This window comes from Streptosporangium vulgare (assembly GCF_042428775.1).
GTDB classification, from domain to species: Bacteria; Actinomycetota; Actinomycetes; order Streptosporangiales; family Streptosporangiaceae; genus Streptosporangium; species Streptosporangium vulgare.
Window position 1 is genome coordinate 111,358 of the sequence record NZ_JBHMBS010000011.1, and the last position, 113,124, is coordinate 224,481.

Genomic DNA, 113,124 nt, shown 5'->3' on the forward strand with positions numbered 1-113,124 from the left:
CCGACCCGCCGGACCCGGGCCGCGCCGCCACCCGGAGGCCGCTTCGCCGTTCGGGCCTGTCAACGGAGGGGGAGCCGGGGTCGGCCATCGGTTCAGGGGGGACTCGGCCACTGGGCGACGTCCGGCGGTCACTCGTGCCGCGTGGGTGTCTCGGCCGGTGAGGCCGAGGTCTCCTCCTGGTCGAAGGTGATCACGATGTATCTGCCGTTGGCGTAGCTGACCACGGGCCGCTGGAGCATGTCACCCACGTTGCGGGCGACCCTCTGCCACAACTCCACCATCTCCGGGGTGTCGGCGGTCACCCTGAAACGCCCACCGGCGACGAGGTTCTGGGCGACGAGGGAGGTGAAGTTCGCCTCGCCCCGCGCCTTCTCCTCCGCGTCGAGAGGGGTGCGCCGGGGCGCGAGCCGCGCGCCGAGAGGGTGGGTCATCGCTGGTCTCCTTGTGATCGCCGGCTTCCCAGCATGCCATCCGTGCCCGCCCCCCTGAAGCCGGTCACGAACGGTGGCCACGCGGGGCGTCGCCGTACGCCCACCGCGCCGCGGAACCCGAAGGTCGGGGTGAACGGCCACGATGTGCCGTTCCCCGGCTTCACCGTGCCTCGCGGGGCCGACGGGAGCGTCACCGCCAGGTGGACGAACCCGCCGTTCATGTGCGTCCGCCGCGCGACGCTGCCGGTCTCCGGCAGCGGCGGGACCTCCCGGCGGAGCGTCACGCCGGTCATCTTCCCGCTCCATTTCCTCGGGGCGCTGGTCGCGGTCGCGGCGGCCCTGTACGTCCTCGCCGGGCTGTCGCGCCGCCGACCGCGGACGCGCGGGCTTGGGGCGGCCCGGGTCCCGAGCGGCCGTGACGACTTCGCCCGGAGCTTCCGTGACGACTTCGTCCGGAGCGGGAGGGACGGCCGTGACGACGCCGGCCAGGGGGACGACGGCCGGCGCGACACCGGCAGGGACGACCCCGCAGGGTCGGTGACGAGGTCTGGCGAGGTCCGCAGTATGCCGCAAGGTGTACGAAACGGTTACTTCACTCCCCGCACGGTCTCTCACGCAGGCAGATCGGTGAGGGCAACCCTGTGGATTCGCCTCGTACGAACGGCTCTTCGTCACATACTGAGACGCGAAGTAAGCGGAAAGTGACCGACGAGGGGCGCGGCGGTGACAGTAACGATCCTCCAGCGGGTCCGCACGGAGCGGGGCGGCTGCGACATCACGAGCGCGGGGCGGGGCGGCCGTGACATCACGAGCGAGGAGGCGATCCGGTCCGACGTCGACGTCACCGTGATCGTCCCCCTCCACAACTGCGGGCCCTATCTCGACAGGTGCCTGACCTCGCTGCTGATCCAGCGCGTCGCCCTGGAGGTGGTGGTCGTCGACGACGGTTCCACCGACGGCGGTGCCGCGCTGCTCGACCTGTACGCCTCCTGCCATCGCGGGGTGATCCGCGTCGTCAGGCAGGAGGCGTCCGGCGGCGCGGGGCGCCCGCGCAACGTCGGGCTCTCCCACGCGCGCGGCAGATACGTCTTCTTCTGCGACGCGGACGACTACCTCGGTCCCCAGGCGCTGGAGCGGATGCTCGCGATGGCCGACCGCAACGGCTCGGACATCGTGCTCGGGAAGATCGTCGGGCATGACCGCAAGGTGCCGATCTCGATGTTCAAGGAGAACGCCGAGCGGGTGCCGCTCGGCGACAGCGCGGTCTACAACAGCCTGAGCTGCTTCAAGCTGTTCCGCAGGGAGATGCTGGAGCGGCACGCCATCCGTTTCGACGAGACGCTCCTGGTGGGGGAGGACGTCGTCTTCACCACCCACGCCTACTGTCACGCGGAAGTGATCTCGGTGGTCGCCGACTACGACTGCTACCACCTGGTCGCCCGGCCCGACGGCACCAGCATCATGCAGCGGCAGGGGAGCCGCGACCCGGTCTCCTGGCTGCGGATGATCAGGCGGCCGATCGAGCTGATGCTCGCCCACGTACGCCCCGGCGAGCTCCGCGACCACCTCCTGCGGCGCCACTTCCGGATGGACGCCTTCGGCAACCTCGGCAGGCCCTTCCTGGAGGCGGGGGAGGTCGAGCGCAAGGAGATCGCCGCCGAGGTGGCCGACATGTGCGAGCGGTGGCTGACCGACGGGGTCCGCGAGCGGCTCCCCGCGATCGACCGGAGCCGGATCGCGGCGCTGCAGGACATCGACCGCCTGGTCCGGCTCGCGCACATCGAGTCGGCCTCGGTCCGCAGGGAGCTCACCGCGCTTCGCTGGGAGCGCGAGCGGGAGGGGCGGCTGGCGATCTCGGGCAAGGTGGCGCTGAGCACGCTGGAGCGCTACGACCGCCCGGAGATCACCGGCGGGGGCCTCGCCCTGGTGCTGCGGCGCCGGCACGTGGACCCCGGCCCGTCCGACGAGGTCGTGGTCCCGGTGACCGGCGACTGCGCGGGGTTCACCGGGATCGTCGACGTCACCACCCTGTCCTCCGGCATCTGGGACGTCCACGTGAGCGTCGCCTTCGAGGGCGTCCCCCGGCTCGCGCGCCTGGGCGCCGACGGGGAGGGGCTGGTCGCACCGCCCATGCCGCGCGTGGTCGGCGACGTCGTCGCCCTCCCGTACTTCACCCACCCGTACGGCAACCTCAGCCTCGACATCGGCGGGCACGTGGTCGCGGTGCCGGGCAGCGCCAGGCTGGTGCGCGCCCGCTGGGCGGCCGGGCACCGGCTGGTGCTCGACGGCGAGGTGAGCGTGGGCGCGGCGGCCCCGGCGGCCGACGCGGTGCGCTACCTGGTCTGGCGGGAGCGCGAGTCGAGCCGGGAGCGGCGCGAGCCGGTCGCGGTCGGCGAGGGCGGCAGGTTCACGGCCTCCGGGGCGATGGGGCGGCTGGGGCCCGGCACCTGGGACGCCTACCTGGAGCTCGACCTGGGCGGGCCGCCCGCGCGCTTCAGGATCGAGGCGGTCCCGGAGGTGATCGAGCAGCCGCGCACGTGGTGGCGCGGCGCGATCCGCTGGAGTGTCAGGCCCTACGCCACGGCGGGGAAGGGCCGGCTCAGCGCGGTGGTCCGCACCCTCGGCCCCAGAACTTTCATCAAACGTATCGTTCGTTAATGCCACATTCTTGCAACTACAAGCCGATGGCCTAAAGTTGAGGGCAAATCCGCACCTCGGAGGCTTGTTGTGCACGTACCCGATGGCTTTTTCAACGCCGCCGTCTCGGTGTCGGCGGGAGTGGTCGCCGCCGCCGGCGTCGCGGTCTGCCTGCGCGGCGCCCGCCGCGAGCTCGACGACCGCACCGCTCCGATGGCCGGACTGGTCGCCGCCTTCGTCTTCGCGGTCCAGATGCTCAACTTCCCGGTCGCCGCGGGTACCAGCGGTCACCTTCTCGGCGGCGCGCTCGCCGCGATACTCGTCGGCCCGTACACGGCGGTGTTATGCGTGGCCGTGGTCCTCCTGGTGCAGGCGTTCTTCTTCGCCGACGGCGGGCTGACCGCGCTGGGCGTCAACGTCACGCTGATGGGCCTCGTCGCCGTGCTGGTCGGGTGGGGGGTGTTCCGCCTGATCACCCGTAGCGTGCGGAACAGGGGGGCCGTGGTGGCGGCCGCGTTCGTCGCGGCGCTGGTCTCGGTCCCCGCCTCGGCGCTGGCGTTCACCGTGCTGTTCTGGATCGGCGGCACCGCGCCCATCGAGATCGGCACGGTCGCCGCGGCCATGGGGGGCGTGCACCTGCTCATCGGCGTGGGCGAGGGCCTGATCACCGCGGTCACCGTCAGCACCGTGCTGGCGATCCGGCCCGACCTGGTCTACGGCGCCCGCGAGCTCGTCGCGCCGCTGGTCCTGCGTGGCGCGGACGGCGACGTGACCGTCACTCCCGGGACCCCGGGCTCCGCCGCGCCTTCGGCGCCGGTCGCCGCCCGCCGTCCCGGCTGGTTCCTGCCCGCCGGGGTCGCGGTGGCGGCGCTGCTCGCGGGCGTGGTGAGCTTCTACGCCTCCTCCTCGCCCGACGGCCTGGAGTGGGTCGCCGAGGACAAGGGCTTCAGCGACCAGGCGACCGACCACTCGCTGGGCGAGCAGCCGCTCGCCGACTACGGGGACGTGGGCGGCATCCCGGTGGGCGTGGCCGGGCTGATCGGCGTCGGGGTGACCCTCGCCGTCGGCGGCGGGGTGTTCTACGCCGTGCGCCGCCGCGAGGACGGCGGTACCGGCGGGCACGACAGCGACGAGAAGGTCTCCGTCTAGTGGGATCGGGCCATCACCACCAGCTGCACCGGCCGGGCGACACGCTCGTGCACCGGCTGCCGCCCCAGTGCAAGCTGGTGGCGGTGGCCGGGTTCGCCCTGGTGGTGGTCGCCACCCCGCGCGAGTGGTTCTGGGCCTTCGGGCTGTACGCCGTCCTCCTGGCCGCGGTGGCGGCCCTCGCGCGCGTCCCGGCGGGGTTCGTGCTGCGGCGGATGGTGGTCGAGGTCCCGTTCGTGGTGTTCGCGCTGGCCATCCCGTTCATCGGGTTCGGCGAGAGGGTGACCTTCATGGGCCTCTCGCTCAGCGTGGCGGGCCTGTGGGCCGCCTGGAACATCCTGGCCAAGGCGACCCTGGGCGTGGTCGCGAGCGTGCTGCTCGCCGCCACCACCGAGCCGCGGCTGATCCTGCTGGGCGCCCAGCGGCTGAGACTGCCGCCGCTGCTGGTGCAGATCGCCATGTTCATGCTCCGCTACATGGACGTGATCCTGGACGAGATGCGCCGGATGCGGGTGGCGAGGGAGTCTCGCGGGTTCGTGGCGAGGGACGTGCGGCACATCCCGGTGATCGCCAGGTCGGCGGGGGCGCTGTTCATCCGCTCGTACGAGCGGGGCGAACGGGTGCACCTGGCGATGCTCAGCCGGGGCTACACCGGGTCGATGCCGGTCATCCAGGATCTCTCCGCCGCTTCGCGGCAGTGGCTCGCCGCCGGTATGTTGCCGGGTGCGGCACTCGCCGTGTTACTCGGGAGCTGGGGGTTCGCGTGACCGTGCCGTCCTCGCCGTCCTCGCCGACCCCGGCCGCGTCTCCGCCGCCTCCGCCCTCGCTGGAGGTGAGTCGTCTGGCGTACGCCTACCCCGACGGCACGCAGGCGCTGTTCGGCGTGGACCTCCGGGTGGAGCGCGGTGAGCGGGTCGCGCTGCTCGGGCCGAACGGCGCGGGCAAGACCACGCTGGTGATGCACCTCAACGGCATCCTGACCGCCGGGCACGGCACGGTGGCCGTGGCGGGGCTGCCGGTCGGCAAGGGGTCGCTCATGGAGATCCGCAGGCGGGTCGGGCTCGTCTTCCAGGACCCCGACGACCAGCTCTTCATGCCGACCGTCCGCGAGGACGTGGCCTTCGGCCCGGCCAACATGGGGGTCGCGGGCGAGGAGCTGCGGCGCCGGGTCGAGGACGCGCTGGAGCGCGTGGGCATGCTGGAGACGATCGACCGGCCGCCGCACCACCTGTCCTTCGGCCAGCGCCGCCGGGTCGCGGTGGCGACCGTGCTGGCCATGGAGCCGGAGATCCTCGTCCTCGACGAGCCGTCGTCCAACCTGGACCCGGCCTCCCGGCGCGAGCTCGCCGAGATCCTCAGGGGGCTCGACGTGACCGTCCTGATGGTCACCCACGACCTGCCGTACGCGCTGGAGCTGTGCGAACGCTCGCTCATCCTCTCCGGAGGCGTCATCGCCGCCGACGGGCCGACCCGCGAGATCCTCGCCGACGCGAGCCTCCTCGCCGCCCATCGGCTCGAACTGCCGTACGGTTTCGCCGCGCCCTGACTCCGGAATCTCCCGATCTGGGATTCCGTGCACCGAAGCACGGTCGGCGCGAACTTGCTGTGAACAATCGCGCATGACCTCGCGTGGAGTGACGGCGAAGTAAAGTAGGTCTGCCCTTCGGGCGCGAGGAGGACTGATGAAGCTACGGCTGGCTCGCCGCGCCGTCGGGGACGCCGTGGTGGTGGCTGTCGAGGGCGAGCTCGACCTGTTCACCGCTCCCTTCCTGCGAGACGAGGTCCGTGACGCGATCAAGCTGGACGGCGCGCGACTGGTCCTCGACCTCACCGCCCTGTCCTTCATGGACTCCAGCGGCCTCTCCGTGCTGATCGAGGCGTGGCGGCTCGCCACGAGCGAGGGGGGCGGGGTCTCGCTGGCGGCACCTCAGGCGCCGGTGGCCCGGATCCTCCGCACGACGGGGCTCGACCGGCGGATCAAGGTCTACCCCGACGTGAGCAGCGCCGTCGGGGAGATCTAGCAGTACCGGACATGGGCATTGGTGACGGAGAGTTTTAGGCACCCCCAGTAGAACTTCATTCGGTCCGCGCGTTAAAGTCCGCACATGGACCTGAACGGAGCAGCAGCAATCATCTCGGGCGGTGCCAGCGGCCTCGGCGAGGCCACGGCCCGCGACCTCGCCGCGCACGGTGCCACCGTCGTCGTCGCCGACCTCAACGAGGAGCGCGGCAAGTCACTCGCCGACGAGCTCGGCGGCGTCTTCGTCAAGGCCGACGTGTCGGACGAGGAGCAGGTGCAGGCGGCCGTGGACGCGGCCGTGGCGACCGGCAGGCCGCTGCGCGTCGTGGTGAACAGCGCGGGCATCGGCTGGGCCAGCCGGACCGTCGGCCGTGACGGCTCGCCGCACGACCTGGCCTCGTACCGCAAGGTCATCGAGATCAACCTGATCGGCACCTTCAACCTCATGCGCATCGGCGCCGCCGCGATCGCGAAGACGGAGCCGGTGGACGAGGACGGCCAGCGCGGCGTGGTGATCAACACCGCCTCGGTGGCGGCGCTGGAGGGGCAGACCGGTCAGGTCGCCTACTCGGCCTCCAAGGGCGGCATCGTCGGCATGACCGTTCCGGCCGCGCGCGATCTCGCCGCCATCGGTGTGCGTGTCAACACCATCTGCCCCGGCATCATCGACACCCCGATCTACGGTTTCTCGGCCAACTCCGAGGAGTTCAAGGCCAAGCTCGTGGCCCCGGTGGTCTTCCCCAAGCGCATGGGACGGGCCGCCGAGTTCGCCCACCTGGTCCGCTCACTGATCGAGAACGACTACGTCAACGCCGAGACCATCCGTTTCGACGGCGGCATCCGCTTCCAGCCCAAGTAGGAGTCACCCGGTGTCTGACGAGGTTCTGGTCGAAGTCGACGGCGGCGTGGCCGTCATCACGATCAACCGCCCCAAGGCCAGGAACGCCGTCAACGGCGCGGTCGCCCGGGGCGTCGCCGGTGCGCTGGACGAGCTGGAGGAGCGCAAGGACGTGGCCGCCTACGTCCTCACCGGCGCCGGCGGCACGTTCTGCTCGGGCATGGACCTGAAGGGGTTCCTGACCGGGGACTTCCCGGTCGTGGAGGGCAGGGGGTTCGGCGGCATCGCCGAGGCGCCGCCGAAGAAGCCGCTCATCGCCGCCGTCGAGGGCTACGCCCTGGCCGGAGGCTGCGAGCTGGCGCTGGCCTGCGACATCATCATCGCCTCCGAGGACGCCAAGTTCGGGCTTCCCGAGCCCAAGCGGGGGCTGGTCGCGGGGGCGGGCGGCGTGATGCGGCTGCCGCGGCGCATCCCGTACCACATCGCCATGGAGATCGCCCTGACCGGCGACCACTTCCCCGCCTCCCGGCTTTACGAGCTCGGCCTGGTCAACCACGTCACGCCCGCGGGCGAGGCGCTGGCCACGGCCGTCGAGCTCGCGAAGAGGATCGCGGCCAACGCCCCGCTGGCGCTCGCCGCGACCAAGCGCGTGATCGTCGAGTCGGCGGACTGGAGCCGCGACGAGATGTTCACGAAGCAGGGGGAGATCATCAGCCCGGTGTTCGGCTCCAAGGACGCCATGGAGGGGGCGGCGGCCTTCGCCGAGAAGCGCGCCCCGCAGTGGAAGGGCGAGTAGTCCCTCCGGTTGGGCCGGAGAGAGTTCGAGCGATGAGCCGTCCTCCGGAGGACGGGAGGAAGTTCGAGCGGTGAACGTCCTTCCGGCGGGCCGAAGGAGGTTCGAGCGGTGAGCCGTCCTTTGGAGGGCCGGAGGAGGTTCGGGGAGTGAGCGGTCCCTCGGAGGGACCGGAGGAAAATCGGCGGGCCGGGCGCGATCCAGGGGGTCGCGCCCGGCGCGTTCGCGGCCAGGAGTGCGTACGGTAAAGGTGTGGACAGGTGCGGCGGGGGCACTTGACGTCCACGCCACCGCTCCAAGGCCAGGAGAGTGCATGAACGACCACCCGACCGGTATGTCCCCCACCGGCCGTTCCTCCGGTGATCTCCTGAAGCGCAGGGCGGGAAATCTGGCCGCGGGCGCGCTGGGTGCCGCGATCATCAACGTTCTCGTGGTCGGTGCCATGTGGGTGATCGAGGTCGCCGACTACGTCCTGCCCGGGGAGTTCGACGTCTACGGCATCCGGGCCTGGGATCCCGAGGGCCTGGGCGGCATCTTCCTCGCGCCCTTCCTGCACGCCGGATTCGGCCACCTGATGGCCAACTCGCTGCCCCTGCTCATCCTCGGCTTCCTCGCCGCGCTGCGCGGGATCGGCCGCTTCCTGGCCGCGAGCCTGATCATCATCCTGGTGAGCGGTCTGGGCGTCTGGTTCACCAGCTCGCCGCTGGCCGTCACGGTCGGCGCCAGCGGCCTGGTCTTCGGCTACTTCGGGTTCGTCGTCGCCCGGGGCCTGTTCGACCGTCGCGCCCTCGACATCGTGATCGGTGTCGGCGTGGCGATCGCCTATTACTCGATCATCTGGGGCGTGCTCCCCGGCGAGGCGGGCATCTCCTGGCAGGGGCACCTGTTCGGGCTGGTCGGTGGTGTCATCGCGGCCTGGGTGGTGCGCCGCAGGCGCCGGGCCGTCGCCCCCGCCTACTGAGCGCCCTCCTTCACCGAGGCCGGTGAGGTTCACCGGGGCGTTCTCCTGCCAGGCCCTTTCCGGCCGAGGGTTCTCCCGGCGGGTCTTTCCCGGTCGCCCGATTTCGCTTACCGGGTCTCTGCCCGGCGGGCTTTTCGGGTTGCCCGGTTCTGCGTACCGAATCCCTTCCGCCGGGCTTTTCCCGGTCGCCGGGCTTCGCGGAGTTCCGTCCGCCGACTTCCCGCCCGTCGAGGCTTCGCCGTTCGCCCGGCATGACGCCTATCCAGCCCCTGAGGCTCGTCGCCGCCCGAACCCGGAGGGCTTCACCCGGAGATGGGCGCTGTATGGAGCTGTGGGTGCTATGTAGCGCTTCGTAGCGTCGCTGGAATCCCGGGGGGTCGGTCGGCCGGATGCGGTCTCCAGGGGCGAATGAGGTCGATCTGGGGGCCTGTCCAGCGGCGGAGCCGGAAAGGGCGCGAGTGGAGATCCCGTGTTCCGTCGGTCAAGTCCGATGTCGGCGCGTTTCGGCGGGCGCTTTTTCCTGTGGTTTCTTCCACGGCCACGCGGCAGAAGATTCTCCTGTAATTCACCAGCTATGGCCGCATCGGTTGATTTAAGTGACAATGTGACAAAATTTCATGTGTGAACCTGCCTGGCCGCGTGCCCGTACATGTTCCAGGGCCATCAGCCGGGCGCGACCCTCGAAAGGTGGCCGCGGGTGAACCTGGGATCCCTGGAAAGCGCGATCATGGACGTGCTGTGGGGCTGTAAGCAGCCACTGCTGGTTCGCCAAGTGCAGGACATGCTGAACCAGGACGCGGAACGAAGCCTGGCCTACACCACCGTGCAGACCGTCGCCGAGCGCCTCGTCAGGAAGGGCCTGCTGGAGAGGGCACCCGTGCGCAACGCCTTCCGCTACACCGCCAGCCGCTCACGGGACGAACACGTGGCCGGGCTGATGCTCGCGGCTCTGGCCGGAAGTCCCGACCGGGCCCCGGTGCTCTCGCGGTTCGCGGAGGGAGTGGATCCGGACGACGCCCTGCGCCTGCTGCACGAGCTGGCGCGGCGCGCGGGGGAGCGGGCGCAGACCCCGGGGACGGGCGGGACCCCGAGCACGCTGCCCTAGGTTCCCCGCCCGAGGACTTCGAGCACGTCGCGCCGGGTTTCCCTTCGGGGGACTTCGGGCGCACCGCCCCGGGTTCCCGCCCGGGAGCCGGGGATCCGGCTTCCGGGACGGGAACGGAGGTCGCGGTCGTCCCGCCGGCCCTACGAGGACGGCGGGGACGGTGGGGACGGAGCCCGGCTCCCCGGCGGGAGCCGGTGACTACAGGCGCTCGACGACGTAGTCGACGCAGGTGGTCAGGGCCTCGACGTCGTCGGGGTCGATGGAGGGGAACATCGCGACGCGCAGCTGGTTGCGGCCGAGCTTGCGGTAGGGCTCGGTGTCGACGATGCCGTTGGCCCGCAGGACCTTGGCGATCGCGGAGGCGTCGACGTCGTCGGAGAAGTCGATCGTGCCGACCACGTTGGAGCGGAACTCCGGACCCGCGAACGGGCTGGTGTAGGAGGTCTTCTCCGCCCAGGTGTAGAGACGCTGGGCCGAGTCGGCCGTGCGGGCGGTCGTCCAGGCCAGGCCGCCGTTGCCGTTCATCCACTCGATCTGCTCGGCGAGCAGGAAGAGCGTGGCGACCGACGGGGTGTTGTACGTCTGGTCCTTGGAGGAGTTGTCGATCGCCACCGGGAGGCTGAAGAACTCGGGGACGTAGCGCCCGCTGGAGGCGATCTCGTCGACCCTGGCCAGCGCGGCCGGGGACATCAGGGCGATCCAGAGGCCGCCGTCGGAGGCGAAGCTCTTCTGCGGCGCGAAGTAGTAGACGTCGAACTCGCTCGCCTCGACGGCCAGGCCGCCCGCGCCCGAGGTGGCGTCGACCAGCACGAGCGAGCCCTCCTCGCCCACGCGCCTGATCGGCATCGCGACGCCGGTCGAGGTCTCGTTGTGGGTGAGCGCGTAGACGTCGACGCCCTCCTCCAGCCGGGCCTCGGGGTGGCTGCCGACCTCCGACTTGATCACGGTCGGGTCGCCCAGCCACGGGGCCTTGGCCGCCACGGAGGCGAACTTGGAGGAGAACTCGCCGAAGTGCAGGTGCTGGGACCTGTCGCGGATCAGCCCGAAGGCGGCGATGTCCCAGAACGCGGTGGTGCCGCCGTTGCCGAGGACGACCTCGTACCCCTCCGGGAGGGAGAACAGCTCGGAGAGCCCCGCGCGAACGCGCCCGACCAGCGACTTGACCGGCTTCTGGCGGTGAGAGGTGCCCAGGACGCTGGATCCGGAGGCCGCGAGAGCCGAGAGCTGCTCGGGGCGCACCTTCGAGGGCCCGCAGCCGAAACGGCCGTCGGCGGGCTTGATGTCAGAGGGAATCACGATGTCAGCCACCTGACCAGCCTACTGAGCCCGGGGGTCGGACCAGGACGGGGTCCGGATTTTGAGACGAGCCGTGGAAGGCTTTTGGACGGGGCTGGGGGATCGCGGGGCCGGGCGGGACGATCCGGGGCCGGTGGGACGGGCCGAGCAGGCCGGGACGATCCGGGCCGGTCGGGCGGTCCCGGGAGGGGCGGGGCGGCCGATGGGTGAGGCGGTCCGGGGCCGGGTGGGAGGGCCGGGCGGGAAGGGCCGGGCACGTGGGCGTGGCGGTCCGGGACCGGGCGGGTGATCCGGGGACGTGAAAAGTGATCCGGGGGGTGTGAAGATCCGGGGGTGTGAAAAGGGGGCCGGGGGCGTGAGAGGGCCGCCACCGGCAACGGCTGCCGCGCGAGACGCCGCGCGACAGCCGTACGGGAGGGGGATCTCAGAAGGAGTGGACGACCTCGTCGGCTCCGGGGACGTCCTGGACCGAACGCTGGGACGGACCCACGTAGTCGGCGCTGGGGCGGACGAGCCTGCCCGTGCGCTTCTGCTCCAGGATGTGGGCGGCCCAGCCCGCGGTGCGGGCGCAGGTGAACATCGAGGTGAACATGGACGACGGAACCTGGGCGAAGTCCAGGATGACCGCGGCCCAGTACTCGACGTTGGTGGCGAGCACCCGGTCGGGCTTGCGGGCGTGCAGCTCCTCCAGCGCGGCCTTCTCCAGCGCCGCGGCGACCTCGTAACGCGGTGCGTCGAGCTCCTTGGCGGTGCGGCGGAGCACGCGTGCCCGGGGGTCCTCGGCACGGTAGACGCGGTGACCGAAGCCCATCAGGCGCTGGCCCTTGTCGAGCTCCGACTGGACGTACTTCTTGGCGTCGCCGACCTGCTCGACGCCCTCGATCATGTGCAGCACGCGCGCGGGCGCACCGCCGTGGAGCGGCCCGGACATGGCGCCGACCGCACCGCTCAGCGCCGCGGCGACGTCGGCTCCGGTGGAGGCGATGACCCTGGCGGTGAAGGTGGAGGCGTTCATGCCGTGCTCGGCGGCGGACGTCCAGTAGGCGTCGATGGCCTTGACGTGCTTGGGGTCGGGATCGCCCTGCCAGCGGATCATGAACCGCTCGACGATGCTCTCACCCTTGTCGACCTCGCTCTGGGGGACCATCGGCTTCCCCAGGCCACGCGAGGACTGCGCGACGAAACTCAGGGCGTTCACACTGGCCTGGGCCAGGTCGGCGCGGGCCTGCTCGTCGTCGATGTCGAGCAGCGGCCTGAAGCCGTACGCGGGGGCCAGCATGGCCAGCGCGCTCTGCACGTCGACGCGGATGTCACCGGAGTGGACAGGAATGGGGAAGGGCTCTGCCGGGGCCAGGCCCGGCTGGAACTTGTTGTCGACAAGCAGGCCCCACACGTGTCCGAAAGAGACGCGGCCGACCAGCTCTTCAATGTCGACGCCCCGGTAACGAAGGGCGCCCCCTTCTTTGTCCGGTTCCGCGATCTCCGTCTCGAAAGCTACAACGCCTTCGAGCCCGGGTTTGAAGTCGGACATTCTCGGCTGCCTCCCTTTCTTGAAGTCAAAGCCTTGATGTCGAGATACCGGCGGGTCATATTCAACCCCCTGGGCCGAGGCGGTGTGCCGCCGGACCCGCCGGAACGCGATCGCCCCAGGTGGGGGGCGCCGCGCGGGCTTCCTGCTCGGCACGCGAGAATACCTTCCCGTGGATGCCACATCGCGACCGCCTTCGATGGCGGGCCTCCGACGCACGTACCAGGGGCTGCCCCTGGTCGAGGCCGACCTCGCCCCCGACCCCTTCTCGCAGTTCGCCCTCTGGTTCGGCGAGGCCGTGGACGCCGGGCTTCCCGAGCCGAACGCGACCGTGCTGGCGACCGCCTCGGCGGGCGGGCGGCCGACGGCCAGGACCGTGCTGCTCAAGGGCTACGACGAGAACGGGTTCGTCTTCTACACCAACTACGAGTCGCGCAAGGGCCGGGACCTGGCGGAGAACCCGCGTGCCGCCCTGCTGTTCCCCTGGCACTCCATCCGCCGCCAGGTGCGGGTGGAGGGCGCGGTGGTGCGGGTGTCGCGCGAGGAGTCGGCCGCCTACTTCAGGTCCCGGCCCTACGGGTCGCGGATCGGCGCGTGGGCGTCGCGGCAGTCGGCGGTCGTGCACTCCAGGGACGAGCTGGACGCCCGGTACGAGGAGCTGGCGGAGCGCTGGCCCGAGGATCCGCCGATCCCCGATTTCTGGGGCGGGCTGCGCGTGGTGCCGTCCGAGGTGGAGTTCTGGCAGGGCCGCACCGACCGCATGCATGACCGCCTCCGTTACCGGCGCTCCGGCGTTACCTGGATCGTCGAACGCCTGGCCCCCTGACACCTTGCCCTCCCTTTACTGATATATCCATTTATGTCAGGTAGAGAGGTAACGGGGTGGGTTTCGGGGACTTCGTCCGTAGGCATGTGGCTGATACGCGCCCTCTCGCCATCCCCGCCTACCGGCGGCTCTGGGCCGGTCAGGGCGTGTCGTTCATCGGATTCCAGCTCACCTCCGTGGCCGTCAGCGCCCAGATCTACGACATCACGGAGTCGTCCTTCTGGGTCGGCATGCTCGGCCCCGCCAACCTGATCCCCCTGGTCGTCTTCGGGCTGTGGGGCGGCGCGATCGCCGACGCGGTCGACCGGCGCAGGCTCCTCATCATCGGCGCGCTGATCGCCTGGTCGGGGACGCTCGCGCTCCTGGTCCAGTCCGCCCTGGGCTCGACGAGCGTCGGCCTGCTGCTGGCCACCGTGGCCGTGCACGCCACCGGGTTCGCCATCACCGGGCCGACCAGGGGCGCGATCATGCCCAGGCTGGTCCCCGCCGACCTGATCCCCGCGGCCAACACCCTCAACTACCTGGTGGGCGGCCTCGGCACCGTCATCGGGCCCCTGGTCGGCGGGATCGTGCTCGCCCAGAGCGGCTTCGCCACCGCCTACCTGATCGACGCGGTGCTGTTCGGCGCCGGTTTCCACGCCGCGGTGCGGCTGCCGAGGCTCGAACCGATCGGCGAGGTGACCCGCCCGGGGCTGCGATCGGTCGTGGACGGCCTGCGCTACGTCTCCGGGCACCCGGTCGTGCTGATGTCGTTCGCCGTCGATCTCATCGCCATGGCGTTCGCGCTGCCCAGGGCGCTGTTCCCGGAGATCGTGGCCGAACGGTTCGGCGGCTCCCCGATCGCGTTCGGCTGGCTGTCGGCGAGCATCGCCATCGGCTCGGTGCTCGGCGGCCTGCTCTCGGGCTGGGTGGGACGGGTCCGGCGCCAGGGACTGGCGATCACGTACGTGATCGCCGCCTGGGGGCTCACCGTCGCCGCGGCCGGGCTCGCCGGCCAGCTGTGGCTGATGGTCGTCCTGCTGGCGTTCGGCGGGGCCGCCGACCTGATCTCCGCGGTGTGGCGGCAGACGATCCTGCAGACCCACGCGCCCGACGACATGCGGGGGAGGATGCAGGGGGTCTTCCTGGTGGTCGTCGCGGGAGGACCGAGGCTGGGGGATCTGCGGGCGGGGGCCACCGCCTCGTGGTTCGGCGCCACCGGCGCCTGGGTGGGCGGCGGGATCGCCTGCGCGGTGGCCGTGCTCGCGGTGGGGCTGGCCGTCCCGGCCTTCAGAAAATATCGCCCGCTCACGCGTAGCGTTTGAGCAGCTAGGGAAGGATTTGGCGTCCTCGGGCGTTGCCGTCCTTTGTCATCGTGGGCTGTTCTCCCAATAGGGTCGTCTTCTCAAACTTCCGAGGTCCCGCGCCGCCCTCCCGGGAACACCGCGCGATGGACGTAGCATCGAGAGAGGACGGGAGGAACCTTGACCGCACACGGCCTGATCGACACGACGGAGATGTACCTTCGTACGATCTTCGAGCTGGAGGAGGAGGGCATCGTCCCTCTGCGCGCGCGCATCGCCGAGCGCCTCCAGCAGAGCGGCCCGACCGTCAGCCAGACGGTCGCCAGGATGGAGCGCGACGGCCTGGTCCGCGTCGAGGGCGACCGCCACCTGACCATGACCGACCTGGGGCGCACGCTCGCGACCCGGGTCATGCGCAAGCACCGCCTCGCCGAGTGCCTGCTCACCCAGGTCATCGGGCTGCCCTGGGAAGAGGTGCACGTCGAGGCGTGCCGCTGGGAGCACGTCATGTCCGAGTCCGTGGAGTCCAGGCTCGTCAGCCTGCTCAACAATCCCACCGAGGATCCGCACGGCAATCCGATACCCGGCCTCGAGGAACTCGGCGTCGTCGGCGCTCCCGGCGGAAGGCCGGAGTCGCTGCCGTCGATGGCGGCGATGGCCGGACCCAGAGATATACCCGTTGTCGTGCGGCGAATTAGCGAACAAGTGCAAAGCGATCCGGCTGTGATGCTTAAACTCAAGCAAGTTGGGATACAACCCGGACGCGAGGTGACGCTCGCGGCGAGCGACGACGGTGTGCGGGTGACAGGTGACGACGAGGCGGACAATTTTCTTGCGGATCTCCCGCGAGAGATTGCCGCGCACGTTTTCGTCTCCACTCGCTGACCGAGGCCCCTTAGCTCGGTTGGATCCCGTTCGGGAGTCCCTCCGCTCCCAGGCCGAGACTGCAGGAGCAACCGTGGTTCGCTTTGCACACACCCGCCCACGACGGGCGGTCACCGGATGAAGCGGTGGGGGGATGTTTCCCAGGACGCCGCCGACCACCTTACGGCTGGTTCCGTCCTGGATCACGCTGAGATGGCGGTGGTCGTCACCGACAGGTTCAGCAATCTTCTCTACTGGAACCCGTTCGCGGAAAGGCTGTTCGGGCGCCCCGGCACATCGGGGCCCCGTGACCAGTCCCTCTCCCTGGGCATCATGGAGAAGGATCACCCGCTCGCTGTCGAGCTCTCCAAGCACGTCCTCAAGGGCGGCGTCTGGGAGGGCACGTTCGACGTCAGGCGCGGGGACGGGACGATCATCTACGTACGGGCACAGGCCGTGCCGCTGCGGCATCCCTCGGGAGCGGTGACGGGCATCGTCATCACCGCCCGCGAGGCGATGCGCAGCAACGAGCGGGAGAAGGACCGCTTCGGCCTGCTGGAGCGGATCGGCGAGCGCCTCGCCGGATCGCTCTACGTCGAGGAGACGCTCAAGCGCGTCGCCGAGATGCTCGTCCCGCAGTTCGCCGACCACTGCTTCATCGAGCTGATGGAGGAGGGGCGGCTGACCCGCAGGGTCTCCACCCACGTCCAGGGCTGGAGCCCGCCGCCCAACACCTGGGCACCGCTCGGGGCGGAGATCCGCTACCCCGTGGGTCACTACGCCGAGATCGCGCTGCGCCGCCAGGAGACGATCCTCGTCGAGGACTTCTCCCAGACCAGCTATCCCAGCCCGGGCGAGGCCAACACCCGCCTCGCCGCGGAGATCGGCATGACCTCGGCGATCGTCGCGCCGCTGTGCGTGCGCGGCGAGACCCTCGGGCTGATGTACCTGGGGCTGTCCAACCTGACCGACCGGCGCAGCCCGCACTACGACGCCTTCGACCGCGACTTCGTGGGGGCCATCGCCACCCGGGTCGCGCTCGCCGTCGACAACGCCCTGCTGTTCGAGGAGGAGCGGCACACCGCGGAGTCCTTCCAGAAGCACCTGCTGCCCCGCGAGCTGCCCCAGCTCGACGGGCTGGACATCGCGGTCCGCTACTACCCGGCGGCACCCCTGGCCAGCCACGGGCAGGGCATCCAGACCCAGGTCGGCGGTGACTGGTACGACGTCATCCCGCTGTCGGCGGGCCGGGTCGGCATCGTCATCGGCGACGTCGAGGGCAGGGGCGCGAAGGCCGCGGCGGTGATGGGGCAGCTGCGGGCGGCCCTGCGGGCCTTCGCCCAGGACGACAAGCCGCCCGCGGAGATCCTCGCCAGGCTCGACGAGTGGACCCGCATCATCGCCACCCCCGAGCAGGACGAGAGCGGCACCGACATCAGCGTCCCGCCCATCGTCACCTGCCAGTACCTGGTCTACGACGCCTGGTCACGGCAGCTGTCGTTCGCCAACGCCGGTCACGCCCCTCCGTTGCTGCTCATCGGCGACACCTGTACCGAGCTCGACATCCACGAGGTCGGCCAGCCGCTGGGGGTGCGGGCCAAGGGCATGCACGCCGACCTGGTCTACAAGGAGGAGACGCGGACGCTGCCCCCCGGGGCCGCGCTGCTCCTCTACACCGACGGGCTCGTCGATCGTCGCCCCATCCGCGACGCCGACGGCAGGCCGCCCAACGTCGAGGAGACGCTGGCGCAGCTCTGCGGCAAGCTCATCGAGATCAGTGACGCCTCCGTCGAGCGCATCGCCGACGCCGCCACCGTCGCGGTGCCCGGCGAGATCGACGACGACATGGCCATCCTCGTGCTCAGGTCCGCCTCCGAGGACCTCGCCGTCGAGGAGCGCACCTTCCCCGCCCAGCCGATCATGGTCGGGGAGGCGCGCCGGATGGCCTCCGAGGCGTTCGTCGGCTGGAACGTCCCCGAGGAGCGGGCCGAGCTCGCCTGCCTGCTGGTCTCCGAGGTCGTCACCAACGTCGTGCTGCACGCCGCCAGCGCCAGCATCCCGCGCAGGGAGCTGACGATGGACGGCCCTCCGCTGCCGTTCGACGAGTCCTGGGACGTCCCCGGCTTCGAAGACGAGATCGTCAACGAGAAGGAGTTCACGCTCAGGCTCCGCCGGGGCGGGGAGTCCGTCTGGGTCGAGGTCTTCGACCAGGATCTCCGGCTGCCGCGCATCCGCAGCGCGGGGGAGAACGACGAGGGCGGGCGGGGTCTCTACCTCGTCGACCAGCTCGCCAAGCGCTGGGGTTCCCGCCCCACCAAGGAGGGCAAGGCCGTCTGGTTCGAGATCCCCACCAGGTCGCGCTGAGCCACCCGCGGCAGAGCTGGAACACGTCCCCGATCGGTGGTTGACTCGGAGGCATGGAGCTGGCGTTCGAACGGCGCGGGACGGGTTCCCCGCTGGTCCTGTTGCACGGCATCGGGCATCACTGGCAGGCATGGCTGCCAGTGCTTGACAGGCTCGCCGCCGAGCGGGACGTGATCGCCGTAGACTTCCCCGGTTTCGGCGTCTCGCCGCCGCTGCCGCCCGGCACGCCGTACACGGCGGAAAGCCTGGCGGACGCGATCGAGTCCTTCTTCACGGTGCTCGGCCTGCGCGACCCTCACGTGGCGGGCAGCTCCCTGGGGGGTTACGTCGCCCTCGAACTCGCCTCGCGCGGGGTGGTCCGCTCGGCCACCGCGTTCTCTCCCGCCGGGTTCTGGAACCGCAGCGAGCTCGCGTACACGCGAGCCGTCCTCCGCGCCCTCAGGATCTTCGCCCACCGCCTTCCCCCGGGACGGGCCGCCGCCCTCGCCGAGGATCCGCTGGGCCGCATCCTCTGCGCCGGAGTCATGGTCGCCCATCCGGTGCGGTTCACGCCCGAGGCGCTGCTCGCCGCCCTCCAGTCGCTGGGGGACTCCTCCGGTTTCGACGAGACCCTCGCCTCGTTCGCGGGGCTGATGCCTCCCGCGCCGCCGAAGGCGCCGGTCACGATCGCCTGGGGTGAGCACGACCGGCTGCTCCCGCGCCGGCAGGCCATCCGGGCGGCCAGGTGGTCGGGGCAGCGGGTGAAGCTGCTCAAGGGCTGCGGGCACCTGCCGATGACCGACGACCCGGAGCTGGTCGCGAGCGTGCTGCTGGAGGCTTCCCGGTAGGGGCCGCCGGTACGGTCCCGGGACGGCCCGCCCGGCTTCGGGACGTCCCCGGCGAAGAGGGTCAGCGGATGGTCTGTCCCCAGACGGCGAGCATCGCGATGACGAACGCGACCATGACGCCCAGATAGGCGACCGGGCCGAACCGGAGGGCGCGGCGCACCCGGTTCAGGCCCCAGGCGAACAGGAACGCCAGGAAGATCAGCAGAATCAGCCCGCTGTCCATCGTCACCACCTCGGGGGAGTCTCCGCTGACCAGTATGCGTCGGCGGGGCCGCCCGTGCGGCCGGTGAAGGCAATCCCCAACCCATGGGATCGTTACCTCTCGTGAACAGAACATCGAAGACAACGCGTGCCCTGCTGGTGGCAGCTCTGGGCGCAGGCCTCTCCGCATGTTCGGGCGGGGGCGGCGCACCCGGGCCGTCCGGCACGTCGGCGATCGCCACCGTTACGGTGACCGCCACCCCGTCCGCCGCGGCCTCCGCCAGCCTCTCCCCGTCTCCTTCCGGGTCCCCCTCGCCCTCTCCGTCCGTTTCCGCCTCCGCGAGCGTCACGGCGTCGCCGTCCATAAGCGTTCCCGGGGGCCGGGGCGTCGACGCCACGGTGAACGGGAAGATCGCCCTGCGCGGGGCCGACGGGATCACCGTGACCTCCGAGAGCGACCAGGAGGTGAAGGCCCTCCTGCTGCCGTTCACGGTCGTGCGTGACGCGCGGGGGCTGGTCTGCAAGGAGGGGAGCGCCCCTTACAGCTGCTCGGTGGAGCAGCTGCAGGCGGCGATCAAGAAGGGGGGCGCCTTCTTCGCCACGGTGACGATCAAGGACGGGGTGGCCGTCCAGATCGAGGACATCAGCGAGAAGTGACGGCCCCGGCCGATCACCGGGAACCGCTGTCCCGCGGGTGCGCGGGCGGCGGTTTCCCGTAGGGCGTCCCGAAGCCGGTGCGCGTCTCCTCGCTGGGGGAGTCTCCTCGGGCGGCGCGCGTGTTCTCCGGAGGCCGGTGTGTCCCGTGTTCTCCGGAAGTCAGCGTGTCCCAGGGGGGCGTGTCTCTCGGGAGCCGGTGCGTGTCTCGGAAGCCGACGCGCTTCTCAGAAGCCGAAGGAGCGGCCGATGATCTCCTTCATGATCTCGGTGGTGCCGCCGTAGATGGTCTGGACGCGGCTGTCGACCCAGGCCTTGGCCACGGGGTACTCCATCATGTAGCCGTAGCCGCCGTGCAGCTGGAGACAGCGGTCGATGACCTTGGTCTGCAGCTCCGTGGTCCACCACTTCGCCTTGGCGGCGTCCACGGCGGTGAGTTCCCCGGCGTTGAGGGCCAGGATGCACCTGTCCACGTAGAGGCGGGCGATGTCCACCTCGGTGTCCAGCTCGGCCAGCACGAACCGGGTGTTCTGGAAGCTGCCGATGTTCCGGCCGAAGGCGGTGCGGCTCTTGCAGTACTCGATGGTCGTCCGCAGGACCGTCTCCGCCGCCGCGACGGCCATCACCGCGATCGACAGGCGCTCCTGCGGCAGGTTGGCCATGAGCTGGAAGAAGCCCTGCCCCTCCTCGGGGCCCAGCAGGTTGGCCGCGGGGACCCTGACGTTGTCGAAGAACAGCTCCGCCGTGTCCTGGGCGTGCATGCCGATCTTCTCCAGGTTGCGACCCCGGCTGAAGCCCTCCATGCCCCGCTCGACGACGAGCAGCGAGATCCCCCGGGCACCCGCCGCCGGGTCGGTCTTCGCGACCGTGACGACCAGGTCGGAGTTGATGCCGTTGGTGATGAAGGTCTTCTGGCCGTTGAGCACGTAGTGGTCGCCCTCGCGTACGGCGGTCGTCCTGATGCCCTGCAGGTCGCTGCCCGCGCCCGGCTCGCTCATCGCGACGGCCGTGATCAGCTCACCGGAGGTGAACCCGGGCAGCCAGCGGGCCTTCTGCTCGTCGTTGGTGAGGTCCACGAAGTACGGCGCCATCACGTCGTTGTGCAGCGAGTAGCCCAGGCCGGACGCGCCGATCGCGATGACCTCCTCGACGATCACCGCGTTGTAGCGGAAGTCCGTGATCCCGGCTCCGCCGAACTCCTCGGGGACCCCGAAGCCGAACATCCCGATCTCTCCGGCCTTCTTCCACACCTCGCGGGGGACGATGCCGTCCTTCTCCCACTGGTCGTGGTGGGGCGCCACCTCGCGGGCCAGGAACTCGCGCACGGTCTCTCGGAAGAGCTGGTGCTCCTCCTCGAAGAGGTCTCGCTGCATGGTGTGCCTCCTGGGGACTCGTGGCGACTCGTGACGGCTCGTGACACAGAATACGATTCTGTTACCAGCAGGTACAGCCGGACCCCGGGTGCGTCCGTCGACTTGCGAAGGTATGTAGAGGTACATCCAGATCACAAGTGCGCCACGGTCTTCGGATCCACCCGCGATCTCGCTGCGGCGAAGACGGTAGAAACCGTACGATCTACCCTCGGTGTGCTATGGGTATGCCCGTTGACGGCAGCCTTCGTGATCGGAGTGTGTGGTGGTTCGGTGGCGATCTGGGCTCCGTAGGTCTCTCGCGGTTTCAGCCCTGTGCCTTTTCGGCGGTGCGCTGGTCGCGCTGCCCACCGGTGCGTCCGGTGCCAGCAATGCCGAACTCGTGGTCGACTACAGCTGTACGGGGGGGATCGCCCTCGGCAGCAGCGTGGTCAACCTCCGGACCAAGGTGTCGATTCCGACCACGCTCACGGTCGGGCAGCCGCTCAACATCGGCTGGGACCTCAACTACAAGAACGGCGACCCGGCCAGGTTCGGCTCGCCGGGTTACTTCGGCCCGGGGGGCAAGGTCCTGGTCACCGGGAACGTGCAGCTCTCCGGGAGCTGGGTCGGCGTCCTCCAGCCGAAGGGCTCCGTCGACCAGCCGGGCAAGCTGCAGCCGGGGAAGATCCTGAAGCTCCCCGAGGGGATCTCCGACTTCGCCCACACCGACAGGGCGGGCACGGTCAACGTCAGTCCCCGGAAGCTGTTCGTGGACTTCATGCCTCCGGCCGGCGAGGTCGTGGTCAACAACGACGAGAAGGACGACAACGGCAATCCCCGCGTGGGGTACCACGGGGCGGGCGACTGGTACGAGCTGAACGACGAGCCGCTGAGCATCGGCGACCACGGCCGTGACCTGCACCGCACGGACAAGGTCAACTCCTTCGCCACCTTCACGTTCACCGGCACCGGGATCGAGTACATCGCCCGGCGCAGCACGGAGGCGGGGCAGGTCGGGTTCAAGATCGACGGCTTTGACGCCACCCCGTCCTCCGTCGACGCCTCGAAGAACCCCGACGGCACGCCGACGAACGCCGCACACCAGGGCGGGCTCACGCTGTGGAGGTTCAACGGCCTCAAGTACGGCGAGCACACCCTCCAGGTCACGAACCTGCAGGCCGGAAAGTTCGCGCAGGTCGACGCCTTCCGGGTGATCACCAGGGAGCTGGCGAACCCGCCGGCCGACTACAGGGCCACCTGCACGCTCGTCAGCGCGCCGGTCTCGGTGAACGTCACCATCTCCGAGCCGGGCGGATCCGGCTCGCCCAGTCCGACGATCACCGGCTCCCCGGACCCCTCTCCCACTGTCACCCCCACCGTCACTCCCACGATCACCCCCACGCCTACGATCACCCCGACCCCGACCGGTAGCCAGAACAACCACCAGTCGGACGGGACGAACAGCACCACCAGGAGCACGACCACCTCGACGCCCAAGCCGACCCTGACCGTGACCGCCACCGTCACCCCCACCAGGCCCACCCCCACCGCGCCGCAGGTGATCATCACGCCCAGCGGCGGGGCGCAGACCGGTGAGGCTCCGGAGGGAGGCTCCGGGCTGGGACTTCTCGGCGCGGGCACGGCGATGGTGACGGGAAGCGCGCTGGGCGGTGTGGTCTTGATGAGGCGGCGGGCGGCACACGCGCGTGGCCAGCGGGACAGCTGAAGGAGGCGCCGGATGTACCAAGGACCCGTGCAGGGCGGTCCCGACCCCTACCAGGGGCGGGGCCCGGCTCCCAAGCCCAAGGGGAGCATGCTGATGGCCGGGCTCCTCGTGGCCGGGTCGCTCGGTGGGGTGGCCGTGATCATGGCGGGTCTGCTCGCGTACCTGTCCCCGGCGATGGAGGACGACGCGCCGTACGGCCCGCCCGTGCCGCAGGCGGCGGACGGCAACGTCCAGATCCAGGAGGTCCCGGCCGCCGGTCAGCAGCCCCTGGGAGTGACGCCGTCCTCGGTGGGGCCGGGTGGCCTGGACGCTCCTCTGACGGCCGCCGCGCCCACGGCGGCACCGCCGCTGCCGGTGGTCATGCCTCCGGAGCCGTTGAAGAGCGACGGTGTGAAGCCGCGGCGGCTGGCCATCCCGAAGATCGGCGTGCTGGCCCCGCTGATGGCGCTCAGCGTCGACTCCAAGCGGGAGATCCAGACACCTCCGCTGAGCAGGCCCAACCAGGCGGGCTGGTACAAGCACGGCCCGATCCCCGGGCAGCAGGGTCCCTCGGTGGTTCTCGGACACGTGAACACCAAGAAGGGCGCCGCCGTCTTCAGCAGGCTGAAGGAGATCAAGCGCGGGGACAAGATCAAGGTCTCCCGGTCGGACGGGACCATCGCGGAGTTCACGGTCGACGGGGTGGAGCAGGTCAGCAAGGCGGCCTTCCCGTCGAAGCGGGTCTACGGCAACACGGGTGAGGCGACCCTGCGGCTGATCACCTGCGGTGGTGTCTACAACGGCAAGACCGGTCACTACACCGACAACATCATCGTCTACGCGACCCTGTCGAAGACCCGTCGCGTCTGACCGCACCGCACCGCACCGCACCGCGCCGCCCGACCGCGCCGCACCACCCGACCGCGCCGCGCGGCGACCGCACCGCGCCGCGCGGCGACCGCACCGCGCCGCGCGGCCCGACCGCACTGCCTCCGACCGCACCGCACTGACCGCATCGGCTTGACCGCATCGCGCCGACCTGGCCGCATCGCCTGACCGCACCGCGCGGCCTGGTCCGCGAGCCGGTGCGGTGCTCGCGGAATCCGCAGGTCACGGCCCCTTCGCCGCACTCCTCCGATCGTTAGCCTCCCCGGTAATCCGGGTAGGGAGTTGTTCAACAGGAAAGAACCCCCCGAACGATCAGAAGGCGGGGGTGTGCCCAGGTGAGCATCGTGCGGGCCGGGGTCGTAGCCGTACTCATAGGGGTGGCCGCTCTCGGCGCGGTCCAGCACCCGAAGTCGGGGCACGATCGATCAACGGGCTGGGGTGCCAAGCGTCCCGCGCACTCGACGCAGAAGCACGCCGGGGGCTGGACGACCAAGAACTGGGGCAACGGGGGACGGACGGCCCAGCGCTCGGAGACGAGGATCGAGCGCAGGGGAAACTGGGGACTCGGGCGTCCGAGGCATTCGGACCGCGGGCGGCACCGGGCCAGGGAGGCCCGGCGCTATCCGGGGTGGGGACGACACGGGAACCGCGGGTTCTGGCGGCGGGATCCGGGTGGCGAGCGCGGCGAGAGATGGAGGTTCGGGCGCCCCAGGGGCCGGGACTCCGAGCGGCGAGGTTCGGACACCGGGAGCGATGACCACTGGGACCGCGAGCGGCCGGGAGATCCGGCGTTCGAACGGTACGGGGGAGACGGGCCGGAAGAGCGCGGCGGGTGGGAGCCCGGGCGTCCGGGGGACCGGGAGTTCGGACGGCCGGAGGGTTCGAGGTTCGGGCACTACGAGGAGGAGTACGGGTTCAGGCGGGGTGCTCCGGGTGGCGAGCGCGCCGAGGGGCGGGGGTTCGGGCGGAGAGGCCCGGAGACCGGATGGTACGGGGGCCACGGGTTCGGACGGCACGGGTCCGACGCCTGACGCCACCGGAATCGGGAGTCCGCGCGGCCGGCATGGGCCAGGAACGGCGTGCGACACCATCGTCACCGGCACGGAAACCGGTAACGGACACCAGTAACGGACACCGACAACGGACACCGACAACGGACACCGACAACGGGCACAGGCGCGGGCAGAGCCGGTCGGGCGAGGGGCGGGGCGGGCGCGGACGGTGATCCGAGGTCCCCTGCCGTCGCCGGGAGCCGGTTGCGGTGCCCGTCAGGCGGGCTGGGACCTGTCGAGTGCTGGTATGCCGCCGAGGCCCTTATGTGCAGGTGAGCCGTCTGATGCCGGTGCGGGGGATGCGGGGCCGGGGCCGGAAACAGGGGGTGTGTGACCGCCCGTTGATTCGGTTTCCCTTCTCCGCACGCAAGAGTGAGCGACTGGTCGCTCACTCTTTTTTGTGATCGGTGACGCTAGGCCGTCTCCAGGGAAATGTCCCAGGAGACGGTCATGTGGTGTTATCTCAGTCAGAATCGCTTCTGATCGTTAATCGCATGTCCGGTCCGGGTATAGCCGTTTATGCGAATGTGTCTCCCCCGCTGAACCAGAGCGAGGGGTGTACACAGGTGAGCAGGGTGCGGGCCGGTGTGCTGGCCGTATTCATAGGGATCGCCGCGATCGGCGCCCTTCACCACGCCGATTCGACGGGCACGCGATCCGTGAGCCCCGCGGACGGACGATCCGGTGATTCGACGGCCAAGCGGCACGCGGCCTCCACGGACGGACGGTCCGCGACCTCCACGGACGGGCGCTCCGTGAGTTCCACGTCCCGGCACTCCGTGAACCCCGAGGCCCGGCATTTCGGCCGCCACGAGGTCGCGCCGATCGTCATCGCGCACCGTGGGGCCAGCGCGTTCCGGCCCGAGCACACGCTTCTCGCCTACACGGTCGCCATCTCGATGGGCGCCGACTACATCGAGCCCGATCTCGTCTCGACCAAGGATCACGTGCTGGTCGCCCGGCACGAGAACGAGCTCTCGGCGACCACCGACGTCGCCAGGCATCCCGAGTTCGCCGACCGCAGGACGTCCAAAATCATCAACGGCATCCGGCACACCGGCTGGTTCACCGAGGACTTCACCCTGGAGGAACTGCGCACCCTGCGCGCCAGGGAGCGTTTCCCCAAGGAACGGCGGGAGAACACCGCGTACGACGGGACAGAGCGTATCCCGACGCTCGACGAGGTGGTCCAGCTCGCGCAGGAGCACGGGGTGGGCGTCTACGCAGAGACCAAGTTCCCCACCTACTTCGCCTCGATCGGGCTGCCGCTGGAGGAGCCGCTGCTGGAGACCTTCGCGCGGTACGGCTGGGACGACGAGCGGGACCCGGCCTTCATCCAGTCCTTCGAGACCGGGAACCTCAAACGGCTGCGTCCCCTCACGCGGCTGCGGCTCATCCAGTTCGTCGGCGCGACCGGCGCCCCGTACGACCTCGCGAGCGCCGGTGACCCCCTCACCTACGACGACATGGTCACCCCGGAGGGGCTGCGGGAGATCGCCAAGTACGCCGACGGCATCGGGCTGGTCACCAAGCGGATCGGTCCCGGCGATCCCGGAGGGCTCGACGGGAGACCGGTGTCGCCGGTCGAGCTTGTCAGGAACGCCCAGCGGGAAGGGCTCCTGGTCCACGCCACGACGGTTCGCAAGCTCGCCGCGCGGCTCCGGGCGGAACTCAGGGGCGACACCTCCGGCGGGCGCGCCACCGAACAGGTGAAGAGGTGGCTGAAGCGCCTGTGCAGGCTCAACGTGGACGGAGTGATCGCCGACGACCCCGGCCTGGCACGCACCGTACGGGATCAGCTCCGCGCCGGAGGCTGACGGTACGGGATCGGCTCCGGGCCCGAGGTGACGGTACGGGATCGGCTCCGTGACGGGTACGGGATCGGCTCCGGACGCGCGCCGGTCGAATCTCGCGCGGCCCCGCCAGGCGCCGACGAGGGCCGACGCGCGCGGGTCGGGTCTCGCGGGGCTCCGGCCGCTACCGGAGAGGGCGACGCCCAGCGGAGAGGGTGACTCGCGCGGCACCGTCGAGTACCGGAGCCGTCGAGTACCGGCGAAACCGACGCGCGCCGGTCGGCGCGACCTTCGTCATCCGGGTCATCCGCGTCATCCGGCGCGCGTGGCCGCCCGTACCCGTTCAAGGGTGATCGGCAGGTCGCGCTGCCGGAAGCCGGTCGCGTGGAAGACGGCGTTGGCGATCGCCGCGGCGGTGCCGACGATCCCCACCTCGCCGATGCCCTTGGCGCCGACCGGGTTGAGCTCGTCGTCCTGCTCGTCGATCCAGTCGGCCTCGATCCCGCGGACGTCGGCGTTCGCCGCGATGTGGTACCCGGCCAGGTCGTGGTTGACGAAGTCGCCGAACCTGGGGTCCAGCTCCAGGGCCTCGTGCAGGGCCATGGAGATCCCCATCGTCATGCCGCCGAGGAACTGCGAGCGAGCCGTCCTGGAGTTGATGATCCGGCCGGCCGCGAAGATCCCCAGCAGCCGCTCGACACGGACCTGCCCGCTGTCGCGGTCCACCCGGACCTCGGCGAACTGCGCCCCGAACGAGTGGCGTGAGAACCGCTTCCACTCGGCGAGGTCCTCGGCGGTGTCCGCCCATGCCCCCAGGCCCTCCGGGGGGACCAGGCCGGACCGCTCGTCGAGGTCCTTGACCAGCGCCCGGCAGGCCTTGCTCACCGCCCAGCTCCAGGAGGCGGTGCCCATGGACCCTCCGGCGAGCGCCGCGGGACCGAAGGCGCTGCGGCCCACCCTGACCGTGACCCGGTCCATCGGCACGCCGAGCTCGTCGGCGGCCACCTGGGTGAGCGCGGTGCGGGCGCCGGTGCCGATGTCGACCGCGGCGATCTCGACCACGAACCTGCCCGTGGGCTCGGCGTAGGCGGCCGCGGTGGACGCCCTGGTGTAGACGGGGTAGGTCGACGACGCGACGCCGGTCCCGACGAGCCACCGGCCGTCCTCGCGGACGCCCGGCGTGGGGTCGCGCCCGGCCCAGCCGAAGCGCGCCGCCCCCTCGCGCAGGCAGGCGACCAGGTTGCGGCTGCTGAACGGGAGCCCGGACTCGGGGTCGGCCGAAGGCTCGTTGGCGATCCGCAGCTGGACGGGGTCCATCCCGAGGGCGTACGCCAGCTCGTCCATCGCCGACTCCAGGGCGAACATCCCAGGAGCCTCGCCGGGAGCGCGCATCCACGAGGGGCTCGGCACGTCCAGCCGCAGGAGCCGGTGGGCGGTGTGGCTGTTGGGCGTCGCGTACATCATGCGGCTGGGCGAGACCGTCTGCTCGGTGTACTCGACGAGCTTCGAGCTCTGCTGGAGCGCGTCGTGCCACACCGCGGTCAGCCTGCCGTCGCGCTCGGCTCCCAGGCGTACGCGCTGCACGGTGGGCGTCCGGTAGCTGACGAGCGCGAACATCTGCTGCCGGGTCAGCGCCACCTTGACCGGCCGTCTGACGGCGCGGGCGGCCAGCGCCGCCAGCACGGTCGGCGGGCGGGTCGCCGCCTTCGACCCGAAACCGCCGCCGACGTGGTCCGCGACGACGCTCACCGCGCTCTCGGGAAGGCCGAACAGCTGGGCGATCGCGGTCGCCGACATCCACGGGGCCTGGTCGGCGTTGTAGATCGTCAGGGTCTCGCCCTCCCAGAACGCGACCGTGGCGTGCGGTTCCATCGGGCTGGCGTGCTCGGTCGGGGTCGTGTAGGCGGCGTCCACGACGACCGGCGCCGCCGCCAGGGCGCCCTCGGCGTCACCCCAGTCGACCGTTCCCGTGAAGCCCGCGTTGACCTTCTCCGGCGAGGTGATCCGCGGGCTGCCGGGATCCAGTACGACGTCGTACTCCTCCTCCTCGTAGTCCACGCGCACCGCCGACGCCGCCTCGCAGGCCCCCTCCAGGGTGTTCGCGACCACGGCCGCGACGATCTGCCCCCGGTAGGCGACGTTGGCCGACTGCAGGACGGCCAGCTCGGCGTCCTGTACGGGACGCAGCCGGGGGACGTTCCCGCTGTCCAGCACGGCGATCACCCCCGGCAGGGCCAGCGCGGCGGCGCCGTCGACGGAGCGCACCCGCCCCCGGACGATCGTGGACTGCACCGGCCAGACGTAGACGGCGTCCGGTACGGGGTACTCGTACGCGTAGCGGGCCGTGCCGGTGACCTTGTCGCGTCCCTCGATCCTGACCGGTGCCCCGCCCACCACCTTGTCGAGTGTGGTCATCCCCGCTCCTCCCACGTGAAGTCGTTCCCCGTGAATCCGTCGGCTTCCCCGGACCCGGCGGACCCCGTCTGCTTCGTGAGGTCGCGGACGCTCGCCGCGATCAGGTCTCCGGCCAGCCCGATCTTGAACTCGTTCCGGGGGAGGGGACGCGCCGCCGCGAACTCCGCCTCCGCGGCCGCCAGCAGCAGCGTCCTGGTCGGACTGTGGCCGGTCAGCATCCCCTCGGCCTCCCGGGCCCGCCACGGCACGGGGGCCACCGCGCCCAGCGCCAGCCTGACCTCCCGCAGCGAACCGTCGGCCTCCGTCGCGACCACCGCCGCGACCGAGACCACCGCGAACGCGTAGGACCAGCGGTCGCGGACCTTGCGGTACAGCATCGCCGCGCCGTCCGGGGGCGGGGGCAGCTCGATCCCGGTGATCAGGTCGCCGGGCTCCAGCACCGTCTCCCGGTCGGGGGTGTCGCCGGGCAGCAGGTAGAAGCGGGAGAGCGGCACCGCCCGCTCGTCGCCCCCCGCGAGCCTGATGTGCACCACGGCGTCGAGGGCGGCCATCGCCACCGCCATGTCGGAGGGGTTGGTGGCCACGCAGGAGTCCGAGGTGCCGATCACCCCCAGGTCGCGGTGGTCGCCGCCGATCGCCGAGCAGCCGGTATCCGGCTCGCGCTTGTTGCACGGCTTGGTGACGTCCTGGAAGTACGGGCAGCGCGTGCGCTGCAGCAGGTTTCCGCCGGTGGTGGCCATCGACCGCAGCTGCCCGGAGGCCCCGGCCAGCACCGCCTGGGAGAGCGCGGGAAAACGTTCCCTGATGCCCCGGTCACCGGACAGGTCGCTGTTGCGGACCATCGAGCCGATGAGCACGCTCCCGTCGGCCCGGTGCTCGATCCGGTCGTACGGCAGCCGGGTGACGTCCACCAGCGTCGCCGGCCTGGCCACGCCGAGCTTCATCAGGTCCACGAGGTTGGTGCCGCCGGCCAGGAACATCGCGTCGGTGCCGTCGAGGACGGCGGTGGCGGCGGCGCCGGGGTCGGTGGCGCGCTCGTAGGTGAAGGGCCTCATCGGGTGCCCCTGGGGTTCCGCCCGGCGAGGACGCCCCCGCCGGCCGCGTCGAGGACGGCCTCGACGATCCCGGCGTACGCCCCGCAGCGGCAGAGGTTGCCGCTCATCCGCTCGCGGACCTCCTCGGCGTCCAGGGCGCCGCTGGAGGCGACGCCCGCGGCGACGTCCTCGGTGACATGGCTCGGCCAGCCCCGTTCCGCCTCGTCGAGCGCGCCGATGGCCGAGCAGATCTGGCCAGGTGTGCAGTAGCCGCACTGGAAGCCGTCGTGATCGAGGAACGCCTGCTGGAGGGGGTGCAGGTCGTTCGCGCCGGCCAGGCCGGCCACCCCCTCGATGGTGACGATCTCCTGCCCGGTGGTCGTGACCGCGAGTGTCAGGCAACTGTTCACCCGGCGGCCGTCCAGCAGGACCGTGCACGCCCCGCACTGCCCGTGGTCGCATCCCTTCTTCGTCCCGGTCAGTCCGAGATGCTCCCGTAGCGCGTCCAGGAGGGTCACCCGGTTGTCCAGGGACACGGAGTGGTCGGCACCGTTGATGCGCAGCGTGATATCGCTGCTGAACGCTTCGACTGCCATGCGTTTATCCTGTCAATTCCCCGACGATGGGGGGATTTCTGATTAATCTGAAAATTTAAAAGAAGCGGCAATCGTGGCGCTTCGAAAATCAGCGAGGCGCCAAGAAGCCGCCAAGACCGGCGACGCCCCGGCCGGACGGCCCGGCGTCGGCGGGCCCCGTTGAGCGGGTGCCGCGCACCCTCCCGGCCGATGATCGGCACGTCGGCCCACCCGGCCCGGAGACCCGGAGACCCGGAGAGCGGCCCTGATCATGCGTGTTTCCGAGCGGAGGTGAGGACGGCTCCGGGCTTCCGGTGCCGTACGGCGCGATGGTCAGCTCGGTCTCCGTACGGCGCGACGGTCAGCCCGGTCTCCGTACGGCGCGACGGTCAGCCCGGTCGCCTGCCGGCGGCCATCGCCGACACGGTGGCCCCGCGCCGCTGGAACCGTTGCCGGCCCCGATCCAGCATCACGACGAGAACGAGCACGGTTCCCTTGATGACGATCTGCCAGAACGCCGACAGGCCCGTGATCACCAGGCCCTCGGAGAGAAGGCCGATGACGCAGGCCCCGATGAGGGTGCCTCGCACCGTGCCGAGCCCCCCGCCCAGCGCGGCGCCGCCGAGGATCACCGCGCTGATCGCGTTGAGCTCGTACGTCTCACCGGCCAGCGGTGTCGCCGAGGTGAGCTCGGAGGCGATGACGAGACCCGCGAGCGCGGCGCAGGCACCGGAGATCACGTACACGGCCGTCTTGACGCGGTCGATCGGGACCCCGGAGAGCTCGGCGGCCCGCTCGTTGCCGCCCGCGGCGTACAGCCAGCGTCCGAACGGCGTCCTGGTGAGCACGAGCATGACGGTGACGGCGAGGAGGACCGCGATCCAGATCGGCATCGGGAGGCCGAGCGGGCTCCCGATGCCGAGGACCTCGAAGCCGGTGTTGCCCAGTTCGGGGTTGCCGTCCAGATTGGGATAGGTCGAGCCGCCGGAGATCAGCAGCGCGATTCCCCGCGCCACGTACAGCATGCCGAACGTCGCGATGAACGGCGGCACCTTGAACCGGGTGATGACGACGCCGTTCACCAGGCCGACGAGCATGCCGACCGCGACGCAGAGCACGATCACGCCCCACACGGGCGGGTAGGCGACGACGTCGGCGAACCCGAGGCGGAGTCCTTCGAGCAGCTCGCCGGCGACGACCCCGGAGAGCCCGGCGATCGAGCCCACCGACAGGTCGATGCCGCCCCTGACGACGACCAGCAGCATGCCGAGGGCGATCACCGCGTTGATCGCGATGTGCTTCGCCATCATGACGAGGTTCGGCATGGAGAGGAACGCGTCCGACAGCAGGCGGAAGACCACGATCATGGCCACGAGCGCGATGAGCGCCCGCAGCTCGAACAGGCCGTTCACCACGGAGAGGCGGCGGGCCTCGGTCGCGGTTTTCCCCGGCGACGCCGGTTCGGGGGGCGTTTCCCGAGGTGTCACCCCTCACCGTCCCTGCCGGTGCGCCTGCCGATCTCGATGCCGAGGTCGACGTCCAGGTCGATGTCCAGGTCGGTGGAGGTGCCGTCCGAGACCTTCAGCAGCTCCTCCCGGGTTATCGTGCCGCGCCGGAACTCGCCGACGAGGACCCCGCGGGCGAGCACCAGCAGGCGGTCGGGGACGCGCAGGGCCTCCTCGGGGTCCGAGGTGGTGAAGAGGACGGCCAGGCCGCGTTCCGCGTGTGCCGCGATGAGCTTGAAGATGTCCGCCCTGGCGCCGACGTCGACACCGCACGACGGCTCGTCCAGCAGGAGCACCCGGGGGGCGGTCAGCAGCGCCCTGCCGATGACCACCTTCTGCTGGTCGCCGCTGCTCAGCGACACGACGGGCGCCTCCGTGTCGCTCGTCCCGCCCGTCCCGACGGTGATGTCGGCGATCATCCGGCAGACGGCGTTCCGCTCGCGGTCACGGCAGACGAGCAGCCGCCGGACGAACGCGCCCAGCCCGGCCAGGGAGAGGTTCTCCCCGACCGACATCGTCTGGACGAGCCCGTCGCGCCGCCGGTTCCCCGGGACCAGGACCATGCCCAGGCCGACGCGGCTGCGGACCCCCACGCCCTCCAGCGGGACGCCGGAGAGCAGGATCCGGCCCGACTGCGAGGGGATCCGGCCGGCGAGCGCCTCCAGCAACTCGGTGCGGCCCGAACCCGTCAGCCCGTAGATCCCCACGATCTCGCCCTCCCGCACGGTCAGGGAGAGATCGTCGACGGCGAGGCGGCCGGGGTTGGCCGGGGCGGCCACCACGAGGCCGCGCAGGGCCAGCAGTTCCTCCCCCGTGCCCCGGGCACGGGACGGGAACGGGTCGTCCTGGTCGCGGTCGGTCATCCGTTCCGCGATCCACCGGACGCCGACGTTCCCGGCGTCCTCCGTGGCGACCAGCCGCCCGTCACGCATCACGACGACGTCGTCGGCGATCTCCAGTGCCTCCTCCAGGTGCGAGGAGACGTAGACGATCGCCACGCCGCTCGAGGCCAGCTCCTTGATGACCCGGAACAGGACCTTGACCTCCGGGGCGGTGAGTGCCGAGGTGGGCTCGTCCATGATCATCACCTGGGCCTCCTGGAGGAGCGCCCGCGCGATCTCGACGATCTGCTGCTCACCCGGCGTCAGGTCACCGACGAGCAGGTCGGGATCCAGATACTCCTCCAGGCTGTGGAGGACCGCGGCGGTGGTGGCCCGCTGGGACGAGCGGTCGATCACCCAGGGGCCGCCGCGGATCTCCCTGGCCAGGAACAGGTTGTCCTGGATACTCAGGTTGGGGCAGAGGCTGAGTCCCTGGTGGACGATCGCGACGCCCTGGTCGGCGGCGTCGCGGGGCGACGCGAACCTGACGGGCTCCCCGTCGAGCTCGACCTGGCCGGTGGTGGGGTGCTCGATCCCGGAGAGGATCCTCATCAGGGTCGACTTGCCGGCCCCGTTCTTGCCGAACAGCGCGGTCACCCGGCCGGCGGCGACGTCGAAGTCGACCTCCCTGAGCACGTGCGTGCTCCCGTACACCTTGGTGACGCCGCGGGCGCTCAGGACGGCGGTGGTCGGTGTCCTCACGGAATCTCCTTGATCGAGACCGGGGTGATGGTCACGACGGAGGGGGTGAGGAAGCTGAAGGCCCCGACGAAGGAGATCTTCTTGTCCTGCAGCCGTGACACGTCCAGGTTCTTGAGCAGCTTCTCCCGCATCTGGTCGTTCAGGGCGGTGGCGGCGTCGGCGTACTCCACCTGGTCGAAGAACTGCCCGAAGCCGATGAACCCCACCGCGTCCCGCAGTGCCGTGCCGTTGATGACCGGGCCGACCTGCAGCGACACCCGGGTGTCGGGAGGAAGGCCGGGCACGGTCACGTGCATCAGCCCCGACCTCACCGTCCCGGCCGTGCCGGTGCCCTTGACGGCGAAGGTGTAGGGGCCGTTGCCCTGCCGGACGCCGTACCGCTTGCCTGCCTCCTCCATGTCGGTGTGCATGGCCCTCACCAGTACGGGCAGGTCGACGGCCTTCCTCACGATCGTGGGCACGACCTTGTTCTCGTACGTCCGCTCTCCGTAGGCGGCCGGGTCGAAACGCCGGGGGCCCGACGCCGCGACGGACTCCGTCGAGCGGTACCGGGTGCTGAACCCGATGGCCGCCAGAAGGGCCACCGCCAGGGCGACGGCGATCCATCGCGCCGGGATCCGCCGCCGGGGCGTCTTCCCGCCGCGCGCCCGTGATACGGCCGGCGTGCTCATCTCAGTCCTTCCAACGGGGAAACCTCACAGGTGATCGCTGATCCATCCGCTGGGGGAGAGCCCCGGGAGGGGCTCGCGGCCGGGCGGGGGGAGGGCTTGAGGGAGAGCCCGGGGATGATCGTCGCTGTTCGGCGAAGGCGTCCAGCGGAGTCCTGCGGACGACGCGGCGTGCCGCCGGGGAGTCCCCGCGTCCGGGGTCCCCGCGTCCGGGGTCCCCGCGTCCGGAGTCCCCGCGTCCGCGGGGACCGGTCCGCCGCCTCGCGGGCGCGGTGAATGCTCTTCATGACCCGTATACCCGTTCGCACGCCTTCCACCGAATCCTCTCCGGACGGGAACCGGTCGAACTACCGGACGTCGTCGTCCCGCCCGCGCGACGGGTGTGCGGGCGGACCCGCGGCCCCGGCCGGGTGGACCGGGCCGATGACCGCGGTATGTATGGCAGTGAAATATTTCAACGACCCAAAGGAGTATTCGGAGCGTCCGAATTGGGCCCGCCGCAGGTTCCACACTGCCCGATGGCGATCCCTTATGGTGATCTTTAAGCGCCGTCACACCGGTTTTGACCTGGTCTTTTCTGTATATCCAGACATTGATTGCCAAGCCCGGGCCGCTCGTTCGCCAGGCGGCCGGATCCGCGACGAGACCCCCGGCGGGCCTCCGCGAGGCGTCCCGTGTACGTTCCGTGTCCGGACAGGGGCCAACTCGACCTGCCACGGAGGGCTTTACCGATGTACGGTGTCGTTTGCTGTGGGATAGATGGGAATTTGTGTCCGTTTAGCCGACTTGCTCGCGTGTCGCGGTCTCTGTTCGTAGGATCTATGCCGAACCTTGACCACAACCCGTAAGCCTCGGCGGCCGGTGTGAGGCCGGTCGATCAAGCTGGAACGAGGAGAAACTGTGCTGAAGTCCAAGACGCGGCTGCGCGTCGCGGTCAAGACAGCCGTGGTCGCTACGGCGGGTGCGGGTATCTTCAGTGCGTTTCCCGCGCTCGCGTCCATCTACGCCGCGCCCACACCGGTGACCTACAACTGCACGCTCGCCGGTGCGGCGTCACCGTCGGCGACGTACACCTTCACCATGGACCTCACCGGTCCGGCGTCGGCGGTGGTGAACTCCCCCCTCGTGGCGACCTGGAAGATCAGCGCGCCGGCCACCCTCCCCTCCCTCACCCCGTCCGTGTCCGTCTCGCCGAGCGCGAGCGTCGTCGCCGACGCGGAGGTGCAGATCAGCGCCAGCCCCGCGGGAGTCCTGACGCCCCCCACGGAGCTCCGCCCGATCCTGGTCACCGCCGCCCCCCCGGCCAACGGGCAGCCGGTCACCGCGCCTCCCCTGCTCGTCACGGTGACCCCCCTCGCGACCGGGGTCGTCGCCTTCCAGCCCGGCGCGTTCACCCTGCTCCGGGCGACCGGCGCGGCGGGTGCCTCGAACGAGGTCGAACTGCTCGACTGCGCCGCTCCCGATGCCGCCCAGGCCTCGCCCGCCGCGCTGCGGGTGACCGTGGGGACGGGCAGCCCCAGCGCCAGCCCGAGCCCGACGACCACCAGCCCGACCCCCACCCCGACCAACACGTCCGCGACCCCCACGCCGACCCTCACCGTCACCCGGACCAAGACCTCCGACCCGGTTCCCGACCCCGACTCCGACGAGCAGATCGACGAGACCCCAAAGGGCGCGGCCTCCACGGGCGGTGGCGGCGACGCGGGTCCCGACGCTCGGATGATCATGTTCAGCGGGGTGCTGATGGTGGCCCTCGCCGGGATCGGCGGGCTCGTGCTGCGGCGTCGCACCGCGGGTCGCGGCTGATCGGGGTGGCCGGATGACCACCCCTCCGCCGCCGGGCGGCTGGCAGCCCCCGGGGCAGCCGCCGCACTACCGGCCGGTCCCCGTCCAGCCGCCGTACCCGCCGCCGCCGGGCCACCACCAGCAGTACGGCCCGCCGTACGAGGAGTGGCCAGGGCAGGAGTCCCTCGGCGGTGGCAGCCGGATGATGCGGTCGGTGCTCATCCTGGCCGGGATCGCCGGGGTGGTCACGGTGCTGGTGGGTCTGCTCTACATGCTGGCCGCGCCCGAGGAGTACGGGCTGGCCGACCAGCGCACCACGCTTCCGCCCCGCAACCTGGCGGCGGCCCCGGCGAACCCCTACTTCCAGGCGCCCCCGACCGCGCCGCCGCCCCTGCCCAGCCTGCCCGCGGCCCCGGCCATGCAGCCGTCGTCCCCGGTGCGCCTGGTCATCCCGCGGCTCGGGGTGAACGCGCCGGTCAGGTCCGTCGGGCTCGACAGGAAGGGCGCCATCGAGGTGCCGCCGGTCGGCAACCCGAACCTGGTCGGCTGGTACCGCTCGGGCCCCACCCCCGGCGAGGCGGGTCCCGCGATCATGCTCGGGCACAAGGACACGCGCTCGGGAGGCGCGGTGTTCAGCCGCCTCGACGAGATCCGCAACGGTGACGTCATCGAGGTGCACCGCAAGGACGGGATCATCGCCGTCTACACCGTGGGCGGCCTGGAGCAGGCGGAGAAGTCGGTGTTCCCGACGCAGCGGGTGTACGGCCGGTCGTCGACCCCCCAGCTGCACCTGATCACCTGCGGCGGCGTCTACAACCGCACGACCGGCCACTACACCGACAACGTCATCGCCTACGCGACCATGACGAGCACCAGGAAGGCCTGAGCGGACCGCTCGGGCAGGCCGCTTCCGGGAACTCCAGGGAACCTCAGGGAAAGGGCCGCTTCCGGGAAGGGGCCCTTCCGGGAAAAGCGCGATCACGCTCGCCGTCGCACGGGCGGCTCCCTTCAGGGCACGGGCAAAGGTTCTGTTGTAACCTCCTACTAACCGAACATTGCTCGGTTTCGTGAGCAGGAGGCACTGTGGCAGAGGCGTACATCGTCGGGGCGGTCCGCACCCCCGTCGGCAAGAAGAAGGGCGGTCTGTCCACCGTCCACCCCACCGATCTGGCCGCGCACACCCTCGGCGCGCTCATCGAGCGTACGGGCGTCGACCCGTCCGCGGTCGAAGACGTGATCATGGGCTGTGTCATGCAGTTCGGCCCGCAGAGCATGGACATCGCGCGCAACGCGTGGCTGTCGGCGGGACTTCCGGAGAACGTCGCCGGTGTGACCATCGACCGCCAGTGCGGATCCTCCCAGCAGTCGATCCACTTCGCGGCCCAGGGCGTGCTCTCCGGCACCCAGGACCTCGTCGTGGCCGCCGGGGTGGAGTCCATGAGCATCGTCCCCATGGGATCGAGCATCACCACCGCCCTGGAGAAGGGCATGCCCTTCCCGTTCGGGGAGAAGTGGGTGGAGCGGTACGGCAAGCAGGAGATCTCCCAGTTCCGCGGCGCGGAGCTCATGTGCGAGAAGTGGGGCCTCAAGCGCGAGGAGCTGGAGCGGTTCGCGTACGAGAGCCACCAGCGGGCCTCGAAGGCCGTCGCCAACGGCTACTTCAAGGACCAGATCGCCCCGATCAACGGTGTCGAGGACGACGAGGGCCCGCGCCCGGACACCACGCTGGAGAAGATGGCGTCGCTGAAGACGCTGAAGCCCGACGGCGTGATCACGGCCGCCACCTCCTCGCAGATCTCCGACGGCTCGGGAGCGCTCCTGATCGCCTCCGAGCAGGCCGTCCGCGACCACAATCTGACCCCCAGGGCGCGCGTCGTCACCCTGGCGCTCACCGGCGACGACCCGGTCTACATGCTGACCGCGCCGATTCCGGCGACGCAGAAGGCGCTGAAGAGGGCGGGCCTGTCCATCGACGACATCGACGTCACCGAGATCAACGAGGCGTTCGCCCCCGTCCCGCTGGCGTGGATCAACGACCTGGGCGCCGACCCGGCCAAGGTCAACCCGAACGGCGGCGCGATCGCTCTGGGCCACCCGCTGGGCGGCACCGGCGCGATCCTGATGACCAAGCTCCTGCACGAGCTGGAGCGGACCGGCGGCCGTTACGGGCTGCAGACGATGTGCGAGGGCGGCGGCCAGGCCAACGTCACGATCATCGAGCGCCTCTGACACCGTGCCCGCCCGGTCAGGACGGCCCGTACGGTCAGCACGGCGCCTGTGAGGTGGGGAAGGCCCCGGTCCCGGAATCCGGGGGCCGGGGCCTTTCGCGTTCGCGCGAAGGGGCCCACGAGGCCGGCCTCGCGCAGGAACCCGCGGGCCGGCTTCGCGAAGGGGTCCGCGGGCCGGTCCCGCGAAGGGACCCACGGGTCGGCCTCGCGAGGTCGACCCGTGGGTCAGCGGCCGCCCTTGCCGGGGATCCGGCGCGGCTGCCGGGTAGGCCGCACCGGCGCCGGGGGCATCGGCAGATGCCGGGGCGCCGGGGGCACGACGTGCTCGGGGAGCGGGGTGCCGGTCTTGGTGGTCTTGGACTTCCCGCCGCGCTTCTGGGCGAGTTTGTGAGCAGCGTGAATTCGCATATGGGACTCCTTGAGAAATGTGACGACGCGGTGAGATCCCGGGTCGGACAACTCAGCTGCCGCGTCAGACGAACGGGGCCAGAGGGCTGAGTGCGGGCGGATCGGCGAGGACCGATCGACGCCGGCTCTTAGGAGTTAATCCACATGCGGACGAACATACGGCGCCTCTCCAAGGCGTGCAACCGATTTATTCGCCGCCGGTTCCGGGCCACGCTCACCCGGCGGGGCGTTCGGGAAGCTCCACGTGAACGCGGGTGCCCCCTCCGGGAGCCGAGGTGATCCAGCAGCGGCCGCCGTGCGCGTCGGTGATCGCCTTGACGATCGACAACCCCAGCCCGGCACCGTCGGGCAGCCGCTCCCCGCCCCGGTGAAAGCGGTCGAAGGCCCTGTCCACCTGCTCGGCGGACATCCCGGGGCCGTCGTCGGAGACCTCGATCAGCGCACCGCCGTGTGACCGCCGCGCGACCCGTACGGTGGCGGTGGTCCCCGCGGGTGTGTGCGTCCGCACGTTCGCCAGGAGGTTGACCAGGATCTGCCGGACCCTGGCCTCGTCGGCGGTGACGGTCAGCGACTCGGGGGCGTCCACGACGATCGGCGACCCCGGCTCGATGGCCGTGCAGTCCGCGCTCACGTCCCGCGCCACCGAGGCCAGATCGGTCTCGGTGAGCTGGAGCCCGGCGTTCCTGTCCAGGCGGGCGAGGTCGAGCATCTGGCTGACGAGGTCACCCATCCGGGTGGCCTCGTCCTCGATCCTGCCCATGATCCTGGGCAGGTCCTCGGCGCGCAGCGCCCCGGTCCGGTAGAGCTCGGCGTACCCCCGGATGGTGGACAGCGGGGTCCGCAGCTCGTGCGAGGCGTCGGCGGCGAAGCGGCGGACACGCTCCTCCGACGCCCAGCGGTCCCTGAAGGCCCCCGCGATCCGGTCGAGCAGCAGGTTCACCGCCGTGCCGATCCGCCCGACCTCCGAGGGGCCCTCGGGCATCCGTACCGACAGGTCGCCCTCCGCGGCCATGTGGTACGCCGCCCCGGCGATCCTGGCCAGCGGTGCGAGACCCCTGGTGATCAGGGCGCGGCCGGCGAGCGCCAGCACCAGGATCAGCGCGCCGCCGGTGAGCAGTTCGGCGATGACGAGCCGGCGGATCGGGGCCTCGACGGACTCCAGCGGGACGGCGACGACCACCAGCCGGTTGCCCTGCCTGGCCTCGGCCACCCGCGCGATCATGCCCTGGTCGTCCGCCGCGCCGAGCGCGAACGCCTCCCCGCTCTCGGCCTGGGCCTTCAGGCGGGCGACACCGAGCGCCTCCACCAGCCGCGGCACGGTCGCGGCGGCGGGCGCGTCCCCGTTGACGAGCCTGGCCCGGCCCGAGTTGAGGTTCAGCGCGGCCACGGCGTAGGTGGACCCGGTCAGGGTCTGCGCGAGCTGGCCGCCGGGGGCGGCGACGATCCGCTTGGCGGCGGTCGTGGTGGCCGCCCGCAGCTGCCCGTCGAGCCTTTCCATGAGGTGCCCGCGCAGGACGAGGACGCTCACGAGGGACAGCATCACCAGCAGGGCCGCGCTCACCGCGAGCAGGCCCGCGAGCAGCCGCGTCCTGAGCGACATCAGGTGCCCTGGGGCGGGCGCAGCGCGTAACCGACCCCGCGCTGGGTGTGGATCAGCGGCGGGCCGAGCGGGTCGAGCTTGCGGCGCAGGTAGGAGATGTACGTCTCGACGACCTGTGAGGAGCCCCCGTACCCCCAGACGTGTTCCAGCAGCTGGCGTTTCGTCAGGACCAGGCCGGGATGTTCCATCAGGAAGGCGAGCAGCCGGAACTCGGTGGGGGAGAGGTCCAGCGCGACCCCGGCCCGCCGCGCCTCCCAGCGTGACTCGTCGAGCTCCAGGTCCGCCACCCTGAGCGTCCCGCCGGGGTCGTCGGAGACGGCCGTCCTGCGGAGTACCGCCCGCACGCGGGCGACGAGGGCCTCGACGGAGAAGGGCTTGGTGACGTAGTCGTCGCCGCCCAGGGTGAGGCCGCGCACGGTGTCGGTGGAGGTGTCCCTGGCCGTGAGGAAGATCACCGGGGTGTGCAGGCCCGCGCTCCTGATCCTCCGGCACACCTCGAAACCGTCGACGTCGGGGAGCATCACGTCGAGCACGATCAGCGCGGGAGGACCGCCCTCCACCGCGTCGAGGGCCTGCCTGCCGGTCGCCACGCCCGTCACCCCGAAGCCGTGGAAGCGCAGGGCGACCTCGACGATGTCACGGATGTTGGGGTCGTCCTCGACGACGAGGATGGTGCGCTCATTCATGGAGGCCCCATTCTTGCCTACCAACCCGTGTTTCATCCCGGTTCGTAGCTGTTAATCCTTAATCGTGGGCCGCCGCGAAGCGGTGGAATCCCGGCGCATCTCGGTGATCCCACCGCTTCACGGTCAGCTTCCGCCAGGCCCCCGGGGCCCCGGTCAGCTCCCCGGGGTGGTGGCCGGCGGGTCCAGGAGGGCGCGGTCACGCGGTACGAACACCGCGGCGGCCGTCGGGTCGGTCGAGGTGGGGACGCCGATCACGAAGACCCCGTCACCGACGACCAGCTTGGTGAGGTCGGCGCGGACGCCGAGCCTGCGGAACCTCGTGGAGGTGTCGAGGTTCCAGTTCCAGACGAGGCCGTCCTTGCTCTTGACGGTCAGCTTGTTCTCACCCTTGGCGGTGATCACACCTCGCTGCCAGGTGTAGTCGATGAACGTCGACTTCCTGTCCCTGACGGTGGCCTGTCCGTGGATGCCGACCACCCACAGGTTGTAGTGGGAGCGCAGCCGCGGCCCGCGAAGCGTGGAGTCGGCCTTGAGCAGCTGGTCGGCGATGGCGGTCACGCCGGCCGGCACCGGGGGAGCCGTGCCGGTCGCCCAGGCGGTGGAACCCGTCAGCATGATCGACGCCGTAATGGCCGCGGCGCCGAGTGCCAGTTTCCTCTTCATGGTGGTCCTTCCGGGAACGCCTCCCGACGGGGAGACGCCGATCAGGCAATCGCCCCGGGCTGTGATCTCTGGGGGAGGATCCTGGGAATTCCCTGAGAGCCGTGAGAAGGCCGCGCGCGGTGTCGTTCCCGGACTTCCGGGAGCGACACCGCGCGCGGGTCACCGTGGGTTACGTGGGCGCCTGCCCCGGGCTACTTGGGCACGCGGGCGACGCAGAAGACGGTCTGCCCGAACGGCGGGCGGACGAAGCGCTCGATGAGGCGGGTCAGGGGCACCACCGTGCGGTCGTAGATCTTGACCAGGCGGGGGTCGGGGTAGCCGACGCCACCGCGGCGGACGGCGGCCCACCAGGCGATGCCGCCCAGGAAGTTGATCGGCTTGAGCACGTCGATGTCCAGGCCCGCCTTGGAGACCGTGCTGCGCAGGGTGGCGGGGGTGTAGCGGGTGACGTGGCCGACCTTGCGGTCGAAGTCCCCGTACAGCTGCATGTAGCCGGGCACCCAGATGACGATCCGGCCACCGGGGAGGGTGACCTTGGCGAGGGAGCGCAGGGCCTCGACGTCGTCCTCGATGTGCTCCAGGACGTTCATCATCACGACGGTGTCGACCTTCTCACCGATCGGGATCTCGGTCGGCAGGCCGAACTGGAGCACGTCGATCTCGTCGCGGCCCTCGAAGCGCTTCTGCAACTGCTCCACGCAGTAGGGGTCGAAGTCGCTGACCACCAGCCGGTCGAGGCGAGGCAGGAACGCCTCGGCGAAGTGGCCCAGCCCGGAGCCGATCTCCAGCATGGACCGGCCCACGTGCGGGGCGACCATGTCGAGCTCGTACTGCCGGTAGTTCTTGGCCTCGTCCCCACCCAGGTGGTTCTCCAGGGCCTCGTCACCGGCCGCGGGTTGCACTACGCGGTCATACCCAGACATGCGGTTCCGTCCAGCTCGCTTACGGAAGGGCCGTGGCGAGGCCACGGCGCAGGGACAGCCAGAGTCTAGTGGCGCTTCCCTCGCGGCGGCCCCTTAAACGCTTCACGGCCGGTGCTACCTGTCCGTTGAACGCTTCGCGGCTGACGCCGCTCGTCCGCCGAACGCTTCGCGGCCGGTGCCGCCTGTTCGTTGAACGCTTCACGGCTGATGCTTCTCGTCCGCCGAACGCTTCGCGGCCGGTGTCCGCTCCTCCACGACGAGGGCTCTTTCCACGACGAGGGCTTTTTCGCGGCGGGCACCGGCCGGGCCCGGCGGCCGGTACGCCCCGCGCGCCGGCCCGGTTACCGGCTCCGCCGAATCAGCCATAAAGCACCAGCATTTCCACGGCTCACGCCGTACGGGAGAAGTTCGGCCTCGATTCGGCGGTGAGATTTGCACCGGGGGACAAGGAAACCCCTCTGAGGAATGGCGGTCCGGCCGGTTCGTGATTTGGAAACGGTGCGATTCCCGGTGAGTGGAAAAAGGAGCGCGAATCGATGGAACAGACCCAATGGTGGCGCGGGAACCTGCCCGCGGAGACGAATGGCCTCATCGGCAGGGAAAGCGAGGTCCGGCGGCTGCTGAAGCTCCTGGCCGACACGCCGCTGACCACGGTCACCGGTGCCGGGGGCGTCGGCAAGTCAAGGATCGCGGTCAGGGCCGCGCGGGAACGGCAGGAGCACCACCCGGACGGCACCTGGCTGGTGGAGCTCTCCGGCGAGCGCAACGGCGACCTGCTCGCCCACACGGTCGCGGCCGTCCTCGGCCTCCCGGAACGGTCCGCGCGGTCGCAGACCGGGATGCTCGTCGAGTTCCTCGCGGGCAGGAGACTCCTGCTCATCCTCGACGCCTGCGAGCACCTCCTGCCGGCCTGCCGCGACCTCGTCGCGGAGATCCTGGCGGCGGCACCCGGCGTACGGATCATCGCGACCTCCCACCGGCCGCTCGGGCTGCCGCGGGAGGCGCTGCTCCCCGTCGAGCCCTTCGAGGCACCCGCCGTACCCGCCCGATGGGCGGAGGGCACGGCGCCGGAGGGCTCGGGGGCGGAGGGGGCGTCGCGGAGCGCGGGGACGGAAAGGCTGGAGCAGGAGGGAGACCCCCCGGAGAGGCCGGGCGACCCAGGGGAACCGGAGGAGAACGACGCGCTTCGCCTCTTTCTCGACCGAGCCCGGGACGTGGTGCCCGGCCTGGAGACGACCCCGGCCGGCAGGGCTGCCGCGGCCAGGATCTGCCGGCGGCTGGACGGCGTACCGCTCGCCGTCGAGCTGGCCGCCGGATGCCTGGGCTCCCTGCCCGTGGAGCGGCTCGCCGATCACCTGGACGACCACTTCGAGGTCCTCCACGGACGGGCGCCGGTTCCCCGCCCCCGGATCGTGCGCGCCGCGATCGGCTGGAGCCACGAGCTGTGCGCCCCGGAGGAACGCCTGCTCTGGGCCAGGCTCTCGGTCTTCGCGGGAAGCTTCGACGCGGCCGCCGCCGAGTGGGTGTGCGGCGACGAGCACCTGGACGACGTACCGGGCCTGCTGGCGAGCCTGGCGGAGAGGTTCCTCCTCGTCCGCGTGCCCGGCGGCTACCGGCAGCCCGCCACGGTCAGGGAGTACGGCCGGGAGCGGCTCGCCCTGCTCGGCGAGGAGGCCCGGCTGGCGCGGCGGCACCACTACCACTACCTCGACCTGGCGCGCAGGGCCGAGGCCGACTGGTACGGCCCCGAGCAGGAGGAGTGGGCCGCCAGGCTCGCCTTCTCCATGACCGACCTCCGCCTCTCCCTCGACCCCGCCTCCCCGACGTCCGTCGAGCTCGCCGGGACGCTCTGGATCCTCTGGTTCTGCCTGGGCCGGCTGAACGAGGGCCGCTACCACATGACGCGGGCGATCGAGGCGGCTCCCGTCACCGATCCCGGGCTGCCCCGGCTCCTGTGGGCCGACGGCTGCGTGGCCATCGCCCGGGGAGAGCTGGAACTGGGCCGCCGCCGGGCGGAGGCGGCGCTGTCCGCGGCCCTCGACTGGGGTGACTACGCGGCGGCCGGGCACGCCCAGCTCCGGCTGGCCAGCAGTTCCCTGTGCTCCGGCGCCCTGGAGGACGTCGAACCCCGCGTCGAGCTCGTCCGCGAGTACTTCCGCCGGGCCGACGCCGCCACCGTCAGCGAACCCCTCGCCCTGGTGACCGCGGCCATGGCGGTCACCTGGCGCGGCGAGTTCGACCGGGCGGTCTCCGTGCTCAAGGAGGTGCAGCGGCTCTGTGACGCGCGCGGCGAGCGCTGGGCCCGCGCCTGCGGCGACTACGTCCTGTCCATCGCCCAGCTGGGCCTCGGCAGGGTGGCCGAGGCGGCGGAGGCCGCCCGCCAGTCGCTCGACGTCAAGTGGCGCCTGCGCGACGCCACCGGCGTGGCGCTCGCGGTCGACCAGCTCGCGGTGATCGCCGCGGTCGAGGGCGACGGCCGCCGCACGGCCAGGCTCCAGGGGGCGGGGGTGCGATTGTGGGCCACCTTCGGGCTCAAGGGCTTCGGCTCGGAGGGCATGTCCGAGCCGAGGACCGTCGCCGAGCGGACGGCGAGGCAACTGCTCGGCGACGAGACCTACGACGCGGTCTTCGCCGAGGGCTACGAGGCCGACCCGGACGCGGCGGTCGCCTATGCGCTCCACTGACCGCTGAGGGCATCCGCCCCTGACCGGCGCTTCCGGTCGCGTGACCGGCGATTCCGGCCGCGCCCGCGGACAGGGACTTCCACAAACGGTTCGTATGCGGTGGAATCTCTCACGACATCCGCGAAGGAGCCCCCGACGGACGACGACGAGGCGATCACCCGGTCGCTCGCCGGTGACCTGGACGCCTATGAGGTGCTGGTCACCCGCTACAGCGCGCTCGCGCACCGCACCGCGGCCATGCTCGGGGCCGGCGACGAGGCCGAGGACGTGGTCCAGGAGGCGTTCGTCAAGGCGTACCGCCACCTGGCCTCCTTTCGCAGGGACGCGCACTTCCGCCCCTGGCTGCTGCGGATCGTGGCCAACGAGACGCACAACCTGACCCGCTCCCGCGGACGCCGCGACAGGCTGGCCGCGCGGCTCACCGAGACCGTTCCCCCGTCGAGCGAGGGGCCGGAGGAGGCGGCGGCCGCGGCGGACCAAAGGGAGCGGCTCCTCGACGCGGTGCGTACGCTGCCCGAACGGGAACGCGAGACCGTGGTCTGCCGGTACTTCCTACAGCTGTCGGAGGCCGAGACCGCCCAGGTGCTCGATCTTCCCGTCGGTACCGTCAAGTCGCGGACCTCCCGCGGCCTGGCCCGTCTGCGCGAGGAGGTGGCCCGTGACCTCACCTGACGACCTCGAAGCCCGGCTCCTCGCCCTCGGCCGGTCCCTCGACGTCCCGTCCCCGCCCCCCGCCGACGTCGCGCGGGCCGTACGGACCCGCCTCGAATCACCGCTCGCCTCCGAGACACCGGCCCTTGAGACACCGGCCCTTGAGATGCCGCCTCTCGAAACCCCGGCACCGGCGACGACCCCCGAGGCGCCGGCCCCCGAGACGTCGGCGCCGGTCCCCGGAACTCCCGCCCCGGGAACTCCCGCTCCCGGGACCCGCGTCCCCGAGGCGCCCGCGCTCCCCGGCGGTCCCGGAGCGCTCAGGCGCGGGTGGGAGGCGCTCCGGAACGGAGGCCGGGCACGTCGGCGGGCGGCGGTCGCCGCCGTCGCGATCCTCGTCGCCCTGCTGCTGGGAGCGACACCCGCGGGAAGGGCCGCGGTCGTGGAGATCCTGCGCTTCGCGGGGGTCGAGTTCAGGACCGGCGGCCCCGGGCCGCTGCCCTCGGGGGTGCCCCAGCCGCTGCCGGGCGAGCGGCGGGTCACCCTGGAGCGGGCACGGGAACTGGTGGCGTTCCCGATCTCCCTCCCGGCCGCGCTCGGCGATCCCGCCGAGGTCAGGGTGAGCGACGGCGGCAGGGTGGTGTCGCTCTTCTGGCCCGGCCTCAGACTGGACGAGTACGACGGCAGCCTGCATCTCGTCTTCCGCAAGGAGCTCGGCCCGCCCTGGCCGCAGGAGACCGCCGTGGGCGGCTCGACGGCGCAGTGGATCCCGGTCCACCACGGCCTGACCTACGTGCCCAGGAGCGGCGGCCAGGCCGTGATTCGTCCCCGCCCGGCCGGGCCCACGCTCATCTGGCAGCGGGAGCGGGTCGGCCTGCGCCTGGAGGGCGTCGGAGAACTCGGCCGCGCCCTGGAGATCGCCCGCTCGGTCCGCTGACGCGGGCCCGACACACTGACGGCGGGCGGATCGCGCGCGACGCGTCACGGCCGGGGATCGCCCGCTCGGTCCGCGGACCGGACGGTCGGCGGGTCGGCGGCTCAGCAGGTCAGCAGGTCAGCGTGGCAACAGGTCGGCAGGTCGGCAGGCCGACGGATCGGCATGGCAACAGGTCAGCGGGTCGGTGGGGTCGGTGGGGTCGGTGGGTAGCGTGGCGCGTCGGGGCCGGGGATCGCCTGCTCAGCCCGACGGTGCCAGCCAGTCGTCGATCTCCTGGAGAAGCTTCTCGCGCACGTCGTCGGGAGCCGCCGACGCCCGGACCGACTGGCGGGCCAGCTCGGCCAGCTCCGGATCGGAGAAGCCGTACACATGCCTGGCGAGCTCGTACTGGGGCAGCAGCCTGGCGCCGAACAGCAGGGGGTCGTCGGCGCCCAGCGCGATCGGCACCCCCGCCTCGAACAGGCGCCGCAGAGGCACGTCCTCGGCGCGTTCGGCCACCCCGAGACCGACGTTGGACGTCGGGCAGACCTCGCAGGTGATCCCCCGGGCCGCGAGGCGCTCCATGAGCCTGGGCGACTCGGCCGCCCGTACCCCGTGCCCGACCCGGTCGGCGTCCAGCACGTCGACGCACTCGGCCACGCTGGCCGCGCCCAGCAGCTCCCCGCCGTGCGGCACCGCCAGCAGCCCGGCGCGCTTGGCCAGCCGGAAGGCCCCGTCGAAGTCGCGAGCCCGGCCGCGCCGCTCGTCGTTGGAGAGCCCGAACCCGACCACGCCCTGGTCCATGTAGTGCGTGGCGAGGCGGGCGAGCGTCTTGGCGTCGAGAGGATGGCGGGTGCGGTTGGCGGCCACCACGACGGCGATGCCTATCCCCGCGTGGTCGGCGGCCTTGTGCGTCGCGTCGAGCATCAGCTCCATGGCCGAGGTGAGACCGCCGAACTTCGACGCGTACCCCGAGGGGTCGATCTGGATCTCCAGCCAGCGTGACCCCTCGGCGGCCTCGTCCTCGGCGGCCTCGCGAAGCAGCCGGTAGACGTCGCTCTCCCGTTGCAGGACCGAGCGCGCGATGTCGTAGAGCCGCTGGAAGCGGAACCAGCCCCGCTCGTCGGTCGCGCGCAGCCGGGGCGGCCAGTCCTCCTCGAGCGCGTCGGGAAGGTGTAACCCGTGCTCGCGGGCGAGCTCGACGAGGGTCGAGTGCCGCATGGAGCCGGTGAAGTGCAGGTGCAGGTGCGCCTTGGGCAGTTCGCTGAGGGGACGTGGCATTTCAATATGGTGCCGTACCTCGGGCGGCCCCGATCGACGGCCCCGGAGTTTTTGTCGCAACCTGACCGTCCGCTCGCGCGTCGGGAGGGAGGAAGGGGACCTCGCCAGGACCTCCGGACCTGGGAGACGGGCGCGCGTTCGGCGGTGTCGGGTTCGGTTTCCTGCCCGGGGAACCGGCATGGGGAAATGGTCGGTGAGGAACACTTTCGGCACGACCGGTTACTCCACCTCCTGGCAGCGGCCCGGCCCGCCCGAGGGGCACCACGACCTCCAGGCCCGTGGTCCTCACGGACGCCGCCGCCACGCGGGCGGCCAAGCGGAGGAAGGAGTACAAGGAGTACGGGGGTTAGGGCGCCGAGCCGGTCAGGGGCGGTGGCCGGAACGCCGACCTCGTCACCATAGGAAAGGCGGTCCCCATCGACGCGGGCGAACGAGACCGGCACGCTCACGCTCCTCCGGACGGAGCACAGAGGGCTCGCCGTCGAGATCATGATGAGCCCGGACCACGTCCATGATGAGCCCGGACCACGTCAGGGAACTCGGCGGCAGGCCAAGCCCGAGATCGAGAAGATCGCCGAGGGGGTCGCCCCGGCCGGGTGGGACCGGACGTCGCTCGTCGGAGAGGCTTTTCTCAATTGCCTATTTATAGGTTTTAAGGTGTTATTTCGGACGAGGGTTGTCGGGTTCAGGGCACACCCGCCCATATCCCATCCCCCGTTATATCGAGGAAATTTAGGAAACGGGCTTTCAGCGGACCATGTCTCCGTGCGACCGTGGAGGCACACGTTGTCAGGACGCTGGGGCTGCCATGGAAGCAGACGTCTTCGTCGGCAGGGAAACAGAACTCGCCGACGTGTCCGCGCTGCTCGAAAGGGTCCGGCACGTCACGCTGACCGGCCCCGCCGGGGTCGGGAAGACCTGTCTCGCCCTACGGCTGGCCGGCACCCTCGAATCCGCGTTCCCCGGCGGCGTCCACGTCGTGGAGCTGTCGGAGGCTCCCGCCGACCTCGATTCCCTGGCCGAGACGCTCGCCGACGCGGTCGGCGTCCGCGGAAGGCCGGGCACCCCCGCGCTGCGGGCCCTGGTCGACGCGTTCCTCACGCGCCGGACCCTGCTCGTCCTCGACACCTGCGACCGCGTCGTCGGAATCGCGGGCATCCTGGTCGGCCTGCTGCTGCGCTCGGTCGAGGGGCTGCGCGTCCTGACCACCAGCAGGCAGCGGCTGGGCCTGCCCGGCGAGCACCTCTACCCGGTCGGCGGCCTGCCCGACGCCGACGCCGTCCGTCTGATCACCGCCCTCGCCGGTGACAGGCTCGGCGGCACCGATCCGGCCGAGCTCTGCCAGCGCCTCGACAACCTGCCGCTGGCGATCCGGCTCGCCGTGGCCGACGGTGCTCCCGGTGCCCCCGGTGACCAGGGCACACCCGGTGGCGGCACCCTCGACGGGCTCGCCGCCGCCCTCGACGGCCGCCTGGTCTCCACCGCCGGGCTCGCCGCCTTCGACGGCCACGTGACCTCGCCCGACGAGCTCGCCACGACCCTCGAGGGCCGTACGATCCCCGCGGCCGAGCGCGAGATCCACGAGGAGCGGACCGGCGCCACCCCGCGCGGGCGGGCCGTCGCTCCCCGGCGGCACAGCTCCATGCGCGTCGCCCTCGGCTGGAGCCACGAACTCTGCACCCCGCAGGAGCGCCTCCTGTGGGCGCGGGCCTCGGTCTTCGCCGGCACCTTCGACATCGAGGCCGCCGAGGAGGTCTGCGCCGGCGGCGCCCTCGCCGTCAAGGACGTCCTCGACGGGCTGCTCGGCCTGCTCGACAAGTCCGTCCTCGCCCGCGAGGAGGGCGAGGGCGGGGTCCGCTACCGCCTGCTCAACACCGTCCGCGAGTTCGGCGTGGTCTGGCTGGAGCGGCTCGGCGAGACCGACGAGATCCAGCGCCGCCACCGCGACCACTTCCTCGCGCTGTCCGCCCGCGCCGAGATGAGCTGGCAGGGCCGCCAGCTGGAGTGGTACCGCAGGCTGGTCCTCGAATGCGGCAACATGCGCGGCGCCATCGAATACTGCTACTCCCGGCCGGCGGAGTACCGCAAGGGCCTCGACCTGGTCGGCAACCTGTGGTTCCTGTGGGCGTGCTGCGGCATGCAGGCGCCCGGGGACGACCTCCTCCAGCGCGGCCTCGATCTCGACCACACCCCCAGCCCGGAGCGGGTCAAGGCCCTCTGGGTGCACGCCTGGGTCTCGATCCAGCGCGGCGACCTCGAACGCGCCGAGCGCATCCTCACCGAATGCGCCGCCGAGGACTCCGACGGCTACGCCACGGCCTACGTCAGCCAGTTCCAGGCCCACCTGGCCGTCGTCAGGGGCGACGTGGTCGAGGCACTGCGGCTCATCAAGCACGCCCGGGTGCGTCACCGCTCCACCGGCAACGTCTTCCCCGGCTTCCTGCCCACCTACACGGTGGTCGCCACCGCCATGATGCTCGCCGACCACCACGACCAGGCCGTCGCCGTCCTGCTGGAGGGGCGTGAGCTCTGCGAGTCCTGCGGCGACTACTGGACGCTCATCCGCCTCGACCTCCTCCTGGCCCAGGCCGAGCACGCCCTCGGCAACACCGCCTCCGCCGTCGAGTTCGCCCGCGCCTCCCTGCGCGGAGCCCGGCTGTTCGGCGACAGCATCTCCCTCATGGAGGCGCTGGAGGTGTCCGTCGTGATCGCCGAGGCGGGCGCCGACGACACCTTCGCCGCGGTCATGTTCGGGGCGTCCCGCGCCGCGTGGAAGGATGCCGGTGTCCCGCCCAGCCGCTCGCCCATGATCGCGAGCCGGATCCGCGGGGCCGAGCTGAGGCTGCGCGGGCGCCTGGGCAGGGCGGAGTTCGACCGGCTGGAGGCGCGGGGAGGTTCGATCAGCCTGCGCGACGCCGTGGAACACGCACTCCAGGGAGAGCTTTCTTGACGCGCTGCGGCAACCTGCCGGCCGAGATGAACAGCTTCGTCGGCCGCACCACCGAGCTCGACGAGATCGCGAAACTCCTCACCCGGACGCGCCTGCTCACCCTGCGCGGCCCCGGGGGCGTCGGCAAGACGCGCCTGGCCCTGCGGGCCGCGCGCAACGTCCGCGACGACTACCCCGACGGCGTCTGGGTGGCCGAGCTGTCCGCGGAGACCGAGGGCGGCCTGCTCGTCCACGGCGTCGCCGGAGTGTTCGGCCTGCACACCCAGGCGGAACGCTGCGCCCTGGAGTCCCTCATCGAGTATCTCGCCGACCGGCGGCTCCTCATCGTCCTCGACACCTGCGAGCACCTGGTCGACTCCTGCGCCGCCATGGTCGTGGCCGTCCTGACCGGCGCTCCCGACGTCCAGATCATCGTGACCAGCCGCCAGGAGCTCGGCCTGCCGCTGGAGGTCGTCATGGTCGTCGAGCCCTTCCCCGTCCCCCCGCCCGAGGCCGCCGACCTCGCCGAGCACGACGCGCCGAGCCTCTTCCTCGACCGCGCCAGGGCCGTGGCCCCCGGCCTGCGTACGGACGAACGGGCCATGATGGCCGTCGCCAGGCTCTGCCGCAGGCTCGACGGCATGCCGCTCGCCATCGAGCTGGCCGCCAGCCAGATGCGCGGCCTGTCGGCGATCCAGCTCGCCGACCAGCTCGACGTCCACTTCAAGCTGCTCGCCGACGGCGAGGGGCTCCTCGTCCGCCACCACACCCTCCGCACCGCCGCCGGCTGGAGCCACGAGCTGTGCACGCCCGCCGAACGCCTGCTCTGGGCCCGCCTGTCGGTCTTCCCCGCCGCCTTCGGCGCGGAGGCGGCGCGCGGCGTGTGCGAGGACGAGTTCCTGCCCGACGTCGCCGGAGTCCTCGCCGCGCTCGCGGCCAAATCCGTCGTCACCCGTGTGGGCGACCGCTACCGCCTGCTCGACACCATCAGGGACTACGGACGGGACTGGCTCGCCGAGCTGGGCGAGAGCGACCTGATGATCCGCAGACACCGCGATCACTACCTGTCCGCCGCCCGGCGCATGGGCGCCGGATGGTGTGGCCCCGGCCAGCTCGAATGGGCCTGCTGGGCGCGCGGGGAGCTGCCCAACATCCGCGCGGCCCTCGACCGCTGCCTCACCACGGGCGACCACGGCGGCGCCCTGGAGCTGGCCGGGGCCCTGTGGGTGCTCTGGTGCCATCTGGGGCTCGTCCGGGAGGGGCGCCACTATCTCGACCGCGCCCTGGCCGCCGCCCCCGTCACCGACCGGGCCAGGTCCAGGCCGCTCTGGGTCGCCGCCCGTCTCGCGCTCATCCGGGGAGAGATGTCCCTGGCACGCGGCAGGGCCGAGGAGGCCGTCGAGAGCGCCCGGCGGCACGGTGACGCCGACGCCGAGGCGCACGCCCTCCTCGCCCTCGCCGAGTCCCGCCTGTTCACCGGCGACCTGGACCTGGAGGGCGCCAGGGCGTACGCGCGGCGCGTGGCCGCCGGGCTGGACCCCACCTCGCCGGGGACGCTCTTCCTGCCCTCCTTCCTCGCGATGGCCGCCACGTTCGGCGGCGACTTCGACGAGGCGGTGAGGATCCTGCGCGAGGCGCGCTCTCGCCACGATGCGCGGGGGGAGCTGTCACAGCGCGCCATGGACGACTACGTCCTCTCCCTGGCCCTCTTCGGCCAGGGGGACATCGCGGCGGCCTCCGCGGCTGCCAGGGCGGCGCTGGAGGCCAAATGGCGGCTACGGGACACGGTCGGCGGCGTCCTCGCCATCGACCAGCTCGCCAGGATCGCCGCGGCCGCGGAGGACGGCCGGCGCGCGGCCTGGCTCCTGGGAGCCGCGCAGCGCATCCGGACCACCTTCGGGCCGCCCGCCACCGAGGACGACACCCTGACCGCGCTCCGCGAGGCCGCCGGGGCCCGCGCCGTGTGCCTGATCGGCGAGACCGCTTATGCGCGGGCCTTCGACGAGGGCGCGGCCTCCCACTTCGAGGGCGCCGTGACCTACGCCCTGCGGGACTGATCACTTCGAGGGCGCGGTGGCCCACGGCCTGTGAGGCCGATCGCTCCGGGGGCGCCGTGACGTGCGCCCCGTGAGAATGACCGCTTCGAGGGTGCCGTGGCCCACGGCCTGTGAGACCGATCCTTCGAGAACGCGGTAGATCATGCCCTGACGAGGCCGAGCCCCGCCCGGCGCGCACCGAGATCGTGCCAGGCCGCCCGGACGGGGAACCGTCGTGCTCAGCCGGCCTGGCCGAGGAACTTGGCGAGGCGGCTCACGCCCTCGACGAGGTCGTCGTCGCCGAGCGCGTAGGACAGGCGGAAGTAGCCCGGGGTGCCGAAGGCCTCACCGGGGACGACCGCGACCTCGGCCTCCTCCAGGATGATCTCGGCCAGCTCGGCGGAGGTCGCCGGGCGCCTGCCGCCGAACTCCTTGCCCAGCAGCGCCTTGACCGACGGGTAGGCGTAGAACGCGCCCAGCGGCTCGGGGCAGAGCACGCCCGGGATCTCGTTGAGCATCCGGACCATGGTCCGGCGGCGCCGGTCGAAGGCGTCGCGCATCTCCGCCACGGCCGACAGGTCGCCGGTGACGGCGGCGAGCGCGGCCGCCTGGGCGACGTTGGAGACGTTGGAGGTGGCGTGCGACTGCAGGTTGGACGCGGCCTTGACGACGTCCTTGGGGCCGATCAGCCAGCCCACGCGCCAGCCGGTCATCGCGTAGGTCTTGGCGACGCCGTTCAGGACCACGACCTTGTCGCCCAGCTCGGGGACGACGGTGGCGATGCTCGCGAACGTGGCGTCGCCGTACGTGAGGTGCTCGTAGATCTCGTCCGTGACGACCCACAGGTCGTGTTCGACGGCCCAGCGGCCGATCTCCGCGACCTGCTCGGGGGTGTACACCGCGCCGGTCGGGTTGGACGGGGAGACGAAGAGAAGGACCTTGGTGCGGTCGGTGCGCGCGGCCTCCAGCTGCTCCACGCCCGCCAGGTAGCCGGTGGTCTCGTCGGTCACCACGTCGACCTGGACGCCGCCGGCGAGCTTGATCGCCTCGGGGTAGGTCGTCCAGTAGGGGGCGACGACCAGGACCTCGTCACCCGGGTCGAGCAGCGTGGCGAACGCCTCGTAGACGGCCTGCTTGCCGCCGTTGGTGATCAGGACCTGGGCCGCGTCCACCCGGTAGCCGGAGTCGCGGAGCGTCTTGTCGGCGACGGCCTGCTTCAGCTCGGGAAGGCCACCGGCCGGGGTGTACTTGTGGAACCGAGGGTTTCGGCACGCCTCGACGGCCGCCTCGACGATGTAGCCGGGAGTCGCGAAGTCCGGCTCACCGGCGCCGAAGCCGATGACCGGGCGGCCCGCCGCCTTCATCGCCTTGGCCTTGGCGTCCACGGCGAGCGTGGCGGACTCGGAGATCGCGGAGATGCGCGCTGAGATGCGAGGACGGGTCATACCTCCATGGTTACAGACCTGTGCTGATGTTTCCGCCGCGTATCCACCATGCGGACGCTCGCCCCGCGAGCCGTGCGAGCACCACGGAAAAGTCCCTGAGCTGGGCGATCGCCTGTCGGTTCGACGCGGTGGCCATTCACACGTAGACTCCGGCATGTTCTTTCCGCCGCATGCGTGAACCGGCGGTCAAGACCGTGAGCCACGGACAAACTTCGGTCCAACCGATGTATGGTGGTTCATGTCTTAGGGCACTAGCGCAATTGGTAGCGCACCGGTCTCCAAAACCGGCGGTTGGGGGTTCGAGTCCCTCGTGCCCTGCTAGGAGCGGTCCGCGCATCAGGCGTCCAGCGCGCCGCTTATGTGCGTTGGACTCGATGGATTCAGGTGAGGACTGTGGCGATCGACACGCGCGGCGAAACCGCAGACAAGCCGAGCGGTGAGAAGAAGACTAAGCGCACTTCTCCCGCCCTTTTCTACCGGCAAGTGGTCGCAGAGCTGCGTAAGGTCATCTGGCCTACGCGCAAAGACCTCATTTCGTACACCATCATCGTCCTGGTCTTCGTTCTGATCATGGTCGGGATCGTGTCGGCTTTGGACGCGCTGTTCACCGAGGGCGTGCTGAGAATCTTCGGCGGAGCCTGAGCCGCGGTCTCTCTCCAGCGGGCGCCTCAGCCCCGCGGACGAGTCCACAAGCCATCGACGAAAAGAGAAAGAGCACCGTGTCCGAGTCTGCACAGTCGGCCGGCGAGCCCCGCGAAGAGCGCGAGGACGAGCTGGAGAAGGCCGTCGACGTCACCGAGGATTCGCTTGACGAGTCCGACGGGCAGGACGTCGACGCCGAAACCGACGCCGACGCCGAAACCGAGGCCGAGCAGGCCCCGGCCGGCGCCGTCGACGAGGACGGTGACGTCCTTCCCGACGTCGACCCGGTCGAGGAGTTCAAGCGGCACCTGCGGAGCCTGTTCGGCGAGTGGTACGTCATCCACTCCTACGCCGGCTACGAGAACCGCGTGAAGTCGAACATCGAGACCCGCACGCAGTCCCTCAACATGGAGGACTACATCTTCCAGGTCGAGGTGCCCACCCACCACGTGACCGAGATCAAGAGCGGCAAGCGCCAGCTGGTCAAGGAGCGGGTGCTGCCCGGCTACGTGCTGGTCCGGATGGAGCTCACCGACGAGTCCTGGTCCGCGGTGCGTAACACGCCCGGTGTGACCGGTTTCGTGGGCCTCTCCAACAAGCCGAGCCCGCTGAGCCTCGAAGAGGTCGCCAAGCTGCTCGCCCCGGAGCCCTCGGAAGAGGTCAAGAAGTCCACCGCGAAGGCCTCCGCCGCGACGGTCGACTTCGAGGTCGGCGAGTCCGTCACCGTCATGGACGGCCCGTTCGCCACGCTGCCCGCCACGGTCAGCGAGATCAGCGCCGAGTCGCAGAAGCTCAAGGTGCTCGTGTCGATCTTCGGTCGCGAGACCCCGGTCGAGCTCTCGTTCAACCAGGTCTCGAAAATCTAAACCGGTCGCGTAGACTTCATCAGTCTGCCCCGCGGTCGCGGGGATGGTTCCACGTTCACGGCGCTGGTCAATGCCCAGCCGCCGTGTGCCCCGCGCTGCGCGGGGATCTGGAACATCGTTCAGAGAAGCAAGGACCCGGAGAGAAGCATGCCTCCTAAGAAGAAGTTCGCCGCGCTGGTCAAGGTCCAGCTCCCCGCCGGCCAGGCCACGCCCGCGCCGCCGGTCGGTACCGCCCTCGGTCCGCACGGCGTCAACATCATGGAATTCGTGAAGCAGTACAACGCTGCCACCGAGGCCCAGCGCGGCAACATCATCCCCGTCGAGATCACCATCTACGAGGACCGCACCTTCACCTTCGTCACGAAGACGCCCCCGGCGCCTGAGCTGATCAAGAAGGCCGCCGGTGTCGCCAAGGGTTCGGCCGTCCCGCAGAAGGACAAGGTGGGCAAGCTCACCAAGGAGCAGCTGCGCCAGATCGCCGAGACCAAGATGCAGGACCTCAACGCCAACGACGTCGCGGCGGCCGAGAAGATCATCGCCGGCACCGCCCGGTCGATGGGCATCACGATCGTCGACTAGCACCATCCGCCGTACGGCTCGGCGGCGATCTCTTCGCGGCGCACCGCGTCCGTGAGATCGGCGAGGACCGGCGGCGAGCGCGATCCAGGTCGCGCGAACCATCCAACGTCGAAGTAAGTGGAGGGGCCGGCGCAGGCCCGTACCACGGACACTCGGATCCACAGGAGTGAGCAAGTGAAGCGCAGCAAGGGATTCCGCGCCGCAGCGGCGCAGGTCGACCGCGAGACCCTGTACAGCCCGGCCCAGGCGGCCAAGCTGGCCAAGGACACCAACGTCGCCAAGTTCGACGCCACCGTCGAGGTGGCCCTGCGGCTGGGTGTCGACCCCCGCAAGGCCGACCAGATGGTCCGTGGCACCGTCAACCTCCCGCACGGCACCGGCAAGACCGCCCGGGTCCTGGTCTTCGCGACCGGTGACCGTGCCGAGGAGGCTCGCGCCGCGGGTGCCGACATCGTCGGTGCCGACGAGCTGATCGACGAGGTCGCCAAGGGCCGCCTCGACTTCGACGCCGTCGTCGCCACCCCGGACCTCATGGGCAAGGTCGGCCGTCTGGGCCGCGTGCTCGGCCCCCGTGGCCTGATGCCGAACCCCAAGACCGGCACCGTGACCCCGGCCGTCGGCAAGGCCGTCACCGACATCAAGGGCGGCAAGATCGAGTTCCGTGTCGACCGGCACGCGAACCTGCACTTCATCATCGGCAAGGTGTCCTTCGGTGAGCGCCAGCTCATCGAGAACTACGCCGCCGCCCTCGACGAGGTGCTGCGTCTCAAGCCGTCCGCGGCCAAGGGACGCTACGTCAAGAAGGTCGTCTTCTCCACGTCCATGGGCCCCGGCATCCAGGTCGACCCCAACCAGACGCGGGCGCTGACCGCCGAGCTCGACGCCTGATAGCAGACGTCTTCCGAGGAAGGCCTCAACCGAATGGCCATTCGGTTGGGGCCTTTCTTCGTCCTCCCGGACGACGCGCCCGGCTTTGCCGACGCGTAGTGTCGTAAGTCAGGATCATCGGGGGAACGAAAGGGTGGAAGACGAAATGCGCCGATTGGCTCCCGTAGTTGCACTGGGAGCGGCCGCGCTCGTCGCGGTCGCGGGATGCGGTGCACAGAGCACCGGTTCCCTCGGAAACGTCAAACTCGCCGCGGCGGACGCGGTGCAGCAGAGCGCGCAGAAGGCCGAGGAGGTCACCTCCTACTCCGCGGACGTCGTCCTCGACGCCAGCGGCGGCGAGAAGGAGTCCGGCAAGATCCAGGGCAGCATGCTCTACCAGAGCAAGCCCCAGCTGGCCACGGACATCCGGCTCGACACGATCACCTTCGGCGGCCAGAACGTGCCCGGCGGGGCGCGGGCCATCCTGACGGGTGACACGGTCTACGTGAAGTCCGAGCTCATCAACAGGTTCGCCGGCACCACCAAGCCGTGGACCAAGGTGTCGCTCAGCGAGCTCGACGCCAAGGGGCAGTCCGAGATCAGGAAGTTCATGGACCAGGCCCAGCAGTTCGACCTGGCGGGCACCGTCAAGCTGCTGACCGCGTCGAAGGACGTGAAGGCGGTCGGCATCGAGACGGTCGGCGGCGTCGACACGACGCACTACAGCGGCACCTTCCCGGTCGCCGAGGCCGCCCAGCTGATCGACCCGGCCAAGCGCGAGAAGCTCCAGGAGCAGCTCTCGCAGGCCAAGAACGTGAAGTTCGACCTCTGGGCCGACGCGCAGAACCTGCCCCGCAAGGTCACGCTCAGCGGCGCCGAGAAGGAGGCGACGTTCAACCTGACGGCGCTCTTCAAGGGCTTCAACGAGCCCGTGGAGATCACCGCCCCGCCCGCCGACCAGGTGGGCGACATGCCCGAGCACCGCGGCGGAAACTGACGTTTCCCCCAGACCCGCGCCCCCGGCCCACCGGCCGGGGGCGCGAGCTTTTTCCACGGCCCTCCGTCGGGGCCGGCCTCCGAGTTGGCATTCGGGACGACAGGACGTAAGCTGTCAACGCCGAAGACCGCCGGTCGTCGTCAAGCCGCATGGCCTGACGACTTAAGGATCCACGTCAGTGGACGGCCCGCGTAGGTTGTGATGTGAGTTTTCATCTGGACTAACCTCCTCATGTGAGCCCCGTGCGCCTGCGCCGGGGCTTGTTCGCTTCTCTGGGCACTTTGCCCCGGCGGCACATCTGGAAGGAGGCCCATGGCGAAGGCAGAAAAGGCAACGGCTGTCGCTGAGCTGAAGAGCAGCTTCGACGGCTCCAATGCTGCCGTTCTGACCGAATACCGCGGTCTCACCGTCGCTCAGCTCAAGCAGCTGCGCGTTTCCCTCGGTGAGAATGCGAAGTTCGCCGTGGTGAAGAACACGCTGACCAAGATCGCGGCCACCGAGGCCGGGTTCAACCAGCTCAACGACCTGCTCGCGGGTCCGTCGGCGATCGCGTTCGTCAACGGCGACGTGGTCGAGGCTGCCAAGAGTCTGCGTGACTTCGCCAAGGCCAATCCCCTCCTGATCATCAAGGGCGGTGTCGTCGACGGCAGGTCGATGACGCCGGACGAGATCAGCAAGCTTGCCGACCTCGAGTCGCGCGAGGTTCTCCTCGCGAAGCTGGCCGGCGCACTGAAGGCGAAGCAGGGCCACGCGGCCGCCGTCTTCAACGCGCTGCCCACCAACATGGCTCAGCTGGCCGAGGCCCTGCGCGCCAAGCGCGAAGGCGCCGGCGAGTAGGTCCGCGCAGGCGGTCACAGGGGATTAACGCAAACCGCGGTCCCAACTTTCTTTAGTAGTTCAGATCCGTATGGAGGAACCATCATGGCGAAGCTCAGCACCGACGAGCTGCTCGACGCTTTCAAGGAGATGACTCTCCTCGAGCTGTCCGACTTCGTGAAGCTCTTCGAGGAGACCTTCGACGTCAAGGCCGCTGCCCCCGTCGCCGTCGCCGCCGCCGCCCCCGGTGCGGCCGCTGTCGAAGAGGTCGAGGAGCAGGACGAGTTCGACGTCATCCTCGAGGCCGCCGGCGAGAAGAAGATCCAGGTCATCAAGGAGATCCGCGCCCTGACGAGCCTGGGCCTCAAGGAGGCCAAGGACCTCGTTGACGGCGCTCCCAAGTCCGTCTTCGACGGCAAGGTCAACAAGGAGCAGGCCGAGAAGGCCAAGGCCGCCCTTGAGGGCGCCGGCGCTTCGGTGACCGTCAAGTAGTTCGTCTCACCGGAAAGAGCGGGTCCACCTGGTGCCGGTGGCCCGCTCTTTTCGTGTTTCCGCGCCCTCTTTTCGTGTTTCCGCGTCCGGCCGGTTCGTACGCGCTCGGGCGGGGCGGGGGAAATGGCCCGGGGCATGTGCGCGAAGGCCGTTATGTGGATCTGCGTGGCGGGTTATGATCCGGCGATCGGGGAGCATGCCGTCCAGGGCGGCGAAGCAGCCGGGCTCGCCGGCCCGCGTTCCGCAGACCGTGCGATGGGAGAGACGCATGGCAGTGCAGGCCACCCGCCCCCGTCGCTCGCGCCGCTCCCGCCGCCCGCTCAGGATCGCCGGGCCGGTGCTGGGGGTTCTGATCGCGGGGCTGATCGCCGCCGCGTTCTGGGTCGGTGCCACCCTGCGCGACGCTCAGACGGCCGCTGACGACAGGCAGGCGGCGCTGCGGGCGGCGGGGGCCCACGCCGTGTATCTGCTCTCCGTCGGCTACAGGAGCGTCGACGACGACATCGGGCGCATCCTCGGCACCTCCACCGGCGCGGCCAGGGCCGAGTACGTCAGGACCGCCGAGGAGCTCAAGAGGAGCACGGTCAAGGACAAGATCCTCCAAACGGGTGCACTGCGGGCCTCGGGGCTGGTCTCGCTGCGGGGGAGCACGGCCCAGGTGATGGTGGTGGGCGACGCGGTGGTCCGGCGGGAGGGGAGCAAGGACGCCCCGCAGGAGCGGTTCTACCGATGGAACATGGAAGTGACCAAGGTGGGGGGAGCCTGGTTGGTGTCCAGGGCGGAGCTGGTGCTGTGAGACGTGCCTCCCGGTTGGCGATCGGGCTCATGGTCGCCGTCGCGCTCGCGCTCGCGGCGGCCGTCTGGATCATGTTCACCGACCTGAGCCGGCTGCGCGCGGACGAGACGGCGGCGCGGGAGGCGCTCGCCGCGGCCCGAGCGGTCGCCCCCGACATGCTGTCGTACGACTATCGTACGATCGAACAGGATTTCGCAAGAGCGGGCGGATACACCACCGGGGCGCTCAGCCTGCACTACCGGCAGCTCGCCAGGAGCATGGCTTCGCAGGCGAGGAAGCAGAAGACGGTGCAGCAGGCCGCGGTGACCGGGGCCGGGGTGGAGTCGGTGGAGTCCGGTGACTTCGGCAGGGTCGAGGTGCTGCTCTTCATGAGCATGAGCACCGTCAGGACCCCCGAGGGCGAGAAGGAGCCCCGCCGGGTCGTGAGCCAGAACCGGGCCAGATTCATCATGGTCAAAAAGGATTCCCGCTGGCTGGTCTCGGAGCTGTCCACGCTGCTCGGAGACCCTCCGCCACCTTGATCGGCGCGTCGCTTTACCCAATTGTTAGTAAAGGCTTGGTTTAGGTTGGGCGCGCGGTTGGGTACATCGCCCATGGCAGCGTCGATCGTCAGTCGATCCCTCGGCTAGCGTTCGATCCGCCGGGTGACTCAGCGTCAGCCACACCAGGTCGGACATCGTCTCCGGTCTTGTGGTGTACGCAGGTCACCCGGTGGGAAAACTCCCAGGGTCTCGGCCATCTCCCGGCCGAAATGTCAGCTCCCGGGCTTGACGTTTCGGCTCTGACGGGCGATGCTGCGACCAACGTGGAGCTTGCAGCGAGACTGAAGTGGACAGGTGTATGCCGTTCGGCTACACTGCCCCTTTGCGCTGCCCTTTGACGACCCGCTTCTTTTGGTGCTCTGATGCATGGTCGTCTGGCGTGCGTGTAGTCAGTCCGCCGCGAGCCCTCGGAAGGACATCTGTTGGCAGCCTCGCGCAACGCCTTCGCCGTACCCGCCGGTCCCCGTCGTGTGTCTTTCGCACGAATTCAGGAGCCGCTAGAAGTTCCTGACCTTCTCGCTCTTCAGACCGAGTCCTTCGACTGGTTGCTCGGCAACGAGAAGTGGAAGGGGCGGGTCGAGGCGGCTCGCCAGGCCGGGCGCAAGGACGTTCCGGCCCAGTCGGGCCTCGAAGAGATCTTTGAGGAGATCAGTCCCATCGAGGACTTCTCCGGGACCATGTCCCTGTCGTTCCGCGATCACCGGTTCGAGCCGCCCAAGTACTCAGTCGATGAGTGCAAAGACAAGGACATGACCTACTCCGCCCCGATGTTCGTCACGGCGGAGTTCATCAATAACACCACTGGTGAGATCAAGAGCCAGACCGTGTTCATGGGTGATTTCCCGCTCATGACCGGCAAGGGCACTTTCATCATCAACGGCACCGAGCGTGTCGTCGTCTCCCAGCTGGTCCGGTCCCCGGGCGTCTACTTCGACCGCAGTGTCGACAAGACCTCCGACAAGGACCTCTATGGATGCAAGGTGATCCCATCCCGGGGCGCCTGGCTCGAGTTCGAGATCGACAAGCGCGACAGCGTCGGTGTCCGCATCGACCGCAAGCGCAAGCAGGCCGTCACCGTCCTGCTCAAGGCGCTCGGCTGGACCAGCGAGCAGATCCTCGAGCGTTTCGGTCAGTACGAGTCCATGCGCGCCACCCTGGAGAAGGACCACACGGCCGGCCAGGACGACGCGCTGCTCGACATCTACCGCAAGCTGCGCCCGGGCGAGCCGCCGACCAAGGAGTCGGCGCAGACGCTGCTGGAGAACCTGTACTTCAACTCCAAGCGTTACGACCTCGCCAAGGTCGGCCGATACAAGATCAACAAGAAGCTCGGGGTCGACAGCGAGATCACCCAGGGCACGCTCACCGAGGACGACATCGTCGCCACCATCGAGTACATCGTCCGGCTGCACGCCGGCGAGGTCGAGATGCCCGGCGCCAACGGTGAGATCGTCGTCGAGACCGACGACATCGACCACTTCGGCAACCGCCGTCTCCGCACGGTGGGCGAGCTCATCCAGAACCAGGTCCGCCTGGGTCTGGCCCGCATGGAGCGCGTCGTCCGCGAGCGGATGACGACCCAGGACGTCGAGGCGATCACGCCGCAGACCCTGATCAACATCCGCCCGGTCGTGGCGTCGATCAAGGAGTTCTTCGGCACCTCCCAGCTGTCGCAGTTCATGGACCAGACCAACCCCCTGGCCGGCCTGACGCACAAGCGTCGTCTGTCCGCGCTGGGCCCCGGTGGTCTGTCCCGTGAGCGGGCCGGCTTCGAGGTCCGTGACGTCCACCCGTCCCACTACGGCCGCATGTGCCCGATCGAGACGCCGGAAGGACCGAACATCGGTCTGATCGGCTCGCTCGCCTCCTTCGGCCGGGTCAACTCCTTCGGTTTCGTCGAGACCCCGTACCGCAAGGTCGTCGACGGCCGGGTCACCGACCAGGTCGACTACCTGACCGCGGACGAGGAGGACCGGCACGTCATCGCCCAGGCGAACACGCCGATCGGTCCCGACGGAACGTTCCTCGAGCCGCGCGTGCTCGTCCGCAGGAAGGGCGGGGAGTTCGAGTCCCTGCGCGCCAACGAGGTCGACTACATGGACGTCTCGGCACGCCAGATGGTGTCCGTGGCGACCGCGATGATCCCGTTCCTGGAGCACGACGACGCCAACCGCGCGCTCATGGGCTCCAACATGCAGCGCCAGTCGGTGCCGCTGCTCAAGAGCGAGGCGCCGCTGGTCGGCACCGGCATGGAGTACCGTGCCGCGACCGACGCCGGCGACGTCATCACCGCCGACAAGGCGGGCGTGGTCGAGGAGGTCTCCGCCGACTACGTCACGGTGATGAACGACGACGGCACCCGCACGACCTACCGGGTCGCCAAGTTCAAGCGCTCCAACCAGGGCACCTGCTTCAACCAGAAGCCGATCGTCAAGGAAGGCGATCGGATCGAGGTGAACCAGGTCGTCGCCGACGGTCCCTGCACCGACGACGGCGAGATGGCCCTGGGCAAGAACCTCCTCGTGGCGTTCATGCCGTGGGAGGGCCACAACTACGAGGACGCGATCATCCTCTCCCAGCGTCTGGTGCAGGACGACGTCCTCTCCTCGATCCACATCGAGGAGCACGAGGTCGACGCCCGCGACACCAAGCTGGGCCCCGAGGAGATCACCCGGGACATCCCGAACGTCTCCGAGGAGGTCCTGGCCGACCTCGACGAGCGCGGCATCATCCGCATCGGCGCCGAGGTCGTCCCCGGCGACATCCTCGTCGGCAAGGTCACGCCCAAGGGCGAGACCGAGCTCACCCCCGAGGAGCGCCTGCTCCGCGCGATCTTCGGTGAGAAGGCCCGCGAGGTTCGTGACACCTCCCTGAAGGTGCCGCACGGCGAGCAGGGCAAGGTCATCGGCGTCCGCGTGTTCAGCCGCGAGGAGGGCGACGAGCTCCCCCCCGGCGTCAACGAGCTGGTCCGCGTCTACGTGGCCCAGAAGCGTAAGATCACCGACGGCGACAAGCTGGCCGGCCGGCACGGCAACAAGGGCGTCATCTCCAAGATCCTCCCGGTCGAGGACATGCCGTTCCTCGAGGACGGCACCGCCGTCGACATCATCCTCAACCCCCTGGGCGTGCCCGGCCGAATGAACGTCGGCCAGGTCCTGGAGACCCACCTCGGGTGGATCGCCGCCAGAGGGTGGGACATCACCGGCATCCAGGAGGCCTGGGCCGAGCGGCTGCGCGACAAGGGCTTCGCCGAGGTCGACCCGCGCACCAACATGGCCACGCCGGTGTTCGACGGTGCCAACGAGGAAGAGATCATCGGTCTGCTCGACAACACCCTGGTCAACAGGGACGGCGGGCGCATGGTCGGCGCGAACGGAAAGGCCCAGCTGTTCGACGGGCGTTCCGGGGAGCCGTTCCCGCACCCGATCTCCGTCGGCTACATCTACATCCTGAAGCTGCTCCACCTGGTCGACGACAAGATCCACGCTCGTTCGACCGGCCCGTACTCCATGATCACCCAGCAGCCGCTCGGCGGTAAGGCCCAGTTCGGTGGCCAGCGCTTCGGTGAGATGGAGGTCTGGGCCCTGGAGGCGTACGGCGCCGCCTACGCCCTGCAGGAGCTGCTCACCATCAAGTCCGACGACGTCCTGGGCCGCGTGAAGGTCTACGAGGCGATCGTCAAGGGCGAGAACATTCCCGAGCCGGGCATCCCGGAGTCGTTCAAGGTGCTCATCAAGGAAATGCAGTCGCTGTGCCTGAACGTCGAGGTGCTCTCCAGCGACGGCATGTCCATCGAGATGCGCGACACCGACGAGGACGTCTTCCGCGCCGCGGAGGAGCTCGGCATCGACCTGTCCCGGCGTGAGCCGAGCAGCGTCGAAGAGGTCTGATCTAGAAGCTGAGGAGGGGATTACATAGTGCTCGACGTCAACTTCTTCGACGAGCTTCGGATCGGCCTCGCGACCGCCGACGACATCCGCCAGTGGTCGCACGGCGAGGTGAAGAAGCCCGAGACGATCAACTACCGGACGCTCAAGCCCGAGAAGGACGGACTCTTCTGCGAGAAGATCTTCGGTCCGACCCGCGACTGGGAGTGCTACTGCGGTAAGTACAAGCGCGTCCGTTTCAAGGGCATCATCTGTGAGCGCTGTGGCGTCGAGGTGACCCGCGCCAAGGTGCGTCGTGAGCGGATGGGCCACATCGAGCTGGCCGCGCCCGTCACGCACATCTGGTACTTCAAGGGTGTCCCGTCTCGTCTGGGATACCTGCTCGACCTGGCCCCGAAGGACCTCGAGAAGGTCATCTACTTCGCGGCCTACATGATCACGCACGTCGACAAGGAAATGCGCGAGCGTGACCTGCCGTCGCTGGAGGCGAAGATCTCCGTCGAGCGGCAGCACATCGAGCAGCGCCGTGACGCCGACATCGAGGCTCGCCAGCGCAAGCTGGAGACCGACCTGGCCGAGCTTGAGGCCGCGGGCGCCAAGGGCGACCAGCGCCGCAAGGTCCGCGAGGGCGCCGAGCGTGAGATGCGGCAGCTGCGCGACCGGGCCCAGCGCGAGCTGGACCGGCTGGACGAGGTCTGGAGCCGCTTCAAGAACCTCAAGGTCCAGGACCTTGAGGGCGACGAGCTGCTCTACCGCGAGATGCGCGACCGTTTCGGCCGCTACTTCCGCGGTGGCATGGGCGCCCAGGCCATCCAGGAGCGTCTGACCAACTTCGACCTCGCCCTGGAGGCCGAGAACCTCCGCGAGACGATCCGCAGCGGCAAGGGCCAGAAGAAGGCCCGCGCGCTCAAGCGTCTCAAGGTCGTGTCGGCGTTCCTGAACACCCGCAACTCGCCCAACGGGATGGTCCTCGACTGCATCCCGGTCATCCCGCCGGACCTGCGCCCGATGGTGCAGCTCGACGGTGGCCGGTTCGCGACCTCGGACCTGAACGACCTGTACCGCCGGGTGATCAACCGCAACAACCGCCTCAAGCGGCTTCTCGACCTCGGCGCCCCCGAGATCATCGTGAACAACGAGAAGCGGATGCTCCAGGAGGCCGTTGACGCGCTGTTCGACAACGGCCGCCGCGGCCGCCCGGTCACCGGTCCCGGCAACCGTCCCCTGAAGTCCCTCAGCGACATGCTGAAGGGCAAGCAGGGCCGGTTCCGCCAGAACCTGCTGGGCAAGCGAGTCGACTACTCCGGCCGTTCGGTCATCGTCGTCGGCCCGCAGCTGAAGCTGCACCAGTGCGGTCTGCCCAAGCAGATGGCGCTGGAGCTCTTCAAGCCGTTCGTGATGAAGCGCCTGGTCGACCTGAACCACGCGCAGAACATCAAGTCGGCCAAGCGGATGGTCGAGCGTGCCCGGCCGGTCGTGTGGGACGTCCTCGAAGAGGTCATCACCGAGCACCCCGTGCTGCTCAACCGCGCGCCGACCCTGCACCGCCTGGGCATCCAGGCCTTCGAGCCGCAGCTGGTCGAGGGCAAGGCCATCCAGATCCACCCGCTCGTCTGCACCGCGTTCAACGCGGACTTCGACGGTGACCAGATGGCCGTGCACCTGCCGCTGTCGGCCGAGGCGCAGGCCGAGGCCCGCATCCTGATGCTGTCGACGAACAACATCCTCAAGCCGGCCGACGGCAAGCCCGTGACCATGCCCACCCAGGACATGATCATCGGTCTCTACTCGCTGACCACGCTCAAGGACGACGACGAGAACGGCGTCGGCAGGGGCCGGGTCTTCGGCTCGGTGTCGGAGGCGCTCATGGCCTTCGACCGCCGCGAGCTGGACATCCAGTCGCTCATCCAGATCCGGATGAAGGGCGACGTCCCGCCGCCCCGCGGCTGGGCCGGTCCCGAGGGCTGGGAGGCCGGTGACAGCTACCGCCTGGAGACCACCCTGGGGCGTTGCCTGTTCAACCAGACCCTGCCGGCGAACTACCCGTACGTGAACTCGCAGGTCGGCAAGAAGCAGCTGTCGGTCATCGTCAACGAGCTCGCCGAGAAGTACCCCAAGGTCGAGGTCGCCGCGGCGCTCGACGCCCTCAAGGACGCCGGTTTCTACTGGGCGACCAGGGCCGGTGTGACGATCTCCATCGAGGACGTCATCGCGCCGCCGAACAAGGCCGAGATCATGGAGACGTACGAGCGCAGGGCCGACAAGGTCCAGCGTGAGTACGAGCGCGGTCTGATCACGGACGAGGAGCGCCGTCAGGAGCTCATCGAGATCTGGACGCACGCGACCAGCGACGTGACCGACGACATGCAGAAGGCGTTCCCGAAGACCAACCCGGTCTGGATGATGGTCCAGTCGGGCGCCCGAGGAAACCTGATGCAGGTCCGGCAGATCTCCGGAATCCGCGGTCTGGTGTCCAACACCAAGGGTGAGACGATCCCGCGTCCGATCAAGGCCTCGTTCCGCGAGGGCCTGTCGGTGCTGGAGTACTTCATCTCCACCCACGGCCAGCGGAAGGGGCTGGCGGACACCGCGCTGCGGACCGCCGACTCGGGTTACCTGACCCGTCGTCTGGTGGACGTCGCGCAGGACGTCATCGTCCGCGAGATCGACTGCGGCACCGACCGCGGCGTCCCGCTGCACGTCGGCGAGCGCGACGCCCAGGGCAACCTGGTCAAGGCGGAGAACGCCGAGAGCAACGTGCACGGCCGCATCCTCGCCGAGGACGTGGAGGTGGACGGCAAGATCATCGTGCCGGTGGGCGTCGACATCAACGACATCCACGTCACCGCGCTGGTCGAGGCCGGTGTGGAGACCGTCAGGACCCGCAGCGCCCTCGTCTGCGAGGCCAAGATCGGTGTCTGCGCCACCTGCTACGGTCGCTCGCTCGCGACCGGCAAGCTCGTGGACGTCGGCGAGGCGGTCGGCATCATCGCCGCCCAGTCGATCGGCGAGCCCGGCACCCAGCTGACGATGCGGACCTTCCACACCGGTGGTGTGGCGGGCGCCGACATCACCCACGGTCTGCCCCGTGTGCAGGAGCTCTTCGAGGCGCGCGTCCCCAAGGGCGTCGCCCCGATCAGCGAGGCCGAGGGCCGGGTCCGCATCGACGAGACCGACAAGACGCGGAAGATCGTGATCGTCCCGGACGACGGTTCCGAGGAGGTCGCGTACCCGGTGTCGATGCGGTCGCGGATGCTCGTCTCCGACGGGCAGCGCGTCACGGTCGGCCAGCAGCTGATCGCCGGTGCGGTCAACCCCAACGAGGTGCTGCGCATCCTCGGCCCCCGGGCCGTGCAGCTGCACCTCGTGGCGGAGGTCCAGCAGGTCTACCGCTCGCAGGGTGTGTCGATCCACGACAAGCACATCGAGATCATCGTGCGGCAGATGCTCAAGCGCGTGAACGTGCTGGAGTCCGGCGACGCCGACATGCTGCCCGGTGAGCTCGTCGAGCGGCCGCGCTTCGAGCGGATCAACCGCGAGTGCGTGGCGGAGGGCGGCACGCCGGCCTCCGGACGCCCGGTGCTGATGGGCATCACCAAGGCCTCGCTCGCCACCGAGTCCTGGCTGTCCGCGGCGTCCTTCCAGGAGACGACCCGAGTGCTCACCGACGCGGCGATCCACGCCAAGTCGGACTCGCTGCTCGGCCTCAAGGAGAACGTCATCATCGGAAAGCTCATCCCGGCCGGTACGGGCATGCCCCAGTACCGCAACATCCGGGTCGAGCCCACCGAGGAGGCCAAGGCCGCCATGTACACCGTCGGCGGTTACGACGGCTCCGCGGCCGACTACACCTTCGGCTCGGGCTCCGGTGAGGCCGTGCCGCTGGAGGAGTACGACTTCGGGCAGTACAACCGCTAGGCGGCACCAACCGCCGAGCGGTACGACCGCTGAGTGGTCACGGGCGGCGCCCGGCCCCCGGAAGGGGGCCGGGCGCCGTCGCCTTTTCCCGGCCGCCGTCCCCGCCCCCTCCCCGGCAGTCCCTTCCCCGGTTCACCCCGGTCCTCGTCTCCCCGGCGCCGTCGCTTTTTCCTCCCCGCGGTCCCGGTAGCGGAGGATGTGGACCTTTCTTGACCGGAATGTTGCGGCGAAAGCCGTACGTTAATGCGGAGAACGGCCGGAGAAGTGCTTCGCGGCGGGTAAACTCGACACGGACCCAGAAGCGGTCGGTCGGAAACCGATCGCGGGAGTCATGACACGAACGCCGGCGCCGGGCAGGCGCAACCGTTTTGACGTGTTGCGTTGGGCTGGGTAGTCTTTTCCTTCGTGCCCATGTCTTCATGGGCCTTCATGCGTGCGCGTCGACAGGTTTCCCGTTGGGGAGTCGGCAGAGGCGCCGCGTGGCCTCCTCCACCGGACCGGCCTTAACCGGGATGTGGCGCGGAACCTACGCGACACGCCCGACCGCGTGGGTCGGAGGGGATGAAAGAACCGCAGGTCATGACACCGGCAGTACCTGCAAAATGCACCACATTCGAATTACCGGCTAGCACGAACGGAGACGCGGTGCCCACGATTCAGCAGCTGGTCCGCAAGGGCCGCCAGGACAAGGTCACAAAGACCAAGACCCCGGCGCTCAAGGCCAGCCCTCAGCGACGCGGCACCTGCATGCGCGTTTACACCACGACCCCGAAGAAGCCGAACTCCGCCCTCCGCAAGGTCGCGCGTGTCCGGCTCACCAACGGCATCGAGGTCACGGCCTACATCCCCGGTGTCGGCCACAACCTCCAGGAGCACTCCATCGTGCTCGTCCGTGGCGGTCGTGTGAAGGACCTGCCGGGTGTTCGCTACAAGATCATCCGCGGCTCGCTCGACACCCAGGGTGTCCGTAACCGCAAGCAGGCCCGTAGCCGTTACGGCGCGAAGAAGGAGAAGTAGGAATGCCTCGCAAGGGTTCTCCTGGCCGTCGTCAGCTCATGGCTGACCCGGTTCACAACTCGCCCCTGGTCACCGCGCTCATCAACAAGGTGCTCCTGGACGGCAAGCGATCCATCGCCCAGTCCATCGTGTACGGCGCCCTCGAAGGCGCCAAGGAGAAGACCGGCAACGACCCGGTCGTCACCCTGAAGCGCGCGCTGGACAACGTCAAGCCCACCCTTGAGGTCCGCAGCCGCCGTGTCGGTGGCGCGACCTACCAGGTCCCGGTCGAGGTGCGCGCGGCGCGCAGCACCACCCTGGCCCTGCGCTGGCTGGTGCAGTACTCCCGCGCCCGCCGCGAGAAGACCATGACCGAGCGCCTCATGAACGAACTGCTCGACGCCAGCAACGGCCTCGGCGCAAGCGTCAAGAAGCGCGAGGACACCCACAAGATGGCCGAGTCCAACAAGGCCTTCGCCCACTACCGCTGGTAACAGCGGGTTCGACGAGACGACGAGGACGCGAGAGAAGTGGCCACCACGACCGCTCTTGACCTGGCCAAGGTCCGTAACATCGGGATCATGGCCCACATCGACGCGGGCAAGACCACGACGACCGAGCGCATCCTGTTCTACACCGGTATCAACTACAAGATCGGTGAGGTCCACGAGGGCGCAGCCACGATGGACTGGATGGAGCAGGAGCAGGAGCGTGGTATCACCATCACCTCCGCTGCCACGACCTGCGAATGGCTCGGCCACACGATCAACATCATCGACACGCCGGGCCACGTGGACTTCACGATCGAGGTGGAGCGCTCGCTCCGCGTCCTCGACGGTGCCGTCGCCGTGTTCGACGGCGTCGCCGGTGTCGAGCCGCAGTCCGAGACGGTCTGGCGTCAGGCCGACCGCTACGAAGTGCCCAGGATCTGCTTCGTCAACAAGATGGACCGGGTCGGCGCGGAGTTCCACCGCTGCGTCGACATGATGATCAGCCGCCTGAACGCGACCCCCGCCGTCATCCAGCTTCCCTGGGGCGTCGAGGCCGACTTCAAGGGCGTCATCGACCTGGTCAAGATGAAGGGCCTGCTCTGGAGCGCCGAGGCGGCCAAGGGCGAGATGTACGAGACCGTCGAGATCCCGGCCGAGCACGCCGAGATCGCTCGCGAGTGGCGTGACAAGCTCGTCGAGACGGTCTCCGAGAACGACGACGAGCTGATGGAGCTCTTCCTGGAGGGCGTCGAGCCCACCGAGGAGCAGCTGGTCGCGGCCATCCGCCGCGCCACGCTGTCCAGCGCCATCAACCCGGTCCTGACCGGCACCGCGTTCAAGAACAAGGGCGTCCAGCCCCTGCTCGACGCGATCGTCGCCTACCTCCCCGCCCCGATCGACATCCCGGCCTTCAAGGGCCACGCGGTCGGCAAGGAGGAGGAGGTCATCGAGCGTCACGCAGACGTGAACGAGCCCTTCTCCGCGCTCGCCTTCAAGATCATGAGCGACCAGCACCTCGGCCGTCTCACCTACATCCGCATCTACTCGGGCACGCTCGAGACCGGCACCGCCGTGGTCAACTCGGTGAAGGGCCGCAAGGAGCGGATCGGCAAGATCTACCAGATGCACGCCAACAAGCGCGAAGAGCGCCCGTCGGCCGTCGCCGGTCAGATCGTCGCCGTGATGGGCCTGAAGGACACCACCACCGGTGACACCCTGTCGGACCCGGCTCACCCCGTGGTCCTGGAGTCGATGAACTTCCCGGCGCCGGTCATCAGCGTCGCCATCGAGCCCAAGACCAAGGGTGACCAGGAGAAGCTGGGCACCGCGATCCAGCGTCTGGCCGAGGAGGACCCGTCCTTCCAGGTCCGTCGTGACGACGAGACCGGGCAGACGGTCATCTGGGGTATGGGCGAGCTCCACCTGGAGATCCTCGTCGACCGGATGCGCCGCGAGTTCAAGGTCGAGGCCAACATCGGCCGGCCTCAGGTGGCCTACCGGGAGACCATCCGCCGCAAGGTGGAGAAGGTCGACTACGTCCACAAGAAGCAGACCGGTGGTTCCGGCCAGTTCGCCAAGGTCATCATCGACATTGAGCCGCTGGGCGAGGGCAACGACGGTTACGAGTTCTCGAACAAGGTCTCCGGCGGCCGCATCCCGAGGGAGTACATCCCCTCGGTCGACGCGGGTGCCCAGGAGGCTGCCGAGTTCGGTGTTCTCGCCGGATACCCCATGGTCGGGGTCAAGGTCACCCTGCAGGACGGTGCCTACCACGAGGTGGACTCGTCCGAAATGGCCTTCAAGATCGCTGGCTCGATGGCCTTCAAGGAGGCCGCGCGCAAGGCGGACGCCGTAATCCTGGAGCCGATGATGGCCGTCGAGGTCACCACGCCCGAGGACTACATGGGTGACGTCATCGGTGACCTCAACGGTCGCCGCGGGCAGATCCAGGCGATGGACGAGCGCTCCGGCGCCCGGATCATCAAGGCGCTCGTGCCGCTCTCTGAGATGTTCGGCTACGTGGGAGACCTCCGTAGCAAGACGCAGGGACGCGCGAGCTACAGCATGCAGTTCGACTCCTACGCGGAAGTGCCTGCGCACATCGCCAAGGAGATCGTCGCGAAGGTGCGGGGCGAGTAGTCCAGCACCGTTCCGAGTGCGGGAGGCGAGAGATCGTCGCCCCGCTACCGGAGGGGTGCGGGGCGAGTAGTCCAGCACCGTTCCGGATGCGGGAGGCGAGAGATCGCCGCCCGCCACCGGAGGGGTGCGGGGCGGGATACCTCTCGCCGGCCGGTTCCGAGAGGAACCGGCCTCCCCAAGCCCGAATATGAAGACGCAAGTCACGTCAGAATCTCTAAGGAGAGAGCAGTGGCCAAGGCCAAGTTCGAGCGGACCAAGCCGCACGTAAACATCGGCACCATTGGGCACATCGACCACGGCAAGACCACTCTGACCGCGGCGATCACCAAGGTGCTCCACGAGCGTTTCCCGAACCTCAACGAGGCGACCCCGTTCGACAAGATCGACAAGGCGCCCGAGGAGAAGGCTCGTGGTATCACGATCTCCATCGCGCACGTCGAGTACCAGACCGAGAAGCGCCACTACGCCCACGTGGACTGCCCCGGTCACGCCGACTACGTGAAGAACATGATCACCGGTGCGGCTCAGATGGACGGTGCGATCCTCGTGGTCGCCGCCACCGACGGTCCGATGCCGCAGACGAAGGAGCACGTCCTCCTGGCCCGCCAGGTCGGCGTCCCCTACATCGTCGTGGCCCTCAACAAGTCCGACATGGTGGACGACGAGGAGATCCTGGAGCTCGTCGAGCTCGAGGTCCGCGAGCTTCTCTCGGCCCAGGAGTTCCCCGGCGACGACCTGCCGGTCGTCCGCGTCTCGGCGCTGAAGGCGCTCGAGGGCGACGCCAAGTGGGGCGACTCGATCATCGAGCTCATGACCGCCGTGGACGAGAACGTCCCCGAGCCGACCCGTGAGACCGACAAGCCGTTCCTGATGCCGATCGAGGACGTCTTCTCGATCACCGGCCGCGGCACGGTCGTCACCGGCCGTATCGAGCGTGGTGTCGTCAAGGTCAACGAGACCGTCGACATCATCGGCATCAAGGAGACCAAGACCACCACCACGGTCACCGGTGTCGAGATGTTCCGCAAGCTCCTCGACGAGGGCCAGGCGGGCGACAACGTCGGCCTCCTCCTCCGTGGCATCAAGCGCGAGGACGTCGAGCGCGGCCAGTGCATCATCAAGCCGGGCACGACCACCCCGCACACCGAGTTCGAGGCCCAGGTCTACATCCTGAGCAAGGACGAGGGCGGCCGCCACACCCCGTTCTTCAACAACTACCGCCCGCAGTTCTACTTCCGTACGACCGACGTGACCGGCGTGGTGAACCTCCCCGAGGGCACCGAGATGGTCATGCCCGGCGACAACACGGAGATGAGCGTCGCGCTGATCCAGCCCATCGCGATGGAGGACGGTCTCAAGTTCGCCATCCGTGAGGGTGGCCGCACCGTCGGTGCGGGTCGAGTGACCAAGATCATCAAGTAGTACGATCGCGGAGTGGCGGTCGGCCCTCGAAGCAGGGCCGGCCGCCTCACCACGAGGGGGGCCGCGCCGCAGGGCGCGAACCCCCGGCAGGACCCCACGAACCGTGATCTCGCAGTTGGTTCGGCCGATAGATGACCGAACTAATTGCCAGATCACGGAAGAAAGCGCGGACTCACAGCGTCTGCTACGTGGGGCATGTGCGGAGAACGCCGCCCCAGGGCGAGACGTGCTCCGGCACGACGTGGCGGGACCGTCCCCGACGGACCCGGCCATGACACAGCGGCAACAGGCCGCACGTAACTTTTTCAGACGACAGTGAAGGACACCGAGGCCATTATGGCGGGACAGAAGATCCGCATTCGGCTCAAGGCCTATGACCACGAGGTCATCGACGTCTCGGCCAAGAAGATCGTCGAGACGGTGACAAGGACTGGCGCCAAGGTCGCGGGCCCGGTGCCGCTGCCGACCGAGAAGAACGTGTACTGCGTCATCCGCTCGCCGCACAAGTACAAGGACAGCCGCGAGCACTTTGAGATGCGCACGCACAAGCGGCTGATTGACATCATCGATCCGACGCCGAAGACGGTCGACTCGCTCATGCGACTCGACCTTCCCGCCGGCGTCGACATCTCGATCAAGCTCTGAGGGAACGCACTGACATGGCTAACAAGATCAAGGGCGTCCTGGGCAAGAAGCTCGGCATGACCCAGGTCTTCGACGCGGACAACCGGATGGTCCCGGTGACCGTCGTCGAGGCTGGCCCGTGCGTCGTGACCCGCGTCCGCACCGCCGAGAAGGACGGCTACACCGCCGTCCAGCTGGGCTTCGGCCAGGTCGACCCGCGGAAGGTCAACAAGCCGCTCGGCGACTACCTGCGCAAGCACGACATCACCCCGCGCCGTTACTTCGCGGAGATCCGCACCGACGACGCGAGCGACTACACCCTGGGCCAGGAGCTCCTCGCCGACACCTTCGAGGCCGGCCAGTTCGTCGACGTGACGGGCAAGAGCAAGGGCAAGGGTTTCGCGGGTGTCATGAAGCGCCACGGCTTCAAGGGTCTCGGCGCCTCGCACGGTACGCAGCGCAAGCACCGTTCGCCCGGTTCCATCGGTGGCTGCGCCACCCCCGGCCGCGTCTTCAAGGGCGTGCGCATGGCGGGCCGGATGGGCAACGTCCGCACGACCGTCCAGAGCCTCAAGGTTCACGCCGTGGACGCCGAGAAGGGCCTCATCCTGATCAAGGGTGCGATCCCCGGTGCCAACGGCAGCCTGGTCCTGGTCCGCACCGCCGCCAAGAAGGGGGCTGCCAAGTGAGCACCATTGACGTCCTCGACGTGCGCGGCGAGAAGGCCGGCACCGTCGACCTGCCGGAGGACATCTTCGGTACGAAGGTCAACATCCCGCTGATCCACCAGGTCGTCGTGGCCCAGCTCGCCGCTCGCCGGCAGGGCACCCACAAGGCGAAGACCCGCGGTGAGGTCCGAGGCGGCGGCAAGAAGCCGTACCGCCAGAAGGGCACCGGCCGCGCCCGCCAGGGTTCGACCCGCGCCCCGCAGTTCACCGGCGGTGGCACCGTCCACGGCCCGGTTCCGCGGGACTACTCGCAGAAGACTCCCAAGAAGATGAAGGCCGCCGCCCTGCGCGGGGCCCTGTCCGACCGGGCGACCGGCGGCCGCGTTCACGTGGTCAGCGGTCTGGTCGAGGGGGAGACCCCGAAGACCAAGGCGGCTCTCGAGTCGCTTCGCAGGCTCACCAAGGCCCGCAGCGTCCTGGTCGTCGTCGACGAGGGTGACGAGCTCAGCTGGCTGAGCCTGCGCAACGCTCCCGAGGTCCACCTTCTGGACGCCGGGCAGCTCAACACCTACGACGTGCTCTGCTACGACGACGTCGTCTTCACTCAGGACGCGTACGACCAGATCGTGGCGCGTCTGAGCAAGAGCGGGAAGGAAGACGCCTGATGGAGAAGATCGCCGACCCGCGCGACATCATCATCAAGCCGGTTGTCTCCGAGAAGAGCTACGGCCTGATCGACGAGCACAACAAGTACACGTTCCTGGTGCGGAAGACGGCCAACAAGACGCAGGTCAAGATCGCCGTTGAGAAGATCTTCGGTGTCAAGGTCGCCAGCGTCAACACCATCAACCGCCAGGGCAAGCGGAAGCGGACCAGGTTCGGCTACGGCCAGCGCCCGGCCACCAAGCGAGCCATCGTCAGCCTGGTCGAGGGCGACCGGATTGACATCTTCGGCCAGATCGGCTGACGCGCTCGCTCAGTAAGTACAGGGAGAAAGCCCCTCACCGCCTGGTGAGGGGCATTCGACCGGATTAACCGACGAAGGATGAACGAAAAAGATGGGCATCCGTAAACTCAAGCCGACGACCCCGGGTCGCCGCGGCGCCAGCGTCTCGGACTTTGCCGAGATCACGCGCAGCACGCCCGAGAAGTCGCTGCTTGCACCCCTGCACAGCAAGGGTGGCCGTAACGTCCACGGCCGAGTCACCACCCGTCACCAGGGTGGTGGCCACAAGCGCGCCTACCGGATCATCGATTTCCGGCGTCACGACAAGGACGGGATCCCGGCCAAGGTCGCTCACATCGAGTACGACCCGAACCGCACGTCCCGCATCGCGCTGCTGCACTACGCCGACGGGGAGAAGCGCTACATCCTCTGCCCCACCGGCCTCAAGCAGGGCGACAACATCGAGAACGGCCCCACGGCCGACATCAAGCCGGGTAACTGCCTCCCGCTGCGCAACATCCCGACCGGTACCTTCATCCACGCGGTGGAGCTCCGTCCGGGTGGTGGCGCCAAGCTGGGCCGGTCCGCCGGCGCGCAGATCCAGCTCCTCGCCAAGGAGGGGCAGTACGCCACGCTGCGTATGCCCTCCGGCGAGATGCGCCAGGTCGATGTTCGCTGCCGGGCCTCGATCGGCCAGGTCGGCAACGCCGAGCAGGCCAACATCAACTGGGGTAAGGCCGGCCGTATGCGGTGGAAGGGCAAGCGCCCCACCGTCCGCGGTGTCGCGATGAACCCGGTCGACCACCCGCACGGTGGTGGTGAGGGTAAGACCTCCGGCGGTCGTCACCCTGTCAACCCCAAGGGCAAGCCCGAGGGACGTACCCGTGCGGCGAACAAGGCCAGCGACCGGCTGATCATCCGCCGTCGTACCAAGCGGAAGAAGCGGTAGGAGCAGCCAAAATGCCACGTAGCCTTAAGAAGGGTCCCTTCGTGGACGACCACCTTCAGAAGAAGGTGGATGTCCAGAACGAGAAGGGCACCAAAAACGTCATCAAGACGTGGTCGCGGCGCTCCATGATCGTGCCCGACATGCTTGGTCACACGATCGCCGTTCACGACGGCCGCAAGCACGTCCCGGTGTTCGTCACCGAGTCGATGATCGGCCACAAGCTGGGTGAGTTCGCTCCCACGCGAACCTTCCGCAGCCACGTCAAGGAAGACCGCCGCAGCCGGCGATAAGCGCCTCAGGACGAGGACGTCGAGCCTCACAGGGCGAAACGGACTCGGCCAAAACGAAGGGTAAGAGGAGTAAGCGATGGAAGCCAGGGCTCAGGCGCGGTTCGCGCGCCACACGCCCATGAAGGCCCGCCGTGTGGTGGACCTCATTCGCGGGCTGCCCGCTTCGGAGGCGCAGGCCGTGCTGCAGTTCGCTCCCCAGTCGGCGAGCGAGACCGTGTACAAGGTGCTCTCGAGCGCCATTGCCAACGCGGAGCACAACTTCAAGCTCGACCGTGACACGCTCTTCGTGAGCCGTGCCTGGGTCGACGAGGGCCCGACGCTGAAGCGGTTTCGTCCCCGTGCTCAGGGTCGTGCCTATCGGATCAACAAGCGGACCAGCCACATCACCGTGATCGTGGAGTCCCGCGAGCCGAAGGGGAGGACCCGCTAGTGGGTCAGAAGGTTAACCCGCACGGGTTCCGCCTCGGCATCACGACCGACTTCAAGAGCCGGTGGTATGCCGACAAGCTCTACAAGTCGTACGTTGCCGAGGATGTGGCGATCCGCCGCATGCTCAAAAAGGGCATGGAGCGGGCCGGCATCTCCAAGGTGGAGATCGAGCGGACCACCGACCGGGTACAGGTCGACATTCACACCGCCCGTCCGGGCATCGTCATCGGCCGCCGCGGCGCCGAGGCGGACCGGATCCGCGGTGACCTCGAGAAGCTGACCAAGAAGCAGGTCCAGCTGAACATCCTCGAGGTCAAGAACCCTGAGATCGACGCTCAGCTCGTCGCCCAGGGTGTGGCCGAGCAGCTGTCCAGCCGTGTCTCGTTCCGTCGTGCCATGCGCAAGGCGATGCAGTCGGCGATGAAGAGCGGCGCCAAGGGCATCCGGGTGCAGTGCTCCGGTCGTCTCGGCGGCGCCGAGATGTCCCGTTCGGAGTTCTACCGCGAGGGCCGCGTGCCCCTGCACACCCTCCGCGCGGACATCGACTACGGCCTGTACGAGGCCCGTACCACCTTCGGCCGTATCGGCGTGAAGGTGTGGATCTACAAGGGTGAGGCTCCGACCAGCCGCGCCGAGCGCGAGGCGGCCGCCGCCGGTGCTCGCGCCGGCCAGCGTCGTGACCGCGACGACCGTCGTGGCCCCGGTGCCGGTGGCGGCGACCGTCCCCGTCGTGGCGGCGGCGCCGGTGGCGCCCGTCGTGGCGCCGGTGCCGGCCGTGGCGACCGCGCCTCCGCCCCCAGGAACGAGGCGGCCTCGCAGGCCGCCCCCGAGACCGGCCCGGCTGCGCAGCCGGGTGCTGAAGGGAGCTGACCATGCTGATCCCGCGCAGGGTCAAGCACCGCAAGCAGCACCGGCCCGACCGTCACGGCGCCGCCAAGGGTGGCACCAGGGTCGTGTTCGGCGAGTTCGGCATCCAGGCGATTGAGCACTCCTACGTGACCAACCGCCAGATCGAGTCGGCTCGTATCGCGATGACCCGTCACATCAAGCGTGGCGGAAAGGTCTGGATCAACATCTATCCGGACCGCCCCCTCACGAAGAAGCCGGCCGAGACCCGCATGGGTTCCGGTAAGGGTTCGCCGGAGTGGTGGATCGCCAACGTCAAGCCCGGCCGCATCATGTTCGAGCTGTCGGGTGTCGCCGAGCCGGTGGCTCGCGAAGCCCTGCGGCGTGCGATGCACAAGCTGCCGATGAAGTGCCGGTTCGTCAAGCGTGAAGTGGGTGAGGCGTGATGGCTAAGGGCCTGACCGCCGGTGAGCTGCGGGTGGAAGACCAGGACACCCTGGTCACGAAGCTGAAGGAAGCCAAGGAGGAGCTGTTCAACCTCCGCTTCCAGGCAGCGACCGGTCAGTTGGAGAGCCACGGGCGGTTGCGTGCCGTCCGCCGCGAGATCGCCCGTATCTACACCGTGATGCGCGAGCGGGAGCTCGGAATCGTCACGGTAGAGAAGGAGTCGATCGATGGCTGAGGCCACGGAAACCACGACCGAGACGCGGAACTACCGCAAGACCCGTGAGGGTCTGGTCGTCAGCGACAAGATGGACAAGACTGTCGTGGTCGCTGTCGAGGACCGCGTCAAGCACCCCCTGTACGGCAAGGTCATCCGCAGGACGACCAAGTACAAGGCGCACGACGAGGCCAACACCTGCGGTGTCGGCGACCGTGTCCTCCTGATGGAGACCCGGCCGCTGTCCGCCAGCAAGCGCTGGCGGGTCATCGAGATCCTCGAGAAGGCCAAGTAGGCAACGCGCCTCGTGGGGGGTGACACCGTCACCCCCCATGACGGCGTCCAAGGGGGCGAAGCGATCTTCGCCCCGCCTGCGGTGGCGGTCCTGAGACGGGCTGTCGCCGGGGGAAAAAGACCATCAGGTTCCGCAAGGCTCACCCACAGAGCGACGGGTGAGAACCGGCGAGACAAACAGGAGTTCAAGTGATCCAGCAGGAGTCGCGGCTCAAGGTCGCCGACAACACCGGTGCGAAGGAAGTCCTTTGCATCCGTGTTCTCGGTGGCTCGGGCCGCCGTTACGCGGGAATCGGCGACATCATCGTCGCCACGGTCAAGGACGCCATTCCCGGCGGCACCGTGAAGAAGGGCGATGTGGTCAAGGCCGTCATCGTCCGCACCGTCAAGGAGCGCCGCCGTCCCGACGGTTCCTACATCCGCTTCGACGAGAACGCCGCCGTCATCATCAAGGACAGCGGCGACCCCCGGGGCACCCGCATCTTCGGTCCCGTCGGTCGTGAGCTGCGTGACAAGAAGTTCATGCGGATCATCTCGCTCGCGCCGGAGGTGTTGTAATGCCGAAGCTTCATGTGAAGAAGGGTGACCTCGTTCTGGTCATCGCCGGCAAGGACAAGGGTGCCAAGGGCCGTGTGATCGCCGCCCACCCGCGCGACGAGCGCGTCGTGGTCGAGGGCGTCAACATGGTCAAGAAGCACTCCAAGGAGACCAACCAGGGTCCGCGCGGCGCCAAGACCGGTGGCGTGCAGACCATGGAGGCCCCCATCCACGTGAGCAACGTCAAGAAGCTCAAGGATGAGAAGCCTGCCAAGGACGACAAGCCCGCCAAGAAGGAGTCGGCCAAGGCCGCTTCCGAGGAGACGGGTGAGGACAACTGATGACCGCGAACACCACCGAGACCGGACAGCGGGCCCTCCCGCGCCTCAAGCAGCGCTACCGCGAAGAGATCATCGCGAAGCTGAACGAGCAGTTCGAGTTCGAGAACATCATGCTGGTGCCCACCATCACCAAGATCAAGGTGAACATGGGCGTCGGCGAGGCCGCGCGTGACTCGAAGCTCATCGAAGGCGCCGTCCGCGACCTCACCGTGATCACCGGCCAGAAGCCGGCGGTCGTCCGCGCCCGCAAGTCCATCGCCCAGTTCAAGCTGCGCGAGGGCATGCCGATCGGCGCGCACGTCACGCTTCGCGGTGACCGCATGTGGGAGTTCCTCGACCGGCTGCTCTCGCTGGCGCTGCCCCGCATCCGTGACTTCCGCGGTCTGTCGCCCAAGCAGTTCGACGGCAACGGGAACTACACCTTCGGTCTCACCGAGCAGGTCATGTTCCACGAGATCGACCAGGACAAGGTCGACCGCCAGCGTGGTATGGACATCACGGTCGTGACCACCGCTAAGACCGACGACCAGGGCCGGGCGCTGCTGAAGCAGCTCGGATTCCCGTTCAAGGAGGCCTGATCATGGCGAAGACGTCGCTCAAGGTCAAGGCTGCTCGTAAGGCCAAGTTCGAGGTCCGGGCGTACACTCGGTGCTCGCGCTGTGGTCGTCCCCGCGCCGTCTACAGGAAGTTCGGCCTGTGCCGCATCTGCTTCCGCGAGATGGCGCACCGGGGCGAGCTGCCCGGCATCACCAAGTCGAGCTGGTAGCCCTTCGCGCGGCCCCGTGAGCGATCACGGGCCCGCGCGGGGCACCGGCCGCACATAGAAGTCGTATTCACCGGGCGCCGGCTACAGGCGCCCATGACCGCACCGTAGGTCCCCTGTGGAAACCGCGGTGAGGAAGGCCACCGGCCATGACGATGACGGACCCGATCGCAGACATGCTGACGCGTCTGCGAAACGCGAACTCGGCGTACCACGACAGCGTGGCGATGCCGTACTCGAAGATCAAGGCGCACATCGCCGAGATCCTCCAGCAGGAGGGTTACATCCAGTCCTGGAGCGTCGAAGACGCCAAGGTCGGAAAGAACCTCGTGGTGGAGCTGAAGTTCGGGCCGACCCGTGAGCGGTCCCTCGCGGGCCTGCGCCGGGTTTCCAAGCCCGGCCTGCGGGTTTATGCAAAGAAGGACAACCTGCCCCGAGTCCTGGGCGGACTGGGCGTCGCGATCATCTCGACGTCCGGCGGTCTCATGACTGACAAGCAGGCCGGCAAGCGTGGAGTGGGCGGGGAAGTCCTCGCCTTCGTTTGGTAAGAGGGGAGAACGAACAGCATGTCAAGAATCGGACGGCTGCCCATCCCCGTACCGAACGGAGTGGACGTCGCCATCGACGGCCGGGACGTCACGGTCAAGGGTCCTAAGGGCACGCTTTCACACACGGTCGCGGAGCCCATCGCGATCGCCAAGGGTGACGACGGCAACCTGAACGTCACCCGCCCCAACGACGAGAACAAGGTCCGTGCGCTGCACGGCCTGTCCCGCACCCTGGTCGCCAACATGGTGACCGGTGTGACCCAGGGTTACTCGAAGACCCTGGAGATCGTGGGCGTCGGTTACCGCGTGCAGGCCAAGAGCCCGACTCAGCTCGAGTTCGCTCTCGGTTTCAGCCACCCGGTGATCGTCGACGCCCCCGAGGGTGTCACCTTCCGGGTCGAGAGGCCGACGCTGTTCCACGTGGACGGCATCGACAAGCAGAAGGTCGGCGAGATCGCCGCGAACATCCGCAAGTTGCGCAAGCCCGACCCGTACAAGGGCAAGGGCGTGCGTTACCAGGGTGAAGTTATCCGCCGCAAGGTCGGAAAGGCTGGTAAGTAGGCATGGCTGGCAAGACTGCGTTCGGCAAGCACACGGCCGCCCGCGCCGTCTCGCGGGCCCGCCGCCACGGCCGAGTCCGCAAGAAGGTGGCCGGTACGGCCACGCGTCCGCGCCTGGTCGTCAACCGCTCCACGAAGCACCTCTTCGTGCAGATCGTCGACGACACCCAGGGCCACACGCTGGTGAGCGCGTCCACCATGGACGCCTCCCTGCGCACGGCGGAGGGCGCCAAGACCGACAAGGCCAAGCAGGTCGGCGAGCTTCTCGCTCAGCGGGCCAAGGCAGCCGGGATCACCGCGGTCGTGTTCGACCGGGGTGGCAACCGCTACGCGGGCCGCATCGCGGCGCTGGCAGACAGCGCACGCGAAGGCGGACTGGAGTTCTGATGACTCCGTCCCAGGATCGCAATCCAGGATCGCAACCGATGGCCCGTCTTACGAATGAGAAGAGGAACCACTAATGGCTGGAGCTCCGCGTCGCGGTGGCGCCGCCGGTGGCGAGCGGCGTGACGGTCGTCGTGACGATCGCCGCGGTGGAAACGCTGACAAGGGCGTCTCGTACATCGAGCGCGTTGTGAAGATCAACCGAGTGGCCAAGGTCGTGAAGGGTGGTCGTCGCTTCAGCTTCACCGCCCTCGTCATCGTCGGTGACGGCAACGGCATGGTCGGCGTCGGCTACGGCAAGGCCAAGGAAGTGCCCGCGGCGATCGCCAAGGGCGTCGAAGAGGCGAAGAAGCACTTCTTCAAGGTGCCCCGCATCCAGGGCACCATCCCGCACATCGTGCAGGGCGAAGAGGCCGCGGGCGTCGTCTTCCTGCGTCCGGCCTCGCCCGGTACCGGCGTCATCGCCGGTGGCCCGGTGCGCGCCGTGCTGGAGTGCGCGGGCATCCACGACGTGCTGTCCAAGTCGCTCGGCTCGGACAACCCGATCAACATCGTGCACGCCACCGTGGCGGCCCTGAAGGGCCTCAGCCGCCCCGAGGAGATCGCGGCCCGCCGTGGCCTCCCGATCGAGGACGTCGCCCCCAAGAGGATGCTCAAGGCTCGCGCCGAGGGCCTCGCGGAGGCCGCGGCCGCGAAGGCGGTGAGCTAGTCCATGGCACGCCTGAAGATTACCCAGGTCCGTTCCAAGATCGGTGGCAAGCAGAACCAGCGTGACTCGCTGCGCTCGCTCGGTCTGAAGCGAATCGGCGACGTCGTTGTCAAGGAGGACCGCCCGGAGATCCGCGGCATGGTCACCGTGGTGACGCACCTCGTCACCGTGGAAGAGGTCGACTAGACATGGCAGAGAACACTCCGCTCCGCATCCACCACCTGCGTCCGGCCCCCGGCGCCAACAAGTCGAAGGTCCGCAAGGGCCGCGGCGAGGCGTCCAAGGGCAAGACCTCGGGTCGTGGCACCAAGGGCACGAGGGCGAGGAACAAGGTTCCGCTCGGCTTCGAGGGTGGTCAGGTTCCGCTGCAGCGGCGCCTGCCCAAGTTCAAGGGCTTCTCCAACGCCCTGTTCAAGACGACCTACCAGGTCGTCAACCTTGACAGGCTCGGCGAGCTGTTCCCCGACGGTGGCGACGTCACCGTCGACACGCTCGTCGCCAAGGGCGCGGTTCGCAAGAACCAGCTCGTCAAGGTTCTGGGAACCGGTGACATCTCCGTGGCGTTGAACGTGGAGGCGCACGCCTTCTCGGCCAAGGCCAAGGACAAGATCGCCGCTGCCGGGGGCTCCGTCTCCGAGCTGTAGGCGTTATCATCACGCGGCGCGGGGGCTCGTAATGGGCTCCCGCGCCCGTAGTGCGTTAGAGTTCGCTGGACAGTGGGCCTCGACTCATTTCCTTGGGCTCATTGACTGGATATGGCAAAGATGGAACACCCCCGCACCATCGCTGACCGACCTCGCCTTTCAGGCGCGCAGGAGGGACCGTGCTGACCGCATTTACCCGAGCGTTCCGTACGCCGGACCTGCGTAAGAAGCTGCTCTTCACTTTGGGCATCATCGCGCTGTTCCGACTTGGGTCGGTCCTGCCGACTCCGGGTGTGCATACCGAGAACATCAGCCGTTGTCTCACCCAGGCGCAGGCGGGGGACGCGGGCAACATCTACGGAATGGTGCAGCTGTTCAGCGGCGGCGCCCTTCTGAAACTTTCCGTTTTCGCCCTCGGCATCATGCCGTACATCACCGCGAGCATCATTCTCCAGCTGCTCGTCGTGGTCATCCCGCGCCTGGAAGCCCTCAAGAAGGAGGGGCAGGCCGGACAGACCAAGATCACGCAGTACACCCGTTACCTCACGGTCGGCCTGGCCGTCCTGCAGTCGACCGCCTTCGTGGCCCTGGCCCGCAGCGGCCAGCTGTTCCCGCAGTGCCGCGAGGAGATCCTCCTCGACAAGGACAACGTCTTCGCCATCGTCACGATGGTGCTGACCATGACCGCCGGCACCGCCGTCGTCATGTGGCTGGGCGAGCTGGTCACCGACCGCGGCATCGGCAACGGCATGTCGATCCTGATCTTCACGCAGGTCATCGCGGTCTTCCCGTCCGAGCTGCTGAACATCGCCCGCCAGAAGGGCGGCTTCGTCTTCGCCGTGGTCATCGTCGTCGGTATCGCGATGATCGCCCTGGTCGTGATGGTGGAGCAGGCACAGCGCCGGATCCCGGTGCAGTACGCCAAGCGCATGGTCGGCCGCAGAATGTACGGCGGGACGTCGACCTACATCCCGCTGAAGGTCAACCAGGCCGGCATCATCCCGGTCATCTTCGCCTCCTCGCTGCTCTACCTTCCGCAGCTGATCACGACGCTCTTCACGAACACCCAGGAAGAGCCGCACCCGATCATCCAGTGGATCTCCCAGGAGTTCGGCGGCGGCGGGACCACCCCGACCTACATGATCACCTTCTTCCTGCTCATCGTCTTCTTCACGTACTTCTACGTGTCGATTACCTTCAACCCCGTTGAGGTCGCCGACAACATGAAGAAGTACGGTGGGTTCATCCCGGGCATCCGCCCGGGTCGCCCGACGGCTGAGTACCTGCACTACGTGCTCACGCGACTCACCGCTCCCGGCGCGCTGTATCTGGGCCTGATCTCCATGGTGCCGATCGTCGCGCTGGCGCTCGTCGGCGCGAGTCAGAACTTCCCGTTCGGAGGAACGAGCATTCTGATCATGGTTGGTGTCGGCCTCGACACCGTGAAGCAGATCGAGAGCCAGCTGCAGCAGCGCAACTATGAAGGCTTCCTGAAGTAGTGCGCCTCGTCCTGGTCGGGCCCCCCGGAGCGGGTAAGGGGACACAGGCCCAGTTCGTCGCATCGAACCTGTCGATCCCGAAGATTTCGACAGGTGACATCTTCCGCGCCAATGTCTCGGGCGGCACGGAGCTCGGCAAGCTTGCCAAGGAATACATGGACCGCGGCGATCTCGTACCCGACGAGGTCACCATCGCGATGGTCCGCGACCGCCTCGCCGAGAACGACGCGCAGGACGGTTTCCTGCTCGACGGCTTCCCCAGGAACGTGCCCCAGGCCGAGATCCTGAAGAAGATCCTCGCCGAGTTCGAGGTCGGTCTGGACGTCGTCCTGGAGCTCGTGGTCGACGACGAGGAGGTCGTCCGCAGGCTCGCGGGACGCCGGACCTGCAGCCAGTGCGGCCGCATCTGGCACGTCGACTTCGATGACAAGAAGGACGACGTCTGCGACGCCTGCGACGGCCGGCTGTACCAGCGGGACGACGACAAGGAGGCGACCGTCAGGCACCGCCTGGAGGTCTACCAGGAGCAGACCGCTCCTCTGGTCTCCTTCTACGCCGACGAGGGGATCCTGGTCGGCGTGGACGCCACCGGTCCGGTGGAAGAGGTCACCCAGCGCGCGATGGAGGCTCTGACCCCCTTCATCGACTAGCGAACCGATATGCACCGAGCACGCCACCCATGGGTTTCTCATGGGTGGCGTGCTGTCATTTAGGGCAGAATCGGGGGAATTGGGCTCCCGGACCGCCCGTTGAACCACCTCAGGGGGTGTGCACGTGTTCAAGAAGAACAAGCACGGAATCCAGATGAAGACGCCCGAGCAGGTGGACAAGATGCGGGCGGCGGGCCTCGTGGTCGGCCGTACCCTGCAGCTCCTGCGGGAGAGCGTCCAGCCGGGCATGACGCCCCTGGACCTGGACGCGATCGCGGAGAAGGCGATCAGGGCCGAGGGGGCGATCCCCTCCTTCAAGGGCTACCAGGGCTTCCCCGCGACGATCTGTGCCTCGGTCAACCACGAGGTCGTCCACGGCATCCCGAGTGACCGCCGTCCGCTGCGGGAGGGCGACATCATCTCGATCGACTGCGGCGCCATCCTGGACGGCTGGCACGGAGACTCGGCCATCACGGTCCCGATCGGCGAGGTGGATCCCAAGCTGACCGAGCTGATGCGGGTCACCGAGGAGGCCATGTGGCGGGGCATCGCCGCGCTCACCGTGGGCCGCCACCTGTCCGACATCGGACACGAGGTGGAGAAGTACGTCCGCTCCCAGGGGCGCTACGGCATCCCGCAGGAGTACGGCGGCCACGGCATCGGCACCGAGATGCACATGGACCCGTGGGTGGCCAACCACGGCAAGCCCGGCCGGGGCCCGAAGTTCGAGCCGGGCATGTGCTTCGCCGTCGAGCCCATGGTCAACCTCGGGACGGACCGGACCAAGGTGCTGGCCGACGACTGGACCGTGGTCACGATCGACGGGAAGGTCTCCGCACACTTCGAACACAGCGTCGCCGTGACACATAATGGGCCTTGGGTATTGACCGCCCTTGACGGGGGGAAAGAGCGGCTTGCCGGACTGTTGGGAGACATGGGCTGATTCGGGCCCATCGGTGAGCGGAAGTGGTTGACATGGCGGCTGGTCCGGAGATGCGAGCCTCCGATGGAGATCGCGACAAGATCGCCTCGGTCCTGAGGGAGCACTACGCCCAGGGCCGACTGACCACGGAGGAGTTCGACGAGCGCCTCGAACAGCTCTACACCAGCAAGACGTACGGCGAGCTCGCCGTCCTCACCTCCGACCTTCCCGACGTCGACCTGCGCCGGCTCCCCGAGACCCCTTCCCGGGCCCCTGAGCGCACCAAGGCGGACAAAAAGAAGGACGCGCAGAGCAAGGGCCTGGCGGCCGCCTGGGCCGCCTGGGCGACGGCCAGCGGCGTCAACTGGATGATCTGGCTCATCATCGGGATAACAGGTGACTTCCCGTACCCGTGGCCTTTGTGGGTCATGGGCCCGTGGGGCGTGGTGTTGCTGGTGACCACGATCGCCGGTGGCCAGGCGCGCGACAGGAACCGGGACAGGAAGCGGTAATAGTGCACTCTGGGCGTTGAGTGTGCATTCCTCCACAGATAAGCCCATTGAATCTTCCTAACGTGAGCGGTGTCCGGACAGCCGGACCCCGGTTCACAGGAGGAAGATTCAATGAGCAAGATCCGTACAGCCCTGGTCGGAGCGGCGCTGGCAGGTTCGCTGGCCGCGGGCGTGGTCGCCGCCCCGTCGGCGATGGCCTCGGCCGGGTCCGCGGTCGCGGTCCAGGAGACCCAGGCGTCGAGCAAGCACTTCTTCGGCCCGTACTACTCGGGCTTCGGCGGTGGCGAGAGCTTCGGCCGGCGCTCCTACTTCAAGGGCTACTGGACCAGCAGCGGTGGCCGCTACTGGTTCTACGGCGACCTGTTCGACCGCGACCGTGACCGCCAGCGCAGCTACGTGTGGTTCAAGTGGCACGACAGGTTCGGCTCGCACAGCAAGGTGTTCAGCACCTTCGGCCACTCCGGCTTCAGCAAGTTCGGCGGGTTCAAGAAGAGCAACGGCTTCGACGACTTCAAGATCCGCGTCTGCGAGGGCACCGACAGGTTCGACGACTGCGGCGGCTGGGGCGACGCCTTCTGATCTCCTCCCGCGTGTTTCGGGGAGACGGTCCGAGGGGTCGAGATCATCCGGTGGGGGCGGGGGCCCTTCGACGGGATGCCGAGGTGTTGATCGAGGAGTGCTGATCGAGAAGAGCCCGCCGAGGATGATCGGTCAAGCAATATTGATCGATAAGGTTGGCCGAACAAGCCCTCCGGCGCCGGGTCGCCGGAGGGCTTTCCCGTGCGGCATGGTGGCGGGGCTTTCCCGTGCAGGACGGCGGCGTCCGCCCGTCCCGGCTGCCGGGATGCTGGCCTGACCTGGCCGGACATGCCACAATGGGGGCACGAGTATTCGCGCGTCGAGCCGTGCCGTCCGTCCCGCTCGGGATCTGCGGTATCCTTTGTAGCGGTTGTGTCAAGGTACCGGCCGTGTGTTTCGCATTTCCTCGCCCGGTGCCGTACACTCCTTCTTCGGTTCACTATGACCATTGCGCATCGGCGGTGTCGCAACCGCCGCTCTCATCGAAGCGCTGGGTCGCGGCTGCTTAGTGTTCCGAAGCCTCAGACGACCGATCAGTGAAACGCGAGGGACATGGCCAAGAAAGACGGCGCCATCGAGATCGAGGGCACTGTGGTTGAGTCGCTCCCGAACGCGATGTTCCGGGTGCAACTCGACAACGGCCATAAGGTCCTGGCCCACATCAGCGGGCGGATGCGGATGCACTACATCCGGATCCTTCCTGACGACAGGGTTGTCGTCGAACTGAGCCCCTACGACCTCAGTCGTGGGCGGATCGTCTACCGATACAAGTAAGCGCGTCTGAGGGACGAATAGGACTATGAAGGTCAAGCCGAGCGTCAAGAAGATCTGTGACAAGTGCAAGGTGATTCGCCGGCACGGTCGCGTCATGGTGATCTGCGACAACCTGCGCCACAAGCAGCGCCAGGGTTAGTCGCTCCAAACAAGGCCCCGTGAGAGTCCGCTCGTAAGAGGCGGACTCGATCCATGTGGGGCTTTCACGTAATCGTGTCTCACACCTGCGTCGGCGGCTCGCGCCGTACCCCGCAGGAGACCCCCGGTCGGAGGCCGGGGCCCTCACCCCGGGCATGGGGAGGGGAAGTGAGGCGCAGGACCTCCGCCACAACGAAGGAGAATGCCCGACCATGGCCCGCCTGGTTGGTGTAGACCTCCCCCGCGACAAGCGGCTGGAGATCGCTCTCACCTACATTTTCGGAATCGGCCGCACTCGTGCGCTCGAAACCCTCAAGGCCACCGGCGTCAACGGCGACCTGCGGGTTCACCAGCTGACCGACGAAGAGCTGGTGCCGCTGCGCGACTACATCGAGGCGAACTACAAGATCGAGGGTGACCTCCGTCGCGAAGTTCAGGCCGACATCCGTCGCAAGATCGAGATTCAGTGCTACCAGGGCATTCGGCACCGCCGTGGCCTTCCCGTGCACGGTCAGCGCACGCAGACCAACGCACGCACCCGTAAGGGCAAGAAGAAGACCGTGGCCGGCAAGAAGAAGCCCGGTAAGAAGTAGTCCGCGTAGCCGCAGGACCGAAGACCTCAGGAGTGAAGGCAAAGAATGCCTCCTAAGAGCCGCCAGGGTGCACCCAAGAAGGTGCGCCGCAAGGAAAAGAAGAACGTCGCTCACGGGCACGCCCACATCAAGAGCACGTTCAACAACACGATCGTCTCGATCACCGACCCGAGTGGGAACGTGATCTCCTGGGCCAGCGCCGGCCACGTCGGGTTCAAGGGCTCTCGTAAGTCCACCCCGTTCGCGGCGCAGATGGCCGCGGAGAACGCCGCCCGCCGCGCCATGGAGCACGGCATGCGCAAGGTCGATGTCTTCGTCAAGGGCCCCGGCTCCGGCCGTGAGACCGCGATCCGGTCGCTGCAGGCGACCGGCCTCGAGGTCGGGTCCATCCAGGACGTCACCCCCGTGCCGCACAACGGCTGCCGTCCGCCCAAGCGCCGTCGCGTCTGACGCCCAGGAGAAGATAGAAAATGGCTCGTTACACGGGTGCGGACTGCAAGCTTTGCCGCAGGGAGAAGACCAAGCTCTTCCTCAAGGGCAAGAAGTGCGAGTCCGCGAAGTGCCCCATCGAGATCCGTCCTTACCCGCCGGGTGAGCACGGCCGCGGTCGTCCCAAGGAGTCTGAGTACCAGCTCCAGCTTCGTGAGAAGCAGAAGACCCGCCGCATCTACGGCGTCCTCGAGAAGCAGTTCCACAACTACTACGAGGAAGCCAACCGCAAGACCGGCAAGACCGGCGAGAACCTCCTCCAGATCCTGGAGAGCCGTCTCGACAACGTGGTCTACCGCGCCGGTTTCGCGGAGTCGCGCGACGCCGCCCGCCAGCAGGTCCGTCACGGCCACATCCTGGTGAACGGCAAGAAGGTCGACATCCCGTCGTACCGGGTGCGCGAGCACGACATCGTCGAGGTCCGCGAGAAGTCGCGCAACCTCCTGCCCTACGAGGTGGCCCGCGCCACCGCCGGTGACAAGACGTACCCGGCGTGGCTCGGCGTCGTCCCGGACGCGCTGCGCGTCCTGGTCCACCAGCTCCCGGTCCGTCAGCAGATCGACACCCAGGTCCAGGAGCAGTTGATCGTCGAGCTCTACTCCAAGTAGCGGCTCCTCAGGTGCCGTGCGGCGATCAGCCGTACGGCACCTATGCTGTTGTTCGAGCGGCGTCAAATAGCGGGCGTCGCCATGCAAGGGAGATCTCACCATGCTGATCGCTCAGCGTCCCTCCCTCCTTGAGGAGTCCCTCGAGGAGACCCGGTCCAAGTTCATCATCGAGCCGCTGGAGCCGGGTTTCGGCTACACCATCGGCAACTCGCTGCGCCGCACGCTGCTGTCGTCCATCCCGGGCGCGGCCGTGACCAGCATCCGCATCGAGGGTGTGCTGCACGAGTTCACCACCGTGCCGGGCGTCAAGGAGGATGTCACCGACATCATCCTGAACCTCAAGGACCTGGTCGTCTCCTCCGAGCACGACGAGCCCGTGGTGATGTACCTGCGCAAGCAGGGCCCCGGTGACGTCACCGCCGCCGACATCGCGCCCCCGGCCGGTGTCGAGGTGCACAACCCCGAGCTGCGCATCGCCACCCTGAACGGCAAGGCGAAGCTGGAGATGGAGCTGACCGTCGAGCGCGGTCGCGGCTACGTCTCCGCCGCGCAGAACAAGCAGCCGGGCCAGGAGATCGGCCGCATCCCGATCGACTCCATCTACTCCCCGGTGCTCAAGGTCACCTACAAGGTCGAGGCGACCCGAGTCGAGCAGCGCACCGACTTCGACCGTCTGATCCTGGACGTCGAGACCAAGCCGTGCATGAAGCCCCGCGACGCGGTGGCCTCCGCCGGTAAGACCCTCGTCGAGCTGTTCGGTCTCGCCCGCGAGCTGAACGTCGAGGCCGAGGGCATCGACATCGGCCCGTCGCCGACGGACGCGGCGCTCGCCGCCGACCTGGCGCTGCCGATCGAGGAGCTGAACCTCACGGTCCGCTCCTACAACTGCCTCAAGCGCGAGGGCATCCACACCGTGGGTGAGCTCGTGGCCCGCAGCGAGCAGGACCTGCTCGACATAAGGAACTTCGGTGCCAAGTCCATCGAAGAGGTCAAGCAGAAGCTGCACGAGATGACGCTCGCGCTCAAGGACTCCCCGCCCGGGTTCGACCCGAGCGCGGTGGCCGGCGGCGGCTACGACGACGACGACAGCGCGTACGTCGAGACCGAGCAGTACTGAGTTCCGGGACGTCCCGCGGTGTCTCGCGGGCGTCTCGCGACACCGGGTGACTCCTCGTCGCCCCGGGTGTCACCGAGTTTCACGATGACGGAGGCCCTCCGGCCCCCGGCCCGACCCCGGTACCTCGTACGGCCGGGGCGGGTTTACTCCCAAGGAGAACGTTATGCCTAGGCCCACCAAGGGTGCCCGTCTCGGCGGCAGCCCGGCCCACGAGCGGCTGATCCTGGCGAACCTCGCCACCCAGCTGTTCCAGCACGGCCGGATCAAGACCACCGAGGCCAAGGCGAAGCGTCTGCGTCCGGTGGCGGAGAAGCTGATCACCAAGGCGAAGAAGGGCGACATGCACAACCGTCGCCAGGTGCTGACGATCGTCAAGGACAAGAGCGTCGTCCACCACCTCTTCACCGAGATCGCTCCCACCTTCGCCGAGCGTCCCGGTGGCTACACCCGGATCACCAAGATCGGTCTCCGCAAGGGCGACGCCGCCCCCATGGCCGTGATCGAGCTGGTGTCCGAGCCGCTGAACACGGTCAAGGTCGGCCAGACCCCGGCCGCCGCCGCCAAGGCCACCGCGCCCAAGGCGACGGAGGCCAAGGAGGCCGAGGTCGAGGAGGCCAAGGCCGAGACCACCGAGGAGACGACCGAGGCTCCCGCCGAGGAGACCGAGGCGAAGAAGGACAACGCCTGATCCCAGGCTCTGCGCTGACTTCAAGATCTGCGCTGACTTCAAGATCTGCGCTGACTTCAAGATCTGCGCTGACTTCAAGATCTGCGCTGACTTCAGGTCTGTGTTGATTTCAGGCTCCGTGAACGGGCCCGGCACCTCCTCCACGGGGGGTGCCGGGCCCTTTCCGTTCTCCAGGCGGTCTCCCGGACGGTCTCCGGACGCCCTTCCGGGAGTTCCGGGGAGGGCTGCCGGAGGCCACGGGAGCCCGTGAGAGTTCCAGAAAGGAACCATCGTGGTACGGCTGAGGCTGGATCTCGCCTATGACGGCACCGACTTCTCCGGCTGGGCGAAGCAGCCCGGTCGGCGTACGGTCCAGGGGGAGATCGAGGGGGCGCTCGGCAGGATCCTGCGGCTCGCCGAGCCCCCGGCGCTGACCGTGGCCGGGCGGACCGACGCGGGCGTGCACGCCCGCGGCCAGGTGGCCCACGTCGACCTGGACCCCGGCGCGCTCGGTGCCCTGGACGGCCGCGACCGCCGGAGGGGGGCCGGGGGCGAGGCACCCGAGCCGGGATCCGCGCCGGAGCTCACGGAGCTCGCGGAGTTCGACGAGAGGCTCTCTGCCATGCGCAGGAGGCTCGCCGGGGTCCTGCCGCCCGATGTGCGTGTGCGTCTCGTCACGGTGGCTCCTGAGGGCTTCGACGCCCGGTTCTCGGCGTTGTCGAGGCGGTACGCCTACCGGATCTCCGACGCCCCGGGCGGGGTCGACCCGCTCCGCCGCCGCGAGGTCGTCTGGTACAACAGGCCGCTCGACGTGGACAGGCTGAACGAGGCCGCCGCCGCTCTCCTCGGCGAGCACGACTTCGCCGCGTTCTGCAAGAGGCGCGAGGGCGCGACCACGATCCGCGAGCTCCAGCGGCTCGACTGGGTCCGTTCGGAGGGGCTCGTCGTCGCGACGGTGACGGCCGACGCGTTCTGCCACTCCATGGTCCGGGCGCTCGTCGGATCGCTGCTGCCCGTCGGTGAGGGCCGGCTCCCGGTCGACTGGCCGGGAGGGGTGCTGGCGAGGGCCGTACGGGACTCGGGGGTGCACGTCGCGCCCGCGCACGGGCTCTGCCTGGAGGAGGTGCGCTATCCCGGCGCCGAGGAGCTCGCCCGGCGGGCCGCGGAGACCCGCCGGGTGCGGACGCTCAGCTCGTGACGCGGCGCTCCACGACCTTCGCGGTCTGGTCGCGGAAGGCGCCGCTGACCTTGCCCAGGCCCTTCTCCTTCGCGGTCGGCGTGTGCCCGTCGCTGAAGGTGGCGTAGCTGAACACGATGTAGCGGCCCCACACCATCCCGGCCGCGTAGCCGCCCGCGATGTGCACCCGCTCGCCGCCCGTGCCCGCGGCCGAGGGCAGGCCGCGGAACCAGAGGTTGCTGCCGAGGTTCTTGGCCTTGTCGGCCGCGACCGCGGACTCGCGGGTGGGCAGCACGGCGATCCCCGTGGTGACGGCGTATCTCCGCTTGCTGTCCACGTACGTCGCCCGCAGCACCCGGCGGCAGTCCTGGGTGCGCAGGGTGCCGGCGAACTTGCCGGACGCGGCCTTCTGGCACTGCTCGGTGACGTCGGTCTTGACCCTGGTGAACGTCGTCCCGGCCACGGACACCTTCTTGCCGAAGGCGTCGGCCACGGTCATCGTGCCCGGGTCGGTCTTCTCCGAGTTGAGCATCGTGGTGTTGATCGGCTCGGGCTCGCCGGTGATGTCCAGGTCGTCGGTGGGGTCGAGGGTTCCGGAGCTGGGGATCGGATCCGTCGCGGTCGCCGACTGCTTGGCGCTGAACGACCGGTAGGCGAAGAAGGCGCCGGTGCCGATGCCGACCACGACGACCGCGACCACGGCCGCGATCAGCGTCGTACTCGCCCTGCTGCGGGCCGGCGCGGGGGGCGGGGGCGGGGGCTCGGGGGTGAAGGCCGAGAGCGGGGTGAACGCCCCGCGCGTCGTCGCCGGGGTGGTCCCGAGGACCGCCGTCGACTCGCCCGCCGGCGCGGAGGGCGCCTGCGGGGGCGGGAGGACCGGGAACGGCGGGGCGACGCCGGTGATGACGGGGATGCCGCCCGGCGGGGTCGCGTCGGAGACGGGGAAGGGCTGCGCGGCCGTCTGACCGGGGTCGCCGGCCTGGGAGGGCGTCCGGTCGGGGGCGGCCTGTTCGAGGGGCGGCGTGGGCACCGGCGAGGTCGGCTCCGCTTCCGGTCGGGTGACGGGCTGGGCCATGGGCGCTGTCATGGGCGCGGTCATGGGGGGCCGGGCCGCCGGAGCGGAACCGGCCGGTAAGGGAAGGGGCTCGGCCGGGGGGCCGGCCGGTGAGGGCGAGGTGGACTGCTGGGGAGACGCCTGCGCGGGGGGCTGCCCGGCGAGCGGGTTCCGCTGGGGCGCGAGGCCGTGGCCGGTCTCCAGGAGGTCCCCCTGCTCGGGGTGCCCCGGCGCGGCGGACCCGGTGGCGCGGACGTCGACCGTGGTGTCGCCGCTCTCGCCCGGCTCCTGGTGGGGGACGGCGTCCGGCGGCCATACGGCGACGTCGCCCGGCTCCCCAGGGCGGGCGGCGCTCTCCTCGGGGTCGGTCGTCCACACCGGCTCGCCGGTCGCGGCGGGCCAGGGGGCCTCCTGGCCGGACGAGGGCCAGACCTGCATGCCCGCGGCCGCGGCCGTGAAGGCGGGCGGCGGCTGCCAGGGAGGCGCGCCCGGCACGATGGGCGCGGTGGACAGCGGCTGGTCGTTTCCGGGTGCGGGACCGCCGTGCTCGTGGCGCTCGCCCTCGCCGGTCCCGCCGGGCCGCGAAGGGGCGGCCGGGTCCGTCGGCCAGGCGGGGGAGGAGTCGTCCCGGAGCGGGGGTGGCCAGGCGGGGGAGGTCGCGTCGGAGGCGGGGGTGCCGGGCCAGGACGGGCCCGGGGAGTCGGGCGTGCTCGGCGGTGCCGGCCAGGCGGGAGAGGTCGCGTCAGAGGCGGTGGAGGCGCCGGGCCACGCCGGGCCGGGAGGATCGCCGGGCCCGGGAGGGCCGGGCCAGGGCGCCGACGGCTGGTCGCCGGGAGACGGCCAGGCGGGGGAGGAGTCGTCCCGGAGCGGGGGTGGCCAGGCGGGGGAGGTCGCGTCGGAGGCGGGGGTGCCGGGCCAGGACGGGCCCGGGGAGTCGGGCGTGCTCGGCGGTGCCGGCCAGGCGGGAGGGGAGGGCTCCGGGGGCGTGGGGGAGTTGATCCACGCCGGGGGGGCCGGGTCGGGCCGGGAGAACTCGGACCAGGTGGGGCCCGAGGGGCCGGGCGGGAACCCGGGGCGCGGGTCTGGGAACTCGGGGCGCGGGCCCGAGAGCTCGGAGGGCAGATCCGGCCGGGCGCTCCCCGGGGGGCCGGGCGGGAAGCCGGGCCTGGCGGGGCCGGAGGGCTCGGGGGAGAACTCGGGTCGCGGGAGACCTGAGGGTTCCGGGTGCGGGAGCGGTTCGGGCCGGGGCGCGGGGTGCGAGGAGCCGGGCCAGGGGGCGGGCGGGTCGTCCTCCGGCTGGGCGTACCAGTCGTAGGGGGCCCCGTCGCCGGGGACCGTCCATGGCTGAGCCGCCCCGGGGGCCGCCTCCGGCCACGCGGAAGGGCTGTGGGGCTGCTCGTCACCTGTGAGATCGGTCCGTAGCACGTGGGGCGAGGGCTGGCCGAAACTCGGCGGCGGCGTCGCCGGCGCTGCCGAACCCTCGGCTTCACGTTGGTGCTCGGACCCGGATTCCTGGCCACGCATACGGGGCAGCCTAGCGACAGCCGGAGATCGTCATGCGAGTATGGCCGCATCGTCTGCCGGATTCGTGCCCCAAAGTGTCAGTATGACCTTGTGGTCAAGGCCGTTTTCCGGTCAGCGACCGTGACTCCAGGGCGGGGGTGATGGTCGCGTCCGCCGTGCCGAAGGCCGCCTGGTTCAGCTTCTTGACCTCGGTCTTCTTCGGCAGGTGGCCGTCTTTGTACTGGAACCAGACCATTACCGCGTAGTGCCCGTGGCGCCATTCGCCCACGAAGGCCTCGCCGGTGCCGAGAAGTTTGGTGACCTTATCCTTACCTGGCAGCGGTTTGAGGTATTCCTCCCGCTCCTTGCCGGAGCCGACCGAGACGACCTTGGACGCTCCCGCCGAGGTCTTGAGGTTGGCGACCCCCACGGTGCCGATGATCTTCCCTGAGGCGTCGCGGAAGCTCGCCCGCAGGAGCTGGTTGCACTTGGCCGCGACGAGGGCCTTCTGGAGCTTCTCCCCGACCACCGCCTTGTCGCACTTCTTGTCGGTCCTGCGCGTGGTCATCAGGTAGGTCTGCCCGCCGATCTTCACCTTCTTGCGCTTGAACACCTCGTTCAGGGTGAGAAGGTGCGGGTCGCCGGCGCGGGAGGAGGCGAAGCCGAACTTGCCCTCCGCGGTGCTGGAGGGCGGCAGGAGGGGGGCCTCGGCGGTGGGGTCCGCCGCGCCGGGCACCGGGGCGGGGTCGGAGTTGGCCAGTACGGCCAGGCCGATGCCCGCGGCGACCAGCGCGGCGAACGCCCCGGCCGCGATGAAGATCGGGCGGCGTGAGCGGGGCCCCTCGTCGTACGGGCTCCACATCTCCTGGCGGGGCCGCTCCTTGGGCGGCTTCGCGGGACGTCCTCGCGGCCCGGCGGGCTGGGTGGCCTGGGGAGAGGGCTCTGGGGGGCGGTTGTTCGGCGAGGCGTCGAACCAGTGCTGGCCCTGCGCGGGCGGCGGCGCGTCAGGCCGGTCGTAAGGCTGGCGACGCGGTGGCTCCACGGGAAAACCCATGCGCCGAGCGTAGCTCGGTATCGGAGCCGGTTGGCTCAGGAGTATCCGAAGTCCTGGGTCCACCAGGGCCCGTCGGGACCCTGGACGGCCCCGACCCCGGTGGCCGTGAGCTCGCAGTTGAGGATGTTGCGCCGGTGGCCGCTGGTTCCCATCCAGCTGCGCACCGCCTCGTCGGGGGAGGTGTAGCCACGCCCGATGTTCTCCGCGCCGCCGTCGCGGTAGCCGGTGGCCTCCATCCGCTCCCAGGGGGACGTGCCGTCGGCGGAGGTGTGGGAGAGGCTTCCGGCGGCCGCCATTCCGGCCGAGTGCCTCCTGGCCGACGCGGTCAGCCGCCTGTCGGTCCGGAGCGGCGCGCACCCGGCCCGTCTGCGCTCGATGTTGATGAGCCGGACGACCTCGCGCTCCATCGCGCCTAGGGCGGAGGTGGCGCCGCCGTCGCCGTCGCCGTTGAGCAGGTAACGGGAGGGGCCGTCCTCCCCGGAGCCGCCGGGGGACGCGTCGGCGCTCGGGGTGGGGCGCGGGCGCCGGTCCTGGGGGGTGGTGGGGGCGGCGGAGGCGCGGGCGACCCGGGAGAGCGGGGCGCGCTCGACCTGCCCGGCCAGGGCGCCGCTGGGCGTGGGCCTCGCCGGCCCGGTGTCGTTCAGGTAGATCTGGTCCGCGGCGTTCTCGTCGCGGCTGCCCCGGCCGATGACGAAACCGACCAGCAGAACGGCGAGCAGGCACGCGAACACCCCCATGCGACGCAGGCGCGCTCGCTGGGTATGCCCGGGGTGAGGAAGCTGCCACATACCGCTATCAAAGATAGAGATGTTTGAGGTGAGGAAGAAGGGAATGCTGAGAACATGTTGGAACCGTTCCGTGAAGGTTCCGATGCGGCGGCCCCGAGATCGTCGTCCCGAGTCCTCCCCGGGAGGGCGCGTCCGCCGGGTCCAGGTCCTGGTGACGGCCCCGTGACGGCCTCGCCTGGTGGCGTCGGACCCGTGGTCCCGCGTGGCGGTTTCCGGGCATCGCCCGAGGGCGGGTAGACTTCGAGGGATACCGGCGGAGAGTCATGATCATTTTGCAATGCACTCTCCCGCGCCGGTATCCTGCTAGTTCGTTGTGTGCGAATTGGTCTCCTTCGTAGACCGATACGCGGCGCGTCCGGCGTCATCTCCTCTTTTCATGGAGACGGAAGGTCCGGGCTGTCGTGTGCCCGCACCTACCGACCATGTTGCTGTCCTTTCCGACAGCGCCGAAGACGCGACCAAAGAAGGCATACGACCGTGCGCACGTACACACCCAAGCCTGCCGAAGTCGAGCGTCAGTGGCACATCATCGACGCCACCGACATCGTGCTTGGCCGGCTGGCCAGCCACGTCGCGATCCTGCTTCGCGGTAAGCACAAGCCGACCTTCGCCAACCACGTCGACACCGGTGACTTCGTCATCGTCATCAACGCCGACAAGGTCGCGCTGACCGGTAACAAGCTTGAGCAGAAGAAGGCCTACCGCCACTCGGGCTACCCGGGCGGTCTGCGCTCCATGACCTACGGCGAGCTCATGGACAAGCGTCCCGACCGCGCCGTCGAGAAGGCCGTGAAGGGCATGCTGCCCAAGAACGCTCTCGGCCGGAAGATGATCAAGAAGCTCAAGGTCTACGCCGGTTCCGAGCACCCGCACCAGGCGCAGCAGCCGGTGTCTTTCGAGCTCACCCAGATCGCCCAGTAGTCACTAGCTGCTTGTCGCCAGCAGCGTTGGCCGATGGCCGACGCCGAGTAGGAAAGTTAGAGGAGAACCGTGGCTGAGTCCACCGGTGTCGAGACGCCCGTCGAGGGCGAGCAGGAAGCGTACTCCGCGGAGGAGTTCCCCTCCGAGTACACCTCCGAGTCCACCGCCAGCGGCGACGTCGCCGTCCGCAAGCCCATCACCACCGGCAACTCGTACGGCACTGGCCGTCGCAAGGAGTCCGTGGCCCGCGTGCGCATCGTGCCGGGCACCGGCAAGTGGACGATCAACGGTCGTACGCTTGAGAACTACTTCCCGAACAAGGTCCACCAGCAGATCGTCAACGAGCCCTTCGTGGTGCTCGGTGCCGAGGAGCAGTTCGACGTCATCGCCCGCATCAACGGCGGCGGCGTGACCGGCCAGGCCGGTGCCCTGCGCATGGGTCTCTCCCGCGCGCTGACCGCGCTGGACGTCGAGGTCAACCGCCCGCCGCTGAAGAAGGCCGGCTTCCTGACCCGTGACGCCCGCGCCACCGAGCGCAAGAAGTACGGCCTCAAGAAGGCCCGCAAGGCTCCGCAGTACAGCAAGCGTTAAGCGTTGGGGCGCCTTTTCGGCACCGACGGGGTACGTGGGGTCGCTGGACGCGACCTCACGGCCGAGCTCGCCATGGACCTGTCCGTGGCCGCGGCTCATGTCCTCGGCGATGCCGGGGCGTTCAATACCAGCGTCGGGCGGCGTGGCCGTCCCGTCGCCGTCGTGGGCCGGGACCCTCGGGCTTCAGGAGAATTCCTGGAGGCCGCGGTGGTCGCCGGCCTCGCGTCGTCTGGTGTGGACGTTCTCCGGCTCGGCGTGCTGCCCACCCCGGCGGTCGCTTACCTGACGACGGCTCTCAGAGCCGACATGGGCGTGATGATCTCCGCCTCCCACAACCCGGCCCCCGACAACGGGATCAAGTTCCTCACCCGGGGCGGCTACAAGCTGCCCGACACGGTGGAGAACGAGATCGAGCAGCGGCTCGGCGAGAAGTGGGAGCGTCCTGTCGGTGCCTCGGTCGGCCGCGTACGCGAGGCGTACGGTGAGGCCGACCGCTACGTGTCCCACGTGCTGTCGACCGTGAACGGCCGTCTCGACGGCCTGAACGTGGTCCTCGACTGCGCCCACGGCGCCGCCCACATGGTGGCTCCCGAGGCGTTGCTGCGGGCCGGGGCCACCGTGGAGACGGTCGGGGCGCGCCCCGACGGTCTCAACATCAACGCGGGGGTCGGCTCCACCCACCTGGACAAGCTCCAGCAGATCGTGGTCTCCCGCAACGCGGACGTGGGCATCGCCTACGACGGCGACGCGGACCGCTGCCTGGCCGTCTCGCACACCGGTGAGATCATCGATGGCGACCAGATCATGGCCGTGCTGGCCATGGCCATGCGCGCCGAGGGGAAGCTGGCCGGTGACACCGTGGTGGCGACGGTCATGTCCAACCTGGGCTTCAAGATCGCGCTCAAGAACGCCGGTGTCGACGTCGTCGAGACCGCCGTGGGCGACCGCTACGTCCTGGAGGCCATGAGGGCCGGGGGTTACAACCTCGGTGGCGAGCAGTCCGGCCACGTCCTGATGCTCGACCACGCCACCACCGGGGACGGCCTGCTGACCTCGCTGCACCTGCTGGCGGTCGTGGCGCGGGAGAAGAAGTCGCTGGCCGAGCTGGCCTCGGTGATGACCCGCCTGCCGCAGGTCCTGGTCAACGTGAAGGACGTCGACCGGTCCAAGGCCTCGGCGCCCGAGCTGACCGCCGCGGTCAGCGCCGCGGAGTCGGAGCTGGGGGAGACCGGGCGGGTGCTGATCCGGCCGAGCGGCACCGAGCCGATGATCCGCGTCATGGTCGAGGCGGCCTCGGCGGAACAGGCCGAGCAGCTGGCCGGCCGGCTGGCCGAGGTCGTCCGCACGGCCTGCGTCTAGCCCCGGAGACCGTCTGAACCCGGAGACGGCCTGCGCCCGGACCGGGAGAACGCGAGAAGAGCACGGCCCGCACCTCCGGTGCGGGCCGTGCTCTTTCATGTGCCCGCCGTCTTCATGTGCCCGTCGTCCTGACCCCCGCCGGCCATCGCCGGGAGCGTTCCGTCGTGGCCGGCGGCCACAAGGTGTGCTTGTCACCCTGGAGGGCGGCCAGCAGGACGCCGGTCGGCGCGCTTCCCCGGCTCTGGCGGGTCGGGCTGAACCCCGGCGACCGTCCGGCCGTCCGACCGTCCGGCCGCCCCGGGGCTACTCGTCGCCGGTGAGGGAGAAGCTGCGCAGGCGCCTGCCCGCCCAGATGACCGCGCCGACGGTGACGACGGCGAGGGCGGGGACGGCGAAGCTCAGGGCGATCTCGGTGGAGAAGAACGCCGAGGACGACAGCTGGTCGGCGATCGTCTGGGCCCACTGCTGGATGGAGAACCTGCGGGCGCCGGGCACGAAGTTGCCGACCACGCCCTCCCAGACGAGCGCGTAGACGATGCCGATCGTGACCGCGTGCCGGGTCAGCACGCCCAGCAGCATGAACACCGCCGCGTACGCGATCCCGCCGACGAGGGAGCCGAGCGCGAAGCCGTACGCGATGCCGGATTCGAGGTTGACCAGGAGGTAGGCCGCGACGAAGGTCGGTACGGCGGCGAACAGCGCGAGCATCGAGGCGGCGACCACGAACTTGGTCCGCGCGATCACCGGGCGGGAGATCGGCTTGGACAGCAGGTGGACGATCGTGCCGTCGTCGATCTCGGGGGCGATCACCCCGGTCCCCGCGATCAGGCCGAGCAGCGGCAGCATGGTGCCGATGGCGAAGGTCCGCATGAGCGTGACCGCGGTCCGCTCGTCGGCGGCGCCGATGAACTTCAACAGGGCGGCCATGGCGACCAGCACCAGGGGCAGCATGATCAGCAGCCAGATCCGGCGGCGGCCGAGGAGCGCCCGGTAGGAGATTCCGGCGATGACACCGTTCATGGTCAGCTGCTCCTGTTGATCAGGTAGGAGAAGACGCTCTCCAGGTCTTCGTCGGCGGGGGAGACCTGCAGGATCCGGATGTCCGCGTCCTTGGCCACCCTGGGCAGCAGCCGGGTGAAGCGCCGGAAGTCGACGGCGTGCACCTCCAGGCCCCCCTCGGTCAGCGAGACCGAGCCCGAGGAGGCGTCGGCGATCAGCGCGGACGCCAGGCGGCGGTCGTCGCTGGAGCGCACCCGGAACAGGTGCGGGCGGTCGGTCATCCGGCGGCGGATCTCGCGGAAGTCCCCGGAGGCGGCGTGACGTCCGGCGACCAGCACCTCGATGTGCTGGGCGACCCGCTCCACCTCCTCCAGGATGTGCGAGCTGAACAGGATGGTCTTGCCCGCGGTGCCCATGGCGCGGACCAGGTCCATCAGGTGCAGGCGCTGGCGCGGGTCCATGCCGTTGAACGGCTCGTCGAGCAGCAGGACCTGCGGGTCGTGGACGAGGGCCGCGGCCACCTTGACGCGCTGGCGCATGCCCTTGGAGTACGTCTCGATCCTGCGGTCCTTGGCGCTCTCCATCTCCACCAGGGCGAGCGCCTTGCGGGCGGCGTCGTCGGGGTTGGGCAGGCGGTGCAGCCTGGCGCTGGACAGCACGAACTGCCAGCCGGTGAGGAAGCCGTAGACGGCCTCGCGCTCGGGGACCAGGCCGACGGAGCGGTAGATCTCGTGGTTGCGCCAGATGCGGTCGCCGTCGAGGGTGACGGTGCCGCCGGAGGGGGCGAGGAACCCGGCCATCATGTGCAGCAGCGTGGACTTGCCCGCGCCGTTCGGGCCGAGCAGGCCGGTGACGCCGGGGCCGACGGTCATGGTGATGTCGTTGACGGCGACCACGTTGCCGTACCAGCGGGAGGCCTGGGCCAGTTCGATCTTCATCGGGAGGCCGCCTTACGGTAGCGCGCGATCAGGGCCGTGAGGGACAGGGCGATCAGCGCGATCATGATCACGCCCGCGGCCAGGGCGCCGCCGCTCTCGGGGTAGACGACGCCCGCGGTGGGTGCCGCCCCGAAGATCCCGACGTGGACGGCGGCGTCCACCAGGAAGAACGGGTTGATCAGCCACGCCCACGCCGCGGTGGCGTCGTCGCCCATCGACTCCAGCGTCGCGAACAGCACGGTCGACACGGCGGAGGCGAGCAGGTAGAAGGCGATGACCGCGGCCACGCCCAGGCCGCGCCTGGGGGTGAACGAGGCGATGGCCACGCCCAGGCAGGCCAGCAGCAGCGCGTAGCCGACCGCGCCGGCCATGCTGGTGAGGTACGCGGCGGTGTGCGTGTCGCCGGGCAGGTCGATGACCACCTCGCCGATGTAGAGCACGGTGAGGGGGGTCGCCAGCAGCAGGAACATGGCGGTCGTCATCGCCGCGAGCTTCGCCCCGACGTAGTCCCGGATCGTCACCGGGCGCGACAGGTAGAGCGGCAGCACCCGGAAGCGCAGGTCGGGCGCGACGGCGTACGGCGACTGCGAGGCCAGGAAGATCGCGAGCACGGCCTGCATGACGACGGCGTACTCGGTGTAGCGCATCCCCTCCTGCTTGACCAGCGCCATGATCGCGATGGAGACGACCGCGGGCAGGAGCATCACGCCCACGAGCGCGAACGGGATGATCTTCGAGCGGGCGGTGCGGCCGAGCCCGAAGATCCCGCGCAGGCTGTGCAGGGTCAGCGCGGCGGTGGCGTGGCCGCGGCCGAGCCGCGGTCCCTCGTAGTGGCGGTACCCGATGTCGTGGATGACGCCCGTGGGCTCGGCCATGGGCTCGGCCATGGACCCGGACATGGACTCAGACATTGACCGGCTCCCTGAAGACGTCCTCGATGCGCTGGCGGCCCTGCTCCACGCGCACGAGGCAGAGGTCGAGCTCGCAGACGGTGTCGCGGAGCGTGTCGAAGGTCTCCGGCGCGCGGACGTGGACGAGCAGCAGCCTGCCGTGCGGGGTGACGGTCTCGCCCAGCTCGGTCAGGCGGGCCGCCAGCGCGTCCTGGCCCTCCTCGACCTCGACGGTGACGGTCTGGGTGATCTGGGTGAACTCCCCGATGGCCGAGGAGCGCAGCAGCTTGCCGCCGTCGATCACGATGACGTGGTCGCAGACCCGCTCCAGCTCGCCCAGCAGGTGGGAGGTGACCAGCACGCTGATGCCGAACTCGGAGCCGATCCTGCGGATCAGCGAGAGCATCTCGTCGCGGCCCCGCGGGTCGAGGCCGTTGGTGGGCTCGTCCAGCAGGACCAGGCGCGGGTCGTGCACCAGGGCCTGGGCCAGCTTGACGCGCTGCTTCATGCCGGTGGAGTAGCCGCCCATCGCCCGGTAGCGCTCCTCGTACAGCCCCACGTGGCGCAGGACGTCGGCGGCGCGCTCGCGGGCCGCGGTGCGCGGCAGGCCCGACATCTGGGCCATGTGAACGGTGAACTCGGTGGCGGACAGGTCGGGCGGCAGGCAGTCGTGCTCCGGCATGTAACCCACGACGCGGCGGATCTCCGCTCCCCTGGTCGTCGTGTCCATGCCCAGCACCTGGGCGCTTCCCGCGCTGGGTTCGAGCAGGCCGAGCAGGATCTTGATCAGCGTTGATTTGCCCGCGCCGTTGGCGCCGACCAGGCCGGTCACACCGGGGCCGACGGTGACGGTGAGCTGGTCGAGCGCCGTCACCCGGGGGAAACGTCTGGTTAGTCCCTCGGTGGCGAGGATAGTCATGCTCGGACACTATCCGTCGCCGCAGGTGCGCACCTCCGTCACACGAAGGAGTCTCGCCTCGTCCGAAAGGGCAATTCTTTACCGCTGACTCCCACCCGGACGGGCCGGAAGCCTCATCCCGAACCTGGACCAGTACGCCTTCTGGACGAGGAGCGTCACCGCCCCGGAAATGATCATGCCCGCGACGTTCACCCCGAGCTGGACGGCCGAGGCGGCCATGTCGCCCCAGCGGGCCAGCGCGGCGGCGACCGCGAAGTATCCGGCGGCGGGGACCGTGGTGACCGAGATGAAGACGCCGACCAGGGCCGACGACTTGCCCGCGGTGACCGAGAGCACCCCGGCGGCCCCGGCGAGCAGCGCGACGATGAACGACCACCTGTCGGGCTTGACGATGAACTCGATCTCCTCGTGCCCTGTCCCGAGCGAGCGCACTCCGATCCAGCCGAGCCCCCGCGAGGCCAGCGCGCAGGCGAAGGTGATCGCGATGGCGGCGGCGAAGCCCAGGACCAGGGTCCTGGCCGCGCGGCCGATGAGGTCTTTGTCGGTACGGAGCAGGCCGAAGCAGACGGCCGCGATCGCGCCGAACTCCGGCCCCATCACCATCGCGCCGATGATGAGGATCGGCGAGTTGACGATCACGCCGATCGCCGCGAGCAGCGTGGCGATCGTGAGGAACGCGAGGAAGGCCCAGGTGAGCCGGGTGTCCTCGTCGACCCGCTGGGCGAACTCCGCCCAGACCACCGCGTCGTCGCCGTCGCCGGGCGCCTCCTCCTGGGCGCGCTCGGCCACCTCCGAGATCGACAGGTCGACCTGCTCGGCCGCGATCGAGCCCTCCGTGTGCAGGCCGAGCTCCTGGAGCCGCTCGATCACCTCGTTGGCGGCCTCGCGGGCGATGTCGAACTGGACGAGGTCACCGGCGGGGGAGCGCGCGGCACCGGGGAACACGACGATGTTGACGACGCCGACACACCCGTCGAGGATCTCCAGCACCTTGTCCGACAGCTCAGCCGGACTGATCACGCGTAGATGCAGCACGGGCCAACCCTAGGACCTGTGTCCCGGCCCGTCGAAGCCCCGGACCGGACGGCTGTGGGCGGGCGCGGGTCAGGGGGCCCCGCCTGCACCGGATCGTGGTCATCGGTGTCATCGGCCGGTCCGGATCATCGGGCCGGCGCGGGTCAGGGGACCCTGGCGGCGGGGTCCGCGCTCAGGCGGCGGAGCAGGTCGGCGGTCCGGAGGGCCCGCTCGGCCTCCTGGCCGGTCCGGTGGCCCGACTCGACGGCGTCCGCGAGGGCCGCCAGTTCGCGCGGGGGCAGGAAGGCGCGCGCCGCGCGCAGCCGCAGCAGGACTTTGCGGCCGCCCGGCTCCTGGGCGTACAGGTACAGGTAGGGGAGCCGGCGGCCGGTCAGGTCGCGGGCCCTTGAGCACTCGGGGAAGGAGTCCAGCCAGACGTGGGCCCGCGCGAGGTCAACCCTGCGGGTCGTGAACGCGCCGTGGACCTCCACGACGCTTCCCTCCATCTCCGCCCGGAAGCGGAAGATGCCGAGAAGGACGACGAGGAAGACCACCAGGACCACGACGAAGGGCACCATCAGGATCCGGGATTCGAGGGAGGAGCCTCCGGCGGAGACCTGGACGGCCTGTTCGAGCTTCGAGATCACGAACAGCGGGATGCCGACGAAGGGAATGGCCAGGAGTGTGGCGCCGATCTTCATGCCGGTGCTCGCGCCAACGCTCAGCTTCAGCGGACCATGGGATGAGATGCTCACATATCTGACCCTAATCCACTCCTCTGGGTGAGACTTGGTGCTGTTACGGCATGCATAACCACAGGCGGGGAAGTTTTTTACCTCCGATGGGTGACCGGCCGGATCCGGGGCCGGAAAGGTAACGGGGTGTTACGCGGGAAGTCCAGTGCGTTGCGATCATGGCCCTGACGTGCAGATAGGTGATCGGCGCCCTTGTGAAATGGGGCGGACATGTGCTCCCACCTCGCCGGACCGGGAATGGACGGCCCTTTTCCGGGATACTTTCACGGCGGTTATTCGATCAATTCTGTAAGTAAAACACTTATATTTCCCATGGTTCACTCAGCGATCAGTGAGAATGGCTCGCAGGTATAGGCTTCCGCTGTTCCTGGTTCGGCGTCGTCCTTTTCACCGTCGCCGCGTGCCGGCGGGCCCGGAGGCCCGGTCGTTCGCGCGTCCGCCCGGTGGAGGTGGCGGGCGGCGCCGCTCTCCCGGCGGGGCGCGCGGACGGCACCATCCGCGCGTACACCCGAGGTCACGGACGGCGTGGGGGTGGGATGACGGCGGTCGGCGAGTCGGATCGGGCCGCTCCCGGCGGGAGACGGCCGTGGGCGGGCCTGGCCGGGAGCCTGCCCGGTGGGGCGGCGCGGTGGTACCGCCGGGACCCGCTGGGGTTCGTCGAGCGGGCGGCCCGTGAGCACGGCCCGGTGTTCCGGCTGCCCGACGACGGGTCGCTGTGCGTGGCCGACCCGGTGGAGGCCCTGCGGGTGCTGCACGACGAGGAGGGCAACTACGACGAGGTGTCCGACTTCTTCCACGTGCGCGGCGGCAGGCTGGGGCCTCGGGAGACGCAGGTCGCCATCGGGCGGGCGGCGCGGGCGACCGTGCGCGCCCACCTGGCCGCCCACCGCGAGCGGCTGCCCGCCGTCGTGGCGGAGCTGGGGGAGGTGAGCGAGTGGCCGTCGGCCGGACGCGTCGCCGCGCACCGGTTCCTGGCCGGGGCGTTGCTGCGCCCGGACAGCCCGCCGGAGCTGCGGGAGCTGATGGCGCGGGTGGTGGAGCGCGACGTCCTGATCCGCCCCGCCGGTCTGCCGGCACGCGCGGCGCGGACGGCGCTGTGGGCGCGCGTGGTGCGGGCGGTCACCGGTGAGGTGCGCGCCCGGCGGGCCCGCGCGAGACCCGGCGGGCCCGGCGGACCCGGTGACCTGCTGGACGCCGTGCTCGGAGCCACCCCGCCCGGCACGCCCGCCGCGCAGGTCGCCCAGGTGTACCTCCTGCTGTTCCGGACCTCGGTGGCGCCGGTGGGCCACGTGGTCGCCTGGGCGCTGCTGTCGGCCGCGACCCACGATGTCGACCTGGCGGACGTGTCCGCGGAGTCGGCCGTACGGGAGTCGCTGCGGCTGTGGCCGGTGGCGTGGCTGCTGGGCCGCCCGGCGCTCCGCGCCCACCGGGTCGGCGGCGTGCGGCTGGAACCGGGGGAGAGCGTGTCGGTCTGCGTCTACCTGCTGCACCGCGACGACCGGCACTGGCCGCAGGCCGCCCGGTTCCACCCCGGCCGGTGGGACGGCCCCGGCCCTCGCGGGCCCTACCTGCCCTTCGGCGGCGGCCCGTTCATCTGCGCCGGGGCCGCCGTCGCGCAGACCCTGGCCACCGGCCTGCTCGCCGCCGTGACCGACGGCGCCCGCCTGGAGGTGCGCGGCGGCCGGGGACGCCCCCACGTCGCGGGCATCATCACCCCTCCCTCGTTCCAGCTGCGCAGGACCCCCGCCAGACCCTGACCGCCGACGGCCACCAGGAAAGGAGGTGAACTTCGTGAGGAAGTTGCTGCGCCGGGTTACCGGCCGCCGGGTCAACCGGCAGGCGTGGTTCATCTGGTAAGTGCCTCTCCCACCGGCCGCGCCGGGCCCGACGGCCCGGCGCGGCCTCGACGGGACGTCCGCGCACAGGAGGCGCTCATGACGCATGTGGACGAGACGCTGGCGGCGTACGAGAGCGTCGCGGCCCGGTACGACGAGCTGAACGCGCGGATGGACACCGCCACCCTGGTGGACCGATACGTGGAGATGGCCGATCGGTACGGCACGGGCGGGCGGCGGCTGCTGGACGCCGGGTGCGGGACCGGCCGCAGCAGCGTCGCCTTCCGCGAGCGGGGGTTCGAGGTGACCGGCTACGACCTGTCCCCGGCGATGGTGGCGATGGCCCGGAGCAGGCCCGGCGCGGAGGGCGTCCGGTTCCTGGTGGGACGGCTGCAGGAGCCCCCGCCGGGGCTGACCGGCTTCGACGTGGTCGCCTGCGTGGATCTGCCGATGGCGTACCTGACCACCACGGACGAGCTGCGGCGGGCGCTGTCGTCCGCGCGCGGCCAGCTCGCGAGGGACGGGGTGCTGGTCTTCGACCTGAGCACCATCGGTTACTACCGGCGCGCGTTCGGCGTCCCCACGGTCGCCGACCGCGGGGACCGGTACGTGGCGTGGTTCGCGGTGTCCCCGCGGATCGAGGCCGACGCGGTCGTGGTCACCCAGTTCGACCTGTTCGAGCGGGCCGGCGCCGGCTGGGATCGGGTGTCGATGCGGCACGCGCAGCGGCACCACTCCGACCGGACGGTGCGCCGGGTGGCCGAGCGGGCCGGGCTGCGCGTCGTGGCCACCCGCGGGCTGGAGGGGACGTCGGCGCGGGAGCCGGCCGACGAGGACGCCCACGACCGGATCCTGTACGTCGCCCGCCGTGTCGGCTGAGCGGGGGTTCTTCCTCCGGGTGTGTCCCCGGTGGCCGGCCGGTGCCGAGCCGGGGACGTCCGGTGGCACCCCTCAGGCGAGCGAGTCGATCCAGCGCTCCAGGCGACGGCCCTCCACGGCCATGAGCTCGGGGTCCCTGAAGGTGTTGGTGAGGAGCGAGATGCCCTGGTAGGCGGCGACCAGGGCGATCGCGAGCTCGTGGGAGTCGGCGCGGCCCATCGCCCTGAACTGCCGCTCGGCATAGTCGATCAGCAGCCGCATGACCTCGGCCGCGGCGCGGTCGAGGCCGTCGGTGCGCTTGTCGAGCTCCGAGCAGAGGGTCCCGGTGGGACAGCCGTACCGCGCGGTGACCTCGCGCTGCTCGATCCAGCCGCGCAGGAGCGCCTTCAGGCGGTCCCGGGGGCCGGTGTGCGCGTCGAGCGAGGCGGTCATCGCCCGGAAGCCGAGCGCGTGCGCGTCGATCGCCGCCTCGACGAGCTGGTCCTTGGTCTTGAAGTAGTAGTAGACGTTGCCCAGGGGGACCTCGGCCACGCGGGCGATGTCGGCCAGCGTCGTCTTCTCGACACCCTGCTGGTGCAGGACCTGGGAGGCGGCGGCCACGAGCCGCTCCCGCTTGCCCCGCTTCGTTTTGGCTGAGTCAGTCATCTCACTCACAAGTGTAGACAGCCGGCGCGATGCGTGGCTATGGTCTACTAAGTCAGTCAACTAACTTAGTCGAGGGGCGAGCCGCCCCGCGACGGACGGGACTTCTCATGATCGTGGTTACCGGAGCGACCGGGAACGTCGGACGAGTGCTGGTACGGGCGCTCGCCGAGGCCGGAGAGCGGGTGGTGGCGGTCTCACGGCGGCCTTCCGACATGCCGGAAGGCGTGACGCACCATCAGGCCGACCTGGCCGTCCCGGAGAGCCTCCGGCCGGCGCTCGACGGAGCCGACGCGCTGTTCCTCCTCGTCGCCGGTGCCGGCGAGCACCTGGACCCGCGAGGCATCCTCGGCGCCGCGAAGGCGGCCGGGGTCGGGAGGGTCGTCCTGCAGTCCTCCCAGGCCGCCGGGACGCGACCGGAGTCCGGCTCCCATTCCCCCCTCCGGGTGCTGGAGGACACCGTGCGGCGGTCGGGCCTGGAGTGGACCGTCCTGCGGCCGGGAGGCTTCGCCTCCAACGCGTTCGCGTGGGCGGAGACGATCCGCTCGCGGCGGACGGCCGCCGCGCCGTTCGGCGACGTCGGGCTGCCGATCGTCGACCCGGCCGACATCGCCGAGGTCGCGGCCGTGGTCCTGCGCGAGGGGAAGCACGCCGGTCACACGTACGAGCTCACCGGCCCGGCGCCGATCACCCCGCGTCAGCGGGCCCGGGCGATCGGGGACGCGCTGGGCACACCGGTGCGGTTCGTCGAGCAGAGCCGCGAGGAGGCCAGGGAGCAGATGCTGCGGTTCATGCCCGAGCCGGTGGCGGACGGCACCCTCGCCATCCTGGGCGAGCCGTCGGACGCCGAACGGCGGGTGAGCCCCGACGTGGAGAGGATCCTCGGCCGTGCTCCCCGGACCTTCGCCGAATGGGCGCGGCGCAACGTCGGCGTCTTCGGATGACCCGCGGGCCGCGACGTCGTCCGCGGGACCCCGGGCGGGGAACGGAACACTCCCGGAGGTGCCGGACACCTTGATGGGCGCGGACCGGCGGGCGGCGATCACCGGCCACCGAGGTGGTCCATCTGAAAACCGGCGGTCCGGGCCTCGGTTTTCGAATGGACCGTCACTTGGCGTAATCATGCCGTAGCGTTTGGATGACAACAACCGCCTCGGGGGAGTGACGCCCGGGAGGGGTGAGCGATGCCACCCAGACCCCGCAGCCTCAAGCAGCAGATGGACGCCCTCACGGCCCAGATGCGTGAGCACGGGGCGACGTGGAGTCAGATCGCCGCGGATTATCAACTCCGATTCACGTTCAATCCGTTGCGCGGCTACCGCGAGGCACACCGATACACGCAGTCCAAGGTGGTCCAACTATGGAATCTGCGCTGGCCCGACGACGCGCTCAGCGAACGCCGGCTCGGGGCGTGGGAGGCCTGGCCCTCGGCGACCGGAAACGAGCCGCCCCTCTCCGGTCTGGAACGCCTGGCCCGCATCTACCAGTGCCGGGCCGGGGATCTGGTCCACGGAGAGGACCACGGCCGTGACGACGACCACGCCGGCGGGCGTCCGGCGACCACGGACGGCCCCGTTCCCCGGTCCGCACTCACGGTCACCGATATCTCCTCGTTCCTGGGCGGGTTACCGGCACGGCCGCCCGGCAACGGGACCGATCGGATTCTCGCGGTCGCGGATCTGCGGGAGCGGGAGTTCGGCCATCTGGTCGCCGCCCTCACCCAGTGGGCGGACGGGATGAAACGCCGCGACCTACTCGCCGTGATCGCCTCCGCGGCCGCGGCGGCGCACGCCTCCCCCCTTCTCGCCCACCTGGACGGCGACTCCCTCGAACGTCTGGCCCTGGTCTCCCGGACGCCCTCGCGGGTCGACGGCGAGGCGGTCGGGCATGTGGAGACGATCCTTCGTCACGCCATCAGGCAGGAGGACATCCTGGGTCCCCAGGCCGTGCTGGAGACCGCCCTGGCGCAGTACGGGCTGGTCCGACGGCTCCTGACCGGCGTCGCCAACGAGGACCTGCGCCACCGGTTGATGTCGCTGCTGGCGGACATATCCCGCTTCATCGGGTGGCTGTTGTTCAACTCCGGTGACTTCGCCGGAGCCGAGCACTATTACGGCCAGGCCAGGCGCGCCGCTCACGAAGCCGACGACGACCTCATGTCCAGCTATGTGCTCGCCCAGTGGAGTCACCTGGCCACCTGGTCCGGTGATCCCCGTCTCGGAGTCGAGCACGCTCTCGGGGCGCTCGCCTGGGCGCAGCGAGGCGGCAGTCCCATACTGATCGCCTACGCCAACGACGTCGGCGCCCGCGCCTACGCGGGAGTCCTGCGTCGCGAGAACGCCAGGAACCGGGCCAAGGACCACGCGCGGTGCCGCACCGCGTTGTCGGCCGCCCGCTCGGGGCTGGAGGGCTCCGCGGAGGACGACCCCGGCCGGAGCCTGGCGTACTTCTTCGGTCCGGCCATGCTCACGCTGACGCGCGCCCTGTGCCACCTCGACATGCGCGAGCCCGACAGTGCGATCTCCTGCGCGCGGGAGGCGATGACCTCGATCGGGACGGCCTTCTCCCGCAACCTGGCGTTCGGCCACCTGTACCTCGGCCGTGCCTTCGCCCAGAAACGTGAGATCGGCCAGGCCTGTACGGAACTGGCCAGGGCCGCCGAGCTCACCGACCGCAACCGGTCCCCGCGACTGGTCGCGGCCACCGCCGAGGCCCGCCAGGCCCTGTCGCCCTGGAACCGCACCGACCCCCTGGTGCGCCTGGACGAGCGGCTGCGCTCCTACGACCTGCCCGCGGGCAGGTCTTCCAGCAGGTAGATGTCGTAGATGTCGTTGATGGACGACGCCGGGGCGTCCACGCTCCCGACCTGCCGCCAGCCCCACGACCGGTAGAGCCGCTGGTTGCCCTTCAGCCGCGGCTCCACGGCCAGCACCGCCCGCCGCGCCCCGCATCCGGCCAGCACCGCCTCGGTCAGCTTCCTGGCGATGCCGCGCCCGCGGTGGCCCGGCAGCACGCCCAGGTCCACCAGGTGCCAGG

General features: G+C 69.7%; 113 protein-coding genes and 1 tRNA gene (1 of these 114 only partly in view). 84 read left to right on the plus strand and 30 right to left on the minus strand.

The window, feature by feature from the left end:
- Nucleotides 1–128: 128 nt before the first annotated feature.
- Entirely contained in the window at nt 129–431 is a 303-nt protein-coding gene (locus tag ACFFRH_RS23385; protein ID WP_344750328.1) for a hypothetical protein, read from the minus strand.
- Nucleotides 428–724: a hypothetical protein gene (locus ACFFRH_RS23390; protein ID WP_344750329.1), complete on the minus strand. Its 297-nt coding sequence runs from the start codon at nt 722–724 to the stop codon at nt 428–430. Before ACFFRH_RS23390 ends, ACFFRH_RS23385 begins: the two co-directional genes overlap by 4 nt.
- 430 nt (nt 725–1,154) lie before the next feature.
- On the opposite strand from ACFFRH_RS23390, the gene ACFFRH_RS23395 reads away from it, so the two are divergent.
- The 9 genes from ACFFRH_RS23395 (at nt 1,155) to ACFFRH_RS23435 (ending at nt 9,931) form a co-directional block, all read left to right on the plus strand.
- Nucleotides 1,155–3,089, plus strand: coding sequence for a glycosyltransferase family 2 protein (locus ACFFRH_RS23395; protein ID WP_344750330.1), 1,935 nt, complete (start codon nt 1,155–1,157; stop codon nt 3,087–3,089).
- A gap of 69 nt (nt 3,090–3,158) precedes the next feature.
- Entirely contained in the window at nt 3,159–4,217 is a 1,059-nt protein-coding gene (locus ACFFRH_RS23400; RefSeq protein ID WP_344750331.1) for an energy-coupling factor ABC transporter permease, read from the plus strand.
- Nucleotides 4,217–4,981: a cobalt ECF transporter T component CbiQ gene (gene cbiQ, locus ACFFRH_RS23405; RefSeq protein ID WP_344750332.1), complete on the plus strand. Its 765-nt coding sequence runs from the start codon at nt 4,217–4,219 to the stop codon at nt 4,979–4,981. Before ACFFRH_RS23400 ends, cbiQ begins: the two co-directional genes overlap by 1 nt.
- A gap of 65 nt (nt 4,982–5,046) precedes the next feature.
- A complete protein-coding gene (locus ACFFRH_RS23410) occupies nt 5,047–5,760 on the plus strand; it encodes an energy-coupling factor ABC transporter ATP-binding protein (RefSeq protein ID WP_344750333.1) in 714 nt (237 codons plus the stop codon).
- A gap of 136 nt (nt 5,761–5,896) precedes the next feature.
- Entirely contained in the window at nt 5,897–6,235 is a 339-nt protein-coding gene (locus tag ACFFRH_RS23415; protein ID WP_344750334.1) for an anti-sigma factor antagonist, read from the plus strand.
- Between the two features lie 84 nt (nt 6,236–6,319).
- On the plus strand, nt 6,320–7,093 hold the full coding sequence (locus ACFFRH_RS23420) for an SDR family NAD(P)-dependent oxidoreductase (RefSeq protein WP_344750335.1): 774 nt from the start codon (nt 6,320–6,322) through the stop codon (nt 7,091–7,093).
- Nucleotides 7,094–7,103: 10 nt separating this feature from the next.
- Entirely contained in the window at nt 7,104–7,868 is a 765-nt protein-coding gene (locus tag ACFFRH_RS23425) for a crotonase/enoyl-CoA hydratase family protein (protein WP_344750336.1), read from the plus strand.
- Nucleotides 7,869–8,178: 310 nt separating this feature from the next.
- On the plus strand, nt 8,179–8,826 hold the full coding sequence (locus ACFFRH_RS23430; RefSeq protein WP_344750337.1) for a rhomboid family intramembrane serine protease: 648 nt from the start codon (nt 8,179–8,181) through the stop codon (nt 8,824–8,826).
- Between the two features lie 697 nt (nt 8,827–9,523).
- Nucleotides 9,524–9,931 carry a BlaI/MecI/CopY family transcriptional regulator gene (locus ACFFRH_RS23435; RefSeq protein ID WP_344750338.1) on the plus strand — a complete coding sequence of 136 codons (408 nt, stop codon included), beginning with the start codon at nt 9,524–9,526 and terminating at the stop codon, nt 9,929–9,931.
- Nucleotides 9,932–10,129: 198 nt separating this feature from the next.
- On the opposite strand, the gene serC is transcribed toward ACFFRH_RS23435, so the two are convergent.
- Both serC and ACFFRH_RS23445 read right to left on the minus strand, forming a co-directional pair.
- Nucleotides 10,130–11,239, minus strand: coding sequence for a phosphoserine transaminase (gene serC / locus ACFFRH_RS23440; protein ID WP_344750339.1), 1,110 nt, complete (start codon nt 11,237–11,239; stop codon nt 10,130–10,132).
- Nucleotides 11,240–11,651: 412 nt separating this feature from the next.
- On the minus strand, nt 11,652–12,758 hold the full coding sequence (locus ACFFRH_RS23445; protein ID WP_344750340.1) for a citrate synthase 2: 1,107 nt from the start codon (nt 12,756–12,758) through the stop codon (nt 11,652–11,654).
- Between the two features lie 196 nt (nt 12,759–12,954).
- On the opposite strand from ACFFRH_RS23445, the gene pdxH reads away from it, so the two are divergent.
- The 5 genes from pdxH (at nt 12,955) to ACFFRH_RS23470 (ending at nt 18,919) form a co-directional block, all read left to right on the plus strand.
- Nucleotides 12,955–13,581 (plus strand): pyridoxamine 5'-phosphate oxidase, encoded by a 627-nt coding sequence (gene pdxH / locus ACFFRH_RS23450; RefSeq protein WP_344750341.1) that lies wholly within the window; start codon nt 12,955–12,957, stop codon nt 13,579–13,581.
- Nucleotides 13,582–13,667: 86 nt separating this feature from the next.
- The gene (locus ACFFRH_RS23455) at nt 13,668–14,885 is read left to right on the plus strand and encodes an MFS transporter (RefSeq protein ID WP_344750342.1); all 1,218 of its coding nucleotides are present in this window, start codon (nt 13,668–13,670) and stop codon (nt 14,883–14,885) included.
- 159 nt (nt 14,886–15,044) lie between these two features.
- Nucleotides 15,045–15,749 carry an iron-dependent transcriptional repressor DtxR gene (locus ACFFRH_RS23460; protein ID WP_344750343.1) on the plus strand — a complete coding sequence of 235 codons (705 nt, stop codon included), beginning with the start codon at nt 15,045–15,047 and terminating at the stop codon, nt 15,747–15,749.
- A gap of 117 nt (nt 15,750–15,866) precedes the next feature.
- Complete coding sequence (locus ACFFRH_RS23465) at nt 15,867–18,092, plus strand: ATP-binding SpoIIE family protein phosphatase (RefSeq protein WP_344750344.1); 2,226 nt, start codon at nt 15,867–15,869, stop codon at nt 18,090–18,092.
- Between the two features lie 53 nt (nt 18,093–18,145).
- Nucleotides 18,146–18,919 carry an alpha/beta fold hydrolase gene (locus ACFFRH_RS23470; RefSeq protein ID WP_344750345.1) on the plus strand — a complete coding sequence of 258 codons (774 nt, stop codon included), beginning with the start codon at nt 18,146–18,148 and terminating at the stop codon, nt 18,917–18,919.
- Between the two features lie 61 nt (nt 18,920–18,980).
- Here ACFFRH_RS23470 and ACFFRH_RS23475 read toward each other — a convergent pair whose 3' ends face one another.
- Entirely contained in the window at nt 18,981–19,142 is a 162-nt protein-coding gene (locus ACFFRH_RS23475; RefSeq protein WP_386159540.1) for a hypothetical protein, read from the minus strand.
- Between the two features lie 377 nt (nt 19,143–19,519).
- Between ACFFRH_RS23475 and ACFFRH_RS23480 the strand changes: the two genes are divergently transcribed.
- The gene (locus ACFFRH_RS23480; RefSeq protein ID WP_344750346.1) at nt 19,520–19,777 is read left to right on the plus strand and encodes a hypothetical protein; all 258 of its coding nucleotides are present in this window, start codon (nt 19,520–19,522) and stop codon (nt 19,775–19,777) included.
- A 224-nt stretch (nt 19,778–20,001) separates the two neighbouring features.
- Here the strand turns inward: ACFFRH_RS23480 and ACFFRH_RS23485 are convergent, their stop codons facing one another.
- Nucleotides 20,002–21,147, minus strand: a complete 1,146-nt coding sequence (locus ACFFRH_RS23485; RefSeq protein ID WP_344750347.1) for an acyl-CoA dehydrogenase family protein — start codon at nt 21,145–21,147, stop codon at nt 20,002–20,004.
- A gap of 379 nt (nt 21,148–21,526) precedes the next feature.
- Between ACFFRH_RS23485 and ACFFRH_RS23490 the strand changes: the two genes are divergently transcribed.
- From ACFFRH_RS23490 to ACFFRH_RS23505, 4 genes are all read left to right on the plus strand, one after another.
- Nucleotides 21,527–22,852 (plus strand): hypothetical protein, encoded by a 1,326-nt coding sequence (locus ACFFRH_RS23490; protein WP_344750348.1) that lies wholly within the window; start codon nt 21,527–21,529, stop codon nt 22,850–22,852.
- Nucleotides 22,853–22,864: 12 nt separating this feature from the next.
- Complete coding sequence (locus ACFFRH_RS23495; RefSeq protein ID WP_344750349.1) at nt 22,865–23,701, plus strand: class F sortase; 837 nt, start codon at nt 22,865–22,867, stop codon at nt 23,699–23,701.
- A gap of 353 nt (nt 23,702–24,054) precedes the next feature.
- A complete protein-coding gene (locus tag ACFFRH_RS23500; RefSeq protein WP_344750350.1) occupies nt 24,055–24,750 on the plus strand; it encodes a hypothetical protein in 696 nt (231 codons plus the stop codon).
- A gap of 776 nt (nt 24,751–25,526) precedes the next feature.
- Nucleotides 25,527–26,588 carry a glycerophosphodiester phosphodiesterase family protein gene (locus tag ACFFRH_RS23505; RefSeq protein WP_344746643.1) on the plus strand — a complete coding sequence of 354 codons (1,062 nt, stop codon included), beginning with the start codon at nt 25,527–25,529 and terminating at the stop codon, nt 26,586–26,588.
- Between the two features lie 288 nt (nt 26,589–26,876).
- Here ACFFRH_RS23505 and ACFFRH_RS23510 read toward each other — a convergent pair whose 3' ends face one another.
- The 6 genes from ACFFRH_RS23510 to ACFFRH_RS23535 all read right to left on the minus strand — a co-directional run bounded on the left by ACFFRH_RS23510 (nt 26,877) and on the right by ACFFRH_RS23535 (nt 34,347).
- Nucleotides 26,877–28,979 (minus strand): xanthine dehydrogenase family protein molybdopterin-binding subunit, encoded by a 2,103-nt coding sequence (locus tag ACFFRH_RS23510; protein WP_344746642.1) that lies wholly within the window; start codon nt 28,977–28,979, stop codon nt 26,877–26,879.
- The gene (locus ACFFRH_RS23515) at nt 28,976–30,034 is read right to left on the minus strand and encodes an FAD binding domain-containing protein (RefSeq protein ID WP_344746641.1); all 1,059 of its coding nucleotides are present in this window, start codon (nt 30,032–30,034) and stop codon (nt 28,976–28,978) included. The genes ACFFRH_RS23510 and ACFFRH_RS23515 overlap by 4 nt, the downstream gene beginning before the upstream one ends.
- On the minus strand, nt 30,031–30,609 hold the full coding sequence (locus tag ACFFRH_RS23520; protein ID WP_344746640.1) for a 2Fe-2S iron-sulfur cluster-binding protein: 579 nt from the start codon (nt 30,607–30,609) through the stop codon (nt 30,031–30,033). Before ACFFRH_RS23520 ends, ACFFRH_RS23515 begins: the two co-directional genes overlap by 4 nt.
- Nucleotides 30,610–30,977: 368 nt before the next feature.
- Nucleotides 30,978–32,075: an ABC transporter permease gene (locus ACFFRH_RS23525; RefSeq protein WP_344746639.1), complete on the minus strand. Its 1,098-nt coding sequence runs from the start codon at nt 32,073–32,075 to the stop codon at nt 30,978–30,980.
- Nucleotides 32,072–33,676, minus strand: coding sequence for a sugar ABC transporter ATP-binding protein (locus ACFFRH_RS23530; RefSeq protein WP_344746638.1), 1,605 nt, complete (start codon nt 33,674–33,676; stop codon nt 32,072–32,074). Before ACFFRH_RS23530 ends, ACFFRH_RS23525 begins: the two co-directional genes overlap by 4 nt.
- Nucleotides 33,673–34,347 carry a DUF2291 family protein gene (locus ACFFRH_RS23535; RefSeq protein ID WP_344746637.1) on the minus strand — a complete coding sequence of 225 codons (675 nt, stop codon included), beginning with the start codon at nt 34,345–34,347 and terminating at the stop codon, nt 33,673–33,675. The genes ACFFRH_RS23530 and ACFFRH_RS23535 overlap by 4 nt, the downstream gene beginning before the upstream one ends.
- 897 nt (nt 34,348–35,244) lie before the next feature.
- On the opposite strand from ACFFRH_RS23535, the gene ACFFRH_RS23540 reads away from it, so the two are divergent.
- The 3 genes from ACFFRH_RS23540 (at nt 35,245) to ACFFRH_RS23550 (ending at nt 38,358) form a co-directional block, all read left to right on the plus strand.
- Nucleotides 35,245–36,150, plus strand: coding sequence for a hypothetical protein (locus tag ACFFRH_RS23540; RefSeq protein WP_344746635.1), 906 nt, complete (start codon nt 35,245–35,247; stop codon nt 36,148–36,150).
- 13 nt (nt 36,151–36,163) lie between these two features.
- On the plus strand, nt 36,164–37,015 hold the full coding sequence (locus ACFFRH_RS23545; protein WP_344746634.1) for a class F sortase: 852 nt from the start codon (nt 36,164–36,166) through the stop codon (nt 37,013–37,015).
- A gap of 197 nt (nt 37,016–37,212) precedes the next feature.
- Nucleotides 37,213–38,358: an acetyl-CoA C-acetyltransferase gene (locus ACFFRH_RS23550; protein ID WP_344746633.1), complete on the plus strand. Its 1,146-nt coding sequence runs from the start codon at nt 37,213–37,215 to the stop codon at nt 38,356–38,358.
- Between the two features lie 224 nt (nt 38,359–38,582).
- On the opposite strand, the gene ACFFRH_RS23555 is transcribed toward ACFFRH_RS23550, so the two are convergent.
- From ACFFRH_RS23555 to ACFFRH_RS23575, 5 genes are all read right to left on the minus strand, one after another.
- Nucleotides 38,583–38,765, minus strand: coding sequence for a hypothetical protein (locus tag ACFFRH_RS23555; RefSeq protein WP_344746632.1), 183 nt, complete (start codon nt 38,763–38,765; stop codon nt 38,583–38,585).
- Nucleotides 38,766–38,979: 214 nt separating this feature from the next.
- Nucleotides 38,980–40,365 (minus strand): sensor histidine kinase, encoded by a 1,386-nt coding sequence (locus ACFFRH_RS23560; RefSeq protein WP_344746631.1) that lies wholly within the window; start codon nt 40,363–40,365, stop codon nt 38,980–38,982.
- Nucleotides 40,365–41,051: a response regulator transcription factor gene (locus ACFFRH_RS23565; RefSeq protein ID WP_344746630.1), complete on the minus strand. Its 687-nt coding sequence runs from the start codon at nt 41,049–41,051 to the stop codon at nt 40,365–40,367. The genes ACFFRH_RS23560 and ACFFRH_RS23565 overlap by 1 nt, the downstream gene beginning before the upstream one ends.
- Nucleotides 41,052–41,204: 153 nt before the next feature.
- Entirely contained in the window at nt 41,205–41,714 is a 510-nt protein-coding gene (locus ACFFRH_RS23570) for a hypothetical protein (protein ID WP_344746629.1), read from the minus strand.
- Between the two features lie 191 nt (nt 41,715–41,905).
- A complete protein-coding gene (locus tag ACFFRH_RS23575; RefSeq protein WP_344746628.1) occupies nt 41,906–42,637 on the minus strand; it encodes a class I SAM-dependent methyltransferase in 732 nt (243 codons plus the stop codon).
- A gap of 536 nt (nt 42,638–43,173) precedes the next feature.
- On the opposite strand from ACFFRH_RS23575, the gene ACFFRH_RS23580 reads away from it, so the two are divergent.
- The 3 genes from ACFFRH_RS23580 (at nt 43,174) to ACFFRH_RS23590 (ending at nt 46,909) form a co-directional block, all read left to right on the plus strand.
- Nucleotides 43,174–45,321 carry an ATP-binding protein gene (locus ACFFRH_RS23580; RefSeq protein ID WP_344746627.1) on the plus strand — a complete coding sequence of 716 codons (2,148 nt, stop codon included), beginning with the start codon at nt 43,174–43,176 and terminating at the stop codon, nt 45,319–45,321.
- A 99-nt stretch (nt 45,322–45,420) separates the two neighbouring features.
- Nucleotides 45,421–45,993 carry an RNA polymerase sigma factor gene (locus ACFFRH_RS23585; protein WP_344746626.1) on the plus strand — a complete coding sequence of 191 codons (573 nt, stop codon included), beginning with the start codon at nt 45,421–45,423 and terminating at the stop codon, nt 45,991–45,993.
- A complete protein-coding gene (locus ACFFRH_RS23590; protein ID WP_386159556.1) occupies nt 45,980–46,909 on the plus strand; it encodes a hypothetical protein in 930 nt (309 codons plus the stop codon). The genes ACFFRH_RS23585 and ACFFRH_RS23590 overlap by 14 nt, the downstream gene beginning before the upstream one ends.
- Nucleotides 46,910–47,149: 240 nt before the next feature.
- On the opposite strand, the gene ACFFRH_RS23595 is transcribed toward ACFFRH_RS23590, so the two are convergent.
- Complete coding sequence (locus ACFFRH_RS23595; RefSeq protein WP_344746624.1) at nt 47,150–48,169, minus strand: adenosine deaminase; 1,020 nt, start codon at nt 48,167–48,169, stop codon at nt 47,150–47,152.
- A gap of 808 nt (nt 48,170–48,977) precedes the next feature.
- On the opposite strand from ACFFRH_RS23595, the gene ACFFRH_RS23600 reads away from it, so the two are divergent.
- Together ACFFRH_RS23600 and ACFFRH_RS23605 are read left to right on the plus strand one after the other, a co-directional pair.
- Nucleotides 48,978–51,119, plus strand: coding sequence for an ATP-binding protein (locus ACFFRH_RS23600; RefSeq protein ID WP_344746623.1), 2,142 nt, complete (start codon nt 48,978–48,980; stop codon nt 51,117–51,119).
- Complete coding sequence (locus ACFFRH_RS23605) at nt 51,116–53,155, plus strand: ATP-binding protein (protein WP_344746622.1); 2,040 nt, start codon at nt 51,116–51,118, stop codon at nt 53,153–53,155. The genes ACFFRH_RS23600 and ACFFRH_RS23605 overlap by 4 nt, the downstream gene beginning before the upstream one ends.
- A gap of 218 nt (nt 53,156–53,373) precedes the next feature.
- Here ACFFRH_RS23605 and ACFFRH_RS23610 read toward each other — a convergent pair whose 3' ends face one another.
- A complete protein-coding gene (locus ACFFRH_RS23610) occupies nt 53,374–54,579 on the minus strand; it encodes a pyridoxal phosphate-dependent aminotransferase (RefSeq protein ID WP_344746621.1) in 1,206 nt (401 codons plus the stop codon).
- Between the two features lie 245 nt (nt 54,580–54,824).
- Here ACFFRH_RS23610 and ACFFRH_RS23615 point away from each other — a divergent pair.
- The 50 genes from ACFFRH_RS23615 to truA all read left to right on the plus strand — a co-directional run bounded on the left by ACFFRH_RS23615 (nt 54,825) and on the right by truA (nt 93,968).
- Nucleotides 54,825–54,897 (plus strand) — tRNA-Trp (locus ACFFRH_RS23615).
- 75 nt (nt 54,898–54,972) lie between these two features.
- Complete coding sequence (gene secE, locus ACFFRH_RS23620) at nt 54,973–55,221, plus strand: preprotein translocase subunit SecE (RefSeq protein WP_329089906.1); 249 nt, start codon at nt 54,973–54,975, stop codon at nt 55,219–55,221.
- 77 nt (nt 55,222–55,298) lie between these two features.
- The gene (nusG, locus tag ACFFRH_RS23625) at nt 55,299–56,087 is read left to right on the plus strand and encodes a transcription termination/antitermination protein NusG (RefSeq protein ID WP_344746620.1); all 789 of its coding nucleotides are present in this window, start codon (nt 55,299–55,301) and stop codon (nt 56,085–56,087) included.
- Nucleotides 56,088–56,234: 147 nt separating this feature from the next.
- The gene (rplK, locus tag ACFFRH_RS23630) at nt 56,235–56,666 is read left to right on the plus strand and encodes a 50S ribosomal protein L11 (RefSeq protein ID WP_329089910.1); all 432 of its coding nucleotides are present in this window, start codon (nt 56,235–56,237) and stop codon (nt 56,664–56,666) included.
- A gap of 174 nt (nt 56,667–56,840) precedes the next feature.
- A complete protein-coding gene (gene rplA / locus ACFFRH_RS23635; protein ID WP_344746619.1) occupies nt 56,841–57,554 on the plus strand; it encodes a 50S ribosomal protein L1 in 714 nt (237 codons plus the stop codon).
- 145 nt (nt 57,555–57,699) lie between these two features.
- A complete protein-coding gene (locus tag ACFFRH_RS23640; RefSeq protein ID WP_344746618.1) occupies nt 57,700–58,530 on the plus strand; it encodes an SCO4651 family lipoprotein in 831 nt (276 codons plus the stop codon).
- 312 nt (nt 58,531–58,842) lie between these two features.
- Nucleotides 58,843–59,367: a 50S ribosomal protein L10 gene (gene rplJ / locus ACFFRH_RS23645; protein WP_344746617.1), complete on the plus strand. Its 525-nt coding sequence runs from the start codon at nt 58,843–58,845 to the stop codon at nt 59,365–59,367.
- Nucleotides 59,368–59,451: 84 nt separating this feature from the next.
- Entirely contained in the window at nt 59,452–59,838 is a 387-nt protein-coding gene (gene rplL, locus ACFFRH_RS23650; RefSeq protein WP_344746616.1) for a 50S ribosomal protein L7/L12, read from the plus strand.
- Between the two features lie 268 nt (nt 59,839–60,106).
- The gene (locus ACFFRH_RS23655) at nt 60,107–60,634 is read left to right on the plus strand and encodes an Rv1363c family protein (protein ID WP_344746615.1); all 528 of its coding nucleotides are present in this window, start codon (nt 60,107–60,109) and stop codon (nt 60,632–60,634) included.
- Complete coding sequence (locus ACFFRH_RS23660) at nt 60,631–61,155, plus strand: hypothetical protein (protein WP_344746614.1); 525 nt, start codon at nt 60,631–60,633, stop codon at nt 61,153–61,155. The genes ACFFRH_RS23655 and ACFFRH_RS23660 overlap by 4 nt, the downstream gene beginning before the upstream one ends.
- Before the next feature lie 443 nt (nt 61,156–61,598).
- The gene (rpoB, locus tag ACFFRH_RS23665; protein WP_344746613.1) at nt 61,599–65,066 is read left to right on the plus strand and encodes a DNA-directed RNA polymerase subunit beta; all 3,468 of its coding nucleotides are present in this window, start codon (nt 61,599–61,601) and stop codon (nt 65,064–65,066) included.
- Nucleotides 65,067–65,093: 27 nt separating this feature from the next.
- Nucleotides 65,094–68,981 carry a DNA-directed RNA polymerase subunit beta' gene (locus ACFFRH_RS23670; RefSeq protein WP_386159569.1) on the plus strand — a complete coding sequence of 1,296 codons (3,888 nt, stop codon included), beginning with the start codon at nt 65,094–65,096 and terminating at the stop codon, nt 68,979–68,981.
- A gap of 645 nt (nt 68,982–69,626) precedes the next feature.
- On the plus strand, nt 69,627–69,998 hold the full coding sequence (gene rpsL, locus ACFFRH_RS23675; RefSeq protein ID WP_012887826.1) for a 30S ribosomal protein S12: 372 nt from the start codon (nt 69,627–69,629) through the stop codon (nt 69,996–69,998).
- Between the two features lie 2 nt (nt 69,999–70,000).
- Entirely contained in the window at nt 70,001–70,471 is a 471-nt protein-coding gene (gene rpsG / locus ACFFRH_RS23680; RefSeq protein WP_012887827.1) for a 30S ribosomal protein S7, read from the plus strand.
- An 87-nt stretch (nt 70,472–70,558) separates the two neighbouring features.
- Nucleotides 70,559–72,607: an elongation factor G gene (gene fusA / locus ACFFRH_RS23685; RefSeq protein ID WP_386159731.1), complete on the plus strand. Its 2,049-nt coding sequence runs from the start codon at nt 70,559–70,561 to the stop codon at nt 72,605–72,607.
- 228 nt (nt 72,608–72,835) lie between these two features.
- The gene (tuf, locus tag ACFFRH_RS23690) at nt 72,836–74,029 is read left to right on the plus strand and encodes an elongation factor Tu (protein WP_344746697.1); all 1,194 of its coding nucleotides are present in this window, start codon (nt 72,836–72,838) and stop codon (nt 74,027–74,029) included.
- A 336-nt stretch (nt 74,030–74,365) separates the two neighbouring features.
- Nucleotides 74,366–74,674 (plus strand): 30S ribosomal protein S10, encoded by a 309-nt coding sequence (rpsJ, locus tag ACFFRH_RS23695; protein WP_030912931.1) that lies wholly within the window; start codon nt 74,366–74,368, stop codon nt 74,672–74,674.
- 14 nt (nt 74,675–74,688) lie between these two features.
- Nucleotides 74,689–75,342: a 50S ribosomal protein L3 gene (gene rplC / locus ACFFRH_RS23700; protein ID WP_329089937.1), complete on the plus strand. Its 654-nt coding sequence runs from the start codon at nt 74,689–74,691 to the stop codon at nt 75,340–75,342.
- The gene (rplD, locus tag ACFFRH_RS23705) at nt 75,339–75,986 is read left to right on the plus strand and encodes a 50S ribosomal protein L4 (RefSeq protein WP_344746698.1); all 648 of its coding nucleotides are present in this window, start codon (nt 75,339–75,341) and stop codon (nt 75,984–75,986) included. The genes rplC and rplD overlap by 4 nt, the downstream gene beginning before the upstream one ends.
- Nucleotides 75,986–76,288, plus strand: coding sequence for a 50S ribosomal protein L23 (rplW, locus tag ACFFRH_RS23710; protein WP_030912923.1), 303 nt, complete (start codon nt 75,986–75,988; stop codon nt 76,286–76,288). Before rplD ends, rplW begins: the two co-directional genes overlap by 1 nt.
- A gap of 91 nt (nt 76,289–76,379) precedes the next feature.
- A complete protein-coding gene (gene rplB, locus ACFFRH_RS23715) occupies nt 76,380–77,216 on the plus strand; it encodes a 50S ribosomal protein L2 (RefSeq protein WP_329089941.1) in 837 nt (278 codons plus the stop codon).
- Between the two features lie 11 nt (nt 77,217–77,227).
- Nucleotides 77,228–77,506, plus strand: a complete 279-nt coding sequence (rpsS, locus tag ACFFRH_RS23720) for a 30S ribosomal protein S19 (protein ID WP_012887835.1) — start codon at nt 77,228–77,230, stop codon at nt 77,504–77,506.
- Between the two features lie 76 nt (nt 77,507–77,582).
- Nucleotides 77,583–77,936: a 50S ribosomal protein L22 gene (gene rplV / locus ACFFRH_RS23725; protein ID WP_030912916.1), complete on the plus strand. Its 354-nt coding sequence runs from the start codon at nt 77,583–77,585 to the stop codon at nt 77,934–77,936.
- Nucleotides 77,936–78,805 (plus strand): 30S ribosomal protein S3, encoded by an 870-nt coding sequence (gene rpsC / locus ACFFRH_RS23730; protein WP_344746699.1) that lies wholly within the window; start codon nt 77,936–77,938, stop codon nt 78,803–78,805. The genes rplV and rpsC overlap by 1 nt, the downstream gene beginning before the upstream one ends.
- Nucleotides 78,806–78,807: 2 nt before the next feature.
- Nucleotides 78,808–79,227 (plus strand): 50S ribosomal protein L16, encoded by a 420-nt coding sequence (gene rplP / locus ACFFRH_RS23735; RefSeq protein ID WP_030912912.1) that lies wholly within the window; start codon nt 78,808–78,810, stop codon nt 79,225–79,227.
- Entirely contained in the window at nt 79,227–79,463 is a 237-nt protein-coding gene (gene rpmC, locus ACFFRH_RS23740; protein ID WP_030912909.1) for a 50S ribosomal protein L29, read from the plus strand. Before rplP ends, rpmC begins: the two co-directional genes overlap by 1 nt.
- Nucleotides 79,456–79,737 (plus strand): 30S ribosomal protein S17, encoded by a 282-nt coding sequence (rpsQ, locus tag ACFFRH_RS23745; RefSeq protein ID WP_326635528.1) that lies wholly within the window; start codon nt 79,456–79,458, stop codon nt 79,735–79,737. The genes rpmC and rpsQ overlap by 8 nt, the downstream gene beginning before the upstream one ends.
- A 188-nt stretch (nt 79,738–79,925) precedes the next feature.
- Nucleotides 79,926–80,294 carry a 50S ribosomal protein L14 gene (gene rplN / locus ACFFRH_RS23750; RefSeq protein ID WP_012887841.1) on the plus strand — a complete coding sequence of 123 codons (369 nt, stop codon included), beginning with the start codon at nt 79,926–79,928 and terminating at the stop codon, nt 80,292–80,294.
- Nucleotides 80,294–80,614 carry a 50S ribosomal protein L24 gene (gene rplX / locus ACFFRH_RS23755; RefSeq protein WP_344746700.1) on the plus strand — a complete coding sequence of 107 codons (321 nt, stop codon included), beginning with the start codon at nt 80,294–80,296 and terminating at the stop codon, nt 80,612–80,614. Before rplN ends, rplX begins: the two co-directional genes overlap by 1 nt.
- Complete coding sequence (gene rplE / locus ACFFRH_RS23760) at nt 80,614–81,192, plus strand: 50S ribosomal protein L5 (protein WP_329089947.1); 579 nt, start codon at nt 80,614–80,616, stop codon at nt 81,190–81,192. Before rplX ends, rplE begins: the two co-directional genes overlap by 1 nt.
- Before the next feature lie 2 nt (nt 81,193–81,194).
- Complete coding sequence (locus tag ACFFRH_RS23765) at nt 81,195–81,380, plus strand: type Z 30S ribosomal protein S14 (protein WP_012887844.1); 186 nt, start codon at nt 81,195–81,197, stop codon at nt 81,378–81,380.
- A gap of 146 nt (nt 81,381–81,526) precedes the next feature.
- Entirely contained in the window at nt 81,527–81,925 is a 399-nt protein-coding gene (rpsH, locus tag ACFFRH_RS23770) for a 30S ribosomal protein S8 (protein ID WP_329089949.1), read from the plus strand.
- Between the two features lie 18 nt (nt 81,926–81,943).
- Nucleotides 81,944–82,486 carry a 50S ribosomal protein L6 gene (gene rplF / locus ACFFRH_RS23775; RefSeq protein ID WP_344746701.1) on the plus strand — a complete coding sequence of 181 codons (543 nt, stop codon included), beginning with the start codon at nt 81,944–81,946 and terminating at the stop codon, nt 82,484–82,486.
- A 2-nt stretch (nt 82,487–82,488) separates the two neighbouring features.
- On the plus strand, nt 82,489–82,872 hold the full coding sequence (rplR, locus tag ACFFRH_RS23780; RefSeq protein ID WP_344746702.1) for a 50S ribosomal protein L18: 384 nt from the start codon (nt 82,489–82,491) through the stop codon (nt 82,870–82,872).
- A gap of 73 nt (nt 82,873–82,945) precedes the next feature.
- Nucleotides 82,946–83,578, plus strand: a complete 633-nt coding sequence (gene rpsE / locus ACFFRH_RS23785) for a 30S ribosomal protein S5 (protein WP_329089955.1) — start codon at nt 82,946–82,948, stop codon at nt 83,576–83,578.
- 3 nt (nt 83,579–83,581) lie between these two features.
- Nucleotides 83,582–83,764: a 50S ribosomal protein L30 gene (gene rpmD, locus ACFFRH_RS23790; RefSeq protein WP_012887849.1), complete on the plus strand. Its 183-nt coding sequence runs from the start codon at nt 83,582–83,584 to the stop codon at nt 83,762–83,764.
- Nucleotides 83,765–83,766: 2 nt separating this feature from the next.
- A complete protein-coding gene (gene rplO / locus ACFFRH_RS23795) occupies nt 83,767–84,222 on the plus strand; it encodes a 50S ribosomal protein L15 (protein ID WP_344746704.1) in 456 nt (151 codons plus the stop codon).
- Between the two features lie 179 nt (nt 84,223–84,401).
- Complete coding sequence (gene secY, locus ACFFRH_RS23800) at nt 84,402–85,721, plus strand: preprotein translocase subunit SecY (protein ID WP_344746705.1); 1,320 nt, start codon at nt 84,402–84,404, stop codon at nt 85,719–85,721.
- A complete protein-coding gene (locus ACFFRH_RS23805; protein ID WP_344746706.1) occupies nt 85,721–86,371 on the plus strand; it encodes an adenylate kinase in 651 nt (216 codons plus the stop codon). Before secY ends, ACFFRH_RS23805 begins: the two co-directional genes overlap by 1 nt.
- Before the next feature lie 124 nt (nt 86,372–86,495).
- Nucleotides 86,496–87,314, plus strand: a complete 819-nt coding sequence (gene map / locus ACFFRH_RS23810; RefSeq protein ID WP_344746707.1) for a type I methionyl aminopeptidase — start codon at nt 86,496–86,498, stop codon at nt 87,312–87,314.
- 50 nt (nt 87,315–87,364) lie between these two features.
- Nucleotides 87,365–87,805 carry a DUF1707 SHOCT-like domain-containing protein gene (locus ACFFRH_RS23815; protein ID WP_344746708.1) on the plus strand — a complete coding sequence of 147 codons (441 nt, stop codon included), beginning with the start codon at nt 87,365–87,367 and terminating at the stop codon, nt 87,803–87,805.
- A 111-nt stretch (nt 87,806–87,916) separates the two neighbouring features.
- Nucleotides 87,917–88,384, plus strand: a complete 468-nt coding sequence (locus ACFFRH_RS23820) for a hypothetical protein (protein WP_344746709.1) — start codon at nt 87,917–87,919, stop codon at nt 88,382–88,384.
- 552 nt (nt 88,385–88,936) lie between these two features.
- Entirely contained in the window at nt 88,937–89,158 is a 222-nt protein-coding gene (gene infA / locus ACFFRH_RS23825) for a translation initiation factor IF-1 (protein ID WP_012887858.1), read from the plus strand.
- A 25-nt stretch (nt 89,159–89,183) separates the two neighbouring features.
- The gene (gene rpmJ / locus ACFFRH_RS23830) at nt 89,184–89,297 is read left to right on the plus strand and encodes a 50S ribosomal protein L36 (RefSeq protein ID WP_003956441.1); all 114 of its coding nucleotides are present in this window, start codon (nt 89,184–89,186) and stop codon (nt 89,295–89,297) included.
- Nucleotides 89,298–89,508: 211 nt separating this feature from the next.
- Complete coding sequence (gene rpsM / locus ACFFRH_RS23835; protein ID WP_012887859.1) at nt 89,509–89,889, plus strand: 30S ribosomal protein S13; 381 nt, start codon at nt 89,509–89,511, stop codon at nt 89,887–89,889.
- A 45-nt stretch (nt 89,890–89,934) separates the two neighbouring features.
- Nucleotides 89,935–90,339 carry a 30S ribosomal protein S11 gene (rpsK, locus tag ACFFRH_RS23840; protein WP_012887860.1) on the plus strand — a complete coding sequence of 135 codons (405 nt, stop codon included), beginning with the start codon at nt 89,935–89,937 and terminating at the stop codon, nt 90,337–90,339.
- Between the two features lie 20 nt (nt 90,340–90,359).
- Complete coding sequence (gene rpsD / locus ACFFRH_RS23845; RefSeq protein WP_030912875.1) at nt 90,360–90,986, plus strand: 30S ribosomal protein S4; 627 nt, start codon at nt 90,360–90,362, stop codon at nt 90,984–90,986.
- Between the two features lie 100 nt (nt 90,987–91,086).
- Complete coding sequence (locus tag ACFFRH_RS23850; RefSeq protein ID WP_089210160.1) at nt 91,087–92,103, plus strand: DNA-directed RNA polymerase subunit alpha; 1,017 nt, start codon at nt 91,087–91,089, stop codon at nt 92,101–92,103.
- A gap of 163 nt (nt 92,104–92,266) precedes the next feature.
- Entirely contained in the window at nt 92,267–92,791 is a 525-nt protein-coding gene (gene rplQ / locus ACFFRH_RS23855; protein WP_344746710.1) for a 50S ribosomal protein L17, read from the plus strand.
- A 271-nt stretch (nt 92,792–93,062) separates the two neighbouring features.
- A complete protein-coding gene (truA, locus tag ACFFRH_RS23860) occupies nt 93,063–93,968 on the plus strand; it encodes a tRNA pseudouridine(38-40) synthase TruA (RefSeq protein WP_344746711.1) in 906 nt (301 codons plus the stop codon).
- Here the strand turns inward: truA and ACFFRH_RS23865 are convergent.
- The 3 genes from ACFFRH_RS23865 to ACFFRH_RS23875 form a co-directional block, all read right to left on the minus strand.
- A complete protein-coding gene (locus tag ACFFRH_RS23865) occupies nt 93,958–96,426 on the minus strand; it encodes a hypothetical protein (protein WP_344746712.1) in 2,469 nt (822 codons plus the stop codon). The two genes, truA and ACFFRH_RS23865, sit on opposite strands and share 11 nt — an antisense overlap.
- 193 nt (nt 96,427–96,619) lie before the next feature.
- On the minus strand, nt 96,620–97,558 hold the full coding sequence (locus ACFFRH_RS23870; RefSeq protein WP_386159595.1) for a hypothetical protein: 939 nt from the start codon (nt 97,556–97,558) through the stop codon (nt 96,620–96,622).
- A gap of 35 nt (nt 97,559–97,593) precedes the next feature.
- Nucleotides 97,594–98,295: a CAP domain-containing protein gene (locus ACFFRH_RS23875; RefSeq protein ID WP_344746716.1), complete on the minus strand. Its 702-nt coding sequence runs from the start codon at nt 98,293–98,295 to the stop codon at nt 97,594–97,596.
- Between the two features lie 528 nt (nt 98,296–98,823).
- Between ACFFRH_RS23875 and rplM the strand changes: the two genes are divergently transcribed.
- The 3 genes from rplM (at nt 98,824) to glmM (ending at nt 101,217) form a co-directional block, all read left to right on the plus strand.
- Nucleotides 98,824–99,267, plus strand: a complete 444-nt coding sequence (gene rplM, locus ACFFRH_RS23880) for a 50S ribosomal protein L13 (RefSeq protein WP_344746717.1) — start codon at nt 98,824–98,826, stop codon at nt 99,265–99,267.
- Nucleotides 99,268–99,336: 69 nt separating this feature from the next.
- On the plus strand, nt 99,337–99,858 hold the full coding sequence (rpsI, locus tag ACFFRH_RS23885) for a 30S ribosomal protein S9 (RefSeq protein ID WP_344746718.1): 522 nt from the start codon (nt 99,337–99,339) through the stop codon (nt 99,856–99,858).
- A 3-nt stretch (nt 99,859–99,861) separates the two neighbouring features.
- A complete protein-coding gene (gene glmM / locus ACFFRH_RS23890; protein WP_344746719.1) occupies nt 99,862–101,217 on the plus strand; it encodes a phosphoglucosamine mutase in 1,356 nt (451 codons plus the stop codon).
- A 303-nt stretch (nt 101,218–101,520) separates the two neighbouring features.
- Here the strand turns inward: glmM and ACFFRH_RS23895 are convergent, their stop codons facing one another.
- The 6 genes from ACFFRH_RS23895 to ACFFRH_RS23920 form a co-directional block, all read right to left on the minus strand.
- Nucleotides 101,521–102,237 carry an ABC transporter permease gene (locus tag ACFFRH_RS23895; protein ID WP_344746720.1) on the minus strand — a complete coding sequence of 239 codons (717 nt, stop codon included), beginning with the start codon at nt 102,235–102,237 and terminating at the stop codon, nt 101,521–101,523.
- A gap of 2 nt (nt 102,238–102,239) precedes the next feature.
- Nucleotides 102,240–103,154 (minus strand): ABC transporter ATP-binding protein, encoded by a 915-nt coding sequence (locus ACFFRH_RS23900; RefSeq protein WP_344746721.1) that lies wholly within the window; start codon nt 103,152–103,154, stop codon nt 102,240–102,242.
- Entirely contained in the window at nt 103,151–104,065 is a 915-nt protein-coding gene (locus ACFFRH_RS23905; protein ID WP_344746722.1) for an ABC transporter permease, read from the minus strand. The genes ACFFRH_RS23900 and ACFFRH_RS23905 overlap by 4 nt, the downstream gene beginning before the upstream one ends.
- Entirely contained in the window at nt 104,058–104,963 is a 906-nt protein-coding gene (locus ACFFRH_RS23910) for an ABC transporter ATP-binding protein (RefSeq protein WP_386159603.1), read from the minus strand. The genes ACFFRH_RS23905 and ACFFRH_RS23910 overlap by 8 nt, the downstream gene beginning before the upstream one ends.
- 78 nt (nt 104,964–105,041) lie before the next feature.
- Nucleotides 105,042–105,998 (minus strand): DUF389 domain-containing protein, encoded by a 957-nt coding sequence (locus ACFFRH_RS23915; protein ID WP_344746723.1) that lies wholly within the window; start codon nt 105,996–105,998, stop codon nt 105,042–105,044.
- A gap of 143 nt (nt 105,999–106,141) precedes the next feature.
- Nucleotides 106,142–106,732, minus strand: coding sequence for a hypothetical protein (locus ACFFRH_RS23920; RefSeq protein ID WP_344746724.1), 591 nt, complete (start codon nt 106,730–106,732; stop codon nt 106,142–106,144).
- A 536-nt stretch (nt 106,733–107,268) separates the two neighbouring features.
- Here ACFFRH_RS23920 and ACFFRH_RS23925 point away from each other — a divergent pair.
- Together ACFFRH_RS23925 and ACFFRH_RS23930 are read left to right on the plus strand one after the other, a co-directional pair.
- Nucleotides 107,269–108,489, plus strand: a complete 1,221-nt coding sequence (locus ACFFRH_RS23925) for a cytochrome P450 (RefSeq protein ID WP_386159608.1) — start codon at nt 107,269–107,271, stop codon at nt 108,487–108,489.
- Nucleotides 108,490–108,666: 177 nt separating this feature from the next.
- Nucleotides 108,667–109,446, plus strand: coding sequence for a class I SAM-dependent DNA methyltransferase (locus tag ACFFRH_RS23930; RefSeq protein ID WP_386159610.1), 780 nt, complete (start codon nt 108,667–108,669; stop codon nt 109,444–109,446).
- Between the two features lie 72 nt (nt 109,447–109,518).
- Here ACFFRH_RS23930 and ACFFRH_RS23935 read toward each other — a convergent pair whose 3' ends face one another.
- Nucleotides 109,519–110,091, minus strand: a complete 573-nt coding sequence (locus tag ACFFRH_RS23935) for a TetR/AcrR family transcriptional regulator (protein ID WP_344746727.1) — start codon at nt 110,089–110,091, stop codon at nt 109,519–109,521.
- Between the two features lie 107 nt (nt 110,092–110,198).
- On the opposite strand from ACFFRH_RS23935, the gene ACFFRH_RS23940 reads away from it, so the two are divergent.
- The gene (locus ACFFRH_RS23940) at nt 110,199–111,032 is read left to right on the plus strand and encodes an NAD(P)H-binding protein (protein WP_344746728.1); all 834 of its coding nucleotides are present in this window, start codon (nt 110,199–110,201) and stop codon (nt 111,030–111,032) included.
- Nucleotides 111,033–111,272: 240 nt separating this feature from the next.
- Nucleotides 111,273–112,904, plus strand: a complete 1,632-nt coding sequence (locus tag ACFFRH_RS23945) for an NsdA family TPR-like regulatory protein (protein ID WP_344746729.1) — start codon at nt 111,273–111,275, stop codon at nt 112,902–112,904.
- Here the strand turns inward: ACFFRH_RS23945 and ACFFRH_RS23950 are convergent.
- Nucleotides 112,868–113,124, minus strand: partial view of a GNAT family N-acetyltransferase gene (locus tag ACFFRH_RS23950; RefSeq protein WP_344746730.1) — the 3' end only. Its footprint extends 322 nt past the window's final position; 257 of the gene's 579 nt are visible here — the last part of the coding sequence; its start codon lies beyond the right edge, outside the window; its stop codon occupies nt 112,868–112,870. The genes ACFFRH_RS23945 and ACFFRH_RS23950 overlap by 37 nt on opposite strands.

Excerpts from the sequence above, each read along its gene's own strand:
- ACFFRH_RS23385 (WP_344750328.1), bottom strand. The coding sequence starts at position 431 with ATGACCCACCCTCTCGGCGCGCGGCTCGCGCCCCGGCGCACCCCTCTC.
- ACFFRH_RS23390 (WP_344750329.1), bottom strand. The coding sequence starts at position 724 with ATGACCGGCGTGACGCTCCGCCGGGAGGTCCCGCCGCTGCCGGAGACC.
- ACFFRH_RS23415 (WP_344750334.1), top strand. The coding sequence starts at position 5,897 with ATGAAGCTACGGCTGGCTCGCCGCGCCGTCGGGGACGCCGTGGTGGTG.
- ACFFRH_RS23420 (WP_344750335.1), top strand. The coding sequence starts at position 6,320 with ATGGACCTGAACGGAGCAGCAGCAATCATCTCGGGCGGTGCCAGCGGC.
- ACFFRH_RS23430 (WP_344750337.1), top strand. The coding sequence starts at position 8,179 with ATGAACGACCACCCGACCGGTATGTCCCCCACCGGCCGTTCCTCCGGT.
- ACFFRH_RS23445 (WP_344750340.1), bottom strand. The coding sequence starts at position 12,758 with ATGTCCGACTTCAAACCCGGGCTCGAAGGCGTTGTAGCTTTCGAGACG.
- pdxH (WP_344750341.1), top strand. The coding sequence starts at position 12,955 with ATGGCGGGCCTCCGACGCACGTACCAGGGGCTGCCCCTGGTCGAGGCC.
- ACFFRH_RS23465 (WP_344750344.1), top strand. The coding sequence starts at position 15,867 with ATGAAGCGGTGGGGGGATGTTTCCCAGGACGCCGCCGACCACCTTACG.
- ACFFRH_RS23470 (WP_344750345.1), top strand. The coding sequence starts at position 18,146 with ATGGAGCTGGCGTTCGAACGGCGCGGGACGGGTTCCCCGCTGGTCCTG.
- ACFFRH_RS23475 (WP_386159540.1), bottom strand. The coding sequence starts at position 19,142 with ATGGACAGCGGGCTGATTCTGCTGATCTTCCTGGCGTTCCTGTTCGCC.
- ACFFRH_RS23485 (WP_344750347.1), bottom strand. The coding sequence starts at position 21,147 with ATGCAGCGAGACCTCTTCGAGGAGGAGCACCAGCTCTTCCGAGAGACC.
- ACFFRH_RS23495 (WP_344750349.1), top strand. The coding sequence starts at position 22,865 with ATGTACCAAGGACCCGTGCAGGGCGGTCCCGACCCCTACCAGGGGCGG.
- ACFFRH_RS23510 (WP_344746642.1), bottom strand. The coding sequence starts at position 28,979 with ATGACCACACTCGACAAGGTGGTGGGCGGGGCACCGGTCAGGATCGAG.
- ACFFRH_RS23515 (WP_344746641.1), bottom strand. The coding sequence starts at position 30,034 with ATGAGGCCCTTCACCTACGAGCGCGCCACCGACCCCGGCGCCGCCGCC.
- ACFFRH_RS23520 (WP_344746640.1), bottom strand. The coding sequence starts at position 30,609 with ATGGCAGTCGAAGCGTTCAGCAGCGATATCACGCTGCGCATCAACGGT.
- ACFFRH_RS23535 (WP_344746637.1), bottom strand. The coding sequence starts at position 34,347 with ATGAGCACGCCGGCCGTATCACGGGCGCGCGGCGGGAAGACGCCCCGG.
- ACFFRH_RS23545 (WP_344746634.1), top strand. The coding sequence starts at position 36,164 with ATGACCACCCCTCCGCCGCCGGGCGGCTGGCAGCCCCCGGGGCAGCCG.
- ACFFRH_RS23555 (WP_344746632.1), bottom strand. The coding sequence starts at position 38,765 with ATGCGAATTCACGCTGCTCACAAACTCGCCCAGAAGCGCGGCGGGAAG.
- ACFFRH_RS23560 (WP_344746631.1), bottom strand. The coding sequence starts at position 40,365 with ATGTCGCTCAGGACGCGGCTGCTCGCGGGCCTGCTCGCGGTGAGCGCG.
- ACFFRH_RS23565 (WP_344746630.1), bottom strand. The coding sequence starts at position 41,051 with ATGAATGAGCGCACCATCCTCGTCGTCGAGGACGACCCCAACATCCGT.
- ACFFRH_RS23570 (WP_344746629.1), bottom strand. The coding sequence starts at position 41,714 with ATGAAGAGGAAACTGGCACTCGGCGCCGCGGCCATTACGGCGTCGATC.
- ACFFRH_RS23575 (WP_344746628.1), bottom strand. The coding sequence starts at position 42,637 with ATGTCTGGGTATGACCGCGTAGTGCAACCCGCGGCCGGTGACGAGGCC.
- ACFFRH_RS23580 (WP_344746627.1), top strand. The coding sequence starts at position 43,174 with ATGGAACAGACCCAATGGTGGCGCGGGAACCTGCCCGCGGAGACGAAT.
- ACFFRH_RS23595 (WP_344746624.1), bottom strand. The coding sequence starts at position 48,169 with ATGCCACGTCCCCTCAGCGAACTGCCCAAGGCGCACCTGCACCTGCAC.
- ACFFRH_RS23600 (WP_344746623.1), top strand. The coding sequence starts at position 48,978 with ATGGAAGCAGACGTCTTCGTCGGCAGGGAAACAGAACTCGCCGACGTG.
- ACFFRH_RS23610 (WP_344746621.1), bottom strand. The coding sequence starts at position 54,579 with ATGACCCGTCCTCGCATCTCAGCGCGCATCTCCGCGATCTCCGAGTCC.
- rplK (WP_329089910.1), top strand. The coding sequence starts at position 56,235 with ATGCCTCCTAAGAAGAAGTTCGCCGCGCTGGTCAAGGTCCAGCTCCCC.
- ACFFRH_RS23640 (WP_344746618.1), top strand. The coding sequence starts at position 57,700 with ATGCGCCGATTGGCTCCCGTAGTTGCACTGGGAGCGGCCGCGCTCGTC.
- rplJ (WP_344746617.1), top strand. The coding sequence starts at position 58,843 with ATGGCGAAGGCAGAAAAGGCAACGGCTGTCGCTGAGCTGAAGAGCAGC.
- rplL (WP_344746616.1), top strand. The coding sequence starts at position 59,452 with ATGGCGAAGCTCAGCACCGACGAGCTGCTCGACGCTTTCAAGGAGATG.
- ACFFRH_RS23655 (WP_344746615.1), top strand. The coding sequence starts at position 60,107 with ATGGCAGTGCAGGCCACCCGCCCCCGTCGCTCGCGCCGCTCCCGCCGC.
- rpsG (WP_012887827.1), top strand. The coding sequence starts at position 70,001 with ATGCCTCGCAAGGGTTCTCCTGGCCGTCGTCAGCTCATGGCTGACCCG.
- fusA (WP_386159731.1), top strand. The coding sequence starts at position 70,559 with ATGGCCCACATCGACGCGGGCAAGACCACGACGACCGAGCGCATCCTG.
- rpsJ (WP_030912931.1), top strand. The coding sequence starts at position 74,366 with ATGGCGGGACAGAAGATCCGCATTCGGCTCAAGGCCTATGACCACGAG.
- rplC (WP_329089937.1), top strand. The coding sequence starts at position 74,689 with ATGGCTAACAAGATCAAGGGCGTCCTGGGCAAGAAGCTCGGCATGACC.
- rplW (WP_030912923.1), top strand. The coding sequence starts at position 75,986 with ATGGAGAAGATCGCCGACCCGCGCGACATCATCATCAAGCCGGTTGTC.
- rplB (WP_329089941.1), top strand. The coding sequence starts at position 76,380 with ATGGGCATCCGTAAACTCAAGCCGACGACCCCGGGTCGCCGCGGCGCC.
- rpsS (WP_012887835.1), top strand. The coding sequence starts at position 77,228 with ATGCCACGTAGCCTTAAGAAGGGTCCCTTCGTGGACGACCACCTTCAG.
- rplV (WP_030912916.1), top strand. The coding sequence starts at position 77,583 with ATGGAAGCCAGGGCTCAGGCGCGGTTCGCGCGCCACACGCCCATGAAG.
- rplP (WP_030912912.1), top strand. The coding sequence starts at position 78,808 with ATGCTGATCCCGCGCAGGGTCAAGCACCGCAAGCAGCACCGGCCCGAC.
- rpmC (WP_030912909.1), top strand. The coding sequence starts at position 79,227 with ATGGCTAAGGGCCTGACCGCCGGTGAGCTGCGGGTGGAAGACCAGGAC.
- rpsQ (WP_326635528.1), top strand. The coding sequence starts at position 79,456 with ATGGCTGAGGCCACGGAAACCACGACCGAGACGCGGAACTACCGCAAG.
- rplX (WP_344746700.1), top strand. The coding sequence starts at position 80,294 with ATGCCGAAGCTTCATGTGAAGAAGGGTGACCTCGTTCTGGTCATCGCC.
- rplE (WP_329089947.1), top strand. The coding sequence starts at position 80,614 with ATGACCGCGAACACCACCGAGACCGGACAGCGGGCCCTCCCGCGCCTC.
- ACFFRH_RS23765 (WP_012887844.1), top strand. The coding sequence starts at position 81,195 with ATGGCGAAGACGTCGCTCAAGGTCAAGGCTGCTCGTAAGGCCAAGTTC.
- rpsH (WP_329089949.1), top strand. The coding sequence starts at position 81,527 with ATGACGATGACGGACCCGATCGCAGACATGCTGACGCGTCTGCGAAAC.
- rplF (WP_344746701.1), top strand. The coding sequence starts at position 81,944 with ATGTCAAGAATCGGACGGCTGCCCATCCCCGTACCGAACGGAGTGGAC.
- rplR (WP_344746702.1), top strand. The coding sequence starts at position 82,489 with ATGGCTGGCAAGACTGCGTTCGGCAAGCACACGGCCGCCCGCGCCGTC.
- rpsE (WP_329089955.1), top strand. The coding sequence starts at position 82,946 with ATGGCTGGAGCTCCGCGTCGCGGTGGCGCCGCCGGTGGCGAGCGGCGT.
- rpmD (WP_012887849.1), top strand. The coding sequence starts at position 83,582 with ATGGCACGCCTGAAGATTACCCAGGTCCGTTCCAAGATCGGTGGCAAG.
- rplO (WP_344746704.1), top strand. The coding sequence starts at position 83,767 with ATGGCAGAGAACACTCCGCTCCGCATCCACCACCTGCGTCCGGCCCCC.
- ACFFRH_RS23815 (WP_344746708.1), top strand. The coding sequence starts at position 87,365 with ATGCGAGCCTCCGATGGAGATCGCGACAAGATCGCCTCGGTCCTGAGG.
- ACFFRH_RS23820 (WP_344746709.1), top strand. The coding sequence starts at position 87,917 with ATGAGCAAGATCCGTACAGCCCTGGTCGGAGCGGCGCTGGCAGGTTCG.
- infA (WP_012887858.1), top strand. The coding sequence starts at position 88,937 with ATGGCCAAGAAAGACGGCGCCATCGAGATCGAGGGCACTGTGGTTGAG.
- rpmJ (WP_003956441.1), top strand. The coding sequence starts at position 89,184 with ATGAAGGTCAAGCCGAGCGTCAAGAAGATCTGTGACAAGTGCAAGGTG.
- rpsM (WP_012887859.1), top strand. The coding sequence starts at position 89,509 with ATGGCCCGCCTGGTTGGTGTAGACCTCCCCCGCGACAAGCGGCTGGAG.
- rpsK (WP_012887860.1), top strand. The coding sequence starts at position 89,935 with ATGCCTCCTAAGAGCCGCCAGGGTGCACCCAAGAAGGTGCGCCGCAAG.
- rpsD (WP_030912875.1), top strand. The coding sequence starts at position 90,360 with ATGGCTCGTTACACGGGTGCGGACTGCAAGCTTTGCCGCAGGGAGAAG.
- ACFFRH_RS23850 (WP_089210160.1), top strand. The coding sequence starts at position 91,087 with ATGCTGATCGCTCAGCGTCCCTCCCTCCTTGAGGAGTCCCTCGAGGAG.
- rplQ (WP_344746710.1), top strand. The coding sequence starts at position 92,267 with ATGCCTAGGCCCACCAAGGGTGCCCGTCTCGGCGGCAGCCCGGCCCAC.
- ACFFRH_RS23870 (WP_386159595.1), bottom strand. The coding sequence starts at position 97,558 with ATGGGTTTTCCCGTGGAGCCACCGCGTCGCCAGCCTTACGACCGGCCT.
- ACFFRH_RS23875 (WP_344746716.1), bottom strand. The coding sequence starts at position 98,295 with ATGGGGGTGTTCGCGTGCCTGCTCGCCGTTCTGCTGGTCGGTTTCGTC.
- ACFFRH_RS23895 (WP_344746720.1), bottom strand. The coding sequence starts at position 102,237 with ATGAACGGTGTCATCGCCGGAATCTCCTACCGGGCGCTCCTCGGCCGC.
- ACFFRH_RS23900 (WP_344746721.1), bottom strand. The coding sequence starts at position 103,154 with ATGAAGATCGAACTGGCCCAGGCCTCCCGCTGGTACGGCAACGTGGTC.
- ACFFRH_RS23905 (WP_344746722.1), bottom strand. The coding sequence starts at position 104,065 with ATGTCTGAGTCCATGTCCGGGTCCATGGCCGAGCCCATGGCCGAGCCC.
- ACFFRH_RS23910 (WP_386159603.1), bottom strand. The coding sequence starts at position 104,963 with ATGACTATCCTCGCCACCGAGGGACTAACCAGACGTTTCCCCCGGGTG.
- ACFFRH_RS23925 (WP_386159608.1), top strand. The coding sequence starts at position 107,269 with ATGACGGCGGTCGGCGAGTCGGATCGGGCCGCTCCCGGCGGGAGACGG.
- ACFFRH_RS23930 (WP_386159610.1), top strand. The coding sequence starts at position 108,667 with ATGACGCATGTGGACGAGACGCTGGCGGCGTACGAGAGCGTCGCGGCC.
- ACFFRH_RS23935 (WP_344746727.1), bottom strand. The coding sequence starts at position 110,091 with ATGACTGACTCAGCCAAAACGAAGCGGGGCAAGCGGGAGCGGCTCGTG.
- ACFFRH_RS23940 (WP_344746728.1), top strand. The coding sequence starts at position 110,199 with ATGATCGTGGTTACCGGAGCGACCGGGAACGTCGGACGAGTGCTGGTA.
- ACFFRH_RS23945 (WP_344746729.1), top strand. The coding sequence starts at position 111,273 with ATGCCACCCAGACCCCGCAGCCTCAAGCAGCAGATGGACGCCCTCACG.